The sequence below is a fragment of the Herbaspirillum sp. NPDC101396 genome (assembly GCF_044767365.1).
Classification (GTDB): domain Bacteria; phylum Pseudomonadota; class Gammaproteobacteria; order Burkholderiales; family Burkholderiaceae_D; genus Herbaspirillum.
The window spans coordinates 113,310-226,360 of the sequence record NZ_JBIWNT010000004.1; the positions used below are offsets into that span (position 1 = coordinate 113,310).

Genomic DNA, 113,051 nt, shown 5'->3' on the forward strand with positions numbered 1-113,051 from the left:
CTGAGGATCTTCATGGATGCGATTTCCTTGTCTCGGTGCCGGACGGTCCGGATTGCGTTGCCGGGCGTCCCGCTGTTCTGGGTGAAAAAATAAATTTGGTCTAACCAATATTGATTATGGCATTCCAATTTGCTTGTTGCAACTCCGGTATCAGCGCCAACGCCCGCCGGCGTTTGTTTTTAAGCCACAGATTGGTCTGCATAATCGTTGACATGGTTAGACCAAAATGAGAGTATCGCTGAAATTGGTAAGCCACTGTTTGCTTTGAACGCTGCTTTTCTATACAGTGGATAGACCAATTTAAAGTAAAAAAGAGGGTGTTTATGGCAGATCGTCAGAGTCGATCATCAGCCGCAAATGTGGATCAGGCAGCAACTAAAGCAGTTAAAAAAGCAGCGCGTTCAGAATTGTTGGAACCAGTTTCAGCGCCGGAGCGCTCGTATCAGCGGCTGGCGGAGCAGATTGCAGATCTGATCCTGCAGGGCGAGTTCAAGGTCGGCGAACGCCTGCCTTCCGAGCGCAGCCTGGCGGAACGGTTTGAAATCAGCCGCACCTCGGTGCGCGAAGCGATCATCGCGCTGGAAGTGCAGGGACTGGTGGAAGTGCGCGGTGGTTCGGGGATCTATGTCTGCGACGCGGCGACCAAACCGGTCGGCTTCATCCCCGACGGCGGCGCCGGCCCGTTCGAATTGTTGCGCGCGCGCTGGGTGATCGAATCGGAAGTGGCGGCATTGGCGGCGCAGAACCGCACCGACGCCGACATCGACAAGATTTATGCGCAGCTGGCGGCGATGGGGCGCAACTTCAACGACAAGCTGGCCAACGAAGCGGATGACCGGTTGTTCCACATCCGCATCGCCGAAGCCAGCGGCAACAGCGTGATGGCGCAAGTCGTCACGGCATTGTGGGATCAGTTGCGCGGCGTGTTGTGGAAGAAGCTGGAAGAACATTTTCACACGCCGCAATTGCGCGAAGCTTCGCTCGAAGAGCACCAGAAGGTGTTCGACGCGCTGGTGGCGCGTGATCCGGTGGCGGCGCGCGACGCAATGCGCGAGCACCTGGAGCGGGTGATGAACGAATTCAAGAAAGCATGGCGGTAGAACCTGTTTCTCCGCCATGTTGACGCAGCGTCCCGCAGAGGACGTCACACATGACGGAGACAGCGATGAAAACAATCAGCAACTGCACATCCTTGTGCGCATTCCCGCCCTTCACATAGGACGCGGCCTGAACTGATCAGCGCCGCGCCAGCGGCGTTCCCCTTTGACTACGCAAGCATTGCAGCAGGCTCGTCCTGCCGCAAGGGGGAGTTTTTGCGTCTGCGATCGACGTCTGGGGCCCGCAAGCCAGGTCCGGCAACAGTTTTGAATCCGGTCTCGCCCCGCAGGCCGGAATCAATTTAGGGCGGAGCAATACCGCAATCATCCAAGAAGAGGAGAGGAAATGAAATTACGACGCAGTTGGGTAATGGGAGGACTGGCCATCGCCGCCGCAGGCGCATCGGTGCAGGCATCCGCGCAGAGCAGCGTGACGATCTATGGCGCGCTCGACAACGCGCTGGTCTACACCAACAATCAGGGCGGTCTGCACAATCTGTACCTGCGCACCGGCAACCTGGCCGCCAGCAAGATCGGCTTCAAGGGCGCTGAAGACCTCGGCGGCGGATCGCAGGCGATCTTCACGCTGGAAAACGGTTTTGACATCAATACCGGCGCCATGAGTTCAGCCAACACCCTGTTCAATCGCCAGTCCTTCGTCGGCCTGACCAACAATAGCTACGGCACCGTCACCACCGGCCGCCAGTACACGCCTTACTTCCTGTACGTCGGCGCCATCGGCCCGACCAGCGTGCTGACCGGCGCCACCGGCGCCCACCCGGGCGACGTCGACGGTCTCGACACCACCGTGCGCATCAGCAATTCGGTGACCTACTCGACGCCGGTATTCGGCGGCGCGCAAGTCAGCGCGTTGTATGGTTTTGGCGAAACCGCGGGCAGCACATCGACCGGCAATACATACAGCCTTGCAGCCAAATACGATATCGGCGCCTGGAACTTCGCCTTGGGCTATCAACGCCTGAAGAATGGTTCGGGTCCTGCCAATGCATGGAACTCCACGGCGTCCGGCAGCTTCTCGACCTCCGCGATCAACAATGGCTATGTGTCTTCCGACAACGTGCAGATGCTCGCCGGCGCACTGCGCTACACCATCGACAAATGGATGGTCGGCGCCAACTACGCCAACGCACAGTACAAGCCGGGCAACGGATCGCTGTTTACGCAGAAGGCGACTTTCCAGACGCTGGGCCTGATCACGACCTACCAGCTGACGCCGCAAGTGGCGTTGGCCGGCGGTTATAGCTATACCTTCGAGAAGTCCGCCAACGGCGTCAACGATCCGGCGAAATACCACCAGATCGCGTTGGAGCAGACCTATTCATTCTCCAAGCGCTCGGCGATCTATTTCCTGGAAGCGTATCAGCTGGCGCGCGGCAAGACCCTGGGTAAAACCGCAGGCAGCATCGTCGATGCCGTGGCCGTGGTCGGCGATTCGCAAAACGGTTCGCCGTCGTCTGGACGCAACCAGAGCGTGCTGATGGTCGGTTTCCGTCATCTGTTCTAAATTGGATTTGAAGCTGAATCTGCAGTAGATTTTTGTAAGTCAACATCCCCTGAAGCTTGAGGTTAACATCCGGTCGGGCCCTGCCCGCCGGATGTTTTTTTATGCGGCATCACCCAGCTTGCGCCATTCCCCGACCTGCGCACGCAGCTCGCGCCGGATCACCTTGCCGGTGGTCGTCATCGGCAACTCATCCACAAAGAAAATCTCGCGCGGATATTCGTGTGCGGCCAGCTTCACCTTGACGTGATCCTGGATCTCGCGCTTGAGCCGGTCGTCGCCTGTGAAGCCATCGTTGAGCACGATCACGGCCACCACGATTTCAGTGCGTTGCGGATCGGGCGAGCCGATCACGGCGACCATCTTGACGGCGGGATGCTGCAGGATGTTGTCCTCGATTTCGCCGGGGCCGATGCGGTAGCCGGCCGAGGTGATGACGTCGTCGTCGCGGCCGACAAACCGGATATAACCCTCGTCGTCCATGCAGCCGGTGTCACCGGTCAGGAGCCAGTCGCCCACGAACTTGTCGGCGGTGGCTTGCGGATTGTTCCAGTACTGCAGGAACATCACCGGGTCGGGCCGCTGCACCGCGATGTTGCCATCGCTGCCGGCCGGCAGCACCCGGCCGTCGGCGTCGACGATGGCCAGCGTATGACCGGGCGCGGCACGGCCGATGGCGCCGGGCCGGCAGGCCATGACGGCGGCGTTGGACGAGATCGTCATGTTGCATTCGGTCTGGCCGTAAAACTCGTTGATGGTGAGGCCGAAGGTCTTGCGGCCCCAGTCGAGCAACTCGGCGCCGAGCGATTCGCCGCCGCTGGCGACCGAGCGCAGCTGGAAGCGCCAGCGTTTTTCCGGTTCGGCGACGGTGCGCATCATCTTCAGCGCGGTCGGCGGCAGGAAGGTATTGCGCACACCCTGATCCTGCAGCAACTGGAACGCCGCCTCGCCGGTGAATTTTTCAAAGCGATGCGCCACCACCGCGACGCCGTGATGCCAGGCCGGCAGCAGCACGTCGAGCAGGCCGCCGATCCAGGCCCAGTCGGCCGGCGTCCAGATGCGGTCGCCTTCCAGCGGGAACAAATTGTGCGACATCTCCACTCCCGGCAAGTGACCCAGCAGCACCCGGTGCGCATGCAGAGCGCCCTTGGGCTGGCCGGTGGTGCCGGAGGTGTAGATGATGACGGCCGGATCGTCGGCTTTGGTCAGCACCGGCGTCAGGTCGCTGCTGGCGTGTTTCAGCGCCTGGTGCAGGTCGACCGTGCCGTCGAAGGTGCCATCAATCGTGAAGATGGTTTTCAGCGCCGGCAAGCGGTCGCGGATGCCGGCCAGCTTGGCGGCGCCGATCGCGTTGGTCACCACCACGCGCGCGCCGCTGTTGTGCAACCGATATTCGAGCGCTTCCGCGCCGAACAGGGCAAACAGCGGAATCGCAATCGCGCCGATCTTGTAGGCGGCCACGTGCGCCATGGCTGTTTCGGGGGCTTGCGGCAGCAGGATGCCGATGCGTTCGCCGATGGTCGCGCCGGCCGAGAGCAGCAGGTTGGCAAGGCGGTCAGAGCTTTCCTTGATTTCGCCGAAGCTGTAGTTGCGGCTGGCGCCGTCGGCGCCGACGTGGATCAAGGCAAGCTTGCCGGGTTCGCGCAGTGCCCATTTGTCGCAGACATCGATGCCGATGTTGTAGTGCTCGGGAATGTCCCAGCGGAAGGCGTTGCAGATGTCCTGATAGGGCTGGGCGGCAATGGGCAGCATGGTGAGGCGGTCTCCTGAATTTTGTAAGTCTGTTCTGTATTTGCTTGTTAATGTACCCCTGCGCCCCCATGTTGGCGATGCTGTTCTGGCAATTTTTCCTTGCAGCAAGCCTATTTTTCCTTGTTAAAGGCGCTTTCACCTGTTTCGGCCGCTGCGGAATGGGGTATGCGCCCGGCGCAATGCTAAAATGCGGGGCTATTTTTTAAACAACCATTTGGAGCGCCACGTGTTTATTACCGATGCAATTGCACAAACTACTGCTGCAGGCCCAGGCGGCCTGATGGGCAATCTGACCAGCTTCCTGCCTATCATCCTGATGTTCGTGGTGCTGTACTTCCTGATGATCCGTCCTCAGATGAAGCGTCAAAAAGAACAAAAGGCCATGATGGAAGCACTCGCCAAGGGTGACGAAGTCGTGACTTCCGGCGGCCTGCTGGGCAAGATCGTCAAGGTCAGCGATGCCTACATCACTGTTGAAGTCTCCGAAGGCAATGAAATCGTCGTGCAAAAAGCCGCGATCACCACGCTGCTGCCGAAGGGCACCCTCAAGGGTCTGTAAGCCGGTAATACGGCCCTACGGCTGACAGGGCGCATTCCGTCGCATTTTGTTGCGAGCGGATGCGCCCTTGTTTTGAACCTGTCCATCCGGACGTTCATCATCAACGCTGAATCACTATGAATCGTTATCCTCTCTGGAAGTACGCCTTAATCGTCATCGCCCTGCTGTTCGGCACGCTCTATACGCTGCCCAACTTTTTCGGTGAATCGCCTGCCGTGCAGATCAGCAGCGCCAAGTCCACCATCAAGGTCGACAGCGCCGTCGCCGAGCGTGTGCAACAGATCCTGCAACAGGGCAGCCTTGCGCCAGAGAGCGTCGCATTCGACAACAGCAGCGCGCCTTCCGTGCGCGCCCGGTTCGCCAATACCGACACCCAGTTCAAGGCCAAGGCCCTGCTGGAAAAAGGCCTGAACACCGATCCCGCCGATCCGACCTACATCGTCGCCTTCAACCTGCTGCCGAACACGCCGCAGTGGTTGCAAAGCCTGCACGCCTTCCCGATGTACCTGGGCCTGGACTTGCGCGGCGGCGTGCACTTCCTGATGCAGGTTGACGTCAAGGCGGTGCTGAACAAGCGCCTGCAAGGCCTGCAATCGAGCGTGCGCAGCGTGCTGCGCGACAAGAACATCCGCCATAACGGCATCAACCGCAACGGCGACCGCATTGAAATCCTGTTCCGCGACGCCGACACCCGCGACAAGGCCAAGAGCGCGCTGGCTGCTGATGTGTCCGAACTGGCGTTGGCAGACAGCGGCAGCGGCGACGACCTCAAGGTGACCGCCACCCTGCGTCCGGAAGCCCTCAAGCAGACCCAGGAAGACGGCGTCAAGCAAAACATCTCGACCTTGTCCAAGCGCGTCAATGAACTCGGCGTGGCCGAGCCGATCATCCAGCGCCAGGGCGCCGACCGCATCGTGGTCCAGCTGCCGGGCGTGCAGGATGTTTCGCGCGCCAAGGACATCATCGGCCGCACCGCCACGCTGGAAGTGCGCATGGTCGACGACTCGGTTGCCCGCGGCACCGAAGAAACCGCCGCCGTGCCGTTCGGCTCCGAGCTGTTCAAGATCGGCAAGGGCGCACCCGTTGTGCTGTACAAGGAACCGGTCCTGACCGGCGACTACATCTCCAACGCGTCCGCCAGCTTCGACGAAAACCACCAGCCTTCGGTCAGCATCGACCTGAACGGCGACGGCGGCCGCAAGATGCGCGACGCCACTCGTGAAAAAGTCGGCAAGGCCATGGCCATCGTGCTGTTCGAAAAAGGCAAGGGCGAAGTCCTGACGGTAGCGACCATCCGCTCCGAACTTGGCTCGCGCTTCCAGATCACCGGCATGGGCTCGGCTGAATCGTCGAGCGACCTGGCGTTGTTGCTGCGCGCAGGTTCGCTGGCCGCGCCGATGGACATCATCGAAGAACGCACCATCGGCCCGCAACTCGGCGCCGAGAACATCCGCAAGGGCTTCGACGCGACGCTGTACGGTTTCGCCGCGATGGCCATCTTCATGATCGTGTACTACCAGCTGTTCGGTCTGTTCAGCGCATTGGCGCTGTCGGTCAACGTGCTGCTGCTGGTCGCGGTGTTGTCGACGCTGCAGGCCACGCTGACCTTGCCCGGTATCGCCGCGATTGCGCTGGCGCTGGGTATGGCGATCGACTCTAACGTGCTGATCAACGAGCGTATCCGTGAAGAGCTGCGTAACGGCAATTCGCCGCAGGCGGCGATTTCGATCGGTTTCGACCGCGCGTGGGCGACCATTCTCGACTCCAACGTGACGACGCTGATCGCTGGTCTGGCGCTGCTGATTTTCGGTTCCGGTGCGATCCGCGGTTTCGCGGTAGTCCACTGCCTGGGCATCCTGACGTCGATGTTCTCGGCCGTGTTCTTCTCGCGCGGCCTGGCCAACCTGTGGTACGGCCGCAAGAAGAAGCTGACCAGCCTGGCCATTGGCCAGATCTGGAAGCCGCAAGGCAATGCCGGCAAGACCGACAGCAAAGCGGTCGACGCCAAATAAGCGCAGCAGAACCAACAGAGCGATCGACATGATCCAATGCGCCCTGACCGGATGACCGGGCAAGGCGCAGAACAGAAAGGTATGTGATGGAATTTTTCCGCATCAAAAAAGATATCCCCTTCATGCGCCATGCGCTGATATTCAACGTCATCTCGGCGCTGACATTCGTGCTGGCGGTGTTCTTCCTGCTGTCGCGCGGGCTGCATTTCTCGATTGAATTCACCGGCGGCACGGTGATGGAAGTCGCCTATCCGAAGGCCGCCAACATCGAAAACATCCGCAAGTCGGTTGAAGGCCTCGGCTTCACCGACACGCAGGTGCAGAGCTTCGGCACCGCGCAGGACGTGATGATCCGCCTGCCGGCGCAACACGGCGTCAACTCGGCCCAGCAAAGCGAAAAGGTGATCTCCGCGCTCAAGGCGCAGGACCCCGACGTCCAGCTGCAGCGTGTTGAATTCGTCGGCCCGCAGGTCGGCGACGAACTCGCGCATGACGGCTTGATGGCGCTGGGCATGGTGGTGATCGGTATCGTGATCTACCTGGCCTTCCGCTTCGAATGGAAGTTTGCGGTCGCCGCCGTCATCGCCAACTTGCATGACGTGGTGATCATCCTCGGCTTCTTCGCCTTCTTCCAGTGGGAGTTCTCGCTCACGGTGCTGGCGGCGGTGCTGGCGGTGCTGGGATATTCGGTCAATGAATCGGTGGTGGTGTTCGACCGGGTGCGCGAAGCATTCCGCGACCGCCGCTACGGCAAGCTGAGCGCGCCGGAAGTCTTGAACCATGCGATCACCAGCACCATTTCGCGCACCATCATCACCCACGGCAGCACTGAAATGATGGTCTTGTCGATGCTGATCTTCGGCGGCCCGACCCTGCATTACTTCGCTGTCGCGCTGACCATCGGCATCTTGTTCGGTATCTATTCGTCGGTGTTCGTCGCCGCCGCCATCGCCATGTGGCTGGGCGTCAAGCGCGAAGACCTGATCAAGCCGGCCAAGCCGAAGGATGAAACCGACGGCGCAGTTGTGTAAGAACCAGAGTCGGTTCTAAGTCGGTAGAATCGTTACCTTTACAGGCTGTTTCTCAGGAAACAGCCTGTTTTGCTTTGTTATCCGGAACCATCATGTCCAATGTTGAACCTGTCGTTGCTTCCAACGACGCCGATATCGATTTCGACCGCCGCTTCGGCGGTATTGCCCGCCTGTACGGCGCACAAGGCCTGGCGCGTTTTCGCGCGGCGCATGTCTGCGTGGTCGGTGTCGGCGGCGTCGGCTCCTGGATCGTCGAAGCGCTGGCGCGCAGCGCCATCGGCAAGATCACCATGATCGACCTCGACAACCTAGCCGAGTCCAACGTCAATCGCCAGATCCACGCGCTGACCGACACGCTCGGCAAGGCCAAGGTCACCGCGCTGCACGAGCGCATCATGCAGATCAATCCGTATTGCCAGGTCACCGAGATCGAAGATTTCCTGACACCCGACAATGTGGCTGAAATGATAGGCGAGGGCCGTTTCGACTATGTCGTCGACGCCATTGACAACGTACGCGCCAAGGTGGCGCTGATCGCCTATTGCCGCGAGCACAAGGTGCCCTTGCTGACCAGCGGCGGCGCCGGCGGTCAGATCGATCCGACCAAGATCGAGATCCGCGATCTGTGCCGCACCGAGCAGGAGCCTTTGCTGGCCAAGGTGCGCAAGCGCCTGCGCGCGTGGCACAAGTTTCCGCGCGGGACCAAGAACAAGTTCGGCATCGATGCGGTGTTCTCGACCGAGCCTTTGCGCTTTCCCGAGGGGGAAGTGTGCGAGGTCGATACGGACGATGCGGCGGATGGATTGGATACCGTTGATGCCGATGGCCGCAAGCAGGATGCCGGCGTGACCGGGCTCAATTGCGCGGGGTTTGGGTCGGCGATGGTGGTGACGGCTTCGTTTGGGTTGGTGGCGGCGGGGTTTGTGTTGCGGAAGATTGTCGAACGTCCTTAACTGTTCCGTTTGTTGTTCCTACTTTGTTTTTTCGGTAGCCAAGATTTTCCTCTCTTCGGACGACCAAGCCGGGGGCGGCCCGGCAGCCGCTCACTTTCTTTGCTTCGCCAAAGAAAGTAAGCAAAGAAAGGCGACCGCAAGTTCGCAGCCCCCTTCGGGGGTACCCGGCGTCGTCGAGCACAAATCGGGAAGGGAAACAAACTCGCTGCGCTCAGACAAGTTTCCCTTCTTTATCCGATTTGCACTCGCCGCCACCGGCTGCTCGCAAGCGGGAATTCCAGACGGGCTCGCTGCGCCTCGCCAGGGTAGGGCGGTGGAGTGGTGGTCAGCGTTCTTCGCAACCTCAGCTGACCTAACAATTGCGACGCCGAAGGCGAGCGACCCCAGGCGATGCGCAGCGAGCTAGTTTGGCCGTTCCGCTTGGAGCCAGCCGGTGATGCGATGCGAAAAATGGAAAAAGAGGGGAAACTTGTCTGAGCGTAGCGAGTTTGTTTCCCCTCCCATTTTTTGCTTCGCAGCACCGGGAAGTCCGAAGGACCTGGATCCCGCGGTCGCCTTTCTTTGCTTACTTTCTTTGGCGAGACAAAGAAAGTGAGTAGCTGCCGGGCTACCCCCGGCGAAGGGTTGATCGAAGAAAGAACCGCATTGTCAGCCGACCGCCAGTAAGTCGGAACAAAAACAAAAAACATCAATAAAAAATGCCGCCTGACTTCACCAGGCGGCATTTTCATTTCAACAATCAACTAAGCACAACTAAATCATCAGAACCCCAGCGTACGTCCATCCGGATTACGCGGATCCGAATACCCGTAGAACATCCCATCCTTGATCTGGATAGTTTGTGTGCGTCCCATCGATGGCTGCACGCTGATCTTCTGGCCCTTGTCCTGCAGGATCTTGATGGTATCGGCGCTGATGCCCTTTTCGATGCGCAACTGGTCCGGCGCCCATTGATGATGGATGCGCGGTGTGACGGTTGCTTCGGCGACGTTCATGTCATGCTCGATCACGTTCAGGATGGTCTGCAGCGTGGTCGTGATGATGCGGCTGCCGCCCGGGCTGCCGGTCACCAGGAACGGCTTGCCGTCCTTCAGCACGAAGGTCGGCGACATCGAGCTCAACGGACGCTTGGCCGGACCGACCGCATTGGCTTCGCCGCCCACCAGGCCGAAGGCGTTCGGCACGCCCGGCTTGGCCGAGAAATCGTCCATCTCGTTGTTGAGCGTGATACCGGTGCCGGTGGCGACGATACCGCTGCCGAAGTTCAGGTTCAGCGTGTAGGTCGTGGCGATCAGGTTGCCCTTGTTGTCGGCGACCGAGAAGTGCGTGGTCTGGTCGCTTTCGTAAGGCTGCGGTTTGCCAGGCTTGATTTCAGCGGACGGCGTGGCGCGATCAGGATTGATCTTCTTGGCCAGTTCGTCGGCATAGGCGCGCGAGGTCAGGCCCTTGACCGGCACCTTGTTGAAATCCGGATCGCCCAGATATTCGGCGCGATCGGCATACGCCAGCTTCATCGCTTCAGCCATCAGATGAATCGTCTGTGCGCTGTCGGCGCCGTATTGCTTCAGCGGATAGCGTTCCAGGATGTTCATCATCTGGATGATGTGGATGCCGCCAGAGCTTGGCGGCGGCATCGACATGACCTGATAGCCGTGATAATTGCCGACCACCGGTTCACGTTCGACGACCTTGTAGTTCTTCAGGTCGGCGGCGGTGATCAGGCCATTGTGCTTGTCCATTTCGGCGACGATCTTCTTGCCGATCTCACCTTCATAAAATACCGAAGGGCCTTTCTTGCCGATCAGCTTGAGCGATTTGGCGAGGTCTTTCTGCACCAGCTTTTCGCCGGCCCGGAGCGGGCGGCCATCCTTGAAGAAGATCGCCTTGCTTGAATCCCACTGGCCCAGATGGTCGCGTTCCGCAGCCAGGATCAGCGCCAGGCTGGGGCTGACTTCATAGCCTTTTTCCGCCAGCTTGACGGCGGGCGCAATGACGTCGGACAGCTTCATCGTGCCGTATTTTTGCAGCGCGTGCGTCAGGCCCGCGACGGTGCCCGGCACGCCGATAGCCAGGTGGGTATACAGCGAGCGACCCGGAGCGACATTGCCCTTTTCGTCCAGGTACATGTCACGGGTAGCCTTGGCCGGCGCCATTTCACGGAAATCCAGCGCCACGTTCTTGCCGGTCTTGGCATCGTGGATCATCATGAAGCCGCCGCCGCCGATGTTGCCTGCATTCGGCAGCACTACCGCCAGTGCGAAGCCGACTGCGACGCCGGCGTCAACCGCATTGCCGCCGCGTTTCAGGATATCGAGGCCGACTTGCGTCGCCAGTTCCTGCTCGGACGCGACCATGCCGTTCTTGGCTTGCACCGGGCTGATGATGTCGTAGGTCAGGTCGTATTTGACTACCGGCGCAGCTGCGGGTGTAGCTGCAGGTGCGGCAGTTTGTGCGTGGGCAGGCAGGAAAGCGAGGGAAGTGCAGAGCGGCAGCAATGCCATGGAAGCCGGCTTGAGCAAGCCGTTGATTTTCCGCATGGGGATTCTCCTGAGGTTGTCTGTAATTATGGTGAAACGCATGCTTTCGCATCAGACGATTGTAGCCTCTGGAAGTTCGATGTCCATAGAAAAATCAAGAAATCTGCGCTCTGATTTCCCGCCTGTACGCGAGGCGTCGAGGTCACTTCATCAATCGCCTTGCAGCGCAGCGTATTGGTGAAATGCGCTGTACCGCCGGGGATTCAGGTGCTCTCGCGCACTGCGAGTTCGAAGCCCAGATCGAGCCTTGCCTTCTCCACCGGCTCGCCCTTGAGTTGACGAATCAACATCTCCGCCGCCTTGTAGCCGATGTCGTAGCGCGGTGTGATGATGGTGGTGATGGACGGTGTGGCGCAGGCGGCCCACGACAGGTCGTTGAAGCCGGCGATCGCCATCTGCTGCGGCACCTTGATGCCGCGTCGCTGGCATTCGAACAGGGCGCCCAGCGCGAGGTCGTCGTTGCAGCAAAATACGGCGTCGCAGTCCGGCGCGATCTCCAGCACGCGCGCCAGCAGTTGCGCGCCCATGTCGACGGTAGTCGGCGCCGGCAGCAGCACTTCGACATCCGGATCGAGGCCGGCTTCGCTGAGTCCCTTGCGGAAGCCTTCGCGCCGCTTCATCATGCGCGGATCGAGCTGCGCCGCCAGGAAGGCGGGGCGGCGGTAGCCGCGTTCGATCAGATGCCGCGCCGCTGCATAGCCGGCCTTGGTCTGCGAGAAGCCGACCGACATGTCACTGTTGCTCTTGCCAAGATCGAACATGCGCACGGCCGGGATGTTCGACGCCGCCAGTTGCCGCCGCAGGATGTCGTGCTGGTCCGAGCTGGACAGCAGGAAGCCGTCAGGCGCATGCGCGAGGTAAGTCGAAATCAGCCGGCTTTCCTTCTCCTTCGAATAACCGGTTTCACCGATCAGGAACTGATAGCCGGCCTGCGACAGGTAGTCGCGGATGCCGCTCAGGGTTTCGATGAACACCGCATTGGTCAGCGACGGCACCAGCACGCCGATCACCTGCGAGCGCGCCGACGCCAGGGTGCTGGCGGCCTGGTTGGGCACGTAGCCGAGCTTGCGGATGGCCGCCGCGATGCGGTCGCGCGCCTCTTGCTGCACCAGCTCCGGCGACTTCAATGCGCGCGACACGGTCATCGGGCTGACGCGCGCTTCGGCGGCCACGTCGACGATGGTGACGCGGCCGGTGGCGCGGCTTCCCTTGACGGCTCTGGTTGGCTTGGCGGTTTTTTCGGCAGCGGTGGTTTTGCTCATGGCGGGACGGAAATTTCAATTGCCGACATCATACCCTCAGCGTCCGGACAATCACCCATTCAAAACCATGCTGCGCCGCCGCATCGGCCTTTTCGGGACGTTTCCTCCCTCCAGATATTCATACAAATGATTTGACACATAAATTTTGGTAGCGTTATCATCGCTGCCGATGTTAACGCTAACATTTCGGCGTAAAACAAAAAATTCCCTTTCATAAACACTACGCAGATAGTGGGCACGGCAGTCCCGATGTTGTTTGCAATGCATGCACCCGGGACGCCTCGTCGAGACAATGTAAAGACTCCGCAACGGATGGCAGGCATGGTGTTGACGGCGCGGCAATGCGGTTCTCCGCATGTGCGCGTGTAGCGGCCGTGTGCACTATCGCCCCTGGAGACATCCACATGTTCGGATTGAGTAACGAAGCAAGCCTGTTGTTGAACGCCTTCCTGGCGATTGTGGTGCTGATCGTCATGATCACGCGCCTGCGCGTCCACCCCTTCATCGCACTGATCATCACCTCCGGTTTTCTCGGCCTGATTTCCGGCATGCCGCTGGCCAAGATCGTCAAATCGTTCCAGGACGGTTTCGGCGGCGTGCTCGGTTTCGTCGGCATCGTGCTGGGCCTGGGCACCATGCTCGGCAAGATGATGGCCGAATCCGGTGGCGCCGACCAGATCGCGCAGACGCTGGTGCGCGCCTTCGGCAAGCAGCGCGTGCACTGGGCCATGATGATCGGCGCGTTCCTGGTCGGCATCCCGCTGTTCTTTGAAATCGGCTTCGTGCTGCTGATCCCGCTGGTGTTCATCGTCTCGCGCCGCTCGGGCGTGCCGCTGTTCAAGATCGGCATGCCGATGCTGGCCAGCCTGTCCGTCATGCACGGTCTGGTGCCGCCGCATCCGGGTCCGTTGCTGGCGATCGGCATCTTCGGCGCCGATATCGGCAAGACCATCTTCTACGGCCTCGTAATCGGCCTGCCGACGGTGATCATCGCCGGCCCGATGTTCGGCGCCTTCATCGCCAAGTATGTCGACATCAAGCCGTCCGACGAGCTGATGGAGCAACTGGCGCGCGAACCGCAAACCAAGGATCTGCCGGGCTTTGCGATCACGCTGGTGACAGTGCTGTCGCCAGTGTTCCTGATGTTGCTGAAAACCTTCGTCGACGTGACCCTGCCGGAAGGCAACGCCATGCGCGACCTGATGGACTTCATCGGCAACCCGATCGTGGCCTTGCTGGCGGCGCTGCTGCTGTCGCTGTACACTTTTGGCGTGGCGCGCGGTTTCACGCGCCAGCAAGTGTTGAAGTTCGTTGATCAAAGCCTGGCGCCGACTGCGGCCATCGTGCTGATCATCGGCGCCGGCGGCGGCTTCAAGCAGATGCTGGTCAACAGCGGCGTCGGCACCGCGATCGGCCAGTTGGCCGTGCATGCACAGATTTCGCCGTTGCTGCTGGCCTGGTTCGTGGCAGGCGTGATCCGCGTGGCGACCGGTTCGGCGACGGTAGCGACCATCACCGGCGCCGGCATCGTGGCGCCGCTGGTGACGCTGATCCCCGGCACCAACCGAGAGCTGCTGGTGCTGGCGACCGGCGCCGGATCGCTGATCCTGTCGCACGTCAATGACGCCGGCTTCTGGCTGGTCAAGGAATACTTCAACATGAGCGTCGGCGAAACATTCAAGACCTGGACAGCGATGGAAACCATCATCTCGGTGGTAGCGCTGATCTTCATCATGTTGCTTAACCTGGTCGTCTAAACGCAACAGCGTTTTACACGGCAGCAGTAAAGGAAATACTCATGTCGCACTTCATGCTCGGCGTCGATATCGGCACCACCAGCACCAAGACCGTGGTGTTCGCGCTGGACGGCCAGGTGGTGGCCCAGCACGCCGTCGAATATCCGGTACTGTGCACCGAGCCGGGCATGTCCGAGCAGGATCCGTTGCAGATGTTCGACGCCGTGCTGGGCTCGATCGCCGGCGCCGTCGCGGCGGCCAAGGCTGCGCCCGGCGACATCGAACTGGTCTCCTTCAGCGCCGCCATGCACAGCCTGATCGCGCTCGATGGTCACAACAACCTGCTCAGCAACAGCATTACCTGGGGCGACATCCGCGCCAGCGTCTGGGCCGAACGCATCAAGAACGAGTTCGACGGCCAGGCCATCTATAGCCGCACCGGCACGCCCATCCATCCGATGTCGCCGCTGTGCAAGCTGATGTGGATGCGTCACGAAAGAGCCGAAGTATTCAAGCAGGCCGCACGCTTCGTCGGCATCAAGGAATATGTCTTGTTCCGGTTGTTCGGCGAATGGCTGGTGGATTATTCGATCGCCTCCGCCACCGGCATGTTCAACCTCGAACAACTGGACTGGGACGAAGGCGCGCTGGCATTGCTGCAAGTCGATGCGCGCCAGCTGCCCAAGCCGGTGCCGACCACGCATCAATTGCAGGGGCTCGACAACGCAATCGCCGAACAGCTCGGCTTGCGCACCGATACGCCGTTCGTCATCGGCGCCAACGACGGCGTGCTGTCGAATCTCGGCGTCAACGCCATCCATCCGGGCCAGGTGGCGGTCACCATCGGCACTTCCGGCGCCATGCGCACGGTGGTCGAACGGCCGGTGACGGATGCCTCCGGACGCACTTTCTGCTATGCGCTGACGGAGCAGCATTGGGTAGTCGGCGGGCCGGTCAACAACGGCGGCAACATCTTCCGCTGGGTGCGCGATGAACTCGCCACCGCCGAAGCGGAGCAGGCGCGCAAGGACGGCGTCGATCCCTACGACGCGCTGACCCGTATCGCCGAACACATCGCGCCGGGCGCAGAAGGGCTGCTGTTCCATCCGTATCTGTCGGGAGAGCGGGCGCCGCTGTGGAACGCCGACCTGCGCGGCTCCTTCTTCGGCCTGGCGCTGCATCATCGCAAGGAACACATGATCCGCGCCGCGCTCGAAGGCGTGATCTTCAATCTCTATTCCATCCTGCCGGCGGTCGAAGACCTGATCGGCCCGACCAAGCGCATGATGGCCACCGGCGGCTTTGCACGCTCGGCCTTGTGGCGGCAAATGATGGCCGACATCTTCAACCGCGAAGTGGTGGTGCCGCAAAGCGTGGAGTCATCCTGCCTAGGCGCCGCCGTACTCGGCTTGCTGGCGCTCGGCAAGATCAAATCGCTCGACGTCATTTCCGACATGGTCGGCTCGACCAATCGCCATCTGCCGATTCCGGAAAACGTCGCCATCTATGATCGCCTGCGGCCGATCTTCATGGCGATTCCACACAAGCTGGCCGACGAATACCGCGCGTTGTCGGCGTTCCAACGGCTCGACATCAAATAATTCCGACCGGACTCAACCATAACAAGCAAGGAGACAGAATGACCGCAACACTACCCGCTGGCCTGCAGAGTTTTTCGCTGAGCGGCCGGCTCGCGCTGATCACCGGTTCCAGCGGCGGCATCGGCCTGGCGCTGGCGCGCGGCCTGGCTGCTGCCGGCGCGTCCATCGTGCTCAACGGCCGTGACGCGGCCAAGCTTGCCGCGGTGGCTGCAACGCTGCGCGAAGAGGGCTACACGATTCACGAGTCGTCCTTCGACGCGACGTCGTCGGCCTCGGTGGAAGCCGCCGTGGCGAAGATCGAAGCCGACATCGGCCCGATCGAGATCCTGTTCAACAACGCCGGTATCCAGCGCCGCGCGCCGCTGGAAGACTTCAAGGAGTCGGACTGGAACGACCTGATCAGCACCAATCTCAACAGCGTGTTCTTCACGGCCAAGGCCGTCGCGCAAGGCATGATCAAACGCGGCCGCGGCAAGATCATCAACGTCTGTTCAGTGCAGAGCGAACTCGGTCGTCCCAACATCGCGCCGTACACGGCGACCAAGGGCGCAGTGAAGATGTTCACCAAAGGCATGGCGATCGACTGGGGCAAGTACGGCCTGCAAGTCAACGGCCTCGGGCCGGGCTACTTCAAGACCGAGATGAACATGGCGCTGGTCGCCGATGAAAAATTCTCCGAGTGGCTGATCGGCCGTACGCCTTCACGTCGCTGGGGCGACGTCGAGGACCTGGTCGGCGCGGCCGTGTTCCTGTCCAGCGATGCCTCGAAATTCGTCAACGGCCACATCCTGTACGTCGACGGCGGCGTCACGGCAACCTTATAAATAACAAGACAGCGGAGAACACATCATGCAACAAGGCATCGTCATCCACGCGCCGCACGACCTGCGCGTCCAGGAATTGCAGACCGCAGAACTGCAGCCGCATCAGCTCAAGGTGAAGGTCAAGGCCGGCGGCATCTGCGGCTCCGACCTGCACTATTATCACAACGGCGGCTTCGGCACCGTGCGCATCAAGGAGCCGATGGTGCTCGGCCATGAAGTCTCCGGCGTGATCGCTGAAACCGGTTCAGCCATCGGCGACATCAAGGCCGGTACCCGCATTTCCATCAGCCCGAGCAATCCCTGCGGCCTGTGCAAGTACTGCCAGGAAGGCAAGCAGAATCACTGCCTCGACATGCGCTTCTACGGCAGCGCGATGCGCATGCCGCACGTGCAGGGCGCCTTCCGCCAGGAGATCATCATTGAGCGTGCTCAGGCGCACGTGGTCGCCGATCACGTCAGCGACGGCGAAGCGGCGATGGCCGAGCCCTTGTCGGTAGCCTTGCATGCCGTGCGCCGCGCCGGCCCGCTGTTCGGAAAGCGCGTGCTGGTCACCGGCTGCGGCCCGATCGGCGCGTTGACCGTGATCGCTGCGCGCCGTGCCGGCGCCTTGCAGATCGTCGTCACCGACGTCGCCAAGATGCCGTTGGAGAGCGCCTTGAAAGTCGGCGCCGATCAGGCCATCAACGTCGCGCAGGACGCCGAAGCGCTCAAGGCCTTTACGCAGGACAAAGGCACCTTCGACGTGCTGTTCGAAGCCAGCGGCAACGAGCAGGCGCTGCGCGGCGCGCTCGACACGCTGCGTCCCGGTGCGGTGATCGTGCAGGTCGGCTTGGGCGGCGATATCAACTTCCCGGCCAACCTGCTGGTCGGCAAAGAACTGGAATGGCGCGGCGCCTTCCGCTTCCACGAAGAGTTCGCACTGGCTGTGGAATTGATGAACCAGAAACTGGTCGACGTGAAGCCCTTGATTTCGGCGACGTATCCGTTCGAGAAGTCGGTCGAGGCTTTCGAGATTGCGGGCGATCGGTCGAAGATGATGAAGGTGCAACTGAGCTTCGATTAATTTCTTCCCGTTAGAAGTACTTTTAGAAGCCGCTTTCATGAGCGGCTTTTTTTATGTCTTTTTTAAGCAGCAAAGATAAAACATACCCACTAGCTTGTTGTAATCGCACATCTACGGGTTTTCCGCTATACACCGCTGGATAGCACGTAAATATAATCCGCCATGTTCGATACAGGGCTGCACACCCACCATCCGCTGCAGCACCTTCCATACACGGATCGTCACCACACGATACCGGAGGCGTTCCTGCGAACGACAATAAAAAAATCGAACATACACCTACCTATTCCACCATCTGACTCAGGGATTTTCATGAAGAAAAGCGTATTCGCCCTGGCGGCTCTGTCCGCCGTGGCCGGCACGACCGTCACACTCACCGCGCAGGCCCAAAGCAGCGTCACCGTCTACGGCATCATCGACACCGGCCTGACCTACACCAGCAAAGTCGGCGCCACCAACGGCAGCCGCTTCAGCCTTGATTCGGGCGACATGGCAACCTCGCGCATCGGCTTCAAAGGCGTGGAAGACCTCGGTGGCGGCCTGACGGCAATTTTCAATCTGGAAAACGGCTTCAATAACGACACCGGCGCCATGGGCACTGCCAACACGTTGTTCGATCGCAAATCCGTAGTCGGCCTGAGCGGCGGCTTCGGTACCGTCACCATCGGTCGCCAGACTGACTATCTGGAAGACATCGGCTCCAGATACACCTCGGTGCAGACCTTCGGCGCCAATGGCGTCAAGGGAGGCCACTTCAACAACCTGGACCGCGTTGCGGGCGGTGCGCGTACCGACAACTCGGTGCGCTATGACACGGTCAACATGGGCGGCTTTACCGGCAGTCTGTTCTACGGCTTCGGGGAAGTGGCGGGCAAGACGTCCGCAGGCCAGTCCTTCGGCTTGGCAGGCAACTACAGCAACGGTCCGTTCGGCATCGGCGCCGGTTACTACCAGAGCAAACTGGCGGCAGATGCCTTGCCGGCCCGTGCAGGCGACACCAACCTGAAGACCTTCACCATCGGCACCAGCTACCAGGCCGGCCCGGCCAAGCTGTACGCGGCGTGGTCGCAGTCGAAGCAACCCGCTGCTGCTGCCGTCGCGGCGACGGGCCTGGTGCAGATCGTTACCGCAACCAAGGCCAACATCTTCGACGTCGGCGTCGACTATGCGCTCACCGGCAACCTGCACTTGCTGGGCAGCGTGATCTATGACCGCGCCAACATCAATCGTGTGACGACGGGCGCCACCAAGGTTTCATCGACACAGCTTAACGTCGGCGTGGATTACTACCTGTCCAAGCGCACCGACGTCTATGCGCTGTACACCAACCAGCGCGCCAAGGATGTCATCAATCCAGGCGTCGTCAACGCGGCATACTCGTCGTCGCCTGCCGACGACAGCTCGCAGAATGTGGTGCGCCTGGGGCTGCGCCACCGGTTCTGATGGCATGAAGTCTTGAGGATATAAAAAGTAATCAGCAATAATGGAAAATGGCAGGCGCCGGCGATCCGGTTCCTGCCATTTTTTACATGCTTATTTGCCTACGGTAGTCCATTTGCCGTACTTCGCCACCTGCGTCTCGTTGAAGTTGAATCCCAGCCCTGGCGTCTGATGCAGGATCACGTTGCCGTTGCGATGTTCCAGCTGGCGATCGATCAGGCGGCGGAAGTTCAGCACCTGGTCGTCCCAGAAGAATTCCACGTAGCGCGCATTCGGCGTCGCCGCCACCAGCGGGGCATGCACGTCATGGAACCAGTGCGGGCACATGATCTTGCCGTAGCTCGCCGCCGTCGCCGCAATGCGCCGCCATTCGGTGATGCCGCCGCAGACCACGGCATCGGTCTGCAGAATCGCGGCGGCGTCCTTGTCCAGCAACTCCTTGTGATACCAGCGGCCGTAACCGATTTCGCCGGTGGCGATCGGCACGCGCGTGAGTTTCGCAAGTTTGGCGTGGCTGTCGATGTCGTCCGGTGAAAACGGTTCTTCGATGAAGTAGGGATCGTATTGCTCGATGCGGTTCACGTGTTGCAAGGCTTGGGTGACATCGCCCCAGCCGTTGTTGATGTCCAGCATCAGCTCGATGTCCGGGCCGATGGCTTCGCGTGCGGCGCGCACGCGCGCTTCTTCTTCCTTGGGCGAGAGACGTCCTGACTTCATCTTCACCGCCTTGAAACCCTTGTCGACATAGCTGGCCATTTCATCGCCGAGCATCTGCGGCGTCTTGCCGTCGAGGTAGTAGCCGCCGCTGGCGTAAGCAGGCACTTCATCGAGATGCACCGCGCCGAGGTATTTGTGCAGCGGCAGTTGGTGGGTGCGCGCATTAAGATCCCAGATCGCCGTGTCGAGAATGCTCAGCGCGCGCATGACGGTGCCGGCGCGTCCTTGCAGCAAGGCTTCCTGGTACATCGCCTGCCAAAGGCCTTCGACTGCGTAAGAGTCTTTGCCGATCAGCACCGGCGCCAGCAATTGTTCGACTGCCGCAGTCAGGATCGCGCCGCCGGTGCTGCCGACGTAGCAAAAGCCGATGCCTTCGACGCCGTCAGTCGAGCGCATCTTGACCAGGCCGTAGTGACGCGACGAGACGGTGCGCGTGGCGAAGGACGTGACACGGTCGAGCGGCACTTCGGCGAAGCAGACCGAGATGGATTGGATGATGGGCATGTTTTGTGTCCTCCTGATTCATGAGTAAATGGGCGCGCTGCATACATGAGTTGCTGCAGCGTCCGGCACATTCTGATTGACGTGAATCGATGAAAACAGTACGTTCCGATATCTTAAAAAGATAATTATTCTATTGATCGGGCGGAGATCCGATGCTCGCTTAGCTTGCCCACAGGGAGGGACACATGGATTCACGTTTTCTGCAGAGCTTCATTCACGTGGCCGAACTCGGCTCCATCGCCGAAGCCGCGCGCCGGCTCGACCTCACGCCCGCCGCCGTGGCGCAGCGCGTCAAGATGCTGGAAGAGGAAATGGGCATGAGCCTGATTCGCCGCTCCGGCCGCACGGTGGCGCCGACCGAGGCAGGCGCGCGCATCCTCGAGCGCGGCCGCAAGGTCTTGCGCGACATCCGCGATCTGCGCGACGACCTCAACGACAGTTCGGACTTGTCCGGGCAACTGCGCCTCGGCGCTGCACCGACCATGATGCTGGCGGTGTTGCCGGATCTGGTGTCACAGTTCCTGAGCCGGCATCCGCAAGTTGATACTTACCTGGAGCCGGGCACCTCCGCCACGCTGTTTCGCAAAGTGGTGGATGGCGACCTCGACGCAGCATTGCTGATCCAGCCGTTGTTCGAATTGCCCAAGAGTTGCGGCTGGCACACCATGCGCGAAGAGCCGCTGGTCTTGCTGACGCCCGCATCGATGAAAGTTACTGATGTACACGCGACGCTGGAGAGCGAACCCTTCCTGCGCTATGACCGCGGCACCGTCGGCGGCCAGTTCGCCGACGCCTATCTGCGCCAGTACGGCATCCGCACGCGTCAGCGCTGCGAGCTCGACGGCCTTGATTCGATCGCGGCGCTGGTCGATAAAGGGATCGGCGTGTCGCTGGTGCCGGCCTGGCTGGCGGCGCGCGGCAACAATCTCGAACTGAAACGCTGGCCGCTGCCGCATCGCTCATCCAGGAGAGTGGTCGGCATGATCTGGACGCGCACCTCGGCGCGCACGCGGCTGGTGAGCTCATTCCTGGAGCTGGTCAAGAAGTGGAAAGAGGACAAATAAGAGGTTCTATCTTTCCCGTCAGGAAGATAAAAATTCTATTGATTGACGTAACAAGAGCATAACTATTCTCCTGAGCTGATCGCGCAATACTGGCGTCCACAGCAATACCCAAGGAGACCAAGCTCATGTCCGTTTCACTTATTCCCAAACTGCGCGGCGTACTGTCGCCGGTGCTCACGCCATTCGAGGCGGACGGTTCGCCGTCGGTGCCGCGCTTCATCGAACATTGCCGCACCTTGCTCAACCACGACGTCGGCCTCGCGATCTTCGGCACCAATTCCGAGGCGACCTCGATGAGCGTGAAAGAAAAGCGCGCCTTGCTCGACGCCGTCCTCGCCGCCGGCATGCCGGCCGCACGCATGATGCCCGGCGTCGGCGCCTGCAATCTGGAGGACACCGCCGAGCTGGCGCGTCATGCCGTCACTGCCGGTTGCGGCGGCGTGCTGGTGTTGCCGCCGTTCTTCTACAAGGGCGTGAGCGAAGAGGGTTTGTTCCGCTCCTTCGCCGGCATGATTGATGCCGTCGGCGATGCCAGCTTGCGCGTCTACCTGTACCACATCCCGGCGGTGACGCAGGTCGGCATCAGCCTGGCGCTGATCGAGCGCTTGCTGAAAGCCTTCCCGGGTGTCATCGCCGGCGTCAAGGACAGTTCAGGCGATTGGGACAACACGGCGGCCATGCTGAAGGAGTTCGGCAAGGATGGCTTTGACGTGTTTGCCGGCAGCGAAATCGCCTTGGTCGACACCATGCGCCACGGCGGCGCAGGCGTGATTTCAGCCACGGCCAACGTCAATCCGGGCGGTATCGCCGGCCTGCTGCACGATTGGAAAAATGACGATGCGATGGCGCGGCAGGCTGCTTTGAATCAGGTGCGCGCAGTCTTTGGCCAGTTCCCGATGATCGCCGCGATGAAGGCGGCGATGGCCTCGGGTCTCCATGATCCGGCGTGGGACAAGTTGCGCGCACCGCTTGTGGAGCTGGACCGGATCCAGCGCGAGAGCTTGCTGCGGCAACTCGACGCGCTCGGCTTCCAGCTCTATCGCGGTCAGGTGGAGGAAGCGGCAGCGCATTGAATCAAGGCATCACACGAGGATATCCCAACAATATTCCGACAATATTCATACGACATAAAAAGAGCAACGGCGCGACTGCAAAGAGCATGCCGCCATCGCCGACAAGACAACAGGAGACACCATGCAACCCAACACCACGCTGGCTTCGGCCGCACACACTTTATCCGCGACATCGCAGGACGCGGCCAACGCTGTTTTCAAGCGCGCCGCCTGGCGCTTCATCCCGCTGCTGTTCGTGAGCTACGTCGTGGCTTATCTCGACCGCGTCAACATCGGTTTCGCCAAGCTGCAGATGCTCAACGATCTGCAATTCAGCGATGCCGTGTATGGCCTCGGTGCAGGATTATTCTTCCTCGGCTATTTCCTGTTCGAAGTGCCGAGCAATCTGCTGCTGCACAAGCTCGGCGCGCGGCGCTGGATCGCCCGCATCATGATCACCTGGGGCGTACTGTCGGCGGCCACGGCATGGGTCGATTCGCCAATGATGTTCTACGTGATCCGCTTCCTGCTTGGCGTGGCGGAGGCGGGCTTCTTCCCCGGCGTAATCCTGTATCTGACCTACTGGTTTCCCTCGCACCGGCGCGGCCGCATGACGGCCATGTTCATGGCCGGCAATCCGGTCTCGGGCATCGTCGGCGCGCCGCTGTCGGGCTACATCATGTACGCCTTCGCCGGCACCATGGGCATGTCGGGCTGGCAGTGGCTGTTCATCCTCGAAGCGATTCCGGCGGTGATCCTGAGCGTGGTGATCTATTGTTATCTCGACGACCGCGTGGCCGACGTCACCTGGCTCAATGCGGAAGAAAAGAATCTGATCAAGAACGAAATCGATCAGGACGCCCAGCTGCGCACGCATAGCTCGATCAGGAGCGTCATGCTGTCGCCGCGCGTGTGGCTGCTGTGCCTGATCCTGTTCGGCGTGATCATGGGGTCGTATGCGATCGGCTTCTGGCTGCCGAGCATCATTCGCAGCGCCGGCATCGCCGATCCTTTCCACATCGGCCTGCTGGCGATGATCCCTTACACCGCTGCGCTGATTTCGATGCTGCTGGCCAGCCGCAGCGCCGACCACTTCCGCGAGCGCCGCTGGCACGTCATCGTGCCGGTGCTGGTCGCGGCGATCGGCTTCTGCATCTGCGCCATGAGCGAGAACCAGATCGCGCCGGCGATCTTCGGCCTGAGCCTGGGCGCCATGGGCGTGGTGACCGCGGTGGCGATGTTCTGGGCATTGCCGACCGCCTTTCTCGGCGGCGCCGGTGCAGCAGCCGGGATTGCACTGATCAACTGCACCGGCAACCTGGCGGGTTTTGTCAGCCCATCGGTAATCGGCTGGCTCAAAACGCAGACCCATTCGGTCTCGTCAGGGCTGTTTTTCGTGGCGGCGATGCTGGCGTTATCGGCGGTGCTGGTGCTGAGCTTCATTCCGGCAAAGGTCGTCAATCGCTGAGCCGGCAGGTACTGCAAATAAAAAAGCCACGTTCGCAGGAACGTGGCTTTTTCTTGTTGCGGGTAAGACTACTGCATCAGTGCTTCAATGCCGGCGCTTTCGCACCGCCCTTGCCGAACACCAACTGCACCACGACAGCCACAACGATGTTGAGCGCCAGAGCGATCAGACCGGTGTAGAGCGTGTACGCATCGGCGCCGATGTGGAAGGTATGCACCGGCTTGATGCCGTCCGCATACGCCAGCCAGCTGCCGCCGACGATGCCGACTGCCCAGCCGGTCAGCAGCGCGTTGGCGCCGAACCAGCCGATGAACAGGCCGAACACCAGCGCCGGGAAGGTTTGCAGAATCCACACGCCGCCCAGCAACTGCAGGTCAAGTGCGAACTTGGTCGGCAGGAACAGGATGAACACCAGCGCGCCGAACTTGACCACCAGCGAGACGATTTTGGCGACCTTGGCTTCGCCTTCGGCCGACACGCCAGGATTCACGTACGGCTTCCAGAAGTTGCGCGTGAAGAGGTTGGCCGCACCGATCGACATCACTGCCGCCGGTACCAGCGCACCGATGGCGATCGCCGCAAACGCGAAGCCGCTGAACCAGCTCGGGAACATGGCGTTGAACAGGGCTGGCACGACATCATTGTTGGCTTCAACCTTGACGCCAGCCGCGTAGGCCATGTAGCCCAGCAGTGCGATCAGGCCGAGCAGCACGGTGTACGCAGGCAGGAATACGGCGTTCTTGCGGATCGTGTCGGCACTCTTGGCCGCGAAGATGCCGGTCAGTGTATGCGGATACATGAAGGCAGCCATGGCCGAACCTAGCGCCAGCGAAGCAAACGGCAGGAACTGCGCCGGCTTGAGCGTCAGGCCGGTGGCGCCGCCCTTGGCGGCAAACGCCTCGCGCGCCGAGTTGAACACGATGCCGTAGCCGCCCAGTTTCATCGGTACCAGCACCACCGCCACCAGCACCACGATGTAGATCATCAGGTCCTTGACGAAGGCGATCAGCGCAGGTGCGCGCAGGCCGGCCGAGTAGGTGTACAGCGCCAGGATAACGAAGGCGGCAAGCAATGGCAGCTCGCCGGTAACGCCGAGCGCCTTGATGACGACTTCCATGCCGATCAGTTGCAGTGCGATGTACGGCATGGTGGCGACGACGCCGGTCAGGGCGATGGCCAGTTCCAGCTTGCGCGACTTGTAGCGGCCGAAGACGACGTCGGCGGCGGTGACGTGGCCGGCTTTGTGCGCGGCGTGCCACAGCTTCGGCATGATCAGGAACACGATAGGATAGACCAGGATCGTGTACGGCAGCGCGAAGAAACCATAAGCGCCGACCGCATACACCAGTGCCGGCACCGCGATGACGGTATAGGCGGTGTAGAAGTCGCCGCCGACCAGGAACCAGGTAATCCAGGTGCCGAAGTTACGGCCGCCCAGGCCCCATTCGTCGAGGTGCGCGCCCTTGTTGGCGGAACCGCCGCTTTGCCAGCGCGAGGCCCAGAAGCCCATCACGGTGACCAGTGCGAAGAAGAAGATGAAGACGCCGAGCGCCGTCCAGTTGATGGAAGAAGAATTCATTATTCGACTCCCTTTTTGAGACCGTCTTTATAGACGATCCAGATGATCAGCGCAGTGAGCGGCACCCACGCGAACTGATACCAGTAGAAAAACGGGAAGCCAAGCAGCGTGGGCAGTTCGTCGTTGTAAAACGGGACCCACAATAGACCAATGAACGGCAACAGGAGTAAGAGCCGCATAGAAAATCTCCTCATACTTTTGGTGGAAGGATTATTGTAAAAAATGCAGCGCAATTATAGTGAGGATCGATAATTTCTGTTTGCAGTGCGGCATTTCGTAGCGCTGTTACTACGGACGAAAAGGCGCTATGGCGCTGGGTTTGCGAGATTCCAGAAAATGCTGCTTGCGTTCAGTTTGCGAGAAAATCCTGATATTGCAAGGCCTGCTGTCGCTACTTGAAAATTCATTCGCATTTTTGTCAGTGAAGCGTCAGATTTTTGGCGGCCGGGAGATTTTTTTGCATGGACTGCACACTCGACGTTTCCCCCGCCGTTTCTCCTCTATCGCGCCGTGTAACCGCCATCCACCGGATAAAACGCGCCGGTGCAGAACGACGCTCGCTCCGACAACAGGAAGGCCGCCATCTCCGCCACCTCCTCGCGCGTCGCCAGGCGTTGCAGCGGATGCGATTGCGCCATGGCGTCGAGCGCTTCCTGCGGCATTTGCTGCATGCGCGGTGTGGCGACGTAGCCGGGGCCGATGCAATTGACGCGCACGCCTGTGCCGGCGTATTCCAGCGCGGCGGTCTTGGTGAGGCCGATCACGCCGTGCTTGGCGGCGGTGTAGGCGGAAATGCCGGCGACGCCGACCACGCCGTTGGCCGATGACAAGTTGACGATGGCGCCGCCGCCGCGTCGCACCAGCGCGGGCAGCTCGGCCTTGAGGCTGAGGAACATGCCGGTGAGGTCGGTACCGATGACGGTGTTCCAGTCCGCCAGCGAGAGATGTTCTATCAGCGTGTCGTGCGGCCCGGTCAGGCCGGCATTGTTGACGGCCAGGTCGAGGCCGCCGAAGGCATCGGTTGCAGCTGCGACCGCGCGCAGCATGGCATCGGGATCGCGCACGTCGAGTTCGACGGCGAGGCTGCGTGCGCCTTCGGGATCTAGTCCGGCGAGCAGGGCGTCGAGCGCCTGCTTGTCATGTCCGGCGACGACGACGGTCGCGCCTTCGTCAAACAACTTGCGTGCAATGGCCTCGCCAATGCCGGTGGCCGCACCGGTTACCAGCGCCACCTTGTCGGAAAATTCGGGCATGTCTGTCTCCTTTTCAAGCGATTGAATACTTCTGCGGGGCAGAAGTGCGGATCAATTGTTTGGTCAGAATGAGGTGCGACTAGTTCCGTCGCGGATGGAATCGACGGGAAGAATGCAGGAGGGAAAAGAGGTGTTGCAGATACGACAATGCCGAGGCCTGCGACATCGTCGAAGACCCCGGCATTGCAATGATTAACGACCGGTGACTACGCCGTCAGCGCCGGATAGTCGGTGTAGCCTTCAGCGCCGCCGCCGTACAAGGTGTCCGGGTTCAGCGGATTGAGCGGCTTGGCTTCGCGCACGCGGCGCACCAGATCCGGATTGGCGATGAACGGCCGGCCGAAGGCGACCGCATCGGCTTTGCCGGCCGCGACGATGGCTTGTCCTTCGGCGCCGTCAAAGCCGTTGTTGACAATGAAGGTGCCGGGGAAGCGGGTGCGCAGCGCGGCGTAATCGAACTTCACCGGCGCGCCTTCCGGCACGCGGGCGCCGCCGGTTTCGCCTTCGATCACGTGCAGATAGGCCAGGCCCAGCGGCGCGATCTGTTCCACCACATAGTTGTAGAGCGCTTGCGGATCGCTGTCGACGGGGGTGTCATTGAAGGTCGTCATCGGGCTCAGGCGGATGCCGGTGCGGCCGGCGCCGACTTCCTTGGCCACGGCTTGCACGACTTCGAGCAACAGGCGCGCGCGGTTCTCGATACTGCCGCCGTAAGGACCGCTGCGATCGTTGACGCTGTCGCGCAGGAACTGTTCCAGCAGGTACGTATTGGCGGCATGCACTTCAACGCCGTCGAAACCGGCGTCGATGGCGTTGCGCGCCGCCTTGCGGTAGTCCTCGACCAGCGCCGGCAACTCGTCGTCGCGCAAGGCGCGCGGCGTCGACACGTCGTGGTAGCCCTCGGTGGTGAAGGTTTTGGCGTTGGCGGCACGGTTGGTTGACGACACCGGCGCGACACCGCCCGGCAGGAACGAAGTGTGCGAGATGCGGCCGACGTGCCACAGCTGCAGCACGATCTTGCCGCCGGCCGCGTGCACGGCGTTGGTGACTTCGCGCCATGCCGCTACTTGTTCAGGAGAATAGATGCCGGGTGTATCGAGGTAACCCTGGCCCATCTGGGTGATTTGCGTCGCTTCGGCAATGATCAGGCCGGCTGTGGCGCGCTGGCGGTAATACTCCACCGTGAGCGGCCCGGGTTTGAAGCCTTCAACGGCGCGGCTGCGGGTCAGCGGGGCCATGACAAAACGATTGGCGAGCGAGATGTCACCGACTTTGAGGGGATCGAATAAGGAAGTCATGAATATCCTTCAATAAAAATGAAAGCGGAATAAAAAAGACAGTGAGATCACTGTCTTTGAAGCTTTGCAGCCTGATGCATACGACAAATGCAACAGCCGAAATAAAGCCGACGGTTCATCATAGCCTAAAATTAGACCAGTCGTCTAAAGGCGCTCGATTTGCCGTGTTGACGAGGAAATCGACAATAAAAAAGCGCCCCGAAGGGCGCTTGTAATGGAAGCGGGACTGGCTGCAGAATCCGGCGACGCACAGGTCTGCGAGCAGGGCCGGCCCGTCGCCGCGCACTGCGCGTCAATGGTTGTGACGCGGCAGAACCTTGGCAATGCCCTGATACTTGACCGCCAGTTCCATGACGGCGCCGGTCTCGAGCTGGCCGACGGTGTCGCGATAAATCTCCTGCCACGGCGTCTGGCTGGCCGGCACCGCCGGGATGCCCTCGGCTTTGCGCCTGGCCAGTTCCTCATCGCTGATCAGCATGTCACAGCGGCCGGTGTTGAGGTCGATGCGGATCTTGTCGCCGGTGTGCAGGTAAGCGAGACCGCCGCCCACCGCGCTTTCGGGCGAGGCGTTCAGGATCGACGGGCTGTCCGAGGTGCCCGACTGACGGCCGTCGCCGAGCGTCGGCAGGGTCGTGATGCCCCGGCGCAGCAGCGCGTCAGGCGGTTGCATGTTGACCACCTCGGCCGAGCCGGGCCAGCCGACCGGACCGGCGCCGCGGATCACCAGGATGGTGTTTTCGTCGATGGCGAGCGCCGGATCGTTGATGCGCGCGTGGTAGTCGTCGGAGCCGTCGAATACCGCTGCATTGCATTCGAAGATACCTTCGCTGCCCGGTGTATTCAGATAGCGTTCGCGGAAGGTGTCCGAGATGACGCTGGTCTTCATGATGGCGAAGTCGAACAGATTGCCCTTGAGGACCAGGAAGCCGGCGCGTTCGCGCATCGGTGCTGCAAAAGGGAACACCACTTCGCGGTCATGGCTCTCGCGGCCTTCTAGGTTCTGCGCCATGGTCTTGCCGCCGACGGTGAGGCGGTCGGCGCGCAGCTTGCCGGCCTGTTGCAGTTCCCACATGATGGCCGGCACGCCACCGGCGCGATGGAAGCGCTCTCCGAGGTATTTTCCGGCCGGTTGCATGTTGAGCAGCAGCGGCACGTCGTAGCCGTATTTCATCCAGTCATCGGAATCCAGCTCGACGCCGGCGTGGCGCGCCATCGCCATGATGTGCGGCTGGGCGTTGGTGGAGCCGCCGATGGCGGCGTTGACCACGATGGCATCGAGGAAGGCCTCGCGCGTCAGTACCTTGGAAGGACGCAGGTCTTCATACGCCATGCCGACGATACGGCGGCCGGTTTCGTAAGCCATTTGTCCGCGTTCGCGATACGGCGCGGGAATCGCGGAACAGCCGGTCAGCGACATGCCGAGCGCTTCGGCCATGGCATTCATGGTCGAAGCGGTGCCCATGGTGTTGCAGTGGCCCGACGAAGGTGCCGAGGCGGCAGCGATCTCGAGGAATTTTTCATTGTCGATCTGGCCGGCGGACAATTGGCGGCGGCCTTTCCAGATGGCGGCGCCCGAGCCGACCAGTTCACCGTCCATCCAGCCGTCGAGCATCGGACCGCCCGACAGAACGATGGCAGGGATGTCGACGGTGGAGGCGGCCATGATTTGCGCCGGCGTGGTCTTGTCGCAGCCGGTGGTCAGCACCACGGCGTCGATCGGATAGCCGTGCAGGATTTCCACCAGGCCGAGGTAGGACAGGTTGCGGTCGATCGCCGCGGTCGGGCGGCGGCAGTTCTCGAAAATCGGATGCAGCGGGAATTCCATCGGAATGCCGCCGGCGTCGCGGATGCCGTCGCGTACGCGGCGCGCCAGTTCAAGGTGGATGCGGTTACACGGGCTGATGTCGCTGCCGCTCTGGGCGATGCCGATGATGGGGCGCCCGGAGCGCAGTTCCTCGGCGGTGATGCCGTAGTTCATGAAGCGTTCCAGATACAACGCCGTCATGTCGATGTGGTCCGGATTGTCGAACCAGTCCTGGGAACGGAAACGGCGCGGTGTCTGCTGTGGTTTTGTCACTTCTGTACCTCTGTCGATATGTAATGTTGAGCCAAGCCAGGCGTGTCGGCGCGGAACGAAAACAAGCCTCCCGCGAGCGGCTGCTGCGACCGTTCGGCGGGCGACAGGCCTTTCCATGCCGTGGTGACCTGCACGGTCTGCAGGTCAGCGCCGCCAAAGGCCAGCTTGGTGATGTTGGCGCACGGGAAGGGAAGCACGCCGGCCAGTTCACCGGACGGCAGGAAGCGCTCGATGCGCCACCCGCCGAACAGGGCGATCCACAGGCAACCTTCCGCATCCACCGCCATGCCGTCCGGATAACCGGAGCCGTCAATGACGATGAAGGGGCGCTTGCCGGACAAGTTTCCCGCCGCGTCGACATCGAAAGCATATACCGTTCGCAGCAATGTGTCCGTGTGATAGAGCGTTTTGCCGTCCGGGCTCATCGCCGGGCCGTTGGTGATGATGTAGTTGCTGTCCTGTTGGCGCAGGATTCCGCGGTCCCGGCGGTACAGCGCGCCGCTCGGATTTTCCTCGCCGTCGTCCATGGTGCCGAACCACAGGTGGCCGCGATGATCGGCGAAACCGTCATTGATCCGATTGCCCGGCAGGTCTTGCTCCACCGGCTGCAGCAACGTGAAAACTCCGGTGTCCGGAGTGAACTGATAAAGGCCGCCTTGCATGCCGCATAGCAGGCCCCCGCCGTCACGGGGCAGCACGAAGCCCGGCGGCCGCGGCGTAGCCCAGCTGCGCCGGTGGTCGCCGTCGGCATCGCAGCGATGGATTGCACGGTCCTTGATGTCGACGAAGTAGAACGCCTGTTCCGCCGCATGCCAGACCGGACCCTCGCCCAGTTCGGCGCCGACCGGCCACACGCAGGTCGGAGCGGGCGCACTCATGCGCCGTACCAGCCGGCGTCGACGAAGTAGTCGCGACCGGAGCATTTCGACGCGCTGTCGGATGCCAGGAACAGCGCCAGCGCCGCGACGTCGTGCGGATCGACGCGTTCGTACAGGCATTGCGATGCGAGGATCTTGGCTTCTTCTTCCGGGCTGTGCCACAGGCGCATCTGGCGCGGCGTGCGCACCGCGCCGGGGATGATGCAATTGACCCGGATGCCGTGCACGCCGAGGTCGCGCGCCAGGCCGCGCGTCAATCCTTCGATGGCGGCCTTGGCCGTCATGTACAGCGCCAGTCCGGGCAACGCCAGATGCCACGAGATCGAACCGAAATTCAGAATCACGCCGCGGCCCATTTCGCGCATGCCGGGTGTAACCGCCTGTGCGCAAAAGAACTGATGGCGCAGGTTGACCGCCATGCGCTCATCCCAATAAGCCGGCGTGACGTCGGCGACTTTATGGCGGTCGTCATTGGCGGCGTTGTTGATGAGGATGTCGACGGCGCCGGCCATCTTTTCAATGACGACAAAGCTTGCCGCCAGCGCGTCCAGGTCGAGCAGGTCGCACTGCAGGAAGGTCGGCGGCAACGGCGTGTCGCGCAGCGCGGCTTCCAGTTCGCGCGACTCGCGCTCGGCGATATCGAGGAAAAATACCTGTGCGCCTTGTCTGGCGAAGGCTTCCACCAGCGCGGCGCCGATGCCGGTGCCGCCGCCGGTGATGACCACGCGTTTGCCGGCGAGGCTGCGGTAGACAGCGTGCTCGAAGGGTCTCGGCGCGGTCGCGAGGGAAGCCGATGGTGATGCTGTCATGCTGCTGTTCTCCTGGAAGATGATACTGAAGTGGGCACTGAATCGGTCAGGCCGCGCCCGGCCAGATAGCGATAGAGCGAGCGGATGCCGAAGGTCCAGGGGGCGATGGCGTCGCTGCGTTGCACGCGATTGACGAGCGCGCCCAGCGATGGGCTGGCGATGGTGACGCGGTCGCCCAGATGATGGGTAAAGCCGGCGCCGGCTGCGCCACGGTCCTTGATCGGCGAAAACATGGTGCCGAGGAACAGCATGAAGCCGTCCGGATACTGGTGATGGGCGCCGCAGGTTTGCTGCACCAGGTCAAGCGGATCGCGGCTGATCTCGCGCATGAAGCTGACGCCGTCGAGACGGAAGCCGTCATCGCCTTCGATGAGCAGCGAGACTTCGGCCTGGCGCACCGTGTCGATCGTGAAGCGCTCGTCGAACAGGCGGATGAAGGGGCCGATGGCGCACGAGCCGTTGTTGTCCTTGGCCTTGCCAAGCAACAATGCGCTGCGGCCTTCAATGTCGCGCAGGTTGACGTCGTTGCCCAGCGTTGCGCCGACGGCTTCGCCGGCGCTGTTGACGGCCAGCACGATTTCCGGCTCGGGATTGTTCCATTGCGAGGCGGGGTGCAGGCCGACGTCGGCACCCAGTCCCAGCGCCGACATCGCCTGCGCTTTCGAGAACACTTCCGCATCGGGACCGATGCCGACTTCCATGTACTGCGACCAGGCGTCGCGCTTGACGAGTTCCTGCTTCAGCTTGATGGCCGCTTCCGAACCGGGTCGGATAGTGGACAAGTCGGCGCCGATGCTGGCCTGCAATTCCTTGCGCAGGGCTTCTGCACGGCCGGCGTCGCCGGCGGCTTTTTCTTCGATCACGCGTTCCAGCATGCTGACCGCGAACGTCACGCCGCAGGCCTTGATCGGCTGGATGTCGCAAGGCGCCAGTAACAGCGGCAGGCTGGTGTCGTCTTGTGTGTGTAGTGCATGGCGAACCAGGTCGAGCGCACTGCCCAGCGCTTCGCCGGGAGCGTGGCGCGCGACATGCAGCAGGTCTTCGGCGTCGAGCAGGTCTGCCACCGTCGGCGCCGCAGCGGTGATGTCGAAGACCTGGCCGTGACGCACGACGACGACGCAGGGGCCGTTGATCTTGCTGTTCCTCCAGACGCGACCGATCAGCAGTGCGTCGTCAAGATCGGCAGGTAAGGCGGCGTGGGCCGGTATTGCTTGCATAGTCGCTTGCATGGCGTTCCTCTTTTCAGAAATGTGATCAAGGCAGGCCGCTCAGCGGCCCGAGCGTGTGCTGACGTCGACCCACACGGCCAGCATCAGGATGCTGCCCTTGACGATCATCTGCCAGTAGGTGCCGACGTCGAGCATCGACATGCCGTTGTCGAGGCTGGCCATTACCAGTGCGCCGATCAGCGCGCCGTAGATGGTGCCCGAGCCGCCGCGCATCGAAGTGCCGCCGATGAAGCAGGCGGCGATGGCGTCGAGTTCGCCCATGCTGCCCGACGAGGGCGACCCCGCCGCCAGGCGTGCGGTGTTGACCAGTCCGGCCAGCGCGCACATCACGCCCATGATGCCGAACACCCACAGCTTGACCGACTGCACGTTCACGCCGGACAGGCGCGTGGCTTCCATGTTGCTGCCGACCGAGTAGATGCGGCGACCGAATACGGTTTGTTTGGTGACATAGCTGAACAGGCCGAGCAGCGCCAGCAACAGCAGCACCGGCACCGGGATGCCGTCGTAGCTGTTGAGCGTGCGCACGAACGCCAGCAGCACCGCGCCGATCAGCGCCACCTTGATCGCATCGCGCCACAGCGGCGCCACCGGCAATGCATGCCGTTGGCGATTGACGCGTTGGCGCCAGGTCAATGCGAGCGCCAGCACGAACAGCACGACGACGAGGGCGACGCCGAAGCTGGCGGGCAGGTAGCCCTGGCCCAGGTACACCAGGTCGCTCGATACCGGTGCAATCGTGAGGCCGCCGGTGATGCCCAGCAGCACGCCGCGAAACGCCAGCATGCCGCCCAGCCCGACGATGAAGGAGGGGATGCGCATGTACGCCGTCAGGTAGCCGTTGAACAGCCCGAGCAACAAACCAAGCGCCAGCACGAGGAAGAGATTGAGCGGCAGCGGCAGGTTGTGCGTGACGTTCAGGATGGCGGCCACGCCGCCCAGCAGACCGAGCAGGGAGCCGACCGACAGGTCGATTTCCCCGGCGATGATGACCAGCACCATGCCGCAGGCCAGGATGCCGGTGACTGACATCTGGCGCAGCAGATTGGACAGGTTGCGCGGCGTGAGGAAGCCGCCTTCGGTCTTCCAGGTGAAGAAGGCCCAGATGATGGCGATGGCGATGAGCAGCGCCATGATCTTGTAGCGGCTGAAGAGTTGCTTGATGTTGGCCGTGGTGTTGGCCGCGCCGTTGCGCGTGCTGATGGTTGAGGTCATGCTTGATTCCAGAGTGTTGTGTTTATGCGGCGGAAGGCGTCGCGACGTGCATGCGCTGTTGCGGCGATTGGTTGATGGCCGCCGCCAGCACCGTTTCCTGCGTGAGGTCCTGATTGACGAAATTGCCGCGCAGCTTGCCTTCGCCGATGACCAGTACGCGGTCGGATACGCCCAGCACTTCCGCCAGTTCGGACGACACCATGATCACGGCCACGCCTTGCTTCGCCAGTTCGGCGATCAGGCGGTAGATTTCCGCCTTGGCGCCGACGTCGACGCCGCGCGTGGGTTCGTCGAGGATCAATACCCTGGGCTTTGCCAGCAGCATCTTGGCCAGCACGGCCTTTTGCTGATTGCCGCCGGACAGGCCGGTGATGGGCAGGAACGGGCTCGCGGTCTTGAGTCGCATGCGCGCGATCTCTTCCTGAACGGTTTTCAGCTCCGCCTCGCCGTCGATGCGGGTGCCGCGAGAAAAGTTCTCCAACACCGTCAGCGTGATGTTCTGGCCGACGCTGAGGTCGGGTACGATGCCGTGCTGTTTGCGGTCCTCCGGCACCATGCACAGGCCTAGCCGGATCGATTTGAGCGGCGTGCCGGTGTCGACGCGCGCGCCGGCCATCCAGACTTCGCCTTCGCAGCGCCCTGGATAGGCGCCGAAGATCGCCGACACCAGCTCGGTGCGGCCGGCGCCGACCAGGCCGGCGATGCCGAGGATTTCGCCGCGCCGCACCGAGAACGAGACGTCGTCGACGCGCTTGCGTTTTGGGTTGTCGACGTCGAAGCAGGTCATGTGACGGGCCTCGAACACGATCTCGCCGACCTGATGGTCGCGGCTCGGATACATCGCGGTGATTTCGCGTCCGACCATCTGCGTGATGATGCGGTCGACGTCAAGTTCTCCCATCGGCGTGGTGGCGATGTGTTTGCCGTCGCGGATGACAGAAATGGTGTCGCACACGGCGGCCACTTCATCGAGCTTGTGCGAGATGTAGACGCAGGCCACGCCCTTGGCCTTGAGGTCCATGATGATCTTGAGCAGCACCGCGATTTCGGAGGCGGTCAGCGACGACGACGGCTCGTCGAGGATCAGCAGGCGCGCCTTCTTGTTGAGCGCCTTGGCGATCTCCACCAGTTGCTGGTGGCCGCCGCCGTATTGCATCACGGGCAGGGCGACGTTGATGTCGGGCATGTTCAGTTCGCGCATGAGTTCTTCGGCGCGACGGTACATGGCGGGATAGTTCATGCGGCCGCCGGGCAGGGTCAGTTCGTGGCCCATGAAGATGTTTTCCGCCACCGACAGCTCGGGCACCAGCATCAGCTCCTGATGGATGATGACGATGCCGGCCGCTTCGGTGTCGCGCACGGAATGGGCGACCAGCGGTTTGCCGTCCCACAGGATGTCGCCGTCCCAGGTGCCGTGCGGATAGACGCCGGAGAGGATCTTCATCAGCGTGGATTTGCCGGCGCCGTTTTCGCCGCACAGGCCGACGCATTCGCCGGCCTTGATTTTCAGGTCGATGCCGTCGAGGGCGCGGACACCGTCAAACTGTTTGACGATGCCCTTCATTTCCAATAAATACTCTGACATGCTGCGCTCGCGGAATGGGATGGGAAGACGCGGGTACGACGCCCGCCGGGCGCCGTACTTGCGTGCTTGTTTTTCGCGGAGATGCGAAGAGGGACTTACTTGGCGCCGATCTGCGCCTGCGTATAGAAGCCGTCGTCAACCAGGATATTGACGTTGGCCTTGGTCAGCGGAATCGGCTTGAGCAGTACCGTGTCGACCTTCTTGAAGCCGTTGTCGTACTGCGAGTTGTAGCTCGGCTTCTCATTGCGAGCCAGGTGCACCGACAGGTTGGCGGCCTCGGTGGCGATCAGCTTGAGCGGCTTGTAGACCGTCATGGTCTGGGTGCCTGCAACGACGCGTTTGATCGCGGCGAGGTCGGCGTCCTGGCCCGATACCGGCACCTTGCCCGCCAGCTTCTGTGCCGCCAGCGCCTGGATGGCGCCGCCGGCGGTGCCGTCGTTGGAGGCGACGATGGCGTCGATCTTGTTGTTGTTGGCGGTCAGGGCGTTTTCAACAATGGACAGGGCTTCGGTCGGACTCCAGTCCTTGACCCATTGCTGGCCGACGATCTTGATGTCGCCCTTGTCGATCAGCGGCTTGAGCACCTTCATCTGGCCTTCGCGCAGCATCTTGGCGTTATTGTCGGTAGGCGAGCCGCCGAGCAGGTAGAAATTGCCTTTCGATTGCGCCTTGATCACGCCTTCGGCCTGCATTTCACCGACTTTTTCATTGTCGAACGAGATGTAGGCGTCGACGTCCGCGTTCAGGATCAGGCGGTCATAGGACAGCACCTTGATGCCGGCCTTCTTGGCTTCCTTGATGGTGTTGGTCAGCACCGTTGCGTTGAACGGCACGATCACGATCACGTCGACGCCGCGCGAAATGAGGTTCTCGATTTGCGAGATCTGGCGCGCTTCGCTGGCGTCGGCGGACTGCACGAATACCTTGGCGCCGAGTTTTTCCGCTGCAGCGGTGAAGAAGTCGCGGTCGCGCGCCCAGCGTTCGACGCGCAGGTCGTCGATGGAAAATCCGATCTTCGGATTCTTGGCGTCGGCCATCGCGCCGCCTGCGACCAGCGACATCGTGGTCGCCGCCATCAGGGCCAATACACTCTTTTTCAGGATTGCGTTCATTGCCTTGTCTCCAGATTGTTCATTATGATTTTTAAGGGGGTCTGCTCCTGCTTCGGCGGACATTCATATAAGGACACCGGTCCGCTCCTGCCCATCTCTGCCTCGCCGAGGCTTGATGTGCGGCCATACTAGCAACCGCATACCGGCCACCACAATTACGAAATCCGCCAACCGGGAGTGCGATTCTTTCTATTGCACTTGCACAAATGGCTATTTGGACTGACGTGGGAACGCACCCTCGGTACAATCGAAACAGGATAAAAAACAGGAAGACCGGAATCGGAATGATAGTGTTTCGACATCGTCAGAAGATACTCCGGCGCTTCAGGAGACCGCCCGCCGGCGCAGCGATAGCTGCCGCCGCCCGGGCATCGGAGAGTTCAGCGTGACAAAAGTACCGACCGTGCATCGCATTGCGCTGCTGTTCAATGGCAACAAGATATTCGACCGCGACATCATCGCCGGCATCGGCGAATACCTGACCAGCACGCGGGCGTCGTGGGACTTGTATCTGGAGGAGGACTTCCGCTGCCGGCCGCAAGGCATCGAGCGCTGGCAGGGCCACGGCATCATCGCCGACTTCGATGACCCGACCATGCAGGAAGCCCTGTCGCGCGTGCAGTTGCCGGTGGTCGCCGTCGGCGGCTCTTACGCCGACGAGGCCGACTATCCCAAGGATTTGCCCTATGTCGCGACCGACAACTTCAAGCTGGTCAAGCTGGCCTACGACCATCTGATCGAAGCCGGATTGCAGAATTTCGCCTGCTTCAGCCTGCCGCAGGCCGATGTCAACCGCTGGGCGCAGGAGCGCGAAAAGGCTTTCGAATCGCTGACGCAGCGCGACGGCATCCAAGGCCACATCTATCGCGGCGTCGGCACCAGCGCGCAGTCCTGGGACACCGCCGTGGAACAGCAGATCGCCTGGGTCCGCAGCCTGCCCAAGCCGATCGGCATCATCGCCGTCACCGACGCCCGTGCACGCCAATTGCTGCAAGCCTGCCTGTTCGCCGGCATCGCGGTGCCGGAGCAGGTCGCGTTGATCGGCATCGACAACGACCCGCTGGCGCGCATCCTGACGCGCGTGCCGCTCAGCTCGGTCATCCAGGGCACACTGGAAATGGGCCGTACGGCGGCGCACCTGCTGCACCAGATGCTGCATGGCCACGGCGCCCAGTTTGCCGACAAGCGCATCCTGGTGCCGCCGGCCGGCATCAATGTGCTGGCGTCGAGCCGGCACGAAGCGCGCAATCATCCGCACGTCATGCAGGCGATGCACTTCATCCGCCAGTACGCCTGCCAGGGCATCAAGACCGAACAGGTCGCCGATTACGTCGGCGTGTCGCGCTCGTCGCTGGATTGGTACTTCCGGCGCGAGCTCGGCCGCAGCGTGCATGACGAAATTCTGCGCTTCAAGCTCGACGCCGCCCGGCGCATGCTGCAACAGGCGCACGGCAACGTCGCCGAGATCGCCGTCAGTTGCGGCTTCACCTCGGTGCAATACATGCACGCGGTGTTCAAGCGCGAGCTCGGCTGCACGCCGCGGGAATACCAAGAGCAGCTATTGCAGGGCGCCGCGGAAAACGCGCCGTCTTCACTTCCTTCATTGCAGGAACCCATCCAAGGCGATTGATTCGCCGCCGCATTCCGACGACATGACACATTTCACCCTCTCCAGCACTTCCGCCGGCCACGGCGTTACCTTGTACACCCTGCGCAATGCGCACGACATGCGCGTCGTCATCAGCAATCGCGGCGCCACGCTGATTTCCTGGTGGGCGCCCGACCGCTATGGCCGCGAAGCCGACATCCTGCTCGGCTATCCGGACCAGCAGGACTATCTTGCCAACACGCCGTACTTCGGCGGCGTCATCGGACGCTGGGGCAATCGCATCGCCGCCGGCCATTTTTCCCTCGACGGCGTCGACTACCAGGTCGACCGCAACGAAGGCGGGAATCATCTGCACGGCGGCGCGGGGGGATTTCACCTGTTGCCGTGGCAGGTGCAGGCCGACCCAGAGGGGTTGCGCCTGACGCTGGCGTCGCCGCACGGCGCCGCCGGCTTCCCCGGCAACGTGCTGGCGTCGGTGCTGTACCGGCTCGACGACGAGGGCCGGCTGAGCATCGATTACACGGCCACCAGCGATGCGCCGACGCCGCTCAACCTGACATCGCACGGCTACTTCAACCTCAACGGCGGCGCCGCCGACATCGGCGATCACATCTTGTCCATCGATGCAGACCGTTACTTGCAAGTCGACCGCGCGCTGATCCCCAACAAGGCCGCGGACGTGGCCGGCAGCGCTTTCGATTTCCGCCAGCCGGCGCCGATCGGCGCGCGCCTGGCGTGGCCCGATGATCAGCTCGCCATCGCCGGTGGTTTCGATCACTGTTATTGCCTGCGTCCGGGCGACCCCGCAACCGCGTCGCGCAGCCGCAATGCGCAGGCCCTGCGCGATGTGGCGACGGTCTACGATCCCGGCTCGGGACGCGAGCTGACGGTCGCCACGACGGAGAACGGCCTGCAGTTCTACAGCGGAAATTTTCTGGAAGGCATTGCCGGCCGCGGCGCGCAGGTCTATGCCGCGCACGACGGTTTCTGCCTTGAAGCGCAAGCCTACCCGGACCAGGTCAACGGGCCCGACCGCGAAGACGTGATTTTGCGGCCGGGGCAGGTCTATCGCCAGACGACGTCCTACCGGTTGAGCGTACGCGCCTGACAGGCGCGCAGATAACGGACTAACGGACTTCCCGCACCTCGCGCCTGATCGCCTGCGGCGGTACGCCGAAGCCGCGCATGAACACCTCGCGCATGTGGCGGCGGTCGCGGAAGCCGGTTTCGCGCGCAATCACGTCGAGCGGATGACGGCTTTGTTCTATCATCAGCCGCGCCGCCTCCAGGCGCAGGCCTTCGATCGCCTTGGCCGGCGACTGTCCGGTCTCCGCAACGAACACACGGCTGAACTGGCGCGGACTCAGGCTGACGGACTCCGCCAGTTCTTCCACCGACAGCGCATGCGAAAGATTCTTGCGGGCGTAATTGAGCGCGTTCTGGATGCGGTCCGACTTGGGCGCCAGGTCGAGGATTTCCGAGTGCTGAGACTGGCCGCCGGAACGCCGCTGGTGCATCACCAGCTTGTGCGCGACCGAGCGCGCCGCGTCCGGGCCGAGATCCTTTTCCACCATCGCCAGCGCCAGGTCCAGGCCGGCGGTCATGCCGGCCGAGGTCCAGATCGGACCGTCGATCAGATAGATGCGGTCATCCTCCACCTGGATCTCCGGAAACATCGTCTGCATCTCGCGAGAAAAGTACCAATGGGTGGTGGCACGCCGTCCATCCAGCAGTCCGGATTCGGCCAGCACGAAAGCGCCGGTGCAGATCGCCGCGATGCGTCGCGCGCGCGTGCTGACCTTGTTGAGGAATGCCAGCTCCGCCGCCGAAGCGGGGGAATGCACCGGATCGCCGACGCCGGTGACGATCCAGGTGTCGGCCGGGCTGCGCAGCGTCGCTTGCCGCGTCGTCACGTTCAGTCCCAGCGAGGAGCGTATGTCGCCGCCTTTCACGGAAAAATTATCGATGGCGTAAAACGGTTCGCCTGCGACCATGTTCGCGTACTCGAACACCGATTGCGTCGCCAGCGCCATCACCTGGAAGCCGTCCTGCAGCAGGTAGCCGATACGGTGCATGTCCGTCCCTTGTCTGTTGAATGTCTCAAAATACTACCATAAACGTCATTTGAGACATTGATGTTCAGTCCTATGATGCAGCCATGGATTCGAACCCGGATCCCTGCTTACATCTCACAAAGGAATACATCATGACCCAGGCACATCAAGGCACGGCCCTTATCACGGGCGCTTCTTCCGGCATCGGTGCGATCTATGCAGACCGTCTCGCCAAGCGCGGCTACGACCTCATCCTGGTGGCGCGCAACCGCGATCGCCTCAACGCGCTGGCCGACCGCATCACGACCGAAACGCAACGCACGGTTGAAGTGCTGGACGCCGACCTCAACGACAAGGCGGCGCTGGCGCAGGTGGAAGCCAAGCTGCGCAGCGACGCCAGCATCACGCTGCTGGTCAACAACGCCGGCATCGGCACGCATACGCCGCTGCTGTCCAGCGACGTCGACAAGATGGTGCAGATGATCGATCTCAACGTCACCGCGCTGACGCGCCTGACCTATGCGATCGCTCCGGCTTTTGCGTCACGCGGCAAGGGCGGCATCATCAACATCGCCTCGATCGTCGCCATCGCGCCGGAAGTCCTCAATGGCGTCTATGGCGGCACCAAGGCTTTCGTGCAGGCGTTCAGCCAGTCGCTGCATCATGAGCTGGCGGCGCAGGGCGTACGTGTGCAGGCGGTGTTGCCGGGCGCGACCGCGACCGATTTCTGGGCAACAGGCGGCTTGCCGGTCGAGCATCTGGATCAGAACATCGTCATGTCGGCAGAGAGCATGGTCGACGCCGCGCTGGTGGGATTCGACCGTGGCGAGCTGATCACGATTCCGTCGCTGCATGAAGTGGAGGAGTGGGAAGCCTACGAGGCGGCACGCAAGACGATGTCGGCGCATCTGTCGCGCAATACGCCGGCGGCGCGTTATAGCCTGGAGAAGTAATCGTCGCAGGATGACACCGGTCCCGACCTCGGGGGCCGGACCGGTGCTGTTACTTGTTCTTTTCGCGAAAAAGCGAATTCAGCGCCGCACCCGGCTCGGCTTCCGCAAAACTGTCAAAGCGGCCGTGTTCCGCGATTTCGCGGGCGGCGCGCAGGAAGCCGCCCCACGCCGCGCGCGCCAATGCGCCGCCGACGCTGACGCGCCTGACGCCGAGCGCAGCGACGTCAGCCACCGTCAAGCCATTGGCGGAACCGATCAGTAAATTGACTGGCTTCGGTGCGACGGCCGAGACCACCGCGATGATTTGTTCGCGGGTCTGGATACCGGGAGCGTAGAGGCAATCGGCGCCTGCTTCGGCATAGGCCTTGAGGCGGGCAATCGTGTCGTCGAGATCGGGACGGCCGACGAAGAAGTTTTCAGCGCGGGCGATCAGCAAGGTGTCGCCGCCGTTTTCATCAATGGCGGCGCGCGCTGCACGCAGCCGCGCCACGGAGTCGCTGAATTCCCGGACCGGATTGTCGGGCATGCCGGTTGAATCTTCGATCGACAATCCGGCAATCCCGGTAGCCACCGCCATGCGCACGCTCTCGGCGACGCCGGCCGGATCATCGCCGAAACCGCTTTCGAAATCGGCATTCACGGGAAGTGTCGTCGCCGCCGCGATGGTCGCCAGATGAGCCAGCAATTCGGCCCGCGATGTCTGACCGTCGGCCTGGCCTTGCGACCATGCATAACCGGCGCTTGTAGTCGCCAGGGCTTTGAATCCCAGACCTTCCAGCAACTTCGCGCTGCCGATATCCCAGGGATTGGGCAAGACAAAACATCCTTCACGGTGCAGTGCTTTGAAAGCGCTGCGCTTGTCTGCGACATTCATCTCCGGGTCTCCTCGGCAATGCCCGGTGTGGGCGAATTCTTTTATTTATGCGTCGTCGACAGCATGCGCTCGACATAACGCGCAATCAGGTCGATCTCCAGGTTGACCTTGCCGTCGACCTTCAGGTGCTTGAGCGTGGTGACCTGGATCGTGTGCGGGATCAGGTTGATCGAGAAGCGGCAGCCGCCGGCGACGTCTTCCACGCGGTTGACGGTCAGCGAGACGCCGTTGACGACGATGGAGCCTTTGTAGGCAAGGTACTTGGCGAGCGATTTGGGCGCTTCGATGACCAGTTCCCACGATTCGCCGACCGGTTCGAACTTGCGGACCACGCCGAGGCCGTCGACGTGGCCGGAGACCAGGTGACCGCCCAGGCGCTCGGCCAGGGTCAGGGCTTTTTCCAGGTTCACTTCACCGGGCGCATCGAGGCCGACGGTGAGGTTGAGGCTCTCGCGCGAGACGTCGACGGTGAATCCTTTTGCGGTCTTTTCCACCACCGTCATGCAGGCGCCGTTGAGGGCGATCGAGTCGCCCAGCGCAACGTCGTCCATCGCCAGCGGGCCGGCGTCGATGTCGAGGCGCACGCCGGCGTCGGCGGTGTTGCCCAGCGGTTGAACGGAAGTGATGTTGCCGACGGCGGCGACGATGCCTGTGAACATGATGGAATCCAAATAAACGAAATAAATAATGAAATCAATAACGAAATAGCGTGGCTGGGCCGGGCGATCAATCGAACCGTGCAAGGATACGCAAATCCTCGCCGATCTGCTTGACCTCATGGAAACGCAGCGCGATCTTGCCGGACAGGTCGTCCAGCGCCGGCAGGTCGAACATGCTGCGGCCGTCGCCCAGCAGGCTGGGTGCAAGGTAGACCAGCAGTTCGTCGACGCAGCCTTCGCGCAGCAGCGAGGCGTTGAGTTTGGAGCCGGCTTCGATGTGCACTTCGTTGAGGTTGCGCTTGCCGAGCTCGGCGATCACGCGCGGCAGATCGACCTTGCCGGCGGCGTTGGGCAGCACGATGACCTCGGCGCCGCGCTGTTCCAGCGCCGCGATGCGGGCGCGGTCTTCACTGGCGGTGAAGACCCAGGTGCCGCCGCCGGTGAGGATGTTGGCGTCCGGCGACAGCGTCAGTTTGCTGTCGACCACGATGCGGCGCGGCTGGCGCGGCGTGTCGACGGCGCGCACGCTCAGTTGCGGGTTGTCGTCCTTGACGGTGCCGATGCCGGTGAGGATGGCGCAGGCGCGTGCACGCCAGAAATGGCCGTCGTCGCGCGCCGCCTGGCCGGTGATCCACTGGCTCTTGCCATTGTGCAAGGCGGTCTTGCCGTCGAGGCTGGCGGCCGACTTCATGCGCACCCACGGCGTGCCGTGCTGCATGCGCTTGAAGAAGCCGATGTTCATTTCGCGGGCCTGCTCCGTCAATACGCCGGACACCACGGCGATGCCGGCCTCCTGCAATTTTTCCAGGCCCTTGCCGGCCACCAGCGGATTGGGATCGGTCATCGCCGACACCACCTTGCCGACGCCGGCCGTCACCAATGCATCGGCGCAGGGCGGGGTGCGGCCGAAATGGCTGCAGGGTTCCAGGGTGACGTAGACGGTGGCGCCGCGCACGTCGTTGCCGCGTTGCCGGGCGTCGCGCATGGCTTCGATTTCAGCGTGGTTGCCACCCGGCGGCTGGGTGAAACCGGCGCCGATGACGCGGCCGTCGCGCACGATCACGCAGCCGACGCGCGGGTTGGGCGTGGTCGTGAACATGCCGCGTTCGGCTTGTTGCAGCGCCAGCGCCATGGCTTGCTGGTCGTTTTCGATGAAGATATCGTAGATGGACATAAAGACAACGATGTTCTGGTTGGTGGCGGCGCGAGGTGCATCAGAATGCGCAGCTTCGGTCATCCGCCGGATTGCAGATGCGGGCGCGGCCCAGGATTCCAAGCCTGACCAGGCGGCTTCTTCCATCCAGCGAGAATTGCCACGAGCCCCATAGCGGCGCCCGGTCGCTCATATTGTTGCGGGTCCTGCCGTTGCCATTGTAAGCGATGTAGGGCGCCGACTTGTCGGTCAGCGTGGTCGTTAAGACCATGCCCGCCGGCAATCTGTCGTGGCTGTAAATCAATTCGTCGCCGGCATCGAATTGCCGGTTGGCGTCGGCCGGCTTGTTGACGAATACCACCCAGCCGTTTTCCCAGTTGACGCCGTCGCGCGGCGCCAGGTCGACCCGCCCGCCGCGCCGGATGGCTTCGCTGCGGCTAAGGTTCAGCGCACCCAGGAAGGCGTTGGCGGCACCCGCGAGCTGCTGGCTTTGCGTATAACTGCGCAGGCCGGGCATGCCGGCCGCCAGCAGCACGCCGACGATAGCGAGCACGATCAGCAGTTCCGGCAGCGTGAAGCCGGCCTGACGCATTGCGTCCGATTTCATCGGCACGCCTCGGGAGCGATAGCGGACGGAAGGCCGGAGATGGTTTGTTCGCCGCGGCTATTGAGCGTCAGCGTGCCGCATTGGTGATCAATGAAGCCACCGGCCGGCGTCGCCGACAGCATCACGCATTCCTGCAAGGTGCCGCCACTGCATCCGCTGGCGCTGACGCGATAGGCGCTGCCGGCCTCGGTGTCGCCGGAAAACCATCTGAATGTCCCGGCGGTGGCGGCGTCGCTGTAGGCATGGTAGCGATTGTGCTGCGTGAAATGGCGTTCCTGTTGCTGCATCGCCTGCATCAGCGCCGCGCGTGCTTCGGCGCGCCGCGCCTTGCGTGTGTAGGATTGATATGACGGATAGGAAAACAGCGCCAGCATGCCGACGATGCACAGCACGCACATGAGTTCGATCAGGGTGAAGCCGCGATGGTGATGGCGAGGGCAACGCAACATGGTCTGTCTCCTAGGTGATGCGATGTTGTTCAGTTGTTGATTTCCCGCCAGCTCATGCGTGGCGGTGGCTGTGATGGCGGCAGCGGTGCGGCGTTGAGTACGGTTTGCAGCATGACCTGCGTGCTTGAGTTCGGACCAAAGCCGACTGCCGTGACGCGATAGCGCATTGCAACTTGCCGGTCTGCCGTCGTCAGCCTGAGCAATTCAATCAGGTAGCGCGGCGGTTGCGCCGGCAGCGACGCCGCGCCGTGCGGAAAACTCAATCCGGTGAACTGGCCGTAGCGCACCGCCGGCGACGGTGTGCTGAAATCGACGAGCCGCCATGGCGCCGCGTTGGCAGCGGCCAGGCATAGTCCGCTGTGCGCACCGGTGCCGTGGCAAGCGCCCGCCTGCTCGGGAAAAACTTCCGGTGCAACGCGACCGCCGGCAATGTCGCGTTCGGCGTCACGCAATCCGGCTTCGGCGGCCTGGAAGGCGACGTGGCGGTCGCGATCATTGCGCGAAGACTTCTCGTTCATGAGCGTGAGCTGCGCGGCGGAGACGCCGAACAGCATCACCACCACCAGCATCAGCAAGACGATCAGCAGCGAGGCGCCGCGTTGGCGATGTGTGGTACTCATGGCGCGGAATTGCGTAACCAGATGGTGGTCTGGAAGACTTTGCGGGTGCGTTGTTGCACGAGGGGTGGCAATCTCGCTTCATCGATCATTGCGCCGGCGTCGCCGCCATCCTGATATGCCGCGCCGAACAGGCGATGCACGAGCGCTGTGCCGCCGTCCCGAACATTGCGTTCGCCGCGCGCCAGCAGCGCGATCCTGATCGCCGCGACATCGCGCCAGCGCTTGTCGATGCGCGTTGCACTCATATAGTCAAGATCGCCGCCGATATTGTTCACGTTGCGCACGCCGTACAGTACCTGGAAGGACTCCACGCCGCGCACGATGGCGGCAGCGCTCCAGCCGCCGTCGCGGGTGAAGTATTTGCAGCGCAGCTCCGGTTCGCCGGTGCTGTCGGGCGCCACGTAAAAGATGCTCAGGCCGCGCACCTCTTCAAGGTCCGATAACGAGGTGGCGCCGTTGGGGCCGGGGACTGCGAAGCCGGCGCAATTGAGCATGTCGTTGTCCGGCTGATTCCTGGGACCTGATCCAAAGAAACGTATCGCCAGCAAATCGCTGCCATGGGCATCGCGATTGGCGGAAGGCGACGACAAGCCGGTCGAATGCTCGCTCACCCTGGCGTTGTCGATGCCGAAGACGCCCGGTTCGAGGCCGCCGAGGTCATTGCGCAGGAACGCCGGATTATCTTGAGGCACGTAGTTCGCCTGCCGCACGGTGCGCGCCATCAGGTCCAGCGCATAACGACCGTTTTCCTGGACCTGGGCGCTGTCGGCCACGCTCAGGTAGGTCGATCGTGCCGCCTGCATCAGCGCCATCGCGGCCAGTACCACGCCCATGCCGAGCGCCATGGCGATCATCAATTCGATCAGTGTCAGGCCTTGCTGATGACGGTGCATTTATCGCTCCACCGGCAACGCGAGGAATGGCGGCGGCTCGGATTGCGCGGCAGGCGCCGGCTCCCGCGACGCCCAGCCGATCTTGATCAGCAAGGGGCCGTCGCCGCTGCTGCCGCTGCAGGCCCAGCGCAGCGTCTCATTGAGGACCGGCGTACTGTCCGTGCAGACCACCACGCGTGCGCGCGGCAAGGCTTCGGTCAGGCGTTGCTTCCAGGCGGCCAGGTCGCAGTCGGCTCCTGCGCAGGCCACGGATGGCGCAACTGCGGCCTTGTATTCGAATTGGTAGGACGTCGGCTGGGCCTCGGCGCGCAGCAACTCGGCCAGTTCAATGGCCAATTGCAGCGCGGCGGATTGGTAAGCGCTGTGTTGCGCAGTGCGCAAGGCGTGCAGCTGCATTGCCGCGACGCCGGAAGCGGCCAGCGCCAGAATGAAAATCGCCGTCAGCACTTCCACCAGCGTGAAGCCGCGCTGGATGAAATTCGCTCGGGACGGCGTGGGAGTAAAAGTAGGAGGGATCACTTGTCGCTCCGCATGTGGCATGTCGGAAAGGCAAGATTTTGCGGGTGTTTGTGCGTGACGCCGCCGTTTTTTCTGCGGCAACGCAGGCAGAAACTGCAATATTCTAATTAATCAGAATTGTTGTTTGTATTTTCTGGCTATCTTTGCTATTCGATCTCGATGCATTTGTATTGCAGAGGATTGATGAGCGATAGATGAAGAGGGAGCGCCCGGGTTCCGGTCTTGGATTCCGCCCTCAACAACGAAAAAGCCCCGCATCAGCGAGGCTTTTTTATGCCGGCAGTCGAAAAAATCACACCGTGCGCGTCTCCGGATATTGCGTGACCACGTAGGCAACCGCTTCGACGTTGGCCGGATTGCGATAGCTGTGCGCGTGGTCGGCATCGAAGAATATGGCATCACCGGTGCCGAGCAGCTGGCGATGATCGTTGATGTGGATCTCCAGTGTGCCGTGTGTGATGACCAGGTTCTTCTGTGCACCCGGCACCAGCGCCTGCAGATGTTCGGTCGACAGCGCATCCAGCTTCAGTTCATGGAATTCGAAACGGCGCTCGCCGGCGGGATACAGGCTGCGGCTGGAAAAGCGGCCGTTGCCGCTGACCGTGCGCGGCGAATCCTGCACCGGCAATACGGCAAGCCCCTGCGGTGCGAAGTTGCGCAGGAAGGCCGACACCGACACCTGCAAGGCCGATGCCACGCGTTGCAGCACGCGAATCGTCGGCACGCTGCGGCCGGATTCGATCTGCGCCAGCATGGCGCGGCTCACGCCGGACTTGCGCGCCAGGCCGTCGAGTGAAAGATGGCGCAGCGCGCGTAGGCGCGAAAGATTGTCGGCGACGATGTCTTCGATGTCGTTGCCGGGAGATTGCGGCGGCACGGCGTGCAGGTGCGGTGCGGGTTCGGCGATACGCAATTCAGCGGTCATGGTGGTGTTCTCTTCAGCGCAGGTTGGTGCGCGCCGAAGCGGCAAAGGGATGAAATGCCGACAGCGACCAGCCGTCATGTGCACCGTGGAAAGGCAACGCGATCAATTCCTGCGCCATCTGGCGCGCGGCGCGCTGTTGGCGATAGGCCTGCAGGTCGGTGACGGCGGCAGTGCTCGCTTCGGTGGGGGCTGCTAAGGTAGTGGTGACGTCGGTCATCGGGATTCTCCATGCCATCAGGCTTGCTGCGATTGAATGGAGCTTAGCACCGACACTATATGCGTCAGAACGAATAAATATTCACATCCTTATGTGAATTTAGAATGAGGAATGCGGTTCTTTCAGAAACGCCGTTTCTTCTGCCGTGGAGGCCCTGCCGAGGATGTCGTTGCGATGGGGAAAGCGGCCGAAGCGCGCAATGATCGCGTGATGGCGGTCGGCAAACTTCAGGTAGTCGTCGAAGGTCGCCTTCGAGGCCGGATCGTCCTTGCCCGCCTGTTTGGCCAACGCACGGAACAATTGCACGCTGTGTTCCTGGTCGTCGATGTCTTCCGAATGCTCCAGCGGCAGGTAAAAGAACACACGCTGCAGCGGCGACAGCTGCTGATCGTATCCCTGCGCCAGACCCAGATGACAGCATTGACGGGCCAGCTCATCGAAGTCGAAGGCGGTCGCACTGTCGCGATAGATGTTGCGCGAAAACTGGTCCAGCAACAGGATCAGCGCCAGCAGGCCGGCCGGCGTCTCGGCCCAGTCGTCCAGTTGGTTGTCGCGCGCGGCCAGCAGGCTGGCTTCGAAGCGCGCCTTGATGGTCTGGTCGACAGCGGCGTCCTTGCCCCACCACAGACCGGACTGGCGACCGGCTACCGTGTTGATGTCGGACCCGGCGGCGTCGGCGCCGAACCAGAATGCCAGGATTGATTCGATGGTTTCGGTCGCCATCATTGCGCCGCTGATCCGGCCAGCACGCGGATGCGTACATCGCCTAGCTGCACGGTTTGGCCCGCGGTGATCTTGCAGGTCTTGCGCAACTCCTGCCGGCCGTCGACCTTGACGTTGCCGTCGGCGACGATGGCTTTGCCGGCGCCGCCGCTGTCGCAGATGCCGACCAGTTTCAGCAGCTGGTTGAGTTCAACGTAAGGGCCTTGCAGTTCGAATTCCATGTGTTGCATATTTACCTTGTGGTGATGTCCAGTAAGCGTGTTTCAGACCAAGGTCTTCTCGGCCTTGTGCAGCCAGACCGCCAGGTTGTCGAGCAGGTCTTCCTGGCTGAAGGAGCAGCTTTCTTCGGTGAACAGGCTGCCCGCTTCGAGCCGGCCGAGCAGGTCTTCGGCGACTTCTTCGTAGCGCGGCGGCAGGCGTTTGATCAGGTCGGTCTGCGCGCGCCAGGCGCTGCAGAAAGCGGCGACGTTGATGTCGCCGTCGCGCAGCTCGTTCAGCGCGTCGTGCAGGATTTGCAGGTCGGGATTGCTCATGTGTTTACAGGTGAAGGGCGGAAACGGCGAACAGGCCGAGGACGCAGGCGTAGCCAACGGTCCAGGACAGCGAGCGCAGGCTCGGCAGGTCGTTCAGGTAGAGCGCAGTATAGACCACGCGAGCAGCGATGAAGGCCAGCGCCAGGCCGTCGATCCACTCCTGCGCCGCGCCGGTTTGCTGGGCCACCAGCACCGCAGCGGCAAAGAACGGAAACGCCTCGAAGTGGTTGCGATGCGCATAGTCGGCGCGACGGCGCAGCCCCGTTTGCTTGTCGAGCCAGGCGCGCGGTTCGCCGTTGTCGAAATCGCGGCGGCCGTACTTCGCCACCGATACCGTGAGGATGGGCAGCAGGCCGGCGATCAGGATGCACCAGTAAGAAATTTCCATGTGAGCCTTATGCGTGTTAAATGATGCGTCTTAGAGTTTTTTTGCTTCGAAGGTATTGCAGGCGCTGACCTTGCCTTCGGTGACGCCGCGCTTGAACCAGCTCACGCGCTGCGCCGAGGTGCCGTGCGTGAACGAGTCCGGCACGACTTCGCCGCGCGCCTGCCGCTGCAAGGCGTCGTCGCCGATGGCCGAGGCGGCGTTGAGCGCTTCCTCGACGTCGCCGTTCTCGATGATGTGGCGCGCTTCATTGGCGTGATAAGCCCAGACGCCGGCGAAGCAGTCGGCCTGCAATTCAAGCTTCACCGAGAGCGCGTTGGATTGTTTCTCGGACATGTTGCGGCGGGCCTTGTCGACCTTCCCGGAAATGCCGAGCAGGTTCTGCACGTGATGGCCGACTTCATGCGCGATCACATAGGCCTGCGCAAAGTTGCCGGAGACGTTGAAGCGCTGCTTCATCAGCTGATAGAAACTGAGATCGATGTAGACCTTCTGGTCGCCGGGGCAATAGAACGGTCCGGTGGCGGTCTGGCCGGTGCCGCAGGCGGTCGGCGTGGAGCCGGAAAACAGCACCAGTTTCGGCCGTACATACGTGGCGCCGCCGGCCTTGAAGATTTCTCCCCAGGTGTCCTCGGTATCGGCCAGCACGGTCGAGACGAAGCGCGCCATCTGGTCGTTCGGCGGCGGCTTGTGCGCCTGCTGCACCGGAGCGAGCTGGCCGCCGCCGCCGCTGAGCATGTTGATGACGGTCATCGGATTGATGCCGAGGAAGTAGGACGCTACCAGCGCGACCGCGATGCCGCCGATGCCGATCGAGCCGCCGCCGAAGGAAAAGCCGCCGCCACCGCCCGAACCCTCGCCGCGGCGGTCTTCCACGTTGTCGCTTTCGCGATTGCCTTCCCATTTCATGATGATTTCCTTTTTTGCTGCGTGTAGTGCTGCGTGATTGCCGGATAGGCGAGATTGTAATGGACCCGGCGCGGCGGCAATGGTTTCTGTCCCGACGCAAAGACGGAAATCCGACAAGAATGAATTTCTGCCAGGAAATGCGGTCACTCTTGCATGCACCGGTGCATGACGATGCGTAAGCATGCGAGGAAAGTACCGGGAGGATGTCAGCGGTTTCCGCAGCGGCAACTTCTGTGGGAATATCCGGCTATGCGTCCGCATCATCGTTGAATCACAAGTTGAATCATAAGCAGCATGCACGTCATCCAAAGACGTTGTCATGTAGACAACAGAAATTTTAACGGGAGACTCACATGATCTTGTGGCTAGTGCTTTTCGTAGCGGGCGCCCTGGCGTTGATGATGATGCGCGCCGGCGCATGGACCTGGCTGGTGGCCGAGCTGGCCTGGATATGGATAGGCGGCATGACCGACCAGGCCAACGCGGTTGCCTGCGTGCTGCTCGCGATCCTCTTGTGCGTGCCGACCTTGCTGGTGGCGATCAAGTCGGTGAGGCAGACGCTGATCACGCGTCCGGCGCTCGACATTTTCCGCAAGATCTTGCCCAGCATGTCGGCCACCGAACGCGACGCCATCGAAGCCGGCACCGTCTGGTGGGACGCCGAACTGTTCTCCGGCAAGCCCGACTGGAACAAGCTGATGCAATTGCCGCCGCCCTCGCTGACGGCCGAGGAACAATCCTTCCTCGACAACGAAGTCACGCAGCTGTGCGCCATGGTCAGCGACTGGGACACCTCGGTCGTGTGGCAGGACCTGCAGCCGGAAGCCTGGCAGTTCGTCAAGGACAAGGGCTTCCTCGGCATGATCATTCCCAAGCAATACGGCGGCAAGCAGTTCTCGGCCTACATGCATTCGCAGGTCATCATGAAGCTGTCGTCGCGCTGTTCGGTGGCGGCGATTTCGGTGATGGTGCCGAACTCGCTGGGCCCGGCCGAACTGCTGCTGCACTACGGCACCGAAGAACAGAAGAACCACTACCTGCCACGACTCGCCCGCGGCGAAGAGATCCCGTGCTTTGCGCTCACCAGTCCCTACGCCGGCTCCGACGCGGCAGCGATTCCCGACGTCGGCGTGGTCTGCAAGGGCATGCATGAAGGACGCGAAGTCATCGGTTTCCGGGTTACCTGGGACAAACGCTACATCACGCTGGCGCCGGTCGCCACCGTGCTCGGCCTGGCCTTTCGCGCACACGATCCCGATCACCTGCTGGGCGACAACAGCGAACCGGGCATCACCTGCGCGCTGATCCCGACCAGCCATCCGGGCGTGGTCACCGGGCGTCGCCACTGGCCGCTCAACGCGGTATTTCAGAACGGTCCGACCTCGGGCGACAACGTCTTCATCCCGCTCGACTGGGTCATCGGCGGCCAGGCGCAGGTCGGCAAGGGCTGGCGCATGCTGATGGAATGCCTGGCGGCGGGGCGGGCGATTTCGCTGCCGTCGTCGAGCGTCGGCTTCTCCAAGATGGCGGTGCGCGGCACCAGCGCCTACACCGCCATGCGGCGTCAGTTCAAGATCGCCATCGGCAAGTTCGAAGGCATCCAGGAAGCGCTGGCGCGCATGGGCGGCAATCTCTACATGATGGACGCCACGCGCCGGTTGTCGTCGCTGGCGGTGGATGCCGGCGAGAAGCCGTCGGTGATTTCGGCGATCTCCAAATACCACGTGACCGAGCGTGGCCGCTTGCTGGTCAACGACGGCATGGACGTGATCGGCGGCAAGGGCATCTGCATGGGCCCGGGAAATTTCCTGGCGCGCGTGTACCAGCAGATCCCGATCGCCATCACGGTCGAAGGCGCCAACATCCTGACGCGCTGCCTGATCATCTTCGGGCAGGGCGCGATCCGTTGCCATCCGTACGTGCTCAAGGAAATGGCCGCGGCGGCCGACGACGACCACGACCGCGCGCTGCAGGATTTTGACAAGGCCTTCTTCGGCCACCTGAGCTTTGTCGCCGCCAACATGGCGCGTTCGCTGGTGGCCGGTCTCAGCGGCGGCCTGTTGGCGTCGGCGCCCGGGCCCAACCAGACGGCGGAAGAGACGCGCGTCTACTTCCGCGCGGTGGCGCGCGTGTCGGCCTGCTTCTCGCTGCTGACCGATGTGTCGATGTTCGTGCTGGGCGGCTCGCTCAAATTCCGCGAACGCATTTCCGGACGTCTCGGCGACGTGCTGTCGCAGCTCTACCTGATTTCGGCAACCCTGAAGCGCTATGAAGATGACGGCCGCCAGCGAGCCGACTTGCCGTATGTCGCGTGGTCGGTGCAGGATGCGCTGCATCGCGCGCAGGAAGCCATCATCGACGTGCTCGAGAACTTCCCCAATCCCTTCATCGCCTTTGCGTTGCGGATCTGGATGTTCCCGCTCGGCCTGTCGTTCCGCAAGCCGTCCGACCGTCTCGCCAGCGACGTCGCGCTGGCGATGCAGACGCCGGGCGCCGCGCGCGACCGGCTGGTGGTGGATGCCTACCAGCCCGACTACAAAACCGATCTGCTGGGCAGCGGCGAGCACGCCTTCAATCTGTTGCCGCAAGTGCACGAGATCGAAACGCGCCTGAAGCAATCGGTGAAGGATGGCGTGCTGCCGGCGATGCCGCAGAGCCTGATCGAGATGCGGCGCTGGAACGCGCGGGCGATGGAGCAAGGGCTCATCAGCATCGACGAGCGCGTGGTGCTGGACGATTTCGCCCACTACGGCAACATCACGGTGCAGGTGGATGATTTCGACGCAGGCTTCGACATGAAGGATGCCTTGCAAAAAGGACAAGCGCCGGAAATCGTCATCAGCACATAAACATCGGTAGGGGAGGTCGGCGAGACCTTGTCGGGACGGTCTTTGTTCGGGTTTTCTTGACAATCCGGCGCGCCCGTTTCAGCGGGCAGGCTGTTTCGATGGGTCGTAACGTCGTATAATGTCGCTCATCATCGTTCATCAGGGCGTCTGCGCAAGGCGTCGCTTTTCATTCAGCCTTTTACAGATATCGCCATGACTACTAGCTCGAACAGCTTCTCCACCGAACAAAACACCTCGCCGCCATTCCGCTGGCTCAATCCTTACCGTCCCACCAAGTTCAACGTCATCGTCGGCCTCGGCATCGCCGCCATCGTGCTGGCGCTGATCAACCTGTTCGTACCGGGCGATCTGGGCGCCACCGCCTACCTGTCGAGCATAGCCGCCGGCGCCATCGCCTACGTGCTGGCCGAAGTGCTGCTGGTCACCATCGTCGTGGTCGGGCCGTTCGCTGCGTTTGTGTATGGTGTGATTGCGTTCTTCTCGCGCTGAATCCAACGCTGGCAAGGAAATAAAAAGGCCGGTGAGAACCGGCCTTTTTTCATGTCAGGGCAAACTGAACGGATAGCCCATGATGGTCGTTTCAAACAGGCGGAACTGCACTTTCTGTTTCGGAATGCCAGGGAACTCGTTTTGGATCGTATCCAGGTACTTGTCGAACTCTTCGCGGTTCTCAAGGTAGAAACGCCACGGCATCGGTGCCTTGGCGCAGTCCAGGCTGAAATGGCCGATATAGATGATTTCCCCGGCCGCTACGGTGAAACTGCCGCCTTTCGATTTGCCGTTTTCCAGCATGTTCTTGCGATCGCCGAAGAAATTGCCGACGCGGCTCACCGATTTGCCCAGTTTGATGCGGAAGCCGGTCAGCAGGTATTCGCCGGGTTCGATGATGTAGGCGTAGTTTCCAAAGTTCTTGCGTGACGGCAGGATAGCTTCGTCCTTGACCATTAAATCCCACTGCCCGTCGGGCGCAGTTTTTTGCACACCGCTGCGGTCGAATGCCAGGAACTGCAATTGTGCGTTTTCATATTGTCCGCAGTTCCAGCGGCGGCTCCAGTCGACCGACAGCAGCACAACCGCCTTGTTCGCCGCAGTCTGCGCGTACAGGCCCGGATCAAATGGCGCGCTGGTTTCCTGCGCCCAGGCCGGTGCGGTGAGCAGACCGAAACTGATCAGCAAGATGCCGATGCAGCGTTTGAAAACGAGATAAAAAAAAGTCGTCGCGACAGCCGTCATTGAAGCTCCCCCAGGTATTTTATGTAGATAGGCATGCCGGATGGTTTTGTTGGTCACCGGCAAACATGCGCCAATAAATGTAACATGCCGTCTTGCCGCAGAGGACGACGTGCAATCAGCAGGCGTGACGCCAGCGATGCCGAAATCCGTATTCCCCGTGCGCAATAATTCATTGGAAACGCGCACGCGTCCGGCATAACATGGCGGCCTCATGCACGCGCCGCAATCCGGCGCCGCAGGCTCAACGCTTCAACCACAAGGAAAATACATGCAAACACGCAAGCTCGCCCGCGACGGCCTGACCGTTCCTGAAGTCGGCCTCGGTTGCTGGCAACTGGGCGGAGGCTGGGGTGGCGACTGGGACAACGACGTCGCCCAGCAGACACTGGCGCAAGCCTATGCTACCGGCGTGCGCTTCATCGACACCGCCGACGTCTACGGCGACGGCGCCAGCGAGCGTTCGATCGGCCAATTTTTGACCTCGCATAAAGACCTCACCGTCGCTACCAAGCTGGGCCGCGGCGCCATCTATCCGGACGGCTACAGCCGGGAGGCGGTGCGCACGGCGACGCAGCGTTCGCTCGAGCGCCTCGGCGTCGACAAACTCGACCTGACGCAACTGCACTGTGTGCCGCCGGCCGTGCTCAAGGACGGCAAGATTTTCGACTGGATGCGCGAGTTGCGCGACGACGGCCTGATCACGCGCTTCGGCGCCAGCGTCGAAACCGTGGAAGAGGGGCTGCTGTGCCTGGAGCAGGAAGGCATGACCTCGCTGCAGATCATCTTCAACATCTTCCGCCAGAAGCCGATGGCGGAACTGTTGCCGCAGGCGAAAGCCAAGGGCGTCGGCATCATCGTGCGGCTGCCGCTGGCCAGCGGCCTGCTGAGCGGCAAGATGACGCGCGCCACCACCTTCAAGGCGGACGATCATCGCAACTTCAACCGCGACGGCCAGCAGTTCAACGTCGGCGAAACTTTCGCCGGATTGGAGTTCGCCACCGGCGTCGATCTGGCGCAGGAAATCGCCGCGCTGGTCCCGGCCGGCATGAGCATGCCGCAGATGGCGCTGCGCTGGATCCTCGATCACGACGCCGTGTCGGTGATCATCCCGGGTGCAAGTTCGCCGGCGCAGGTGTTGTCGAACGCGGGTGCATCGGCCTTGCCCTCGCTGCCGGCCGAACTGCATGACAAGCTGGCGACGCTGTATCGCGACAAGATCCACGCGGCGATTCGCGGACCGTACTGATTACTGATTCTGCTCCGCCAAAAGAAAAAGCCCACGACCGCAAGGCCGTGGGCTTTTTTATTGCAGGGAGAGCTGCGTCAGCGTCAGAGCTTGAACACGCCGACTACCTTTACCAGGTTGTCGCCCTGCTGCTGCATCGACTTAGACGCGGCAGCGGCTTCTTCCACCAGTGCGGCGTTCTGTTGCGTGACTTCGTCCATTTGCGTGATGGCCAGGTTGACCTGGTCGATGCCTTCGCTCTGCTCGTGGCTGGCGACGGCGATCTCCTTGATCATGTCGCTGACCTTGCGAATGCTGTCGACTACCTCGCTCATGGTCTGGCCGGCCTGGCCGACCAGGTCGGAACCGGCGCGCACTTCCTGCACCGAGCCGTCGATCAGCGATTTGATTTCCTTGGCGGCGGCGGCGGAGCGTTGCGCCAGGCTGCGCACTTCCGAGGCGACGACCGCAAAGCCGCGGCCCTGTTCGCCGGCACGCGCCGCTTCGACCGCAGCGTTCAAGGCCAGGATGTTGGTCTGGAAGGCGATGCCGTCGATCACGCTGATGATCTCGACGATCTTCTTCGACGAGGCATTGATCGAGTCCATGGTCTGCACGACCTTCTCGACCACATGGCCGCCTTCTTCTGCAACCGCCGAGGCCGATACGGCAAGATCGCTGGCCTGCTTGGCGTTGGCGGCGTTCTGCTTCACGGTGGAGGTGATTTCTTCCATGGCCGAGGCGGTTTCTTCCAGTGAGCTGGCCTGTTCCTCGGTGCGGTTGGACAAGTCCATGTTGCCGTGGGCGATCTCGTCGACCGATTCCTTGATCGAGTCGGTAGCCTTGAGGATGTTGTTGACCGTGTCGACCATGCGGTCGCGTGTATAGGCAATCGACGACACCAGGCTGGCCTCGTCGCCCTTGCGTACGGCGATCGCGCCGGTCAGGTCGCCTTCGGCGATCTTGCGCGCGATTTGCGATGCTTCGCTGGGTTCGCCGCCGATGGAGCGATAGATGTTGCGCACCACCAGCGTAGCGATGGCCGACATGACCGCGCCGAGGATCAGCAGCACTACGCCGGCCTTGATCAGCGAGCGGTAGAAGTCGGCCTGAATGTCATCCTGGTATACGCTGGCGACGAAGTCCCAGTTCCACGGCTTGAAGCGTTTGACGAAGCCCATCTTGGGGCTGGGTTTAGTCTCATTCGGACGCGGCCACCAGTACTCGAGGAAGCCTTCGCCGGCGGCGGACGAGCCGGTCGCGGCGATCATCTTGTAGAGCTCGTTGCCCTTGGCGTCCTTGAAGTCGATCATGTTCTTGCCGTTGAGCTTGGGGCTCATCGGATGCATCGCCACCACCGAGTCGGCGCCTACCAACGTGATGTAGCCGTTGCCGGTGTAGCGCTGGTCGGCCACGCGGGCGATGGCTTGCTTGCGGGCATCGTCGGCGGAAATCTTGCCCTCGGTCGACTGCTTGTGCAGGCCGGCCACGATGGAATAGGACATTTCCGTGATGTCGATCAGCGCGTGCTGGCGATCGGCGATTTGCAGGTTGCGGGTTTCATAAATATTCCATAGCGACAGCGCAAAGAGCGCTATCCAGGCAAAGACCAGCGGCAGCCAGAGCTTCTGCTTCAAAGACATGTTATTCACTACGAATTCCCCTTTAGATATGCCCGCCCGAGGCGGACAAAAATTTCCCTGAGCACACTCTTTTTTATTGCCCTGCAAAAACATACTGAAAAGTATTTTGTCGAAAAATCTTAGCATGCAAAAAGCGTGCGAAAACGTCGAAATGAGGGGTAAACACTCAGTCTTTTCCTGATAAAAAAACGGTATCCCCGTCACGAAGACGGAGATACCGCAAAGGGACGACTGCTCAAGAGAAACGATTTACATCACTGCTGGAACCTCAGACCGGCTTGCCATACCCCCCGCCGCCCGGCGTGGCGATCACGAACACGTCGCCCGGCTGCACGTCAATGCTGGCGACGAAGCCCAGTTCTTCCTGCGTACCGTCCTTGCGGATGACGGTGTTGCGACCGCACTGGCCGGGTTCGCCGCCGGCCGCGCCGAAGGGTGGAACGATGCGATTGTTGGACAGGATCGAGGCCGTCATCGCCTCGAGGAAGCGGATCTTGCGCACGCCGCCATTGCCGCCGTGCCATTGACCGGCGCCGCCCGAGTTCTCGCGGATCTCGTAGCTTTCCAGGCGAACCGGGTAACGCCACTCGAGGATTTCCGGATCGGTCAGGCGCGAGTTGGTCATGTGCGTCTGCACCACATCAGTGCCATTGAAACCGTTGCCCGCGCCGGAGCCGCCCGAGATGGTTTCGTAGTACTGATGCTCGCCGTTGCCGAAGGTGAAGTTGTTCATCGTGCCCGGCGCCGACGCCAGCACGCCGAGTGCGCCGTACAACGCATTGGTGATGCAGCTCGAGGTTTCGACGTTGCCCGATACCACTGCCGCCGGATAGCGCGGATTGAGCATCGAGCCCTCCGGGATGATCACGTTGAGCGGTTTGAGGCAACCGGCGTTGAGCGGGATTTCATCGTCCACCAGCGTGCGGAACACGTACAGCACCGCCGCCATGCAGATTGCACTGGGCGCATTGAAGTTGTTGTTCAGCTGCGGCGAGGTGCCGGTGAAGTCGATGTCGGCAGTGCGCGCGGCATGGTTGACGCGGATCGCCACCTTGATCACCGCGCCGTTGTCGAGCCGGTAGTCGTAGCTGCTGTCCTTGAGCAGCGTGATGACGCGGCGCACGGCTTCCTCGGCGTTGTCCTGCACGTGGCCCATGTAGGCCTGCACCACTTCGAGGCTGAAGTGATCGACCATCTTCAGCAATTCGTCGACGCCCTTCTGGTTGGCGGCGATCTGCGCCTGCAGGTCGGCCAGGTTCTGCGCGATGTTGCGTGCAGGGTAGGGGCCGGAACCGAGCAAGGCCACGGTTTCCTGTTCAAGGAAGCGTCCCGCGCGCACCAGCTGGAAGTTGTTGATCAGGATGCCTTCCTCTTCCACCACCGTGCTGTTGGCCGGCATCGAACCCGGCGTGATGCCGCCGATGTCGGAGTGATGACCGCGCGAGCCGACGTAGAACAGGATGTCCTTGCCGGCTTTGTCGAAGGCCGGCGTGATCACTGTGATGTCCGGCAAATGGGTGCCGCCATGGTAGGGATCGTTGAGCATGAAGACGTCGCCCGGCTGCATCTTGCCGGCGTTCTCGCGGATGATGGTGCGGATGCTTTCGCCCATCGAGCCCAGATGCACCGGGATGTGCGGCGCGTTGGCGATCAGGTTGCCCTGGGCGTCGAACAGCGCGCACGAGAAGTCCAGACGCTCCTTGATATTGACCGAGAAGGCGGTGTTCTGCAGGCGCAGGCCCATCTGCTCGGCGATGCTCATGAACAGGTTGTTGAACACTTCCAGCATCACCGGATCGGCCGTGGTGCCGATCGCCTTGCGCTGCACGCGCGCCTGGTAGCGCTGCATCACCAGATGGTTCAGCGGCGTCACTTCGGCCAGCCAGCCCGGCTCGACGATGTTGGTGGCGTTCTTTTCCGCAACGATTGCGGGACCGTGCACGATGTCGCCGGGACGCATGTCTTCACGGCGATACAGCGCGGTGTCATGCCATTGACCGCCCGAGAACAGTTGCACGGTTTCGGTCGACGTCAGTACACCATCGCGCGGCGGCAACTGCTCGGATTTTTCTTCGCGGTCGGTGGAGACGCCGATCGCCTCCACCGAGATGGCCTCGATGATCATGGTCTTTTCCGGCATCAGGAAGGAATAGCGCTTCTTGTAGGCCGATTCGAACTGCGCCACCATGCCGGCGATATCGCCGAAGGCCACCACGATCACCGAATCGGTGCCGTCGTAGCGCAGGTGGGCGCGCTTGATCACGTCGATCTGCGTCGGCATCACGCCTTGCGCCAGCAGGTCATCTGCGGCTTGTGTGGCGAGCTTGTTCAATTCCGCATCGAGCGTGCCGATCGAGCCGGTCGACAAAGGCAATTCCATCGCCTGTTCGCGCATCGCGGTCTGGTCCGCCAGGCCCATGCCGTAAGCCGACAGCACGCCGGCGAACGGATGCGCAAACACGCGCGTCATGCCCAGCGCATCCGCCACCAGGCAGGCATGCTGGCCGCCGGCGCCGCCGAAGGTGGTCAGGGTGTAGTCGGTGACGTCATGGCCGCGTTGCACCGAAATGAACTTGATCGCGTTGGCCATGTTGCCGACGGCGATTTCGATGAAGCCTTCGGCGACTTCTTCGGGCGTGCGGCGGTTGCCGGTTTCGGCATGGATGCGGTCAGCCAGCTCGGTGAACTTGCGCACCACCGCATCGCGGTCGAGCGCTTCATCGGCGGCCGGGCCGAACACCTTCGGGAAGTAGGCCGGCTGGATCTTGCCAAGCATGACGTTGCAATCAGTGACCGCCAACTGGCCGCCGCGGCGATAGCTGGTCGGGCCGGGATTGGCGCCGGCGCTGTCGGGACCGACACGGTAGCGGGTGCCGTCGAAATGCAGGATCGAGCCGCCGCCGGCGGCGACGGTATGGATGCTCATCATCGGCGCACGCATGCGCACACCGGCCACCTGGGTTTCGAACTCGCGCTCGAATTCGCCCGCATAGTGCGACACGTCGGTCGAAGTGCCGCCCATGTCGAAGCCGATGATCTTGTCGAAGCCGGCCGTCTCGGCCGTACGCACCATGCCGACGATGCCGCCGGCAGGGCCGGACAGGATCGAGTCCTTGCCCTGGAAGCGATGGGCATCGGTGAGGCCGCCGTTGCTTTGCATGAACAGTAAACGCACGCCGTCCATTTCGCCTGCGACCTGGTCGACGTAGCGGCGCAGGATCGGCGACAAATACGCATCGACCACCGTGGTGTCGCCGCGCGAGACCAGCTTCATCATCGGGCTGACTTCATGCGATACCGAGACTTGCGTATAGCCGAGTTCGGTGGCGATCTCCGCCAGCTTTTCTTCATGCGCCGTGAAACGGTAGCCGTGCATCAGCACGATGGCGACGGCGCGATAGCCCTCCTTATACAAGGCAGCCAATTCCTGGCGCACCGACACCGTGTCGAGCGGCTGCACCACGTCGCCATGCGCGCTCAGGCGTTCATCGACTTCCACGACTTTTTCAAACAGCAATTCCGGCAGCACGATGTTGCGGTCGAACAGGCGCGGGCGATTCTGATACGCGATCCGCAAGGCGTCGCGGAAACCCTTGGTGATCACCAGCACGGTCGGATCGCCCTTGCGCTCGAGCAGCGCATTGGTGGCGACGGTGGTGCCCATCTTCACTGCTTCGACCTGCAGCGGCGAGATCGCTTCATCGGGCTTGAGTCCAAGCAGGCGCTTGATGCCGGCCACGGCCGCATCCTTGTATTGCTCGGGATTTTCGGACAGCAGCTTGTGTGTCAATAAGGTGCCGTCGGGACGGCGCGCAACGATGTCGGTGAACGTGCCGCCGCGATCGATCCAGAACTGCCAGCGTTGTTCCCCCAGGGTGGTCTGCTCTTTATTCATGGTGCATTGCCTTTCTCGATTGAACTTTCAGGTGCATTTTTGTTGATGAATTATCGACACTTTGCACATAAACCGTGCGATTAAGGTCGAACGTTTTGCTGAGGAAACATTGGGAAAACCCTGGGAATCCTCCTTAAAGCCTTGCTGCGTCTGTGTTTGCGTCTGAAGTGGCGATCCCGCTAGAAAACTGGCACGCGCTTTGCTAATAACTCGTCAATGATTTGGCGATCATTTATTTTTATTAATATTAATAATTTATTGACATATTATCGACGAAACATATAGGATTCAAGAAAAAAATCAAGGAGACAAAAAATGGCGAAAGAACTACGCAAAACAAGGTGAGTGCAAAGCAACGCAACCACCACCGCCATTTTCAAGCGTGCCCCCGACGTCGGCAGAAGGCCGGCGAGCAGTAGCGCAATTGCGGGGCAAGGCTTGATGAATCCTGAATCACGCAGTCGATAGAAGTCAGCGCAACACCAGCACATAAGTCCAGCCGGGCAACCGGCCTGGAGTGGATCAACACAGCCTTCGCTTTTGCGGCGGCGGTGCGTTGGACGCGGTTTGAAGTGGTTGGAAGTTTTGTGGTGATTTTTTGGTAGCTCCCGCTCAAGCGTCTCCGGCGTCATGCGGTGGGGGGAATTTTTGGATGTCAGTCAATACAACAAGGAGCGTCTCATCATGTTAGGTCTCGTCTTCAAACGTGTTTTCAAAGCCGGCCTGGCCGTGTCTTTCAGCGTTGCCGCCTTCTCGGCGCAAGCGCAACAGCAGGAAATCAAGATCGGCGTCATCTATCCCCTGAGCGGCGCCGCCGCTTCCACCGGTGCTGAAATGAAGGACGCGCTGGAACTGGCGGCCGACATCATCAACAACGGCGCCAAGGGCGTGCCCAACCTGCCGTTCTCGGCCGGCGGCGGTCTGCCCAATCTGAAGGGCGCCAAGATCAAGCTGGTGTTCGCTGATTCGCAAGGCAACCCGCAAGTCGGCGCCACCGAAGCCGAACGCCTGATCACGCAGGAGAAGGTCGTCGCCGTGGTCGGCGCCTACTTCAGCAACGTCACCGCCACCACCAGCCAGGTCGCGGAACGCTACAAGGTGCCTTACCTGAATCCGGAATCGTCGTCGGCTTCGCTGACGCAGCGCGGCTTCAAATGGTTCTTCCGCACCACCGCGCACGACGATCTGTTCGTCACCAACTTCTATGAATTCTTCAAGGAGCTGGAAGCCAAGAAGGGCATCAAGATCAGCAAGCTTGGCGCCTTCAACGAAAACACGCTGTGGGGCAACGAGACCACCAAGCTCGAAACCAAGCTGTCCAAGGACCGCGGCTACGATCTGGTGAAGACCATCGTCTATCCGGCCAAGAGCACCCAGCTGACCTCCGAAGTGCAGCTGCTCAAGGCCGCCGCACCGCAAGTGGTGATGCAGTCCTCTTACCTGGGCGACGCCATCCTGTCGATGAAGACGTACAAGGAACTGGGCTTCACGCCGGACATGATCCTGGCCAACGACGCCGGTTTCATCGACACCGAGTTCGTCAAGACGCTGGGCAAAGACGCCGACTTCATCATCACCCGTGATGTCTGGTCGCTTGACCTGGCCGGCAAGAATCCGCTGATCAAGCAAGTCAACGATCTGTTCAACGCCCGCTTCAAGATCAACTTCACCGGCAACTCGTCGCGCACCTTCACCGGCCTGATGACGCTGGCCGACGCGATCAACCGCGCCGGCTCTACCGATCCTGAAGCGATCCGCAAGGCGCTGTCGGAAACCAACATCCCCGGCAACAAGCTGATCATGCCGTGGAAGGGCGTCAAGTTCGACGAGCACGGCCAGAACACGCTGAGCTCTGGCATCCTGCTGCAAATCATCAACGGCAAGTACTACACCGTGTGGCCGTTTGACATGGCGACGCGCGACATCGTCTGGCCGATGCCGAAGTGGGATCAGCGCAAGTAATCGTTCTGGTTTGGAAGTAAGCGGAAGGGCGCCGCAACAAGAACAACAACGCGGCCCCTTCCTCACTGATTCAATTTTTATCGCGGGTATTTACGGCGCGTAAATAGTTCGTAAAGGGGAAATTCATGACTTGGGATATTTTGGTGCAGACCCTGGCGTCCGGCCTGTTGATCGGACTTATTTATGCGCTCGTGGCAATCGGTTTGACGCTGATCTTCGGCGTGATGGACATCGTCAACTTCGCCCACGGCGAATTCCTGATGTTCGGCATGTACTCCAGCTTCTGGCTGTTCGCGCTGTATGCGCTCGATCCGATCTTTACCTTGCCGCTCACCGCGCTGTTCCTGTTCGGACTGGGCACGCTGCTGTACAAACTGGTGATCCGCAAGATCACCAATGCGCCGATGGTGTCGCAGATCTTCACGACCTTCGGCCTGATGATCCTGTTCCGCGGCATCGCGCAGTTTTTCTGGAAAGCCGATTTCCGCACCATCGAAAACTCCATGGTCGCCGGCCATGTCTCGCTCGGCGGCATCCAGATCGGTTCGCCGCAACTGACCGCCGGGCTCGGCGCGATCGTGGTGACCGGCGTGATCTACCTGTTCCTGACCCGCACCAAACTCGGCGCCGCGCTGGAAGCAACCGCCGCCGACAAGGAAGCGGCACAGCTGATGGGCATCGATTCGCAAAAGATGTTCGCGCTGGCCTGGGGTGTCGGCGCCGCCTGCGCCGGTGTGGCGGGCGCGTTGCTGTCGACCTTCTTCCCGATCTTCCCGGAAGTCGGGGCCAACTTCATCCTCATCGCCTTCGTGGTGGTCAACCTGGGCGGCTTCGGCAGCGTGGTCGGCGCCCTGATCGCCGGTGTGCTGGTCGGCGTGATCGAAGTGATGGGCGGTCTCTTTCTCGGACCGCAATACAAGATGGCGATCGTGCTGGTGCTGTTCCTGACGGTGCTGATGTTCCGTCCGCAAGGTTTGATGGGCAAGGCCTGAGCCTGACCACACAATTACTCGGAGAGAAACCTCATGCTCAAAACTACTTCCAGCCTGCCGCTGACGCCCACCGCGTCCGCACCGGGCTTTAATAAGACGCACGGACTGCTGGTCGCGCTGCTCGTGCTGGCGCTGGCCTTGCCGCTGTACGTCACCAGCCCCTCGCACCAGAACCTGGCGATCCTGATCCTGATGGCGGCGCAGATCGGCGTGTCCTGGAACATCGTCGGCGGCTACGCCGGCCAGGTATCTCTCGGCCACGTCGCCTTCTACGGCATTGGCGCCTACACCTCGGCGATCCTGTTCTCGGTCTACGGCGTCAACCCGTGGTTCGCCATGATCGTCGGCGGCGTCATCGCGGCGCTGGTCAGCCTGGTGATCGGCTGGTCCTGCTTCCGCCTCAAGGGTCACTACTTTGCGATGGCGACCATCGCGGTGGCTGAAATCATCCAGATCGTCTTCACCAACTGGGACTTCGCCGGCGCTGCTGTCGGCCTGACGATCCCGATGGGCGAGGGCGGCTGGGCCAGCATGATCTTCTCCGGCAAGGAGCCGTACTACTACATCGCGCTCGGCTTGCTGCTGGTCACGCTGCTGGCCAACTTCATCATCGAGCGCAGCTTCCTCGGCTACTACTTCCGCGCCATCAAGGATGAGCCGGACGCCGCCCGCAGCCTCGGTGTCAGTCTCAGCAAATACAAGCAGATCGCGTTCGCGGTGAGCAGCTTCTTCACCGCCATGGGCGGCAGCCTGTACGCGCAGAAGGAGCTGTACATCGATCCGGCCTCGGTGCTGGGCACCGGCATGTCGATCAAGATGGCGCTGGTCGCCATCCTCGGCGGCATCGGCACGCTGTTCGGACCGCTGGTCGGCGCCGGCCTGCTGACTGCCATCGAAGAAGGCACGCGCACCCTGTTCGGCGGTTCCGGCCGCGGCACCGACCTGATCATCTACGCCGCACTGATCATCGTCATCGCGGTGTACTACCCGAACGGCATCCTCGGTTACATCAAGAGCGTATTTGCCCGCCGCAAGGCCATCAAGGCGCAGGCTGAGAATGCCGCCAAGGAGGACACGAAATGAGTTTGCTACGCGTAGAAAACGTCTACAAGAAATTCGGCGGCCTGACCGCCAACCAGGATATTTCCTTCACGGTCCAGGCCGGCGAGATCGTCGGCCTGATCGGCCCCAACGGCGCCGGCAAGACCACCATGTTCAACTGCATCGCCGGCTACTCGCCGCCGACCACGGGCGACATCTGGCTGGAGGATCTCAAAATTTCCGGCATGTCGCCGGAGCAGTGTGCCCGCATCGGCATCGGCCGCACCTTCCAGGTGGCGCGCACCTTCACCAGCATGACTGCGCTGGAAAACGTCATGGTCGGCGCCTTCCTCAACGAGCGCGGCGTTGGCGCGGCGCGGCGCACCGCGCAGGAGTTGCTGGACTTCGTCAACCTTGGCCGCTTTGCCGACAAGCCGGCCGGCAGCATGACCATCAGCGAACAGCGCCGCCTGGCGGTGGCGCGCGCGTTGGCGGTCAAGCCCAAGCTGCTGCTGATGGACGAAGTCATGGCCGGCCTCAACCCGACCGAAGTGCGCGAGACCGTTGACGTGGTGCTGAAGATCCGCGACCAGGGCATCTCGTGCCTGATCGTCGAGCACGTGCTGGAAGGCATCATGCCGATCGCCAACCAGATCGTGGTGCTCGATTACGGCAAGAAAATTGCCGACGGTTCGCCGCACGATGTATCCAACGATCCGCATGTGATCGCCGCTTATTTGGGAGATGAATGATGCTACAGGTGAGAAATCTGCGAGCCAGCTATGACGGCGTACTGGCCTTGTCCAAAGTCGACATCGACGTCAAGCAGGGCAGCCTGGTGGCGCTGGTCGGCGGCAACGGCAACGGCAAGTCGACCACGCTGCGCGCGATTGCCGGCCTCAACAAGGTCGACGCCGGCAGCATCGTGTTTGACAACACTGACATCGGCAAGGTAGCGCCGTTCGACCGCGTCGGCCTCGGCCTGTCGCTGGTGCCGGAAGGTCGCCGCCTGTTCGGCCGCCTGAGCGTGCAGCGCAACCTGGAGCTGGGCGCCTACTCGCGCAGCGACAAGCACGAGATCGCGGAATCGATCGAGGACATGTACGCCACCTTCCCCATCATCAAGGAACGCCGCCATCAGCTGGCCGGCACCATGAGCGGCGGCGAGCAGCAGATGCTGGCGATTGCGCGCGGCCTCATGGCCAAGCCGCGCCTGTTGTTGCTGGACGAGCCGTCGTGGGGCATCGCACCCAAGTTCGTGACGAAGGTGCTCGACACCATCCAGCAGGTCAACGCCAAGGGCGTGTCGATCCTGCTGGTGGAGCAAAACCTGCACAAGGCGCTGGCGATTGCGGATTACGGCTACGTGATCCAGACCGGCCGCATCGTGATGGAAGGCACCGGCAGCGAACTGCTGAACAACGATGACATCAAGAAGGCTTACCTGGGAGGATTGTAAGGTGATGACGACCCACATGAAGATGACCCAAGACGCGGCGCTGTCTGCCGCCGACCTGCGCGCGCTGTGCCGGTCCGGCGCGTTCGACGGTCCTACCGCCGGCTATGCCGACGGCCACGTGCAGGCCAACCTGATGATCGTGCCGCGCGAATACGCCTTCGATTTCCTGCTGTTTTGCCAGCGCAATCCCAAGCCTTGCCCGCTGGTGGAAGTGCTGGAGCCGGGCCGTTTCGAGCCGCGCAGCGCACCCGGCGCCGACTTGCGCACCGATGTGCCGGGTTATCGCATTTTCGAAAACGGCGTGTTGCAGCAGGAAGTCGCCGATATCTCCGTCTACTGGCGCGAGGACCTGGTGAGCTTCCTGATCGGCTGCAGCTTCTCGTTCGAAAGCGCGCTGATCGAGGGCGGCATCCCGCTGCGCCATATCGCACAGCAGCGCAACGTCGCCATGTACAAGACCAACATGTCATGCGTGCCGGCTGGACGTTTCAGCGGCAACGCCGTGGTCAGCATGCGCCCGGTCAAGAGTCGCGACGTCGCGCGCGCGGTGGAAATCACGGCGCGCCTGCCGCAGGTGCATGGTGCGCCGGTGCATATCGGCAATCCGCAGGCGATCGGCATCGCCGATCTGATGCGGCCGGATTTCGGCGATGCAGTCGAGATCATGGACGATGAATTGCCGGTGTTCTGGGCTTGCGGCGTGACGCCGCAATACGTTGCCGAACTCAGCAAGCTGCCGTTCTGCATCACCCATGCGCCCGGCAAGATGTTCGTCACCGACCGTCTCAACGAATAGCCATGTAAGCGCCATCCGAAGCGCCTGCACCGCAGATCGATGTGGTGCGCGCAGCCCCCATAGCGACGGGCCCGCCCGTCATGAAACGAGGAATTTTATGTTGACGCATAAATCCCTGTTGGAAGCGTACGTCTATGCAAAAGACAAATGCTGTCCTTCATTGATCCATGACATCTATGAACCGAACGCGGTGCTCAGCATCTCGACCTCGGCCAACGCGGTGGCGTTTCCGCCGCTGGTGGTCGGCGCCGACGGCATCGCGCAGACGCTGGTGACTGACTTCGCCAAGCGCTTCACACATTGCCGCACCTATTACGTGTGCGATGAGCTGGACGTCAATAACGGCCGCATCGAGCAACTGCCGTGGCTGGTGCTGATGCGCGAGGAAGAAACCGCATCCTTGCGCATCGGACGCGGTTACTACAACTGGCAACTGAACCAGCATCCGGAAGAACTGTGGCGCGCCAGCGAAATGCACATCCGCATTGACCACATGATGCTGATGGCCGACGTCGCCGGCGACCTGCTGACGACCTTGCATTCGTTCCTGCCGTATCCGTGGCTACCGCCGCGCGTGCTGGATTCGTCGTTCGGCTTCATCGGCGACAGCAGTCCGGCATTCGCCTTCCTCAAGGAATTCAGGAGCAACAAATTCGAGCTGCCGCGCGAGCGGCTGACGGCATAGCAAGAAGCAAAAGCAAGAAACAGAAAAAGCAGGAAAAAGAATGGCGACGCGCAGCTGAAAAGGGGAATGAGGCTGCGCGTCCAGGAGTTCTCTTTGAACGCGCCGGGACAACGGCCATTGTCCCGGCGCCGCAGAGAGCAGGCGCATGCCGGCCAGCAGGAGGGCGCGCACAACATTTGGCCGGTACGCGGTTTATTGGGTTTGATGCAATTTCATTTATCGGGGAGTTTCAATGAAACATAAAGTCTTGGCTGCAGCGGCGTTTGCCGCAGTCGGCATCCAGGCCGCGCCTGTCCAGGCGCAGTCGTCGGTCACGATCTACGGTCTGATCGACACCGGCATCGTGGTCGAAAGCGGCGGCGCAGCAGGTCACGTCACCAAACTGACCAGCGGCATCAGCGGCGGTTCGCGCATCGGTTTCAAAGGCACGGAAGATCTGGGCGGCGGCATGTCGGCGCTGTTCCTGCTCGAAACCGGCTTCCAGAACGACACCGGCGCATTGGGTCAGGGCGGCTTGCTGTTCGGCCGTCAAAGCTATGTCGGCCTGGGCGGCAACTTCGGTACCGTGACCGCCGGTCGCCAGTACACGCCGCAATACCTGGTGCTGTCGGCCGTCGATCCTTTCGGCACCGGCTACGCGGGCGACGCCGCCAACCTGATGCCGAACACCGGTAACGGCGCCAGCCGCATGGACAACACCATCAAGTACGCTTCGCCCAACTTCGGCGGCGTGACCGGTGAACTGGCTTACGGCTTCGGCGAAACCGCCGGCAGCACCAAGGCCGCCAGCCAGCTCGGCGCCGCCATCGGCTACGCCAACGGTCCGTTGAACGTGCGCCTGGGTTTCCACGGCCGCAACAACGACACGGTGACTACCCAGACCGGCTCCGGCCGCAGCACGCTGCTCGGCGCGACCTACAACTTCGGTCCCGTCAAGCTGCACGCCGCGTACGGCATCAACAAGGGTCTCAACAGCTCGCCGCTGCGCAACACCGTCAACCCGTACGGCACCACGCCGATCGTGGCGTCCACCGACAGCGCCGACATCCTGGTCGGCGTGACGGTGCCGTTCGGTGTGCAGCATACGTTCCTGGCCTCCTACATTCGCAAGAATGACAAGACCGTGCTCAACCAGGATGCGGATCAGTTCGCACTCGGCTATCGCTATGCCTTGTCCAAGCGCACCGACTTGTACGCGATGTATGCCCACATCAAGAACAAGAACGGAGCGCCGTACACAGTCGGCAGCTCGATCGAGGCAGGTAGCGGCAACAGCGCCTGGAACATGGGCATCCGCCACACGTTCTAAGCGTTCTTCCGGCGGCTGCGTCCTGAAGGCAAGTGGTTCCTGGAAAAACACTTGTCTTCAGGCGTAGTCCTCCGGGCCTGATTGCCGGCGGCTTTGAGATTTGTCGATTGCGGCGGGGTCGCGAATTTTCATATCCCCGCCGCAAGCGGCCGATTCTTTCTTGAGGAAAGCCGTCGGCCAGGCGGACCTGCACCAACGCGTATTTTTGTCGTGAACATTGAGGGGTGGAAAATGAAGAAACTGTCTCACCTGAAAATAGGACAACGCCTCGGCCTCGGGTTCGGCGTGGTCATCCTGCTGATGCTCGGCCTGACCGTGATCGGCGTCTACCGCCTCAACCAGATCAACGGCAACATCCGCAGCATCGCCAACGATTTCTATCCGCGCACGGTCATGGCCAACACGGTCAAGGGGGCGCTCGACGAGACCGCGCGCAGCATGCGCAACCTGCTGTTCATGAGCACCGTCGACGAGATCAAGGGCGAGCTCGATGCCATCACCCGCGCCGGCGCCGTCATCGACGAGACGCTCAAGCGCTTTGCGCGCGAGACGCCATCCGCCGAAGGCAAGCGCATGCTCGACGCCGTCAACGCGGCGCGCGCGCAGTACACGCCGGTGCTTAATAATTTCCTGGCGGCAGTCAAGGACGGCCAGGTGGAGCAGGCGCGCGACCTGATCCTGCCGGAGATCGCGCCCTACCAGATGGCGTACTTCAAGGCGCTCGACAACCTGATCGCATTCCAGGGACACGGCATGGAGCAGGCCGGTCAGGAAGCGGAGCGCGTCTCCAGCGCGGCCAGCGTGCTGATGATTGCGATGGCGACGATCGCCTCGCTGCTGGCGGTGCTGGTCGGCTATTCGGTCATGCGCAGCATCACGCGTCCGTTGAACGCCGCCATCAACATCGCCGAGCGCGTCGCCGGCGGCGACTTGTCGGTGCGCGTCGAAAACAGCGCCCACGATGAAACCGGCAAACTGCTGACCGCGCTGCAAGGCATGCGCGACGGCCTGGTCAACGCTGTCACCCAGGTGCGCGACGGCTCCGACGCCATCTCGGTGGCCGCGCGCGAAATTGCCGCCGGCAACGCCAACCTGTCGGCGCGCACCGAACTGCAAGCCAGCACGCTCGAAGAGACCGCCGGCTCCATGCTGGAACTGACCAATGCCGTCAATCACAATGCCGAGAATGCCCGCCAGGCCAACCAGCTGGTGATGAATGCTTCGCAAGTGGCGACGCAGGGCGGCGACGTGGTCACGCAAGTGGTCAACACCATGCGCGAAATCAAGGACAGCTCGCGCCAGATCGTCGAGATCATCGGCGTAATCGACGGCATCGCCTTCCAGACCAATATCCTCGCGCTCAACGCTGCAGTGGAAGCGGCGCGCGCCGGCGAACAGGGACGCGGCTTCGCCGTGGTGGCCGCGGAAGTGCGCGGACTGGCGCAGCGCAGCGCCTCGGCCGCCAAGGAAATCGCCGGACTGATTCAGAACTCGGTCAAGAAAGTCGACGCCGGCAGCACGCTGGTGGACCAGGCCGGCACCACCATGCAGGACATCGTGCGCAGCGTCAAACACGTGGCCGACATCATGACCGAGATCTCCGCCGCCAGCGATGAGCAGAGCGCCGGCATCCGCCAGGTCAACGACGCCATCGAACAGATCGACGACATGACCCAGCAAAATTCGGCGCTGGTCGAACAGGCCGCCGCCGCCGCGCAAAGCATGCATGACCAGTCGATGGCGCTGGGCCGCGCGGTGTCGATCTTCAAGATCGAGGCGCCCGGAGCAATCCAGACCATCGGCATCGGTGCGCTGGAGGTGGGCCCGGCGCCCACAAGAATCTCATATCAGGAGCCAGCGCTATGCCGCCCGCAAAGAAGAATGTAAAAGCCACCTTCGCGCAAAATGTCGCCAAGGTTCCCATCGTATCGTCGTTGCACCTGGCATCAGGGAGAAGCAAGGAATTGAGCGAGTTCGAGTTCGGCATGATCATCGCCAGCAATGCCTTCAACCGCTGGATGGTGCGTTGTATCTCCGCCGCCGGCATGAAGGACATGACCGCCACCGACGTGCTGGTGCTGCATCACATCAACCATCGCGCGCGCGAGAAGAAACTGGCCGACATTTCTTTCATCCTCAACATCGAGGATACGCACGTGGTCAATTACTCGCTCAAGAAGCTGCATTCGCTGGGCCTGGTCAACACCGAGAAGCGCGGCAAGGAAGTGCTGTACTCGACCAACGAGGCCGGGCAGGACATCTGCAAGCGCTACTATGACATCCGCGAGCAGTTGCTGGTGTCCGGCCTGACCGGGGATGAGGCCGAGAGCTTTGAGCTGGAGGAACTGGCGCGTTTTCTGCGCATCCTGTCGGGGCTGTATGAACAGGCGGCACGCTCGGCGACATCGATGTAAGCAGGGCCGCAGGGTGGACCCCGGACCGATCATCCCGATGTCCCAGTGAAATCTGTGCTTCTTGGCTCTGTCGGTTGTGCCAAACCTTCCTTACCATGCAGGCTTGTCAACTCTGCCTGGAAGGATGTCCATGTCCAACAGTCCCGCCGTCCTGCGCCATGCCGATACGCCGGAAGCCCTGCGCGCCTGCTATCCCGTCATGAAGCAGTTGCGTCCGCACCTGCAAAGCGAAGCGGAATTCCTTGAGCGCGTGGCGCGTCAGGCCGCTGAAGGCTACCGCCTGCTGGCCGAATGGCAAGACGACCAGCCGATCGCGCTGGCCGGCTATCGCCTGCAAGAAAACCTGGTCTACGGAAAATTCCTCTACGTCGACGACCTCATCACCACTGAAGAGGCGCGCGGCAGCCAATGCGGCGCGCGTTTGCTGGATGCACTCAGCGAAGTTGCTGCGCAGTCCGGTTGTGTGCGGCTCACGCTCGACACCGGACTGGCCAATGCGCTGGCGCAACGCTTCTATTTCCGCCAGGGTCTGCTGACCAGCTCCATGCGCTTCGGCAAATCCATCACCCCCGCACAATAAAGTCCCACCAAAGTCCACCCAAGGAACAGCTTCATGAAATTGCTTCACGTCGACGCCAGCGCCAAGCGCGAATGGTCCAACTCGCGCGCGCTCTCGCGTCACTTCATCGACCTCCTCAAGCAGCAGGTCCCGGCGCTTGAAGTCGATTACCTCGACGTCGCGGCCGATACTCCCGCACACGTCAGCGAGGCGTTCACCGTCGCCACCTACACGCCGGCAGCGCAACGCACGCCGGCCATGAAGCAAACGCTGGCGGCCTCCGACGCGCTATGTGAGCGCGTGCTGAATGCCGACGCCTTCGTGTTCGCCATGCCGATGTACAACTTCTCGATGCCGTCCGCGTTCAAGGCCTTCATCGACAACATCGTGCGCACCGACCTGACCTACAAGGTCGGCCCGGACGGCTCCTACCAGGGGCAGCTGGCGCCGGAAAAGGTATTGTTCCTGACCACGCGCGGCGCCGACCTGCGCCCCGGTTCTCCACTGGCGGGGATGGATGCGCTCACGCCGGCCTTGCGCGCGGCGTTTGCCTTCATGGGCGTGCCGTCGCCGACCTTCGTCGATGCCCAGCCGCTGACCTTCAGCGCCGTGCAGGAACGCGAAACGGCGCTGGTGCGCGCCAAGGCGGAATTGGCGGCGCTGGCGCAACGCTGGGCTGCATAAAAATAATGAAGAGCGGCTAACAAAAATGTCGATGGCGAGGCGCGCCGACCAAGACAGTACGAAAGTACCTCAGTTAAGTTGAACCGGGAGAAGCAACGCCGCCAGCGGTGTTTTACTAGCCGTTCTAAATGCGCGGCTGGCGCGAGCCGAAGTTGTTGGCATAGATCCAGGTGAACTCGGCGCCGAGCAGGAAAATCTGCGCCGAGTAATAGATCCACGCCAGCAGCAGCGCAAACGATCCGGCCGCGCCGAAGCCGGAACTCATGCCGGTCCGCCCCAGGTACAAGCCGATCAGGTATTTGCCGATCATGAACATCACCGTGGTCGCCATCGCACCGATGCGCACGTCATGCCATGACAGGCTCACGCGCGGCATGAAGCGGTAGATCGCCGAGAACAGCACGGTGAACACCGCAAACGAAATCACGAAGTTGGCTACGTGCATGACGATGGTCCAGCCTTCGAACCAGCCGCCCCACCATTTCCCCAGAGCCGCCAGCCCGGCGCTGACCACCAGCGACACCATCAGCATGAAGCCCAGCCCGAGGATCAGGCCGAACGACAGCAGGCGCGTGCGCACCAGCGTCCAGATGCTGCTCTGGCGCGCCACGGTGGGCATTTTCCAGATGCGGTCGAGTGCGCTCTGCAGCTCGGCGAACACTGCGGTGGCGCCGACCGCCAGCGTGATCACGCTGAGCACCGTGGCAATCACGCCATCCGAGCGCGTGCTGACCGACTTCAGCAAGACCTGCACCGCGATGGCGCCGTCGGTGCCGACGATACTGCGGATCTGCTCGACGATTTCTCCCTGCGCGGCGTCCTGGCCAAAAATCATGCCGGCGATGGCGATCGCGATGATCAGGATCGGCGCGATGGAAAACATGGTGTAGTAGGCGATCGCTGCACCCATGCTCGGCGCAAAATTGTCGAGCCAGGCGTTGACGGCGGCGTGGACGAACTGCCATGCCTGGCGCCACCACGGTCCCGGCTGGATCTTGATGACGCCGCCCTCGGACGGATGCAGTTGCGACGATTCGGCGGTCAGCGCTGCAGCAGCCTCCACCAGCGCCGCAGATTCACGCGTCTTTTCCAGCGAGGCGTGCGCTGCGCGCTTGCCTTGTTCCGCTTGCCATGAAGCGATCATCGGCAGCACGGTGGTGAGCAAGGGGGCCAGTTGTTCGAGGAAGCCGGGCTTGCGCGGATGGACGATTTTCTTGCGCGCCGCCACGGGACGCGGCGCCGGCAGGGCGGCGGCGGAGGCTACCGTCCGTTGCTTTCTTTTTCCGCGCAGGCCTGCAAACAGCAGACCGAGTCCGGTCGCCAGCACGGCGCCGACGACGATCTTGCCGGCCGGCGTGACGGTGGTGTGCTTGGGTTGTTGCGTCTCGATGTCGGGCATGCGGTTTCTCCTGTTACGGCTTTTTCATGTCCCCTTGCGTGACCGGCTTGGCCGGTGCAGCGGTCGGCTCAGAATGCGGTTGGGCGCGTGTCTGCGCGGTCTTCGCCATCGCCAGCGCGCAGTCGTCGGCGTTGTCCTGCTTGTCGCCCATGCTCACCAGCGGCAGCACCGCAGCAGCCGGCGCCAGCAAGGCCAGCGCACCGGCAGCGGCGGCTTTGAGCGCCAGCGGACCTTTGTACGGACCGATGTCGGGATGCGCGAAACTGCCCTTGGCATACAAGGGCGTGCGCAAGGAAAAGATCCTGACGCCCTTGCTCTTGGGACGCACGTCCAGGTCCAGTTGTTCCCGGCTCAGGTCGACGCCGCCGGTCACGTCGACGCGCGTGTCGTCGGTGTCGAGCATGAAGCGGCGCACCTCGGCGCGGCCATGGTTGACGACCATGTCGCCCACCATGCAGTTGAGGTGCACCGGCTTGTCGCCGAACACTTTGGCGAAGACGGCGTTGGCGATATTCAGGCCAGCCGCTTCCAGGATGAATTTGCTGACGGCGCCTTCGCTCACGACCGCGCCGATTTCGCCGTTCGAAGTGCCCAGCATGGCGGCGATGGAATTGCCGTGGCCGGTCAGCGCGGCGTCGCCGTTGATCTCGCCGAAACTGGCCTGCATCGATTTCAGTTTCGGGAAAAGCTCGCGCACCTTGACCTGGCGCGCGGCCAGCTTGATCTGCGCGGCAATCGGCTGATGTCTGCCATCCAGAGAAATGTTGGTGGTCACCTTGCCGCCGGCCAAGCCGAAGTTGAGCGGCGCCAAAGTCAGCACGCGATCCTGCATGCGGATGGTGGTGTCCACATCTTGCAGCGCGGCGAAGCTGCTGATGATTTTCTTGCCCTTGAAGGCGATGTCGGCGTCCAGCGCACTCCACTGTTCAGCGCGGAACTGCTTGTCCGGCAACAGCTTGTCGCGTCCCGGCTTTTTGGAAGCGGCGTCGGCGCCCACGGAGGGGCCGAGATCGGCCAGTCGCAGTTGTTGCGAGGTGATCGTGCCGCGCAGCAGCGGCCGCGGCAGCTTGGGCTGGCGCGGCAGGTATTGCGCCGTGCCGGACAGATCGCTGTCGCCGACGCGGCCGCTGAATTTCTCATAGGTCCAGAGCCAGATGCCGTCGTTCTTTGTGCCGATCAGGCGGCCGCGTGTTTCATAAGCGGGCGTTTGCGGCAGCAGCACGCCGGTGACCGGATAAAGATCGCTCATGCTGTCGCCGCCCAGCGTCAGCTGCAGGTCGAGCCCGGCCGGTGCACGCGGGTCGTTGATGATGCCGTCAATGCTGGCTTTGTTCTTGCCGAGCAGGGCCTGCGCCTGGATCGGGAACACCGAATGTTCCGCCGTGAACGCCAGCAGGCTGCCTGCCTTGCCGCTGCCGTTGACCGATGCCTTGCGATAGGTGCCGGTGGCGGTGAACTGCAGGCCGAAGCGTTGGCCGGTGGCCGGGCCGCTGGCGTTGGCGTTGGCGTCATCGAGCGAGGTGACCTTGGCCTTGAGATCGAGATCGAGCAGGCGATTGACATAGACCAGGTCGCCGTTGCTGAAGCTGGAGTGCAACACCTCCAGCCGCCACGGCGACGGCCGGTCGGGGTCGCGCAGCCGCCACGAGCGACGACCCTGCGCATCACGCTCCAGCGCCAGCATCGGCGTGTCCATGATCAGGTCGCTTAGCACCACGCGATGTTTCAGCAGCGGCAGCGGATGCAGCGCCACGCTGACGCGGCGGGCGGTGGCGAGATTGGGACCGGTGCTGGCCCACGATGGATTGCCGAAGCGAACGTTGTCGCCGGTGATGCGCAAGCGCGGCACGTAACGATGCCATCCTGGTTCGGTCGGCAGGCCCAGTGTGTAGCCGACCTCGAGATTGCCGCCGATGACGAATTCGCGTCCGGTCAGTTCGACCACCTTGCGGCTGACCCAGGGGCGCGCAACGTTCCAGTCCACCGTGGCGACGGCAATGAGCAGTGCGGCGCCGAGCAGTAGTACTGCGGCAAGCGTCCACAACACGATGCGCAAGGCAAGCCGCAAAAGCGGACGGCCGGATCCCGAAGGTGGCAAGGGCGAGGGGGCGGGTGAGCCTGCGGTAGCAGTCGGTGCTTCTGTCATTGCTTGGTCTTCTTATGTTTGTTGTCAGGCCGGTTTGTGGTGCAGTGGCGCGGTAGCAGCGATTCCCGATCCATTATGCCCGTCGCCGCGGAAAACTATTCGTTGATGATTAGCCGTTGATAATTTCGCCGCCGTTCGGATGCAGCACCTGGCCGGTCATGTAGGACGCGCCCTCGGTCGCCAGGAACAGGTAGGACGGCGCGATCTCGTCGGGCTGGCCGGGACGCTTCATCGGCACGTTGGCGCCGAACTTTGCCACTTCTTCGGCAGAAAAACTGGCCGGGATCAGCGGCGTCCAGACCGGGCCGGGGGCGACCGCGTTGACGTGGATTTCATGTTTGACCAATTGTTGCGCCAATGACCGGGTGAACGCCACGATAGCCCCCTTGGTGGCGGAATAATCGACCAGGTGGGCGCTGCCGCGATAGGCGGTGACGGAGGCGGTATTGATGATGCGCGCGCCTGAAACCAGATAGGGAAGCGCCGCCTTGACCATGTAGAACATGGAAAAAATGTTCACGCGGAAAGTCTTCTCGAGCTGCTCTTCCGTAATCTTTTCAATGTCGTTGGAAGGAAACTGCTGGGCCGCGTTATTGACGAGGATGTCGAGCCGGCCGCATTGGTCGACGACGGCCTTGACCGCTTCCCGGCAAAATTTCTCGGAGCCGACGTCGCCCGGATACAGCAGGCATTCGCCACCGGCTTCGCGCACCAGGCGTTGGGTTTCGACGGCATCCTCGTGCTCGTCCAGGTAGATCACGGCAATGGTGGCGCCCTCGCCGGCGAACGCCAGCGCCACCGCGCGGCCGATGCCGCTGTCGCCGCCGGTGATCAGGGCGACCTTCTGGCTCAGGCGCGTGCCGGGAGCTTGCAGGCGAGGCATGCTATGCGGCCTGGGATTCATCAGGTACTCGTCGCCGGGCTGGTGTTGCTGGTGTTGCGGCGGCATGGTGGTGACGGTGTCGGACATGGCTGGTCTCCCAAAAACGGGGCGCTCGGCGGCTGCTGCGGAAAACAAGGCAGGCATGGCCGTCGCGCAGATGAATATGGAGCGTGTGGAGCGGATTGCGGGACGGTGAACCAGCAGTGTTGTGCGACGGCGCGATAGCGGCTAGAGGAAAAGCCCGCCTTTGCTTGTAGGAGAAGGCCTGATAGCTGCCATCACAAGTCCTGTGGCGCTTGACCGATGCCCGAATCCAGCGTTCGCCGACAAGGATTTGCCGCTTGTCCGACTGACCGGCAGCCCCGGGGCGCGTAGGCTCGATGTCAGCGGCGGAATTTCTCGGCCTATGCGCTTCCCTGCATGGGCGGTACCGTCTTCATTTATCCAATCAAGGAGATACCATGAAAAAGACATCCATCCGTATTCTGACCCTGTTGGTCGCTGCCTCGCTCAGCGGCGGCGCTTTTGCACAGGCTGCTTCGGGCGCTGCGGGCGGTTCCGGTGGCGCTGGCGTGGGCGGTTCGACTTCGGGTTCCGGCATGTCCGGATCCTCGTCGGGTTCCGCAGGCGTTTCCGGTAATGGCGGCGTATCAGGCGGCGCGTCCGGCGGTTCCGGTTCTTCCACACGCAGCGGTTCGGGCGTCAACAGCAGCGGCAACGCCGGTGTCAAGGGCGGCGTGAATAGCGGCGTCAATTCCGGCACGCGCTCCGGCTCCGGTAATGGCAGCGCAAACGGCGGCGTCAATGCAGGCGTGGGCGTGAACGGCGGGGGAAGTAGCAATGGCGGCGGCAGCGGCGGCGTCGGCGCTTCAGTCGGCGTGGGCGGCTCGGGCAATGCAGGCGGCTCCGGCGGCTCAGGCGGTCTGGGTGTAGGCGTAGGCGCAGGCGGCGGTACTCGCTAATACGGGCTAACGCATTAACGCAGCATCTAGCTCATCAGCCATCACCGGAGGACACGCCAATGAAGCCAGACGATCGCAGTCTCGCAGCGCCTATCTATTACGATCCGGCGTACGAACTCCTTGAACCCGACGAGAAGGAGGTTGAAGCCGGCCTCATCGCCGCGCTCAAGGAAATTTCGGAGACCACCTTCAAGCACTCCGGCCATGCCATGCGCAGCGTGCACGCCAAGAGCCACGGCCTGCTGCGCGGCGAGCTGGAGGTGCTCGAAGGTTTGCCTGCGACGCTGGCGCACGGCGTGTTCGCCCGTCCCGGTATTTATCCCTTGGTGATGCGGCTGTCGACTACGCCGGGCGACATGCTCGACGACAAGGTCTCGACGCCGCGCGGTATGGCGATCAAGATCGTCGGCGTGTCAGGCTCGCGCCTGCCCGATTCCGAAGCGGACGTGACCCAGGATTTCGTGTTGGTCAACGGGCCGGCGTTTGCCGTCTCGAGCGCCAAGAAATTCCTCGGCACGCTGAAGCTGCTGGCCAAGACCACCGACAAGGCGCCGAAGCTCAAACAGGCCTTGTCGCTATTGCTGCGCGGCGCCGAGGAAATGCTCGAATCGGCCGGCAAGCAAAGCAGCACCCTGATGGCCATGGGCGGTCATCCGCCCAACCATGTATTGGGCGAAACCTATTACAGCCAGGCGCCGCTGCTGTGCGGACCGTTCATGTCCAAGATCTCGGTGGCGCCGGTCTCGGCCAACCTGAAAGCGCTGACCGGTGCACAGGTCGACTTGCGCGGCAAGCCAGATGGCCTGCGTGAAGCCGTATGCGATTTCTTCGCGGTCAACGATGCGGAGTGGGAATTGCGCGTGCAGTTGTGTACCGACCTGGAACACATGCCGATCGAAGATGCCGCCGTGGTCTGGCCCGAAGACACCAGTCCCTACGTCACGGTCGCGCGCATCCACGTGCCGCGTCAGACGGCCTGGAGCGAGGCGCGGTCGCAGGCGATTGACGACGGCATGTCGTTCAGCCCCTGGCACGGTGTCGCCGCGCATCGGCCGATCGGCTCCATCATGCGGATCCGCAAGGCGGCATACGCTTTCTCCGCCGGCTTCCGTGCGCGCCACAACGGCAAATCCACGGCCGAGCCGATCGATCTCGGCAAGTTGCCAGAGTAAGTCTGGGACGCCTCAATGCCGGCGGCTGTTGCTTTGTAGGACAGGCGCTGTACGCAAATCGGCTCCCGGCCTACATCCAAACCGGCCGGGCTGGCGGATGATATGGCTTTGGCCCGGCACCTGCTTGTTCCGTTCATGCCGCCGGCCTTGTCGGTACGGAGAAGCGCATGAAGACCAAAGACATTCCCGAAGAAGCCAGTTTCACCGAATACACCAACGCCGCCGGCGGATGGGGTTCGGTGCGCGCGCTGGGTTCCATCCTGATGCAGGAACACGTGTTGACCGCCGGCACGCGCGTGCTGATGAAGCAGAACAAGTCTGACGGCTTCGCCTGCGTCAGTTGTTCCTGGGCCAAGCCGGCCGATCCGCATGTGTTTGAATTTTGCGAGAACGGCGCCAAGGCCACCGCCTGGGAAATCACCGACAAGCGCGCCACCCCGGAATTCTTCGCCCAGCACACCGTCACCGAATTCGAAAGCTGGTCCGACCTTGAACTCGAAGCCGTCGGTCGCGTCACGCATCCGATGCGCTATGACGACGCCAGCGACAAGTACCTGCCGATCTCCTGGGACAAGGCTTTCGATGAAATCGGCTCGCAGTTGCGCGCGGCCGATCCCGAGAAGGTGGTCTTCTACGCCTCCGGCCGCGCCTCGCTCGAGACGTCGTACATGTACCAGCTGATGGCGCGCATGTACGGCAACAACAATCTTCCCGACAGCTCCAACATGTGCCACGAGTCGACTTCGGTGGCCTTGCCGAAGACCATCGGCGTGGCGGTCGGCACGGTCACGCTGGATGATTTCGCGGCGACCGACTGCCTGCTGTTCTTCGGTCACAACACCGGCACCAATGCGCCGCGCATGCTGCATTCTCTGGAAGAAGTGCGCAAGCGCGGCGCGCCGGTGATCACCTTCAATCCGCTGCGCGAACGCGGCCTGGTCAGTTTCGTCAATCCGCAATCGCCACTGGAAATGCTGACCCCGGCGCGCACCGCCATCAGCTCGCAGTATGTGCAGATCAAGATCGGAGGCGATACGGCCGCCGTGATGGGCATGGCCAAGTGGCTGATCGAAGCCGACGACGTCGCCCGTGAAACGCGCCAGCCGCGCCTGCTCGACGTCGGCTTCATCGCCGACCATACGGCCGGCTTCGAAGAATTCGCCGCCGCCGCGCGCAGTGCCGACTGGACCGAGATCGAACGGCGCTCGGGGGTTTCGCGCGCCGAGCTGGAACAGGCCGCGCAGACCTACGCCAACGCCCGCTCGACCATGTTGATGTATGGCATGGGTGTGACTCAGCATCGCGAAGCGGTGCGCACCATCCACATGCTGACCAACCTGCTCCTGCTGCGCGGCAATATCGGCCGGCCGGGCGCCGGCATCTGCCCGATCCGCGGCCATTCCAACGTGCAGGGCCAGCGCACCGTCGGCATCACCGAAAAGCCGGATATGGTGCCGAAAGAAAAACTGAAGCAGCAGTACTGCTTTGATGTGCCGGAGAAAAAAGGCCTGAATACCGTCGAAGCCTGTGAAGAAATCCTCAAGGAAAAAATCTCGGCCTTCTTCATGCTGGGCGGGAATTTCGTACGCGCCATTCCCGACCACGGCCGCATGGAGCCGGCCTGGCGCAAGATTCCGCTGACGGTGCAGGTGGTCACGCGGCTCAATCGCAGCTCGGTGATCCACGGCCGCCGTTCTTATCTGCTGCCGTGCCTGGGCCGGATTGAAATCGACCGGCAGGCCGGCGGGCCGCAAGCCGTATCCGTCGAAGACAGTACCGGCTGCATGCACGGGTCGCATGGTATGGTGAAGCCGGCCTCGGAACATTTGCTGTCCGAAGTCGCGATTGTCGCCGAGATCGCCAAGCGCATCCTGATCCCCAATCCGCGCGTCAACTGGAACGCCTGGAAAGCCGACTACTCGCGCATCCGCAACGCCATTGCCGAAACCTATCCCGAAATTTTCCATGATTTCAACGAACGCATGTGGACGCCCGGCGGCTTTGCGCGGCCGCTGGCGGCGCGCGAGCGCAAGTGGAAGACCGAAAACGGCAAGGCCAACTTCATCACGCCCGACAGCCTCGACGAGGATCCCGACATGCCTGCCGACGGCCCGGACGTGCTGCGGCTGATGACCACGCGCGGCGACAGCCAGTTCAACACCACCGTGTACGGACTCGACGATCGCTTTCGCGGTGTGCACGGCACGCGTCAGGTATTATTGATGAATGCCGCCGACATGTCCCGACTGGCGCTGGAGGAAGGCGATTTCGTGACGGCCTCGACCGTATCGCAGGATGACATCGCGCGCAGCGTCGCCAATCTGCGCGTGCATGCATTCGATATTCCGGCCGGTTGCGTGATGGGATATTTCCCTGAACTCAATCCGTTGATTCCCTTGGCGCACCATGCCAGGGAAAGCAAAGTGCCGGCCGCCAAATCCATCCCGGTGCAATTGATGCGTACGCAGACGCATCCAGCGCCGCCTGAAGACCTTGTTATTGGAGCTCCCGCACCTTGAAGACATTCCACTGCGACAATTGCAGCAAGCAGGTTTTTTTTGAGAACACCGTCTGCAATCATTGCGGCTGGATGCTGGGCTATCAGCCCGAACACCAGATCATGAGCAGCTTTACGCCGGTCGACCACGCCGAGGAGCAGGTCGATGCAGCTGTTAATGCAGCTGTTGATGCTTTGGCCGGGGTGCAGGCCGACGTATCGACCGACGTAACTACCGACGTAACTACCGATTCGCAGGTGGCGGAGGCAGCCAGCCCTTCCGAAACGCCGTTGCGCTGGCGCAGCGTCAATCCGCTCAATGCCGGCAAGCTGTTCCGGCAATGCCGCAACTATGCGCAGGAACAAGTGTGCAACTGGATGCTCGACGACCAGGACGAGCACGAGCTGTGCGCCTCTTGTCGCCTGACCACCGTCATTCCTTCACTCGACGTCGCCAACAATCGCCTGTTGTGGCACCGGCTGGAGGTCGCCAAGCGCCGCCTGCTGCATTCGCTCTGGACCATGCGCTTGCAACCGCCGCCCAAGATGGAGGATGCCGGCAACGGACTGTCCTTCGAATTCCTGCAGGACATGCCGCACGAAAAAATCATGACCGGCCATGCCGACGGCGTCATCACCATCAACATCGCCGAAGCCGATCCGGCCTACCGCGAGAAGATGCGCGAGCAGATGGCCGAGCCCTATCGCACGCTGCTGGGACATTTTCGCCATGAAAGCGGGCATTATTATTTCGATCGCCTGATCGCCGGCACGCCGCGGCTGGATGCGTTTCGGGCGCTGTTCGGCGACGAGAGCGCCGATTACGGACAAAGCCTGCAGCGCCACTACGACAACGGTCCGCCGCAAGGCTGGGAGCAGAACTTCGTGAGTGTCTATGCCAGCAGCCATCCGTGGGAAGACTGGGCTGAAACCTGGGCGCATTACCTGCACATGTTCGACACGCTTGAAACCGCCTATTCCTGTGGCGTGCAATTGCGTCCTCAGCATCGGGGGGAGCAGCAGCTGGTGATTGATGCCTCGCCGGTGGAAGAGGACAGCTTCGACGAACTGTCGCGCGAGTGGTTTGCGCTGACCTATGTACTCAACAGCCTCAACCGCAGCATCGGCATGCCGGATTCGTATCCATTTACGCTGTCGACCCCGGTGCTGGAAAAGTTGCGTTTCGTTCACACCGTGGTGCGGGAAGCGGGTGCGGCTCAGGAGGCAGAGGCATCGGGAATTTCCTGATACCTTTAACAACATTGTCGCCGTAAGCTTCTCCCATCCCTCGCAGACACAAGAACGGAGCTTACAATGAGCGGCAACAACGGTGGCACCAACAACGAAATTTCCCTGAGCTATTGCATCGCGAACTACGCGGTTACCCTCGACATCCTCGCCATTCTCGTGCGGAAGAACTACCTGACGCGCGACGATGCGCTGGAATCGGTTCAGCGTGCGCGCAAGCTGGCGAACCTTTCGAACGGCTTTCCCGGCGAGCAGGACTATTTGTCCGCCGCCAAGGAATGCATGGAGCTGATCGACCAGGTGTTCAAGACCGATACCTCCAATCTGGCCTTCGTCGGCAAGGGCCGCAGCGCCGGCGCACAGGACCAGGCGCAATAACTTACCGTCTTCCGCAATGAAAAGCGGCAGCAGGGCATGATCGAAATGCCTTGCTGCCGCTTTTTGCGGTCTTTTTTTTGCGACTGCTTGGTGATTACTTGGCCAGCCGCGCCTTCGGCGTGTTCGACAGGTCGCATAGCACATCCACCATCGCCGAGAAATCGTTGCCGCCGAAGCCGCGCGCACGCGCCGTGCTGAACGCTTCGCGCGCCGCTGCACCGATCGGCATCGGCGACTTGGCCGAGTTGGCGGCGCTGACGATCAGCGTCAGGTCCTTGTGCGCCAGGTCGATGGTGAAGCCCGGCGCGATGTCGCCCTTGAGCACCTTGTCCGGCCACGCAATCTTGAGCTGGCCGTTGGTGGCGGTGGTGCCGTATATGACGTCGAGGGTCTTTTCCAATGACAGGCCGAAGCGTTGCGACAGCGTCAGCGCTTCCGCGTTGAGCTGGCACGAAACAACCGCCAGGTAGTTATTGACCAGCTTGGTGCGGGTACCGGTGCCGACCGCGCCGCAATGATGGATGGTAGTGCCCATCGCCTGCAGCAGCGGCAACACCTTGTTGAAATCGGCCTCCGTGCCACCCACCATGAACAGCGATTCGCCGCGATCGGCGTGACTCGCCAGGCGACCCACCGGCGCATCCACGAAGGACTTGCCGCCGGCCAGCGCGGCTGCCGCCAGTTCATCGGTGGCTTCCGGTTCGACCGTGCTCATGTCCATCACGATGGCGCCCTTGCGCGCATGTGCCAGCACGCCGTCGGCGCCGTTGACGGCTTCCAGCACCACGGCCGTGTTGGGCAGCATGGTGACGATGACGTCAAGGTCGCGCGAGGCTTCGGCGATGCTGCCGGCGGCCTTGGCGCCCAATTTGACCAATGCGCCGACGGCGTCGGCGTTGATGTCGAACACTGTCAGCGCGAAGCCCTTGCGCTGCAGGTTGGACGCCATGCCCAGTCCCATGCGGCCGAGGCCGACGAAACCGACGGTAAGGTTGTTGCTCATGCTTGTCTCCTTATGGTTTTTTGTTTTCTATTTGTCGTTTGCTGAATGTTGTCGCCTTACACGCTCAGGTATGAGGTCTTGACGATGGTATAGAAATCGATCGCATACGTGCCTTGTTCACGCGGTCCGTAGCTCGATCCTTTGCGGCCGCCGAACGGGACATGGTAGTCGAGGCCGGCGGTGGCCAGGTTAAGCATGGTGAGGCCGGCTTCGGCGTTGGCCTGGAAGTGGCGCGCGTGCTTTTGCGAGGTGGTGCAGATGCCGGCCGACAGTCCGAAGGCGGTGTCGTTGGCCAGGTGCAGCGCTTCGTCGTAGTCCTTGGCGCGGATCACGGCGGCGACCGGACCGAACACTTCTTCGCGGTTGATGCGCATGTCGTTGGAGGTCTCGGTGAACAGCGTCGGCGACAGGTAATGTCCCGGCGTCGCGCGTTGCAACAGCTCGCCCTTGACCACGGCGCGCGCGCCTTCGGCGATGCCGACGTCGATGTAGCGCAAGTCTTGTTCCAGCTGGCGGCGGTCGACTACCGGACCGACCTGGGTACCGGCCTTCAGTGCATTGTCGGTGACGATCTTGCCGAGCCGTTCGGCGACGGCGGCGACGAAGCGGTCATGGATGCCGGTCGTGACGATCAGGCGGCTCGACGCCGTGCAGCGCTGGCCGGTCTGGAAGAAGGAGCCGTCGACGGCGCAATTGACGGCGGTGTCGAAGTCGGCGTCGTCCAGCACCACCAGTGGATTCTTGCCGCCCATTTCCGCCTGCACGCGAATCATGCGTTGGGTCGCGCGCTGCACGATCTGGCCGCCGGTCTTGACCGAGCCGGTGAAGGTGACAGCATCCACGCCAGCCAGAATGGCGTCGCCGACCACCGCACCGGCGCCGTGCACCAGGTTGATCACGCCGGCCGGCACTCCGGCGCGGGCGATGATGTCGACCAGCGCGGTGGCGCTGGCCGGGGTCAGTTCAGATGGCTTGAAGACCACGGTGTTGCCGAAGGCCAGCGCCGGCGCGATCTTCCATGCGGGAATCGCCACTGGGAAATTCCACGGCGTGATGACGCCGATCACGCCGACCGGATCACGCGTGATTTCGACTTCGATGCCGGGCCGCACCGAGGCCAGCTTTTCGCCGCGGATGCGCACCACCTCGCTGGCAAAGAAACGAAAGATGTTGGCCGCGCGCGCCACTTCGCCGATGCCTTCGGCGCGGGTCTTGCCTTCTTCGCGGGCCAGCAGTTCACCCAATTCTTCCTTGCGGGAAAACAATTCATTGGCGACCGTGCTGAGGATGTCCGAACGCAATTGAACCGTGTTGCGCGACCAGCCCGGTAGCGCCTGCCGCGCTGCAGCAACGGCGTCGGCGGTTTGTGCCGCACTGGCGTGCAGGGCGACGCCGACGACTTCATTGGTATCCGACGGATTGATGTTGTCGTGGCGCTCGGTACCTGCGACCCACTCGCCGGCGATCAGGTTCTTGTACTCGATCATGGTCAGCCTTCTGTAAAGAGAAATGCGGTAAAGAAAATTGCGGAATTGCGGAAGAAGCATGCGGCGGCGCAACGAAGAAAAAACGACCTCCGCACCGATGGCAGACGCCAGCATTGCACGGGCGAAACGCCGCCGTCCAATACCTGATTGTGATCGCGCCATTACGTTTCTGCATGCGGCGTCCTTCCATAGCAATCGGGAATGAGCCGATCACAATCAGGTATTAGACATGGCGTGTCGGTCGCGTTAAGTTTTCTGCGCCGACGGATGGAATGCAGCCATCCGAAATCGACCCCGGGACTGAACGCCATGGAGATCCTCATGTGTTCACCTGCGGCCATACCAATGATAATGGAGAAGACAATGCGCATGAGATTGACAGCACTGGCGGCGGCGATCGCCGCCGGCATGATGATGGCGCCGGCAGGCGCGGCATTTGCCGCGGGCGACACCATCAGGATAGGTTTCATCACCGACATTTCCGGCGTGTACGCCGACATCGACGGTCCGGGCGGCGTGGAAGCGATCAAGATGGCGATCGCCGACGCCGGCGGCAGCGTCAACGGCAAGAAGATCGAACTGTCCGTCATCGATCACCAGAACAAGGCCGACATCGCCGCCACCCGTGCGCGCGAATGGTATGACGCCGGTTACGACCTGGTCATCGGCGGCACCAATTCTTCCGCCAGCCTGGCCATCGCCAAGATCGCGGCGGAGAAGAAACGCGTCTTCATTTCTTCCGGCAGCGGCACCACGCGCCTGACCAACGAAGAGTGCAACGCCTACACCGTGCAATACACCTACGACACCATGTCGGTGGCGCGCGGCACCGGCACGGCGATGGTCAAGCAGGGCGGCAAGACCTGGTATTTCCTGACGGCCGACGTGGCGTTCGGCAATTCGCTGGAGAAGGACACCGCCGACACCGTGCGCGCCAACGGCGGCACCGTGCTGGGTGCGGTCAAGCATCCGCTCGGCGCCAGCGATTTTTCGTCCTTCCTGCTGCAGGCGCAGGCTTCCAAGGCGCAGGTGCTGGGTCTGTCGACCGGTGGCACCGACCTGATCAATGCGATCAAGGGCGCCTCGGAATTCGGCGTGTCCAAGACCATGAAGCTGGCCGGCATTTTGATGTTCATCAGCGACATCCATTCGCTCGGTTTGCAGCAGACCCAGGGTTTGTATTTCACCGACGGTTACTACTGGGATCGCACCGATGAATCGCGCGCCTGGTCGCAGCGCTTCTTCGCCAAGACCAAGCGCATGCCAAGCTCGCTGCAGGCCGGCGACGCCTCCGCCACGTCGACTTACCTGAAGGCGGTCAAGGCCACCGGCGGCACCGATCCGGACAAGATCATGGCTTACCTGCGCGAGAACAAGATCAATGACTTCTTCGCCACCAACGGTGTGATCCGTCCGGACGGCCGCATGGTGCACGATATGTTCCTGATGCAAGTGAAGGCCCCGGCGGACTCCAAATATCCATGGGATTACGCCAAGGTGGTGCAGACGATCCCGGGCGATGCGGCTTACATGAGCAAGGCGGAATCGAAGTGTAGTCTGTGGAAATAAAATGTAGATAGATCGAAGCAGTGGTTGCAGAAAACGTCCGCCGTGTGCGGACGTTTTTATTTGCTGTCGCGATTGCTCATTGTTGCAATAGCCATGGCAGTCGCCATAAAAAACCCGCCGGAGAAGGCGGGTTGAACGCACAGCTGAAAAATTTTATACCGGACCGAAACCGAGTGCTTCGCGGAAGCGGTTCTTGGTGTAGACGCCGTCGCGGGTCGGCAGCGCGCGCGGCAATTCGTCGGCTTGCACGAACACTTGCGCCAGCAGCGCGCCGGAACGTGCGTTGATGTCGGCGGCCAGCGACGGCAGCTGCTCCAGCGTGTTGATCGTGACCACCTTGCCGATGCCGCAACCGCGCGCCACTGCCGCCAGGTCGGTGCCGAGGCTGGTGTGGCTGCGCTGCATGCCGGTTTCGCCGAAGTGTCCGTTGTCGATCACGATGATGTTGAGATTGGACGGTTTTTGCGCGCCGATGGTGGCGAGCGCGCCGATGCCCATCAGTTGTTCGCCGTCGCCGGTGATGACCAGTACGGTGCGCTTGGGTTGCGCCAGTGCCAGTCCGAGGCCGACCGCAGCGGCGCCGCCCATCGCGCCCCACAGGTAGAAATTCTCGGGGCGGTCGCCGGCGGCGTAGACGTCATACGTTGCTGAGCCGAGGCCGGTGATGACCAGCGCATCCGGGCAGGCCGCGATCAATTGCTTGACGAAGGCGCGGCGGTCGATGTGTGCAGTGCGTTGATTCGCTTGATTCTGCTGGCTCATTTTCCCTCCCATTTTTTCTTGCCGATCAGGCGTTGGCCGAGCAGCACGCAGACGGCTTCACCACCTTCGAACGCGGCGTCGAAACCGGCCGACACCGTGGCCGCGACTTCTTCCGGGCGGTCGGCGCGCAGCACCGTGATGCCCATCAGTTCGATGGCGGCCTGAGTGGCCTTGCCCATCGGCGATTGCCATTGATTGAATTCGGCCCATTCGCCGCGCATGGTGATGATGGCGAGGAAAGGGAAACGGCAATTGTTCACCAGCGAGAACATGTTGATGCAGTTGCCGACGCCGCTGCTTTGCATCAGCAGCACTGCGCGCTCGCCGCCGAGCCAGGCGCCGCATACGCTGGCGACGCCTTCTTCTTCGGTGGTCAGCACGATGGGGTGCATGCCGGGTTCTTCGTGGACGCGATTGATCACGTGCGAGTGGCCGGCATCGGGCACATAGGCCACCTGGCTGACGCCGCCGTTCTTGAGGATGGAAAAGATATCTTCGCGCCAGGCGTAGAGGTCGTTTTGGGCGCTGCCAGGACTGTTCATGTTTGCTATTCCCCGTTCATTGAGCTTGGATGGGAATAGTAGGGCGCGCCCCGCGCAGGCGTCCAATGCTGAAATTTGTTCGGTCAATCAGTTTTCAGCATAGCTCTCGCGAACGTCCGGATGAGACGTTCGCGAGCAGATCAGTTTGCCAGCCAGGTAGCGCCGGGCCAGTTATCCTGGGCCAGCATTTCCTTGATCAGTGCGCGCAGTTCGGTGACCGCGCAGCGCACCGCAATCGACGAACGTCGCGTCAGCGGCAGCGCCAGCACGATCTTGCGCTGCAGGGTCGGACTGGAGATCGGCGCCACGCTCAGGCGTCCGGCGGCGACGTCGTCGAACACCGCGACGCCGGGCAGGATGGTGTAGCCGAGGCCGCTGAAGACGAGATTTTTTTGCACGTTCATGGCGTTGGTTTCGGCGACCACGTTGAGGTCGATCTCGGCCAGCGCACAAGCCTTGTCGACCAGCAGTCGCAAGCCGTGCGGCTGGCTCGGCAGGATCAGCGGCAACTCGGCGACGTAACGCAGGGCGGCGACGCCGTCGACGGCCGGATTCTTGCCGGGGAGGGAAACCAAGTAGAGGCTTTCGTCGAGCAGCGGTTGCACTTCCAGCACCGAGGAAGGTTTGGGATCGTAGAGCAGCGCCACGTCGACGGCGCCGTCTTCCAGCCACTGTTGCAAGTGGCCGGCGTAAGCGACGGAAATGTTGACGATCAGTTGCGGATACAGCGCACGCAGCCGCGTGATCAGGCGCGCGGCCAGCAGGTCGGTGGTGCTAGGCAGCAGACCGACGGTGATGTTGCCGGTGACCATGCCGGGCTCCGGCACGATCTCGGCCTTGGCAAGATCGAGCTCATGCAGCGCGCGCTTGGCGTGCGTCGCAAGAATCTGGCCGGCGTCGGTCAGTTCCATGCCGCGGCTGCCGCGTTCGAACAGGGTGGTGCCGATGTCTTCTTCCAGCATGCGCAACTGGCGCGAGACGGCGGGCTGGACGATGTGGAGCAACTCCGCTGCGCGCGTGACGCTGCCGGTTTCGGCAATGGCGAGCAGGGCGCGCAATTGTTTGACGTTCAAATGGCCTCCTTGATTTGCTGCGGCCATTGAGGCCGGGCTTATTCTCATGCGTCTGAAGCGCATTGGTCCCGGCGAGTTTAGCACCACTGCAGCCGGCACAGGGAGTGGCGCTCCCTGTGCCGGCTGCCGGTTTTAGTGTGAGAACAGCACCGGCAAGGTCATGCAATTAAGGATGGTTTTGGTGACGCCGCCCAGCAGCACCTCGCGGAAGCGGGTGTGGCCGTAGCCGCCCATTACGAGCAGGTCTGCGCCGGTGTCGGCGGCGAGCGAGAGCAGCGCATTGCCGACGTCCATGTCGGTGGGCTGCTGCAGCACGCTGACCTTGACGCCATGGCGCGCAAGGAAAAGGGCAATGTCCGCGCCGGGTTCCTGGCCATGGACGTCATATTGCTGTTCGGGATTGAACAGCACCACGTCGACATTGCGGGCGCGCCGCAGGAACGGCAGGGCGTTGGTGACTGCGCGGGTGGCTTCCATGCTGCCGTCCCAGGCCACCAGGATGTGGGTGCCGACCTTGTCGAACACGCCGGCATACGGAATCGTCAGGACCGGACGCGCGGTATTGAGCATCACGTATTCCGGCAGGTCGTAGACGTCGCCTGAGTCGCGTTCGTCCGGATCGGTCTGGCTCAGCACCACCAGGTCGGCGTAACGCGCCTGCAGAACCAGTGCGCCGGCCGGGTCGTCTTCGCTAAGGCGGCGTTCGAACGAAACGCCTTCACGGCGCGCTGCTTCTTCAAACTTCTGCAGGTCGCTCTGTGCGCGCTCGCGCAAGGAGTCGATGACGCCACCGATGAAGACCACGCCGTCGGGATAAATGAAACGGGAAATGCCAGTCATCGCTGCGCCCGCCAAGTGTGCTTCGTGGCTCGCGGCCAGTTGTGCGGCCAGACGGATGCGCGCCGCAGCATGCCGGGATTGATCGACATGGACGAGTATGGTTTTGTAAGTCATGAGTTCACCTTGGAGTCGGAAGGCAGGAAAACTGATGCACGACGGCCATCAGCACTTGTCGCCAACATAGCACTGCGGTTGCCGGGCCCTTTTGATGTACGTCAAGCAGAACCGCGTTGCGGCAGCAACCCTGTTGCTGAATTTGTCGCCGGGCAAAAGATGAAAAAGATGCAGAAAAGAAACGCGTTGCGGAAAAATCAAAAAAAGATGCGTAGTATGTGCTTGTTGACCTAAGTCATGGCGCGACGAGCTGCATTCGCTAGCATGGAGATCACCCGAGTCCTCTTGCCAATGCGCCGACCATGCTCCAGACCAAACAATCCTCCGTCTTTTTTCTGGCCAAGGCCGTGATCGTGCTGGCCTGCGGCCTGCTCGTCGCGCTCGCCGCCGTTACCGACTGGCGCGGGCGAATACAGCAACTGAAAGAGGCTGAAGCCACCAGTCGCAACATTTCGCTGGCATTGGCGCGGCACGCTGAAGATACCTTCAGGCAAGCCGATACGACCCTGATTTTCCTGGCAGAACGATTGGAGCATGATGAGCGCAATCCGTCTTCGCTGTACAAACTGGAAACGCTATTGGCCCGGCAGGCAGTCGAATTGCCGCAACTTCACGGCTTGTTTGCCATCGGCCGCGACGGCGAGTGGCTGATTAATTCGCGTCAATTCAAGTCGGGCAATGTCAACAGCGTCGACCGCGAATACTTTCTTTATCATCGTCAGCACGCCGAGTTGACGCCCCACATCAGCATGCCGGTGCAGAGCCGCGCCAACGGTGAATGGATCATCACCATCTCGCGCCGCGTGAATGCCGCCGACGGCAGCTTCAACGGCGTCGTCATGGCAGCGATACGGATCGCCTATTTCAGCAAGTTTTACGAGAGCTTCGATATCGGCAGCGCCGGTGCGCTGATCCTCGCCAGCAATCGCGGCGTCTTGCTGGTACGGCGACCGTTGTTGAACGATTCGATCGGGAAGAGCCTGGCGAACGCGGCGGTATTCCGGGACCATGCAGCCCTCCATGCCAACGGCGTCGCACGCATTCGCTCCGCGCAGGACGGCATCATTCGCATCAACAGTTATCGTCACTTGGAACGTTATCCGCTGTTCGTTGCGGCCGCGTTGTCCGAGCAGGAAGTACTGGCCGGATGGCGTGCGGACGTAACGCTGCATGTCAGCGGCCTGGTGCTGCTGCTGGCGTTGCTCGGCTGGCTGGGAAGCCGCCTGCTGAAGCAGATCGGTTTGCGGGTGGACGCCGAGAACGAAGCCAACCGGGTGCGCGAGCATGTCGAATACCTGAACCGGACGCTGCAGAATCTCGCCATGAAGGACGGCCTCACCAGCCTTGCCAATCGTCGCTGCTTCGACGAAGAGATCGCGCGGGCCTTGCGCCGCTGTGCACGCGACCAGACTGCGTTGGCGTTGATCATGTTCGACGTCGATTTTTTCAAACGCTATAACGATACCTATGGCCATCTCGCCGGCGACGAATGCTTGCGCCAGTTGTCGCAGGCGGTGCTCCAGGCGCAAAAACGCGAGGGTGACCTGGCTGCGCGTTACGGCGGCGAAGAGTTGGTGCTGCTGCTGCCCGATTGCGACGGCGCCGATGCTGCGGTCATCGCGGAAGCAACCCTGGCGCGCGTACGCGCCTTGCAGATTTCACATCAGGGAAATCCTTGCGGGATCGTGACGGTCAGCGCTGGTGTCGCGGTCCTGAGCACGGTCAGCGAAGGGGATACTGCCGAACTGTTGATCGGCAAGGCGGACAAAGCCTTGTATCAGGCAAAATCGAGTGGCCGCGACCGGGTATGCGTCGACAGCCCTGCGGGCAGCGTTGCGCTGGCCTATGCGGCGGGTTGACGTGGTGCGCGGCGCTGATCGCCGGCTATGTTGGAACGCCTTTCCTAACCATTGGTGAACTGCGTTCCTCTCGCCTCAGCTGCGCTCGGGTGCAATCATTTCGGCGTAGTCGTACAACGCGCCGAGAATTTCCTCGCCGCGTTCGTCGACCGACTCCGACAACTGGTCGATTTCCTCGAACAGGCCGTCCAGCGTGCGGGCGCCGCCTGCACCGTTGAACAGACGCGCGGCGCGGTGATCTTCCCAGCGCTGGATTTCTTCCGGCGACAGGGTCTCGGGAAAATTGCGCGCGCGGTAGCGGAACAGTAATTCTTCCAGCCGTGCATCGTCGAAGCTGGTCTTCGCCTGTGACTGCGCCAGTTCCAGCGGCGTCAGTGCGCGCAGTTGCGTGAGCTGCCGGCGGTCGTTGTTGCCGACGAAGCCGCCGTAGAGATCTTCATCGACATCGCTTGGCGCTTCTTTCGGACGCTGGAACACCTTGGCCCAGATCGCACCCATCTCCGGCAATTCCGCGGCCGCCTTGGCGTTCTGCAAGGCCGCGTCGATGTCGAGGTTGAATTCGGCAGCGCGCTGCGGCGTCAGCGTCTTCAGGCTGGCGATCACCATCGGCGACTTGTTCAGGTGGATGGTCTTGACCGGCAGGCGCGTGACGCCTTCGGGCAGGTCGTCGGTCTTGCTGAACATGCGCATGCGGATCGTGTCGGCGTCGAGGCCGGCGAGTTCGCGCGGATCGCGGCTGAGGTCCCAGGCGATCACTTCATTCTTGTTGGTCGGGTGCGTGCCGAGCGGCCACATCACGGCGAGGCAGCCTTGCGCGGCGGGGAACATGCCGGACACGTGCAGGAAGGGTTTGGCCAGCGGCAGGCCGAGTTCGGCGGCGACGCGATCCTTCTTGTGCAGCGCCAGGCAGAAGTCGAACAGGCGCGGCTGCTTGTCCCGTATCAGGCGGGCGAAGGCGATCGTCGCGCGTACGTCGGAGAGGGCATCGTGCGCCGCTTCGTGCAACAGGCCGTTGGCCTTGCTCAGGTGTTCCAGCTTGAAGCTGGGCGTGACGCCGTCTTCCTTCTTCGGCCATTCGATGCCTTCGGGGCGCAGTGCGTAAGTCGTGCGCACGACGTCGAGCAAGTCCCAGCGGCCGCAGCCGTTTTGCCACTCGCGCGCATACGGATCGATCAGGTTGCGCCAGAACATGAAACGCGTGATTTCATCGTCGAAGCGGATGGTGTTGTAGCCGACGCCGATGGTGCCCGGTTCGGACATGGCCTGTTCGATCTGCGCCGCGAACTGGTACTCGGGGATGCCGCGCTCAAGACAGACTTGCGGCGTGATGCCGGTGATCAGGCAGGACTGCGGATCGGGCACGAAGTCGGGCGCCGGCTTGCAGTAGATCATGATCGGATCGCCGATTTCGTTGAGCTCGGCGTCGGTGCGGATGGCGGCGAACTGGGCGGGACGATCGCGGCGCGCCTGGGCGCCGAAGGTTTCGTAGTCGTGCCAGAGGAAGGTGTGATTGGACATCGTGACGGTACAGTGACGGTTCGGTGGTTGCAGCACGGAGGCGCCGGCAGGGCCGGCAAAACTTTCCGCGATTCTAACCGATAGAACCTGTCACCCGGCCGGAGCGTTACTGGACGATGCGCCGTTCGTTCTTGTTAAGGATACCTTGCAGGGTCTTTTGCAGGTCGCCGGTATGGACGGTGGCTGTATTGCCTCCGCCGTATTCGATGTTGTCGATGACCCAGCCGCGCGCGTCGCGCGTGAGGATGACGCGGTCATTCGACTTGAACGGCGCCTGCAGCTTGGCGTCGCTGTAGATCAGTTCGACCGTGCAGACGCCGCTGCTGTCGGCGCTGCTCTGGCTGATCTCGCAGCGCAGCAGTCGATACGTCGAGGCGCCCTTGGGATGGGTGGTGAACAGGTCGCCGTCGACCAGCGGCGGAGTCTGGTTGTCGGTCTGGGCCAAGTGAGCTTCTTCCGCCACCGAGACGTCCTTGAGCAGATCGAACAGCGGCACCGACAGGAAGTGGCGGAAGGTGATCAGTTCCTTCAGCGACAACGCACCGACGGGGCGATTCGACTGGTGGGTCTGGTAGAAACTGTTGACCAGATCCTTGGCCTCCTGCTCGCGGCTGGCGCTGCACGCGGTCGTCGCCAGGGCGACAACCACGATCATCATTTGCCTCATCATTGTGCCGAATTGCTTCACGATCGTTCTCTCCCCGGCGATGGCGGCGCGGGAGATTGCCCGCACGGCAAAGCCATTGCTGTGTTGTCATGTTGTCAGCTTCCCCGTTTTTTCCTCGGGGAAATGCAGCCAGCATGATAAATCAAACGTCGGACTTTGCGTGTGCGTCGCAGCCGTCTGCAGGGATGTTATCGGAAGCGGCGGCGCATTTCTTCAATGTCGCCGGCAGGAGATAAAACCGGCACTTCAGTTGAATTCGTTGATGATGCTGCTGAGGGTGTCGGTGAGATATTCGCGCTGCGACGACTGGTCGCTGCCGAGGAATTCGATGTCGTCGATGCGCCATTGCTTGTCTTCCCTGACCAGCATCAGCTTGTCTTTCCACTTTTCTTCATCTCCTCCGTTGCCGCCCTTGTAGGTGAACCTGACCTGGCAGGCGGCGTGCGCGTCGTCGCTTTCGCAACTGTCGACCTTGAAGGTGGAGGCGCCTTCGAACAGCGAAGTGAACAAGTCGCCGTCCACCAGCGGCGGCACCGGATCGGTGGCGGCAGCGTGGTATTTGATTTCGGTTTCGGAGGCTTGGCTCAGCAGCTTGAACAGCGCCTGCGAGACGAACGGCTGCAACTGTTTCAGCTCGTCCGCGCTCGGGATGCCCGGACTGTGCGTCTTCAGGTGCTGCTGGTAAAAGCCGGAAATCACCTTCTCCTGCAAGTGCGTATCGTCCGGCGGTTCGCCGCAGCCGGCCGCGAGGGCGACCGCCGACAAGGCGGCGAGGCGGGTAAGAATCTTCATGCGCGTGGTCCGGGTATATCGATGTGGAGGTGCAATGTCATTAGTCGGTTAGGTCGGGCAATCGGCATTGCGTTCCCGGTGTTTGCACATTGCGGCAGGATCGCCTGCCGCAATGACAACTTAGCTTGAAGGCGTATTTACTTCGAGCCGCTCAGCAGCGCAAAGTGTTCGACAGTCGGTGCGCCGGCGAAGAACGGGCCGACGATGCCGCGCCATTCGGTGAAGGCAGGCGATTCACGAAAGTCGACGGTATGGTTTTCCAGTGTCGCCCATTGCACCATCAGGAGGTAGCGTTCCGGCGATTCGATGCCCTTTTGCACCTGATGGCCGAGATAGCCCTTGGCCTTGGCGATGGTCTGTGCGACGCCGCGTTGGATGGCTTCGTCGAATTCAGCCTGTTTGCCCGGTTGGATGCGGATGTCGGCAAGTTCCAGAATCATTGTTGTCTCCGTTTGAGCGTGTAATTGAAAGTAAGTGCGTGGTGAAGCGGGGCTTGATTATTACATTTTCCCGCGAGCATCGCGTGAGCACGGTCGCGCGACGGCTGAAAAACTTTCACGCCGGTGCGGCCAAATTGGGGCAGTGCCGGTCCACGGCGGGGAATTCTGCACCGGGACAACGCAAGCCCGGCCGGACGCGCGTTTTTTTTGCGTTTTTCGCTGGTTTAAGGCTCCGGGGCAATTGTCATTTGGACGTTGCGTCAATACACTAGCGGTCATTCCATAACAAGGCGCATCACGGCTTTCAGCCAGTGAACGACCGATAACAACTTCACTCGGAAGGAAATTCATGGCGGGTTCATATTTCCCACAATGGCGTGTGCGCAGCGGCACGTCGGATGGACAAGGACAGGTCATCGCGGCCGACGAACGCCTGCCGATGCCGCAAACGGTCGCCATGGGCGTGCAGCACGTGGTGGCGATGTTCGGTTCGACCGTGCTGGCGCCGCTGCTGATGGGCTTCGATCCCAATCTGGCGATTCTGATGTCGGGCGTCGGCACCTTGCTGTTCTTCTTGCTGGTGGGCGGTCGCGTGCCGAGCTATCTCGGTTCCAGCTTCGCCTTCATCGGCCTGGTGATCGCCGTCACCGGCTATGCCGGACAAGGTCCGAACACCAACCTCGGCGTCGCGCTCGGCGGCATCGTTGCCTGCGGCGTGGTGTATACGCTGATCGGTTTCCTGGTCGGTATCGTCGGCACGCGCTGGATCGAAACCCTGATGCCGCCGGTGGTGACCGGTTCGGTGGTCGCGGTGATCGGCCTGAACCTGGCGCCGATCGCGGTCAAGGGCGTGACCGGCAACAACTTCGACGCCTGGATGGCGCTCGGCACGGTGTTGTGCGTGGGCCTGGTGGCTGTCTTCACGCGCGGCATGATGCAGCGTCTGCTGATTCTGATCGGTCTGCTGCTGGCATACGTGATCTACGCGATCCTGACCAACGGCGCCGGCCTCGGTAAACCGATCGATTTCAGCGCCGTCGCCAACGCCGCATGGTTCGGCATCCCGGGCTTCGCAGCGCCGGTGTTCAAGGCGGAAGCCATGGCCTTGCTGGCTCCGGTCGCGATCATCCTGGTGGCGGAAAACCTTGGCCACATCAAGGCGGTCAGCGCCATGACCGGGCAGAACCTCGACAAGTACATGGGACGCGCCTTCATCGGCGACGGCCTGGCGACTATCCTGTCGGGCAGCGTCGGCGGCACCGGCGTGACCACGTACGCAGAGAACATCGGCGTGATGGCGGTGACCAAGATTTATTCGACGCTGGTGTTCGTGGTGGCGGCGGTGATTGCGATCGTGCTGGGCTTCTCGCCCAAGTTCGGCGCGGTGATCCTGACGATTCCGGGCGCGGTGCTGGGCGGCGTGTCGATCGTGGTGTTCGGCCTGATCACCGTATCGGGCGCGCGCATCTGGGTCGAGAACAAAGTCGACTTCTCCAACAATACCAACCTGATCGTGGCAGCGGTGACGCTGGTGCTGGGCGCGGGCGACTTCACGCTGAAACTGGGCGGCTTCGCGCTGGGCGGCATCGGTACCGCCACGTTCGGTGCGATCATCTTGTATGCCTTGCTGAGAAAACGCGGCGCATAAAGTTGTCGAAATTAAAACGCGGCCTGACGGTCGCGTTTTTACATGCAAAGTTTTACCGATTCAATCTTCGCGAACTTGTCACGTGGTTGCCAAGGACTTGCCAGATTTCCATTGAGCAATGTTCGTGAACTTACTATACTCACGCGTGGCAATTGCTTTGCATCGGAACAGGACCGGGAAGGGGACTGCGATGCGCCAGAAGGAATTGCCTCTTGCCGGCCGCGGCTTATCACTCAAAAAACAGGAACACGCCGTATGAAGATCTCTCTGACACATTCCCTCGCGTTGTTGTGCGTCGCCGCTGCTCCCTTGCTGTCAGGGTGTGATGCGTTGGCGGGCAAGAAAGATTACGCTTATTTCCGCAAGCATCTGGATGAAGCCAAATCGATTTCCGACCAATGCCAGATGAACGGCACCTCCGGCATGTCCAAGGCGCAGATGTCGCAATGCGACGCCGCCCGCGATGCTTACGCCAACCGTAACTACAACTACTAATCGTTCAGAATCGGGCCGCGCGCCTCCATGGCGCCGGCCTTGTCACAAAATTGTCAAAGTCGGCCGGTAGAATCCAGCGTTTTCACGTCGATAGCGCCGCGCCATGCACAATCCCCCGGATACGCCCCAGGCCCTGCACCTGCTGTACGAGCCAGCGGGCTTCATTTGCGCGTTCCGTTTCGACGAGGGCCGCGCCACCCAATTGAAGTGGCATGAAGTCATGGCGCGCAAGATTGCGGCGCCGGCGTTCAGCTGGTTGCACGTCAAGACCGCCGACGTCAAGGTCCGTCACTGGATGGAAACCAGCGACGACATTCCCGAGCACATCGCGGAATTCCTGCTCAGCAGCGACACACACCCCTGCCTGCACACCACCGCCAACGGCGCCTACGGAACGTTGGCCGACCTCAAGATGGAAATCGGCGACACCGGCACCGAAAAGGGCGCACTGCACTTTTTCCTCGACGGCAACCGTCTGCTGACCTTGCGCACGCAGCCGCTGTGTTCGACCAACATGCTGCGCCAGAAGGTGCTCGACGGCGCGCTGTTCGACAACCCGATGGAATTGTTTGCCGAGCTGTTGCGTTGCCTGGCGGACGGCTTTGATGCACGCGTGGCCTCGCTCAACGACAAGGTGGACGACATCGAAGAGTCGGTGCTGTCGGACCGTCGGCCGGAAGACCGCAGCGAACTCAGTGCGATTCGCCGCCAGCTGGCGGAATTGCGGCGTCACATCACGCCGGAGCGGCGCCTGCTGAATCAGCTCAATCGTCTGCGTCCGGCCTGGGTGCCAACCGCCGCGCTGGAAGAACTCAACCACGCGCTCGATGAGCTCAATGAACTGCACCTGACGCTGGAGGCGCTGTATGAGCGCGCCAAGTTGCTGCAGGAAGAAATCGCCTCGCAGATGTCCGAACAGATGAACCGCAACCTGATGGCCTTGTCGATCCTGACCGCGCTGCTGATGCCGGCGACGCTGGTGTCGGGCATTTTCGGGATGAACGTCGCGGGTTTGCCAGGCCTGCACGATGAGGCCTCGTTCATGATGGTGATGTGGGTGATGATGGGACTGGGTGTCGCCACGGTTGCTTTGCTGAAGTGGCTGAAAATCTGGTGATCGCGGATCGTTTCGTCAAATAATATTCATCACATTCGACCCGATTGCGAAGAAATGCACAAAGCGTAATGATGCGCTTTGTGCGATCCAACCGGCTGATTGCCGGTTGACGAGGCCAGGATCAGCAATTTCCTTTTTTTGCCTGCCCTGGTGGGCAATGATAGCGAGGGCCGTCATGACGATCATCGTGGTCATGTTCGCGATGACGTTCTTCACCCCGGCGCCAGCCACCGCGATGCAGCTCCCATCCGCGTGGTCCTTCACGCCATTCAGGGCGGTCATATTCATAGCCGCGGCGCATGCGTTCCCAGTGCCCCTGCACCCATACATGGCGATGGCCATTCCAGTTCCAGTACCCCGGCGCCCATATATAACCGCCGCGTGGCGGAGGGGCCGCTTCATAGCGAGGCGGGGGAGGCGGTGTGCCGATATTGATGTTGACGCTGACTTGTGCCGCGGCCTGACCGGGCAAGAGCACCGTCATGCAGCTGAGGGCGAGTGCGGATGCGTATAAGAAGCGTTTCATGTGGTGACTCTTTTCGATTTTGGGACAATCGCACTATACCGAGAATTCTTCGCTCGCCAACGGATAATGCATTTGATTACATTTGAAATTGCTTCAGCGGAAGTTTGGCTCGGTACCAGAAGCACCTGTCAAAAAAAATCCTTCCGCAAATAACGACGGAAGGATCTTCAATACGCTCTGTGCCATTCAATTTGATCGCCCGCGATGAACCGCGGGCGCTTCCTGCTGACGATCAGTAAGTGCCGATGTAATCGCTCTTGCCGACTTCGACGCCGTTGTGACGGAAGATGTCGTAAGCAGTAGTGACGTGGAACAGGAAGTGCTGGATGCCGTAATGCAGCAGGTAGGCTTCGCCGGTGAAGCGCTTTTCTTTCGGCGTACCGGGACGCAGCACGATTTCACGATCGGCGGCGCCGTCGAACTGTTCCGGCTTGAGGGCTTCGATGAAGGCCAGGGTCTTGTCCAGACGCGCTTGCAGATCGGCGAAGCTGGCTTCGTTGTCTTCGTACGGCGGCACTTCGACATTGGCCAGACGCGCCGGCACGCCCTTGGCGAAATCGGCGGCGATCTGCACCTGGCGGGTCAGGTTCAGCATGTCGGGAAACAGGCGCGCCTTGAGGAAGGCGTCGGCGTCGATGTTCTTTGCGGTGGCATGCGCTTCCGCCTTGGCGAGGATGCCTTTGAGGCTGTTGAGGCCTTGCTTGAAGACGGGTACCGAAGCGTTGTAATAAGAGATGGTCATGTTGCTGTCCTTTGGTGGAGTTGCCTGCATGCGCACCTGCGCATGTCCGGGTTTTATTTTGTATAACTGAGATTGAGCGGACGGAATTTCGAATACAGCCACAGGCCGCAGGCGAACAGCGTGCCGAGGAAGCCGGTGAAGATCAGCGCCATCATGATGCCGACGAACGGCGAGGCGATCAGGCCCATCAGGCCGGTCAGGTGCTGGCCGTTCCAGACGATGGTTTCGGCGCCGAAGAAGGCGAACAAACCCATCAGGATGGCCAGCGGCACCATCGAGAAGGTGGAGGCCACGAACAGGATCTTGTACACCGTGCCGAACGAGAAGCGCTGGATTTGCAATGTTTCAAACATCGTGGACTCGCAAAAAAATGCCGGCGTCCCGGGATGCCGGCGGGAACAATATTATTGGAATGATTATTTGGCGACCCAGCTGTCCTTGAGCGTGACGGCGCGGTTGAATACCGGCTTGCCGGCAACCGAGTCGACGCGGTCGGCGACGAAATAGCCGTGGCGTTCGAACTGGTAGATTGCGCCGGCTTCGGCGGTCTTCAGCGTCGACTCCAGATAGGCGGTGATGACTTCCTTGGAAGACGGGTTCAGCGCCAGCTTGAAGTCCTTGCCGCCGGCGTCCGGATGGGCGTCGGTGAAGAGGCGATCGTACAGGCGCACTTCAGCTTCCAGCGCATGGTCGGCGCTGACCCAGTGCAGGTTGCCCTTGACCTTGTAGTTGGCGCTGCCGGGCGTGCCGCTCTTGCTGTCTTCGAAGTAGTTGCAATGCACGGCGATGACGTTGCCGTCGGCATCCTTGTCGCAGCCGGTGCACTCGACCACATAGCCGTAGCGCAGGCGCACCTTGTTGCCGGGGAATAGACGGAAGTAGCCCTTGGTCGGCACTTCCATGAAGTCTTCCTTCTCGATCCACAGATTCTTGGTGATCGGGAACAGGCGGTGCTCGCTGTCATGCAGCGGATGCGCCGGCGGGTAGACCGGGGCGCTGCATTCGACGCTCTGGCCTTCCGGGAAATTGTCGATGATCAGTTTGAGCGGACGCAGCACGGCGACGGCGCGCGGCGCCTTCGGGTCGAGGTCGTCGCGCAGCGCGCCTTCGAGGATGCTGTAGTCGATCCAGCTGTTGTTCTTGGACGCGCCGGTGCGGTCGCACATCAGGCGGATCGCTTCAGGCGTGTACCCGCGACGGCGCAGGCCGACGATGGTGGGCATGCGCGGATCGTCCCAGCCGCTGACGATGTGCTCATCGACCAGTTGCTTGAGCTTGCGCTTGCTGGTGATGATGTAGGTCAGGTTCAGGCGTGCGAATTCGTATTGATGCGGCAGCGGCTTCTTGAAGAAACCTTCTTCGGCCAGGCGTTCCAGCACCCAGTCGTAGAACGGGCGCTGGTCTTCGAACTCCAGCGTACAGATCGAATGGGTGATGCTTTCCAGCGCGTCTTCGATCGGATGCGCGTAGCTGTACATCGGGTACACACACCACTTGTCGCCGGTGTTGTGATGGGTGGCGTGGCGGATGCGATAGATGGCCGGATCGCGCAGGTTCATGTTGGGGCTGGCCATGTCGATCTTGGCGCGCAGGATCAGCGTGCCGTCGGCGTGCTTGCCGTCACGCATTTCTTCGAACAGGCGCAGCGATTCATCGGCCGGGCGGTTGCGCCATGGCGAGTCGGTCCCGGGTTCGGTCAGCGTGCCGCGGGTTTCGCGCATCTGTTCGGCGTTTTGCTCATCGACGTAGGCCAGACCCTTGCGGATCAGCGCTTGCGCGCCGGCGTACATGACGTCGAAGTAATTGCTGGCGTAGTACAGGTGCGGCTGACCGTTGTGGTCCCAGTCGAAGCCCAGCCATTTGACCGAGTCGATGATGGTGTCGACGTACTCCTGGTCTTCCTTCTCCGGATTGGTGTCGTCGAAGCGCAGGTGGCAGCGGCCGTTGTAGTCGCGCGCCAGGCCGAAGTTCAGGCAGATCGACTTGGCGTGGCCGATGTGCAGGTAGCCGTTCGGCTCGGGTGGAAAGCGGGTCACTACCTGCGGCAGGGCCTGACCCTGCTTGTCGCTGCGTTCGGCATACGTGCCGGAAACCAGGTCGGCTTCGATGATGCCGCGCAGGAAATTGGTGGATGGTGCTGGAGTGTGACCGTTTTTCAGTTCGTTGCTCATGGACGCTTTGTGGGGAGACATATAGGTATAGACAGACATTTTACCGCAGCAAGCGGTGTTGACGGGGTTTTGCGGCGCATTGAAAGCGCTTCCCGCAGGCACACGCCGGGAAATAATTGATTACACCTGATACGGATGCGAATTACCTGCCGTTTTCCTTTGCTGGCAAGCTGTGCTCATCGTCAAGTCCAAGGAGGACGTCATGAAGAAGCTGCTCAAACTCGCCATTGCCGGCATATTGGTCGCCACCTCGCTGTCTGCCTGCATCGTGGTCCCGGTCGGCCCGCCCCACGGCGGTGGTTATTACCGCCATGGGCCGTATTACGGTGGCGGCGGTTATTACGGCGGTCGCTGATCGCCGGCTGCCATTCGCTCCGCGCGGGCGGCGTTTCGTCGCATCGCGCTGTTTTCTTCTTCCGCCGCCGCAGATACTGGAATCCTGATTTGATTGGATCAACAGGAGAATTCCATGTCTGTCGGCTTGCTCAAGACCCTGCATCTGCTGGGCGTCGTGCTGTTTCTCGGCAATATCATCGTCACCGCCTTCTGGAAGGTCATGGCCGATCGCACCCGCGATCTGGCCGTGATCCGCTTCGCCGTGCGCGCGACCAACTGGGCGGATGTGTTCTTCACGTCCGGCGGCGTGCTGTTGCTGGCCGCGGCCGGGCGGGCGCTGGCGGCGCAAACCGGCATACCGGAGCTGCCCTGGCTGCGTTGGTCATATGGCTTGTTTGCGGCGACCGGATTGCTGTGGGTGGGTGTGCTGATTCCCTTGCAACGGGCGCAGGCGAAGCTGCTGGCGCCGTTGCTGCGCGATGCCGAGATTCCTGCGCGCTATTGGCGTCTGGCGCTGGCATGGGCGGTGGCCGGCACGCTGGCGACCCTGCTGCCGCTGGGGATAGTGTGGCTGATGACGGTCAAGCCGTCGCTGTAAATTGCCCGCTGTAAATTATCGCTTGTCGCCGGCCTACATCTGCCGGAACAGGTGTGCAAACAGGCGGCTGACGGCCAGCATCTCGGGCCGCTTGCGCAGCTTCAATGACAGCTTGCCGGCGTCGTCGCGTTGTGCGGCGGCGACTTCGGCAATCTGCACAATGGTGCCGCGATGCACCTGCCAGAAACGCTCGGGGTCGAGTTGCGGGATCAATTCCCTGAGGCTGGTGCGGATCAGCGCTTCGCCGTCGGCGGTGACGACGTTGACGTATTTGTCGGTGGCTTCGAAATACACCACGTCGTCGACCGGAATCAGCCTGATCTGGTTGCCGACGGCGGCGCGAATCATGCGCAGGCGCTCCTGCACCGCGGGTATTCCCGGCGTCAGGCTGCGCAACTGCGCCAATACCTTTTCCAGTCCCTGATCATTCTTATCCTTCAGCCGCGTCTGCAAGCGTGCCACCGAGAGCGCCAGGCGTTCGTCATTGGCCGGCTTGAGCACGTAGTCGATCGCCGCCTGCTCGAAGGCCTGGATTGCATAATCATCGTAGGCGGTCACAAACACCAGCAAGGGGAACCGGCGCTTGTCCGGCCATTCGTCGGCCAGTTCGCGCGCCGCCTCGAGGCCGCTCTGGCCGGGCATCCTGATGTCGAGGAAAAGGACGTCGGGTTGCAGCGCCAGCGCCTGCTCGACGGCCGCCATGCCGTTGGGCGCGATGCCGGCAATCTCCAGCCCGGGCCACAATCGTTGCAACTGCGCGGACAGGGCATCGGCGAGCAGGGCTTCATCTTCGGCAATCAGTGCGCGGACAGGTGGCGACGTAGCTGGCATGGTCGATGGGCTAAGACTAGGTGGGCTCGGTGTAGGACTTCTTGAGAGCGTAGATTGGAATGGTGATCTGCGCGACGGTTCCTTCGGGAATATTGTGCGTCAGCGTCAGCTCGGCCTCAGGTCCATACAAGACAGCCAGGCGCGCGCGAATGTTCTCAAGTCCGAGGTGAGTGCTGTCGGGACGGTTGTAGCTGGCCGTGCTGTTGAGGCCCCTGCCTGTGTCGAACACGCTGATGATCAGCAACTCCTGATGTTTGGTCACGCTGACGGTGCAGTCGCCGCCGTCGATCTTGGGTTCGAGGCCGTGGCGGATGGCGTTTTCGACCAGCGGCTGCAGCAGCATCGGCGCGATGCGCTGGCGTCGCAGCTCATCCGGCAACTGCAAGGTGTAGGTCAGGCGCAAGCCCATGCGCAGCGACATCAGGCCGAGGTAGGCCTTGATCAGGTCGAACTCCTGGCCCAGTGAGGTCTGTTCGCTGCGCGAGGTCGACAGCGTGGCGCGCAGGTAGTGGATCAACTGGTCAAGCATTTGCTGCGCGCGTATCGGTTCACTGGAAATCAGCGTCTGCAGCGTCGCCAGTGTATTGAACAGCATGTGCGGCTCGATTTGCGCCTGCAGCATTTGCAATTGGGCTTGCAGGGCTTGTTTCTCGATGACGACGTTGCGCGCTTCGAGCGCGGCCATTTTTTCGCGATTCCAGTAGAACAGGGTGGCGCCGACGCAGGCCAGCAGGATCAGGACGATCACGCCGATGGTGTTGTTGGCCTGGCCGGTGGTGAAGATCCTGAGCGGATAGCCGAGCAGGGAGCTGGCGATCATGTTGCCGATGACGAACGACAAGGGCGCGAAAATCACCAGCATCAGCAGGAAGCCGGGCTTGTTCGGCTCGTCCTCGCCCCATAGCAGCAGGCGGCCGCAATCGATCAGCACCATCGCCGTGGTGCCGATGCAGATCGAGAACACCAGGTTTTCAACAAAGCCGGCGCCGATTCGCATGAGGTAAGTGACCACCAGCGCACACAGCAGGTTGATGATCATGGTCGGTAGCAGACCGCGCAGCAATTCCGGCGGGATGAGGCGTAAGCGTGAAGCGGGAATGTTCATGAAAAGTTCTGAGTCAATCCGGTAAGTTCTCTGATGACGGAATGGTAACCCGATTCAACGCTTGGAAAGCCGTCCGGCGACGAAGCGTCGGATCGGCTTGATGAAATGCTGTTATCGTGCCGCCGCCCGGCATAGAATGTCGGCACTAAATTCTGCAGGGAGAAATACATGTGGCCTTATCCAAAAGTAACAGCGCATCGCGGCGGCGGCACGCTGGCGCCGGAAAACACGCTGGCGGGCTTCCGCTGCGGCATGGAGCACGGCTTCCGTGCGGTTGAGTTCGACGTCATGCTGACCGCCGACGAGCAGGCCATATTGATGCACGACCCGGTATTCGGCCGCACGTTGCCGGGCGAAGGCAAGGTTGCCGAGCACACGCTGGCGCAATTGCAGCAGCTGGACGCCGGCGGCTGGCATAGCCCGCAATACGCCGGCGAGCCGGTTTGCACCTTGCAGCAGGTGCTGGAGTTCAGCCGTGCCAACGGCATCTGGATGAACATTGAGATCAAGCCGGCCGGCGACGCCTGGGCGGTGCGCACCGGCGAAGTGGCGGGCGAGATTACGGCGCGCTTTTTCGCCGCTGAAATCGCCGCCCATGTGCCGGGGCAGAACGACCGCACGCTGCCGCTGTTTTCGTCGTTTTCGTTCGACGCGCTGATGGCGGCCAAGCGCGTCGCGCCGGGTATCCCGCGCGGCTTCCTGGTCGATCGCATTCCCGCGGACTGGGAAGCGCGTTTGCAGGCGCTCGGTGCGGTGGCGTTGCACACCAGTCACAAGAATCTGACGCCGGAGCTGGCGCAGGCAGTGAAACAGGCGGGATATGGTTTATTCTGCTACACCGTCAACGACCCGGCCCGCGCGGAAGAGATTCTGGGCTGGGGCGTAGATGGATTTTGCACCGACCGCATCGACCTGATCGGCCCGGCATAAAAACCTGCTTTCGATCTTACTGCGAGGCCATGATCCGGCGTCGGGCGGTGCTCGGAATCCTCATGTACTAAAGTACATTCCGGTTCCTGCGCTCCGTCCGCCACCGGCCGATGGCCTCTTGCTGCAGATCGCCAGCAGGTTTAAGCAGAATAAGAGAAACAAAGAGAAACCAGTCAGGGAAGCAAGGAATCATGAAAACCAAGGGCATGCTCAGCATGCTGGCGGCGGCAGCCGCCATTGTCATCACCAGCAACGCCGGCGCACAGGCCGGCAACAGCCAGAGAAAATATACCGACGACAGCATCGTGCGCGACCTCAAGGCCGGCAAGCTGACCGTGCGCGAGGCGCAGATCCTGCAAGACCGGCGCGATCATGCAACGGCAAAGACCGCCGCGACACCGGCGGCAGTTGCACCAAAATCTGGCGCGGCAGCGAAGGCAGGCAAGAAGGCGCACACCACCAAGCCGGCCAAATCGGTAAAGGCGAGTAAAGCTGTCCAGAAGAAAAGCAAGGCGCCTGTCAAGAAATTGACCCGTTCGCATCCCGGGCACGCAACGCAGAAAGCGCATGCTGGAAAAGCCGGTCACGTTGCCAAACAGGCTGCCACACCGGCTGCCAGGCCGCACCACGCAGTCGCGGAAAAAGAACAGCCGAGCAAAACGGCAGGCAAGAAAGACCACGCTGCCACCAAAAAAGCCGAACCAGTCCGCAAAACTGCGGTGAAATACATCAGGTAATTCCTGAATGGATTTCTGGTGCGCGCCGCTTAAACTATGTCAACGCGAATCGGAATCCTGACGTTACAGCAATGACAGGCCGCATGTCAGAGCGGATTCGCCGAATTGACGGGGGACGTGACAAACAATCGTCAGCGAGCTTGTAAGAACCAACTTAAGAGGAAAAGATGAAATTGAATAAATTACTGGCAGCCGTACTCGTCGCCGCTTTCGCCATGCCTGTCCTGGCACAGAATGCTCCTGCCGCAGCGCCTGGCGCTCCTGCAGCAACTGCACCTGCAGCACCGGCAGCCAAGGCGCCGCACGCCAAGCACAAGAAACACGCGAAAAAGCACAAGAAGCACAAGAAACACGCCAAGAAGAGCAAGAACAGCAAGCTGTATCAAGGCGCTTGATTTACCGGAGGGGGTTTTGACCAGGCAAGTCGTGATGGGGATAGGTCGGAGGATTCCGAGACCGGTCTGATTCAGGTTGCAGGTTGATATCGCCATTAACCCGTTGGGAGCAATCCGAACGGGTTTTTTTACGTCTTTTTCCCGATCGGCCGTGTTGACTTGCGGCAAACATCGGGCAAACGTCCAGCAGGCCTTGCCGACCATGATTGCGGGAGGGCTAATCACGTATAATCACGGGTTCACAGCAGCCGGTTTACAACAGCCTTCTCTGCCACATCATTTTTGCACCGTTTTCTTTACAGTCCTAGAACATGAACTCAGCCGAAATCCGCGACAAGTTTCTGAAATTCTTTGAATCCAAGGGACACACCATTGTCCGTTCGTCCAGCCTGGTGCCGGGCAACGACCCCACCTTGTTGTTTACCAACTCCGGCATGGTCCAGTTCAAGGACGTGTTCCTGGGCACCGACAAGCGCAATTACGTGCGCGCCACGTCCGTGCAGCGCTGCCTGCGCGCCGGCGGCAAACACAACGATCTGGAAAATGTCGGCTACACCGCGCGTCACCACACCTTCTTCGAAATGCTGGGCAACTGGTCCTTCGGCGACTATTTCAAGCACGACTCGCTGGTCTGGGCCTGGGAGCTGCTGACCAAGGTCTACGGCCTGCCTGCGGAAAAACTGTGGGCCACCGTCTATGAAACCGACGATGAAGCCTACGATATCTGGCACAAGGTCATCGGCCTGCCGAAAGAGCGCATCGTGCGCATCGGCGACAACAAGGGCGCGCCTTACGCTTCCGACAATTTCTGGCAAATGGCCGACACCGGCCCCTGCGGTCCCTGCTCGGAAATTTTCTACGACCACGGTCCCGACGTCTGGGGCGGTCCTCCGGGGAGCCCGGAGCAGGACGGCGACCGTTACATCGAAATCTGGAACAACGTGTTCATGCAGTTCGACCGCCAGATCGATCCGAAGACCGGCGAAGCCACGCTGACCCCGCTGCCGGCGCCGTGCGTCGACACCGGCATGGGCCTGGAGCGTCTGGCTGCTATCCTGCAGCACGTGCACAGCAACTACGAGATCGACCTGTTCCAGAAACTGATCAAGGCCGCTGCGCGCGAGACCAATGTCACCGATCTGGAAAACAATTCGCTCAAGGTCATCGCCGACCACATCCGCGCCACGTCCTTCCTGATCGTCGACGGCGTCATTCCCGGCAATGAAGGCCGCGGCTATGTGCTGCGCCGTATCATCCGCCGCGCGCTGCGTCACGGCCACAAGCTGGGCCAGACCCAGCCGTTCTTCTACAAGCTGGTCAAGGACCTGGTCGCCGAAATGGGCGCTGCCTATCCGGAACTGCCGGCCGCCGCCGCGCGCGTCGAACAAGTCCTCAAGCAGGAAGAAGAACGTTTCGGCGAAACGCTGGAACACGGCATGAAGATCCTCGAAGCCGCGCTGGCTAAAAACGCCGCCAAGCTCGACGGCGAGACTGCCTTCACGCTGTACGACACCTATGGTTTCCCGCTCGACCTGACCGCCGACATCTGCCGCGAACGCAATGTCGAACTGGATGAAGCCGGTTTCGCCACGGCCATGGAGCGCCAGAAATCGACGGCCCGCGCCGCCGGTAAGTTCAAGCTGGCCGCCGGCATCGAATACAGCGGCGACAAGACCAAATTCGTCGGCTATGACGCGCTGACGCAGCAGGCCAAGGTCACTGCGCTGTACGTTGACGGCAGCGCAGTCGCCAAGGTCGAAGCCGGGCAGGACGCTATCGTGGTGCTCGATACCACGCCGTTCTACGCCGAATCGGGCGGCCAGTCGGGCGACGCCGGCGTGCTCGAAGCCGCCGATGCCCTGTTCGCAGTGGCCGATACGCAAAAGATTCAACCCGACGTGTTCGGTCATCACGGCAGCCTGGTCAAGGGTTCGCTGGCGGTGGGCGACACCGTGGACGCCCGGGTCGACGGCGAGCAGCGCGCGCAAACCATGCGCAATCACTCGGCCACCCACCTGATGCACAAGGCGCTGCGCGAAGTGCTGGGCGACCATGTGTCGCAAAAGGGGTCGCTGGTCGACGCCGACAAGACGCGTTTCGACTTCAGCCACAACGCGCCGATGAGCGCCGATGAAATCCGCCGCGTCGAAGAAATCGTCAATCGCGAAATTCTCGCCAATGTCGCCACAGAAGCAAAGCTGATGGGCTACGACGCCGCCGTCGGCGCCGGCGCAATGGCACTGTTCGGCGAGAAGTACGGCGACGAAGTGCGCGTGCTGTCGATCGGTTCCTCGCGTGAACTGTGCGGCGGTACGCACGTGTCGCGCACCGGCGATATCGGCCTGTTCAAGATCGTTGCCGAAGGCGGCGTTGCAGCGGGCATCCGCCGCGTCGAAGCCGTCAGCGGCGAAGGCGCACTGGCGCTGGTGCAGACCTTGAGCAATCGTGTTGCCGAGGCGGCTGCGGCCCTGAAGGCGCAACCGGAAGAACTGACTCAGCGCATCGCGCAGGTGCAGGATCACGTCAAGGCGCTGGAAAAAGAATTGAGCTCGCTGAAGTCCAAGCTGGCGTCCAACCAGGGTGACGAATTGCTCACGCAAGCGGTCGACGTCAACGGCATCAAGGTGCTGGCGGCGACGCTGGAAGGCGCCGATGTCGCCACGCTGCGCGAAACCATGGACAAGCTCAAGGACAAGCTCAAGACAGCGGCCATCGTGCTGGCTTCGGTCAAGGACGGCAAGGTCAGTCTGATCGCCGGCGTCACTGCCGATGCGACTTCCAAGGTCAAGGCCGGTGAACTGGTCAACTTCGTCGCCCAGCAAGTCGGCGGCAAGGGCGGCGGACGTCCCGACATGGCGCAAGCCGGCGGCACCGATCCAAGCGGTTTGCCGAAGGCGCTGGAAGGCGTCGCGGCCTGGGTCGGCGCAAAAGCCTGAGCGCGGATACGCCCATGAGCGACTTCAAGTTCTGCCCCGTCTGCGCCGCCTCGCTGGTGATGCGCGCCGACGAGCAAGAGGCGGGCAAGCTGCGGCTTGCCTGTCCCGAAGGTCACTGGACCCACTGGGATAATCCCTTGCCGGTGCTGGCGGCGCTGGTCGAGATCGACGGCAAGATGTTGCTGGCGCGTAATGCTGCATGGCCGGAAGGCCGTTTCGCGCTGATTACCGGCTTCATGGAGCGCGACGAAACGCCGGAGCAGGGCATTGCGCGAGAAATTAAAGAAGAAACCGATCTGGATGCCAACCAGATCACCCTGATCGGCGTTTATGAGTTCATGCGCAAGAATGAACTGATCATTGCGTATCACGTGAAAGCCTCGGGCCAGATCAAGTTGTCGCCGGAATTGCTGGAGTATCGCCTGGTGGCGCCACCCGATTTGCGGCCTTGGCCTGCGGGTACGGGATACGCTGTGGCGGAGTGGATGCGGCGGCATGATTTGCCGGTCCAGTTCGTGGAATTCGCCGGCTCATCCACCCCGCTAGTTTCCCCTGCACAACAGTAGTGCGCGAAATACAACATAGTATGTTGCGACGCACCAAGGCGGTTCAGGTTGGAGTAGAATTCTCGAACGATCACTAGGAATTTTTGATTCACAGTATGGTTATTGAATTTCACAGAGAGCTGGATGCACGGGGCCTGAATTGCCCGCTGCCGATACTGAAAACCAAGAAGGCATTGGCCGACATGTCGAGCGGTCAGGTATTGCGCGTGACGGCGACCGACACCGGTTCGGTGCGCGACTTCCAGGCCTTCGCCAAGCAGACCGGCAACGATTTGCTGTCGCAGTCGCAAGAGAATCAGGAATTCATTTTCTTCATGAAGCGTAAATAATTTCGCAGATCAGTTGAAAATAAAAACGCCCGCAATTGCGGGCGTTTTTCATTGGCGTGCCATTCTGGCCACGCCGCGTAAAACAAGTCAGTGGAAGGCGCTGCCGATTTCCGGATGGAAGCTTTCGGCACGTGCGATCGGCCAGTATTTTTCGTAGACCTGGTAACGGTAATTGCCGGTG

106 protein-coding genes and 1 pseudogene (2 of these 107 cut by a window edge) are annotated in these 113,051 nt (G+C 61.7%); 51 read left to right on the forward strand and 56 right to left on the reverse strand.

Translation table 11 applies throughout. From position 1 onward, the window contains the following. A protein-coding gene (gene manD, locus ACIROY_RS14375; protein WP_116434788.1) for a D-mannonate dehydratase ManD crosses the window boundary here: on the reverse strand, positions 1-14 show its beginning. It extends 1,195 nt beyond the left edge of the window; 14 of the gene's 1,209 nt are visible here — the first part of the coding sequence; the start codon lies at positions 12-14; the stop codon falls past the left edge of the window. Between the two features lie 309 nt (positions 15-323). On the opposite strand from manD, the gene ACIROY_RS14380 reads away from it, so the two are divergent. Further along, positions 324-1,100 carry a FadR/GntR family transcriptional regulator gene (locus tag ACIROY_RS14380; protein WP_402342108.1) on the forward strand — a complete coding sequence of 259 codons (777 nt, stop codon included), beginning with the start codon at positions 324-326 and terminating at the stop codon, positions 1,098-1,100. Between the two features lie 343 nt (positions 1,101-1,443). Beyond that, positions 1,444-2,622 (forward strand): porin, encoded by a 1,179-nt coding sequence (locus ACIROY_RS14385; RefSeq protein ID WP_402278165.1) that lies wholly within the window; start codon positions 1,444-1,446, stop codon positions 2,620-2,622. Between the two features lie 99 nt (positions 2,623-2,721). Here ACIROY_RS14385 and ACIROY_RS14390 read toward each other — a convergent pair whose 3' ends face one another. Continuing rightward, entirely contained in the window at positions 2,722-4,371 is a 1,650-nt protein-coding gene (locus ACIROY_RS14390) for an acyl-CoA synthetase (RefSeq protein WP_402342110.1), read from the reverse strand. A gap of 280 nt (positions 4,372-4,651) precedes the next feature. Here ACIROY_RS14390 and yajC point away from each other — a divergent pair, with 280 nt between their 5' ends. The 4 genes from yajC (at position 4,652) to tcdA (ending at position 8,926) form a co-directional block, all read left to right on the forward strand. Further along, a complete protein-coding gene (yajC, locus tag ACIROY_RS14395) occupies positions 4,652-4,930 on the forward strand; it encodes a preprotein translocase subunit YajC (RefSeq protein ID WP_053195784.1) in 279 nt (92 codons plus the stop codon). A gap of 116 nt (positions 4,931-5,046) precedes the next feature. Then, positions 5,047-6,942 carry a protein translocase subunit SecD gene (gene secD / locus ACIROY_RS14400; protein WP_402278162.1) on the forward strand — a complete coding sequence of 632 codons (1,896 nt, stop codon included), beginning with the start codon at positions 5,047-5,049 and terminating at the stop codon, positions 6,940-6,942. Positions 6,943-7,028: 86 nt separating this feature from the next. After that, positions 7,029-7,973, forward strand: coding sequence for a protein translocase subunit SecF (gene secF, locus ACIROY_RS14405; protein ID WP_016836679.1), 945 nt, complete (start codon positions 7,029-7,031; stop codon positions 7,971-7,973). A gap of 92 nt (positions 7,974-8,065) precedes the next feature. Beyond that, on the forward strand, positions 8,066-8,926 hold the full coding sequence (gene tcdA / locus ACIROY_RS14410; RefSeq protein WP_402342112.1) for a tRNA cyclic N6-threonylcarbamoyladenosine(37) synthase TcdA: 861 nt from the start codon (positions 8,066-8,068) through the stop codon (positions 8,924-8,926). Between the two features lie 761 nt (positions 8,927-9,687). Here the strand turns inward: tcdA and ggt are convergent. Continuing rightward, on the reverse strand, positions 9,688-11,463 hold the full coding sequence (gene ggt, locus ACIROY_RS14415; RefSeq protein WP_402342113.1) for a gamma-glutamyltransferase: 1,776 nt from the start codon (positions 11,461-11,463) through the stop codon (positions 9,688-9,690). A 203-nt stretch (positions 11,464-11,666) separates the two neighbouring features. Continuing rightward, positions 11,667-12,725, reverse strand: a complete 1,059-nt coding sequence (locus ACIROY_RS14420) for a LacI family DNA-binding transcriptional regulator (RefSeq protein WP_402342114.1) — start codon at positions 12,723-12,725, stop codon at positions 11,667-11,669. A gap of 404 nt (positions 12,726-13,129) precedes the next feature. Between ACIROY_RS14420 and ACIROY_RS14425 the strand changes: the two genes are divergently transcribed. The 5 genes from ACIROY_RS14425 to ACIROY_RS14445 all read left to right on the forward strand — a co-directional run bounded on the left by ACIROY_RS14425 (position 13,130) and on the right by ACIROY_RS14445 (position 19,392). Beyond that, positions 13,130-14,482: a GntP family permease gene (locus ACIROY_RS14425; RefSeq protein ID WP_402342116.1), complete on the forward strand. Its 1,353-nt coding sequence runs from the start codon at positions 13,130-13,132 to the stop codon at positions 14,480-14,482. A gap of 41 nt (positions 14,483-14,523) precedes the next feature. Further along, positions 14,524-16,062 carry a gluconokinase gene (gene gntK, locus ACIROY_RS14430; RefSeq protein ID WP_402342117.1) on the forward strand — a complete coding sequence of 513 codons (1,539 nt, stop codon included), beginning with the start codon at positions 14,524-14,526 and terminating at the stop codon, positions 16,060-16,062. A 38-nt stretch (positions 16,063-16,100) separates the two neighbouring features. Continuing rightward, the gene (locus ACIROY_RS14435; protein WP_402278155.1) at positions 16,101-16,886 is read left to right on the forward strand and encodes an SDR family NAD(P)-dependent oxidoreductase; all 786 of its coding nucleotides are present in this window, start codon (positions 16,101-16,103) and stop codon (positions 16,884-16,886) included. A gap of 25 nt (positions 16,887-16,911) precedes the next feature. Continuing rightward, entirely contained in the window at positions 16,912-17,949 is a 1,038-nt protein-coding gene (locus ACIROY_RS14440) for an L-idonate 5-dehydrogenase (RefSeq protein WP_402278154.1), read from the forward strand. Between the two features lie 312 nt (positions 17,950-18,261). Further along, positions 18,262-19,392, forward strand: coding sequence for a porin (locus ACIROY_RS14445; RefSeq protein WP_402342119.1), 1,131 nt, complete (start codon positions 18,262-18,264; stop codon positions 19,390-19,392). Between the two features lie 90 nt (positions 19,393-19,482). Here ACIROY_RS14445 and ACIROY_RS14450 read toward each other — a convergent pair whose 3' ends face one another. Beyond that, positions 19,483-20,610: a mandelate racemase/muconate lactonizing enzyme family protein gene (locus tag ACIROY_RS14450; protein ID WP_402342121.1), complete on the reverse strand. Its 1,128-nt coding sequence runs from the start codon at positions 20,608-20,610 to the stop codon at positions 19,483-19,485. A 185-nt stretch (positions 20,611-20,795) separates the two neighbouring features. Between ACIROY_RS14450 and ACIROY_RS14455 the strand changes: the two genes are divergently transcribed. From ACIROY_RS14455 to ACIROY_RS14465, 3 genes are all read left to right on the forward strand, one after another. Continuing rightward, entirely contained in the window at positions 20,796-21,674 is an 879-nt protein-coding gene (locus ACIROY_RS14455) for a LysR family transcriptional regulator (RefSeq protein WP_402278151.1), read from the forward strand. A 125-nt stretch (positions 21,675-21,799) separates the two neighbouring features. Beyond that, positions 21,800-22,747 carry a dihydrodipicolinate synthase family protein gene (locus tag ACIROY_RS14460; RefSeq protein ID WP_402342123.1) on the forward strand — a complete coding sequence of 316 codons (948 nt, stop codon included), beginning with the start codon at positions 21,800-21,802 and terminating at the stop codon, positions 22,745-22,747. 121 nt (positions 22,748-22,868) lie between these two features. Next, positions 22,869-24,194, forward strand: a complete 1,326-nt coding sequence (locus ACIROY_RS14465; RefSeq protein ID WP_402342125.1) for an MFS transporter — start codon at positions 22,869-22,871, stop codon at positions 24,192-24,194. A gap of 76 nt (positions 24,195-24,270) precedes the next feature. On the opposite strand, the gene mctP is transcribed toward ACIROY_RS14465, so the two are convergent. The 11 genes from mctP to xylF form a co-directional block, all read right to left on the reverse strand. Next, complete coding sequence (mctP, locus tag ACIROY_RS14470) at positions 24,271-25,773, reverse strand: monocarboxylate uptake permease MctP (protein WP_402278148.1); 1,503 nt, start codon at positions 25,771-25,773, stop codon at positions 24,271-24,273. Further along, entirely contained in the window at positions 25,773-25,952 is a 180-nt protein-coding gene (locus tag ACIROY_RS14475; protein ID WP_116434812.1) for a DUF3311 domain-containing protein, read from the reverse strand. The genes mctP and ACIROY_RS14475 overlap by 1 nt, the downstream gene beginning before the upstream one ends. A gap of 321 nt (positions 25,953-26,273) precedes the next feature. Beyond that, positions 26,274-27,026 (reverse strand): SDR family NAD(P)-dependent oxidoreductase, encoded by a 753-nt coding sequence (locus ACIROY_RS14480; RefSeq protein ID WP_402342126.1) that lies wholly within the window; start codon positions 27,024-27,026, stop codon positions 26,274-26,276. A 206-nt stretch (positions 27,027-27,232) separates the two neighbouring features. Beyond that, positions 27,233-28,324 carry an alkene reductase gene (locus tag ACIROY_RS14485; protein ID WP_402278146.1) on the reverse strand — a complete coding sequence of 364 codons (1,092 nt, stop codon included), beginning with the start codon at positions 28,322-28,324 and terminating at the stop codon, positions 27,233-27,235. Between the two features lie 292 nt (positions 28,325-28,616). Further along, a complete protein-coding gene (locus ACIROY_RS14490; RefSeq protein ID WP_402342128.1) occupies positions 28,617-30,401 on the reverse strand; it encodes an IlvD/Edd family dehydratase in 1,785 nt (594 codons plus the stop codon). Beyond that, positions 30,398-31,279 carry an SMP-30/gluconolactonase/LRE family protein gene (locus tag ACIROY_RS14495; RefSeq protein WP_402342130.1) on the reverse strand — a complete coding sequence of 294 codons (882 nt, stop codon included), beginning with the start codon at positions 31,277-31,279 and terminating at the stop codon, positions 30,398-30,400. Before ACIROY_RS14495 ends, ACIROY_RS14490 begins: the two co-directional genes overlap by 4 nt. After that, positions 31,276-32,088, reverse strand: a complete 813-nt coding sequence (locus ACIROY_RS14500) for an SDR family NAD(P)-dependent oxidoreductase (protein WP_402342131.1) — start codon at positions 32,086-32,088, stop codon at positions 31,276-31,278. Before ACIROY_RS14500 ends, ACIROY_RS14495 begins: the two co-directional genes overlap by 4 nt. Next, the gene (locus ACIROY_RS14505) at positions 32,085-33,305 is read right to left on the reverse strand and encodes a fumarylacetoacetate hydrolase family protein (protein ID WP_402342716.1); all 1,221 of its coding nucleotides are present in this window, start codon (positions 33,303-33,305) and stop codon (positions 32,085-32,087) included. Before ACIROY_RS14505 ends, ACIROY_RS14500 begins: the two co-directional genes overlap by 4 nt. Before the next feature lie 51 nt (positions 33,306-33,356). Next, a complete protein-coding gene (locus ACIROY_RS14510) occupies positions 33,357-34,532 on the reverse strand; it encodes a sugar ABC transporter permease (RefSeq protein ID WP_402342133.1) in 1,176 nt (391 codons plus the stop codon). A gap of 22 nt (positions 34,533-34,554) precedes the next feature. Further along, the gene (gene xylG, locus ACIROY_RS14515; protein WP_402342135.1) at positions 34,555-36,117 is read right to left on the reverse strand and encodes a D-xylose ABC transporter ATP-binding protein; all 1,563 of its coding nucleotides are present in this window, start codon (positions 36,115-36,117) and stop codon (positions 34,555-34,557) included. 95 nt (positions 36,118-36,212) lie between these two features. Continuing rightward, a complete protein-coding gene (gene xylF / locus ACIROY_RS14520; RefSeq protein ID WP_402278139.1) occupies positions 36,213-37,229 on the reverse strand; it encodes a D-xylose ABC transporter substrate-binding protein in 1,017 nt (338 codons plus the stop codon). 385 nt (positions 37,230-37,614) lie between these two features. Between xylF and ACIROY_RS14525 the strand changes: the two genes are divergently transcribed. Then, positions 37,615-38,859 carry a XylR family transcriptional regulator gene (locus tag ACIROY_RS14525; protein ID WP_402278138.1) on the forward strand — a complete coding sequence of 415 codons (1,245 nt, stop codon included), beginning with the start codon at positions 37,615-37,617 and terminating at the stop codon, positions 38,857-38,859. A gap of 22 nt (positions 38,860-38,881) precedes the next feature. Beyond that, positions 38,882-39,946 (forward strand): aldose epimerase family protein, encoded by a 1,065-nt coding sequence (locus tag ACIROY_RS14530; protein WP_402342137.1) that lies wholly within the window; start codon positions 38,882-38,884, stop codon positions 39,944-39,946. 19 nt (positions 39,947-39,965) lie between these two features. On the opposite strand, the gene ACIROY_RS14535 is transcribed toward ACIROY_RS14530, so the two are convergent. After that, entirely contained in the window at positions 39,966-40,913 is a 948-nt protein-coding gene (locus ACIROY_RS14535; protein ID WP_402278136.1) for a GlxA family transcriptional regulator, read from the reverse strand. A gap of 131 nt (positions 40,914-41,044) precedes the next feature. On the opposite strand from ACIROY_RS14535, the gene ACIROY_RS14540 reads away from it, so the two are divergent. Next, on the forward strand, positions 41,045-41,845 hold the full coding sequence (locus tag ACIROY_RS14540; RefSeq protein ID WP_402342139.1) for an SDR family NAD(P)-dependent oxidoreductase: 801 nt from the start codon (positions 41,045-41,047) through the stop codon (positions 41,843-41,845). A 49-nt stretch (positions 41,846-41,894) separates the two neighbouring features. Here the strand turns inward: ACIROY_RS14540 and ACIROY_RS14545 are convergent, their stop codons facing one another. The 15 genes from ACIROY_RS14545 to ACIROY_RS14615 form a co-directional block, all read right to left on the reverse strand. Continuing rightward, positions 41,895-42,719, reverse strand: a complete 825-nt coding sequence (locus tag ACIROY_RS14545; protein WP_402342140.1) for an oxaloacetate decarboxylase — start codon at positions 42,717-42,719, stop codon at positions 41,895-41,897. A 41-nt stretch (positions 42,720-42,760) separates the two neighbouring features. Next, positions 42,761-43,378, reverse strand: coding sequence for a riboflavin synthase (locus ACIROY_RS14550; protein ID WP_402342141.1), 618 nt, complete (start codon positions 43,376-43,378; stop codon positions 42,761-42,763). Between the two features lie 67 nt (positions 43,379-43,445). Continuing rightward, on the reverse strand, positions 43,446-44,552 hold the full coding sequence (gene ribD, locus ACIROY_RS14555; protein WP_402278132.1) for a bifunctional diaminohydroxyphosphoribosylaminopyrimidine deaminase/5-amino-6-(5-phosphoribosylamino)uracil reductase RibD: 1,107 nt from the start codon (positions 44,550-44,552) through the stop codon (positions 43,446-43,448). A gap of 40 nt (positions 44,553-44,592) precedes the next feature. Continuing rightward, positions 44,593-45,138: a GspH/FimT family pseudopilin gene (locus ACIROY_RS14560; RefSeq protein WP_402342143.1), complete on the reverse strand. Its 546-nt coding sequence runs from the start codon at positions 45,136-45,138 to the stop codon at positions 44,593-44,595. Further along, positions 45,135-45,587: a type IV pilin protein gene (locus ACIROY_RS14565; RefSeq protein WP_402342145.1), complete on the reverse strand. Its 453-nt coding sequence runs from the start codon at positions 45,585-45,587 to the stop codon at positions 45,135-45,137. Before ACIROY_RS14565 ends, ACIROY_RS14560 begins: the two co-directional genes overlap by 4 nt. A 29-nt stretch (positions 45,588-45,616) precedes the next feature. Further along, positions 45,617-46,207, reverse strand: a complete 591-nt coding sequence (locus ACIROY_RS14570; protein ID WP_402342147.1) for a PilX N-terminal domain-containing pilus assembly protein — start codon at positions 46,205-46,207, stop codon at positions 45,617-45,619. Next, positions 46,204-47,100, reverse strand: coding sequence for a PilW family protein (locus tag ACIROY_RS14575; RefSeq protein WP_402342149.1), 897 nt, complete (start codon positions 47,098-47,100; stop codon positions 46,204-46,206). Before ACIROY_RS14575 ends, ACIROY_RS14570 begins: the two co-directional genes overlap by 4 nt. Next, positions 47,101-47,619 (reverse strand): type IV pilus modification protein PilV, encoded by a 519-nt coding sequence (gene pilV, locus ACIROY_RS14580; RefSeq protein ID WP_402342150.1) that lies wholly within the window; start codon positions 47,617-47,619, stop codon positions 47,101-47,103. A 292-nt stretch (positions 47,620-47,911) separates the two neighbouring features. Beyond that, a complete protein-coding gene (locus tag ACIROY_RS14585; RefSeq protein ID WP_402278126.1) occupies positions 47,912-48,544 on the reverse strand; it encodes a helix-turn-helix domain-containing protein in 633 nt (210 codons plus the stop codon). A gap of 13 nt (positions 48,545-48,557) precedes the next feature. Further along, complete coding sequence (locus ACIROY_RS14590) at positions 48,558-48,779, reverse strand: hypothetical protein (RefSeq protein ID WP_402278125.1); 222 nt, start codon at positions 48,777-48,779, stop codon at positions 48,558-48,560. Positions 48,780-48,860: 81 nt separating this feature from the next. Further along, a complete protein-coding gene (locus ACIROY_RS14595; RefSeq protein ID WP_402342152.1) occupies positions 48,861-49,487 on the reverse strand; it encodes a DUF924 family protein in 627 nt (208 codons plus the stop codon). Continuing rightward, positions 49,484-49,714, reverse strand: coding sequence for an RNA-binding S4 domain-containing protein (locus ACIROY_RS14600; protein ID WP_402278123.1), 231 nt, complete (start codon positions 49,712-49,714; stop codon positions 49,484-49,486). Before ACIROY_RS14600 ends, ACIROY_RS14595 begins: the two co-directional genes overlap by 4 nt. 33 nt (positions 49,715-49,747) lie before the next feature. Further along, a complete protein-coding gene (locus ACIROY_RS14605) occupies positions 49,748-50,017 on the reverse strand; it encodes a hypothetical protein (protein ID WP_402278122.1) in 270 nt (89 codons plus the stop codon). Positions 50,018-50,021: 4 nt separating this feature from the next. After that, positions 50,022-50,405 carry an MAPEG family protein gene (locus tag ACIROY_RS14610; RefSeq protein WP_144969469.1) on the reverse strand — a complete coding sequence of 128 codons (384 nt, stop codon included), beginning with the start codon at positions 50,403-50,405 and terminating at the stop codon, positions 50,022-50,024. 30 nt (positions 50,406-50,435) lie between these two features. After that, positions 50,436-51,311, reverse strand: coding sequence for a neutral zinc metallopeptidase (locus ACIROY_RS14615; protein WP_402342154.1), 876 nt, complete (start codon positions 51,309-51,311; stop codon positions 50,436-50,438). Positions 51,312-51,664: 353 nt separating this feature from the next. Between ACIROY_RS14615 and ACIROY_RS14620 the strand changes: the two genes are divergently transcribed. Further along, positions 51,665-54,160 carry an acyl-CoA dehydrogenase gene (locus ACIROY_RS14620; protein WP_402342156.1) on the forward strand — a complete coding sequence of 832 codons (2,496 nt, stop codon included), beginning with the start codon at positions 51,665-51,667 and terminating at the stop codon, positions 54,158-54,160. Positions 54,161-54,352: 192 nt separating this feature from the next. Then, the gene (locus ACIROY_RS14625; RefSeq protein WP_402342158.1) at positions 54,353-54,649 is read left to right on the forward strand and encodes a hypothetical protein; all 297 of its coding nucleotides are present in this window, start codon (positions 54,353-54,355) and stop codon (positions 54,647-54,649) included. A 54-nt stretch (positions 54,650-54,703) separates the two neighbouring features. On the opposite strand, the gene ACIROY_RS14630 is transcribed toward ACIROY_RS14625, so the two are convergent. Next, on the reverse strand, positions 54,704-55,579 hold the full coding sequence (locus ACIROY_RS14630) for a hypothetical protein (protein WP_402278118.1): 876 nt from the start codon (positions 55,577-55,579) through the stop codon (positions 54,704-54,706). Between the two features lie 82 nt (positions 55,580-55,661). On the opposite strand from ACIROY_RS14630, the gene ACIROY_RS14635 reads away from it, so the two are divergent. Further along, the gene (locus ACIROY_RS14635; protein WP_402342160.1) at positions 55,662-56,639 is read left to right on the forward strand and encodes an aldo/keto reductase; all 978 of its coding nucleotides are present in this window, start codon (positions 55,662-55,664) and stop codon (positions 56,637-56,639) included. An 83-nt stretch (positions 56,640-56,722) separates the two neighbouring features. On the opposite strand, the gene ACIROY_RS14640 is transcribed toward ACIROY_RS14635, so the two are convergent. Both ACIROY_RS14640 and ACIROY_RS14645 read right to left on the reverse strand, forming a co-directional pair. Next, the gene (locus tag ACIROY_RS14640; RefSeq protein WP_402278116.1) at positions 56,723-58,270 is read right to left on the reverse strand and encodes a methyl-accepting chemotaxis protein; all 1,548 of its coding nucleotides are present in this window, start codon (positions 58,268-58,270) and stop codon (positions 56,723-56,725) included. A gap of 259 nt (positions 58,271-58,529) precedes the next feature. Next, positions 58,530-62,156, reverse strand: coding sequence for a hydantoinase B/oxoprolinase family protein (locus ACIROY_RS14645; protein WP_402342162.1), 3,627 nt, complete (start codon positions 62,154-62,156; stop codon positions 58,530-58,532). A gap of 684 nt (positions 62,157-62,840) precedes the next feature. Between ACIROY_RS14645 and ACIROY_RS14650 the strand changes: the two genes are divergently transcribed. The 12 genes from ACIROY_RS14650 (at position 62,841) to ACIROY_RS14705 (ending at position 74,057) form a co-directional block, all read left to right on the forward strand. Further along, positions 62,841-64,118, forward strand: a complete 1,278-nt coding sequence (locus ACIROY_RS14650; protein WP_116435303.1) for an ABC transporter substrate-binding protein — start codon at positions 62,841-62,843, stop codon at positions 64,116-64,118. Between the two features lie 125 nt (positions 64,119-64,243). Further along, complete coding sequence (locus ACIROY_RS14655) at positions 64,244-65,110, forward strand: branched-chain amino acid ABC transporter permease (protein ID WP_402278114.1); 867 nt, start codon at positions 64,244-64,246, stop codon at positions 65,108-65,110. A 33-nt stretch (positions 65,111-65,143) separates the two neighbouring features. Further along, entirely contained in the window at positions 65,144-66,193 is a 1,050-nt protein-coding gene (locus ACIROY_RS14660) for a branched-chain amino acid ABC transporter permease (RefSeq protein ID WP_402342164.1), read from the forward strand. After that, positions 66,190-66,903: an ABC transporter ATP-binding protein gene (locus ACIROY_RS14665; RefSeq protein WP_116434845.1), complete on the forward strand. Its 714-nt coding sequence runs from the start codon at positions 66,190-66,192 to the stop codon at positions 66,901-66,903. Before ACIROY_RS14660 ends, ACIROY_RS14665 begins: the two co-directional genes overlap by 4 nt. After that, positions 66,903-67,610 carry an ABC transporter ATP-binding protein gene (locus ACIROY_RS14670; RefSeq protein WP_402278112.1) on the forward strand — a complete coding sequence of 236 codons (708 nt, stop codon included), beginning with the start codon at positions 66,903-66,905 and terminating at the stop codon, positions 67,608-67,610. Before ACIROY_RS14665 ends, ACIROY_RS14670 begins: the two co-directional genes overlap by 1 nt. 4 nt (positions 67,611-67,614) lie before the next feature. After that, complete coding sequence (locus tag ACIROY_RS14675) at positions 67,615-68,406, forward strand: putative hydro-lyase (protein WP_402342719.1); 792 nt, start codon at positions 67,615-67,617, stop codon at positions 68,404-68,406. Between the two features lie 97 nt (positions 68,407-68,503). Then, a complete protein-coding gene (locus ACIROY_RS14680) occupies positions 68,504-69,091 on the forward strand; it encodes a hypothetical protein (RefSeq protein WP_116434847.1) in 588 nt (195 codons plus the stop codon). A 232-nt stretch (positions 69,092-69,323) separates the two neighbouring features. After that, positions 69,324-70,400 carry a porin gene (locus ACIROY_RS14685; protein WP_402342166.1) on the forward strand — a complete coding sequence of 359 codons (1,077 nt, stop codon included), beginning with the start codon at positions 69,324-69,326 and terminating at the stop codon, positions 70,398-70,400. 231 nt (positions 70,401-70,631) lie between these two features. Further along, positions 70,632-72,287, forward strand: a complete 1,656-nt coding sequence (locus ACIROY_RS14690; protein ID WP_402342167.1) for a methyl-accepting chemotaxis protein — start codon at positions 70,632-70,634, stop codon at positions 72,285-72,287. Further along, positions 72,263-72,814: a winged helix DNA-binding protein gene (locus ACIROY_RS14695; RefSeq protein ID WP_402278108.1), complete on the forward strand. Its 552-nt coding sequence runs from the start codon at positions 72,263-72,265 to the stop codon at positions 72,812-72,814. Before ACIROY_RS14690 ends, ACIROY_RS14695 begins: the two co-directional genes overlap by 25 nt. Positions 72,815-72,944: 130 nt before the next feature. Further along, positions 72,945-73,394, forward strand: a complete 450-nt coding sequence (locus ACIROY_RS14700) for a GNAT family N-acetyltransferase (protein WP_402278107.1) — start codon at positions 72,945-72,947, stop codon at positions 73,392-73,394. A 33-nt stretch (positions 73,395-73,427) separates the two neighbouring features. After that, a complete protein-coding gene (locus ACIROY_RS14705) occupies positions 73,428-74,057 on the forward strand; it encodes an FMN-dependent NADH-azoreductase (protein WP_402342169.1) in 630 nt (209 codons plus the stop codon). Between the two features lie 124 nt (positions 74,058-74,181). Here the strand turns inward: ACIROY_RS14705 and ACIROY_RS14710 are convergent, their stop codons facing one another. The 3 genes from ACIROY_RS14710 to ACIROY_RS14720 form a co-directional block, all read right to left on the reverse strand. Continuing rightward, complete coding sequence (locus ACIROY_RS14710; protein WP_402278105.1) at positions 74,182-75,456, reverse strand: YihY/virulence factor BrkB family protein; 1,275 nt, start codon at positions 75,454-75,456, stop codon at positions 74,182-74,184. Positions 75,457-75,469: 13 nt separating this feature from the next. Further along, the gene (locus ACIROY_RS14715; RefSeq protein ID WP_402342171.1) at positions 75,470-77,602 is read right to left on the reverse strand and encodes an AsmA family protein; all 2,133 of its coding nucleotides are present in this window, start codon (positions 77,600-77,602) and stop codon (positions 75,470-75,472) included. Between the two features lie 109 nt (positions 77,603-77,711). Beyond that, positions 77,712-78,572 carry an SDR family oxidoreductase gene (locus ACIROY_RS14720; RefSeq protein ID WP_402342173.1) on the reverse strand — a complete coding sequence of 287 codons (861 nt, stop codon included), beginning with the start codon at positions 78,570-78,572 and terminating at the stop codon, positions 77,712-77,714. 374 nt (positions 78,573-78,946) lie between these two features. Between ACIROY_RS14720 and ACIROY_RS14725 the strand changes: the two genes are divergently transcribed. The 5 genes from ACIROY_RS14725 to ACIROY_RS14745 all read left to right on the forward strand — a co-directional run bounded on the left by ACIROY_RS14725 (position 78,947) and on the right by ACIROY_RS14745 (position 84,742). Then, complete coding sequence (locus ACIROY_RS14725) at positions 78,947-79,447, forward strand: hypothetical protein (protein ID WP_402342175.1); 501 nt, start codon at positions 78,947-78,949, stop codon at positions 79,445-79,447. A gap of 59 nt (positions 79,448-79,506) precedes the next feature. Further along, positions 79,507-80,619, forward strand: a complete 1,113-nt coding sequence (locus tag ACIROY_RS14730) for a catalase family protein (protein WP_402342177.1) — start codon at positions 79,507-79,509, stop codon at positions 80,617-80,619. Between the two features lie 167 nt (positions 80,620-80,786). After that, positions 80,787-83,138, forward strand: a complete 2,352-nt coding sequence (locus tag ACIROY_RS14735) for an FdhF/YdeP family oxidoreductase (RefSeq protein WP_402342178.1) — start codon at positions 80,787-80,789, stop codon at positions 83,136-83,138. Next, positions 83,135-84,364, forward strand: coding sequence for a putative zinc-binding metallopeptidase (locus ACIROY_RS14740; protein ID WP_402342180.1), 1,230 nt, complete (start codon positions 83,135-83,137; stop codon positions 84,362-84,364). Before ACIROY_RS14735 ends, ACIROY_RS14740 begins: the two co-directional genes overlap by 4 nt. Positions 84,365-84,430: 66 nt before the next feature. Beyond that, on the forward strand, positions 84,431-84,742 hold the full coding sequence (locus ACIROY_RS14745; RefSeq protein ID WP_402278098.1) for a hypothetical protein: 312 nt from the start codon (positions 84,431-84,433) through the stop codon (positions 84,740-84,742). Between the two features lie 94 nt (positions 84,743-84,836). On the opposite strand, the gene ACIROY_RS14750 is transcribed toward ACIROY_RS14745, so the two are convergent. Continuing rightward, positions 84,837-85,745 carry an NAD(P)-dependent oxidoreductase gene (locus tag ACIROY_RS14750; protein ID WP_402342182.1) on the reverse strand — a complete coding sequence of 303 codons (909 nt, stop codon included), beginning with the start codon at positions 85,743-85,745 and terminating at the stop codon, positions 84,837-84,839. A 56-nt stretch (positions 85,746-85,801) separates the two neighbouring features. Beyond that, the gene (locus ACIROY_RS14755) at positions 85,802-87,232 is read right to left on the reverse strand and encodes an aldehyde dehydrogenase family protein (RefSeq protein WP_402278096.1); all 1,431 of its coding nucleotides are present in this window, start codon (positions 87,230-87,232) and stop codon (positions 85,802-85,804) included. A 363-nt stretch (positions 87,233-87,595) separates the two neighbouring features. Between ACIROY_RS14755 and ACIROY_RS14760 the strand changes: the two genes are divergently transcribed. Beyond that, positions 87,596-88,801, forward strand: a complete 1,206-nt coding sequence (locus tag ACIROY_RS14760) for an ABC transporter substrate-binding protein (RefSeq protein ID WP_402278095.1) — start codon at positions 87,596-87,598, stop codon at positions 88,799-88,801. 153 nt (positions 88,802-88,954) lie between these two features. Here ACIROY_RS14760 and ACIROY_RS14765 read toward each other — a convergent pair whose 3' ends face one another. The 4 genes from ACIROY_RS14765 to ACIROY_RS14780 all read right to left on the reverse strand — a co-directional run bounded on the left by ACIROY_RS14765 (position 88,955) and on the right by ACIROY_RS14780 (position 92,132). Then, positions 88,955-89,563, reverse strand: a complete 609-nt coding sequence (locus ACIROY_RS14765) for a thiamine pyrophosphate-dependent enzyme (RefSeq protein ID WP_402278094.1) — start codon at positions 89,561-89,563, stop codon at positions 88,955-88,957. Next, positions 89,560-90,105 (reverse strand): phosphonopyruvate decarboxylase, encoded by a 546-nt coding sequence (locus tag ACIROY_RS14770; protein WP_402278093.1) that lies wholly within the window; start codon positions 90,103-90,105, stop codon positions 89,560-89,562. The genes ACIROY_RS14765 and ACIROY_RS14770 overlap by 4 nt, the downstream gene beginning before the upstream one ends. A 140-nt stretch (positions 90,106-90,245) precedes the next feature. Further along, positions 90,246-91,178, reverse strand: coding sequence for a LysR substrate-binding domain-containing protein (locus ACIROY_RS14775; protein ID WP_402278092.1), 933 nt, complete (start codon positions 91,176-91,178; stop codon positions 90,246-90,248). 132 nt (positions 91,179-91,310) lie between these two features. Next, positions 91,311-92,132, reverse strand: coding sequence for a universal stress protein (locus ACIROY_RS14780; RefSeq protein WP_402342184.1), 822 nt, complete (start codon positions 92,130-92,132; stop codon positions 91,311-91,313). On the opposite strand from ACIROY_RS14780, the gene ACIROY_RS14785 reads away from it, so the two are divergent. Beyond that, complete coding sequence (locus ACIROY_RS14785; RefSeq protein WP_402342186.1) at positions 92,106-92,366, forward strand: hypothetical protein; 261 nt, start codon at positions 92,106-92,108, stop codon at positions 92,364-92,366. The genes ACIROY_RS14780 and ACIROY_RS14785 overlap by 27 nt on opposite strands. A 68-nt stretch (positions 92,367-92,434) precedes the next feature. Continuing rightward, on the forward strand, positions 92,435-93,991 hold the full coding sequence (locus tag ACIROY_RS14790; RefSeq protein ID WP_402278089.1) for a diguanylate cyclase: 1,557 nt from the start codon (positions 92,435-92,437) through the stop codon (positions 93,989-93,991). 75 nt (positions 93,992-94,066) lie between these two features. On the opposite strand, the gene sbcB is transcribed toward ACIROY_RS14790, so the two are convergent. From sbcB to ACIROY_RS14810, 4 genes are all read right to left on the reverse strand, one after another. Next, a complete protein-coding gene (sbcB, locus tag ACIROY_RS14795; protein WP_402342722.1) occupies positions 94,067-95,509 on the reverse strand; it encodes an exodeoxyribonuclease I in 1,443 nt (480 codons plus the stop codon). A 106-nt stretch (positions 95,510-95,615) separates the two neighbouring features. Continuing rightward, the gene (locus ACIROY_RS14800) at positions 95,616-96,167 is read right to left on the reverse strand and encodes a hypothetical protein (protein WP_402278088.1); all 552 of its coding nucleotides are present in this window, start codon (positions 96,165-96,167) and stop codon (positions 95,616-95,618) included. Positions 96,168-96,422: 255 nt separating this feature from the next. Further along, a complete protein-coding gene (locus tag ACIROY_RS14805) occupies positions 96,423-96,968 on the reverse strand; it encodes a DUF3828 domain-containing protein (RefSeq protein WP_402278087.1) in 546 nt (181 codons plus the stop codon). Between the two features lie 137 nt (positions 96,969-97,105). Next, complete coding sequence (locus tag ACIROY_RS14810) at positions 97,106-97,408, reverse strand: antibiotic biosynthesis monooxygenase family protein (protein ID WP_402278086.1); 303 nt, start codon at positions 97,406-97,408, stop codon at positions 97,106-97,108. 349 nt (positions 97,409-97,757) lie between these two features. Here ACIROY_RS14810 and ACIROY_RS14815 point away from each other — a divergent pair, with 349 nt between their 5' ends. From ACIROY_RS14815 to ACIROY_RS14825, 3 genes are all read left to right on the forward strand, one after another. Beyond that, positions 97,758-99,056 carry a solute carrier family 23 protein gene (locus tag ACIROY_RS14815; protein ID WP_402278085.1) on the forward strand — a complete coding sequence of 433 codons (1,299 nt, stop codon included), beginning with the start codon at positions 97,758-97,760 and terminating at the stop codon, positions 99,054-99,056. 255 nt (positions 99,057-99,311) lie between these two features. Further along, positions 99,312-99,551, forward strand: coding sequence for a hypothetical protein (locus ACIROY_RS14820; RefSeq protein ID WP_402278084.1), 240 nt, complete (start codon positions 99,312-99,314; stop codon positions 99,549-99,551). A 103-nt stretch (positions 99,552-99,654) separates the two neighbouring features. Next, the gene (locus ACIROY_RS14825) at positions 99,655-100,668 is read left to right on the forward strand and encodes a transporter (RefSeq protein ID WP_402278083.1); all 1,014 of its coding nucleotides are present in this window, start codon (positions 99,655-99,657) and stop codon (positions 100,666-100,668) included. A 15-nt stretch (positions 100,669-100,683) separates the two neighbouring features. On the opposite strand, the gene ACIROY_RS14830 is transcribed toward ACIROY_RS14825, so the two are convergent. The 5 genes and pseudogenes from ACIROY_RS14830 to ACIROY_RS14850 form a co-directional block, all read right to left on the reverse strand. Then, the gene (locus tag ACIROY_RS14830) at positions 100,684-100,956 is read right to left on the reverse strand and encodes a hypothetical protein (RefSeq protein WP_402342746.1); all 273 of its coding nucleotides are present in this window, start codon (positions 100,954-100,956) and stop codon (positions 100,684-100,686) included. A 49-nt stretch (positions 100,957-101,005) separates the two neighbouring features. Beyond that, positions 101,006-101,194, reverse strand: a pseudogene (locus ACIROY_RS14835) (hypothetical protein); the annotation flags it as partial. A gap of 232 nt (positions 101,195-101,426) precedes the next feature. Next, positions 101,427-101,936 carry a DUF1993 family protein gene (locus ACIROY_RS14840; protein ID WP_402278082.1) on the reverse strand — a complete coding sequence of 170 codons (510 nt, stop codon included), beginning with the start codon at positions 101,934-101,936 and terminating at the stop codon, positions 101,427-101,429. A gap of 53 nt (positions 101,937-101,989) precedes the next feature. Continuing rightward, positions 101,990-102,289: a hypothetical protein gene (locus ACIROY_RS14845; protein ID WP_402278081.1), complete on the reverse strand. Its 300-nt coding sequence runs from the start codon at positions 102,287-102,289 to the stop codon at positions 101,990-101,992. A 63-nt stretch (positions 102,290-102,352) separates the two neighbouring features. Then, the gene (locus ACIROY_RS14850) at positions 102,353-104,107 is read right to left on the reverse strand and encodes a glutamine--tRNA ligase/YqeY domain fusion protein (protein WP_402342187.1); all 1,755 of its coding nucleotides are present in this window, start codon (positions 104,105-104,107) and stop codon (positions 102,353-102,355) included. 172 nt (positions 104,108-104,279) lie between these two features. Here ACIROY_RS14850 and ACIROY_RS14855 point away from each other — a divergent pair, with 172 nt between their 5' ends. Then, a complete protein-coding gene (locus tag ACIROY_RS14855) occupies positions 104,280-104,462 on the forward strand; it encodes a hypothetical protein (RefSeq protein WP_402342189.1) in 183 nt (60 codons plus the stop codon). Between the two features lie 114 nt (positions 104,463-104,576). Then, entirely contained in the window at positions 104,577-105,041 is a 465-nt protein-coding gene (locus ACIROY_RS14860; RefSeq protein WP_402342191.1) for a DUF2269 family protein, read from the forward strand. Between the two features lie 33 nt (positions 105,042-105,074). On the opposite strand, the gene ACIROY_RS14865 is transcribed toward ACIROY_RS14860, so the two are convergent. Together ACIROY_RS14865 and ACIROY_RS14870 are read right to left on the reverse strand one after the other, a co-directional pair. Further along, entirely contained in the window at positions 105,075-105,872 is a 798-nt protein-coding gene (locus tag ACIROY_RS14865) for a LytR/AlgR family response regulator transcription factor (protein WP_402342193.1), read from the reverse strand. 16 nt (positions 105,873-105,888) lie between these two features. Continuing rightward, a complete protein-coding gene (locus ACIROY_RS14870) occupies positions 105,889-106,977 on the reverse strand; it encodes a sensor histidine kinase (RefSeq protein ID WP_402278078.1) in 1,089 nt (362 codons plus the stop codon). 168 nt (positions 106,978-107,145) lie between these two features. Here ACIROY_RS14870 and ugpQ point away from each other — a divergent pair, with 168 nt between their 5' ends. The 6 genes from ugpQ (at position 107,146) to ACIROY_RS14900 (ending at position 112,870) form a co-directional block, all read left to right on the forward strand. Then, a complete protein-coding gene (ugpQ, locus tag ACIROY_RS14875) occupies positions 107,146-107,907 on the forward strand; it encodes a glycerophosphodiester phosphodiesterase (RefSeq protein ID WP_402342195.1) in 762 nt (253 codons plus the stop codon). Positions 107,908-108,098: 191 nt separating this feature from the next. Next, positions 108,099-108,644 carry a hypothetical protein gene (locus ACIROY_RS14880; RefSeq protein ID WP_402342197.1) on the forward strand — a complete coding sequence of 182 codons (546 nt, stop codon included), beginning with the start codon at positions 108,099-108,101 and terminating at the stop codon, positions 108,642-108,644. A 167-nt stretch (positions 108,645-108,811) separates the two neighbouring features. Further along, positions 108,812-109,039 carry a hypothetical protein gene (locus tag ACIROY_RS14885; protein WP_116434883.1) on the forward strand — a complete coding sequence of 76 codons (228 nt, stop codon included), beginning with the start codon at positions 108,812-108,814 and terminating at the stop codon, positions 109,037-109,039. Positions 109,040-109,350: 311 nt separating this feature from the next. Then, positions 109,351-111,975 (forward strand): alanine--tRNA ligase, encoded by a 2,625-nt coding sequence (gene alaS, locus ACIROY_RS14890; protein ID WP_402278075.1) that lies wholly within the window; start codon positions 109,351-109,353, stop codon positions 111,973-111,975. Positions 111,976-111,989: 14 nt separating this feature from the next. Beyond that, the gene (locus tag ACIROY_RS14895) at positions 111,990-112,541 is read left to right on the forward strand and encodes an NUDIX domain-containing protein (RefSeq protein ID WP_116434885.1); all 552 of its coding nucleotides are present in this window, start codon (positions 111,990-111,992) and stop codon (positions 112,539-112,541) included. A 95-nt stretch (positions 112,542-112,636) separates the two neighbouring features. Further along, positions 112,637-112,870 carry a sulfurtransferase TusA family protein gene (locus ACIROY_RS14900; RefSeq protein ID WP_007876134.1) on the forward strand — a complete coding sequence of 78 codons (234 nt, stop codon included), beginning with the start codon at positions 112,637-112,639 and terminating at the stop codon, positions 112,868-112,870. Positions 112,871-112,957: 87 nt separating this feature from the next. On the opposite strand, the gene ACIROY_RS14905 is transcribed toward ACIROY_RS14900, so the two are convergent. Further along, positions 112,958-113,051: the 3' end of an FMN-binding glutamate synthase family protein gene (locus ACIROY_RS14905; protein WP_402278074.1), read on the reverse strand. 1,517 nt of this gene lie beyond the right edge of the window; only the last 94 of its 1,611 coding nucleotides appear in the window; the start codon falls outside the window, past its right edge — the gene reads right to left on this strand; its stop codon occupies positions 112,958-112,960.

Excerpts from the sequence above, each read along its gene's own strand:
- ACIROY_RS14465 (WP_402342125.1), top strand. The coding sequence starts at position 22,869 with ATGCAACCCAACACCACGCTGGCTTCGGCCGCACACACTTTATCCGCG.
- ribD (WP_402278132.1), bottom strand. The coding sequence starts at position 44,552 with ATGTCCATCTACGATATCTTCATCGAAAACGACCAGCAAGCCATGGCG.
- ACIROY_RS14620 (WP_402342156.1), top strand. The coding sequence starts at position 51,665 with ATGATCTTGTGGCTAGTGCTTTTCGTAGCGGGCGCCCTGGCGTTGATG.
- ACIROY_RS14755 (WP_402278096.1), bottom strand. The coding sequence starts at position 87,232 with ATGATCGAGTACAAGAACCTGATCGCCGGCGAGTGGGTCGCAGGTACC.
- ACIROY_RS14800 (WP_402278088.1), bottom strand. The coding sequence starts at position 96,167 with ATGATGATCGTGGTTGTCGCCCTGGCGACGACCGCGTGCAGCGCCAGC.
- ACIROY_RS14900 (WP_007876134.1), top strand. The coding sequence starts at position 112,637 with ATGGTTATTGAATTTCACAGAGAGCTGGATGCACGGGGCCTGAATTGC.
- ACIROY_RS14730 (WP_402342177.1), top strand. The coding sequence starts at position 79,507 with ATGAAGCCAGACGATCGCAGTCTCGCAGCGCCTATCTATTACGATCCG.
- ACIROY_RS14645 (WP_402342162.1), bottom strand. The coding sequence starts at position 62,156 with ATGAATAAAGAGCAGACCACCCTGGGGGAACAACGCTGGCAGTTCTGG.
- ACIROY_RS14790 (WP_402278089.1), top strand. The coding sequence starts at position 92,435 with ATGCTCCAGACCAAACAATCCTCCGTCTTTTTTCTGGCCAAGGCCGTG.
- secF (WP_016836679.1), top strand. The coding sequence starts at position 7,029 with ATGGAATTTTTCCGCATCAAAAAAGATATCCCCTTCATGCGCCATGCG.
- ACIROY_RS14565 (WP_402342145.1), bottom strand. The coding sequence starts at position 45,587 with ATGTTGCGTTGCCCTCGCCATCACCATCGCGGCTTCACCCTGATCGAA.
- ACIROY_RS14495 (WP_402342130.1), bottom strand. The coding sequence starts at position 31,279 with ATGAGTGCGCCCGCTCCGACCTGCGTGTGGCCGGTCGGCGCCGAACTG.
- ACIROY_RS14840 (WP_402278082.1), bottom strand. The coding sequence starts at position 101,936 with ATGACCATCTCTTATTACAACGCTTCGGTACCCGTCTTCAAGCAAGGC.
- ACIROY_RS14810 (WP_402278086.1), bottom strand. The coding sequence starts at position 97,408 with ATGATTCTGGAACTTGCCGACATCCGCATCCAACCGGGCAAACAGGCT.
- alaS (WP_402278075.1), top strand. The coding sequence starts at position 109,351 with ATGAACTCAGCCGAAATCCGCGACAAGTTTCTGAAATTCTTTGAATCC.
- ACIROY_RS14575 (WP_402342149.1), bottom strand. The coding sequence starts at position 47,100 with ATGCACCGTCATCAGCAAGGCCTGACACTGATCGAATTGATGATCGCC.
- ACIROY_RS14380 (WP_402342108.1), top strand. The coding sequence starts at position 324 with ATGGCAGATCGTCAGAGTCGATCATCAGCCGCAAATGTGGATCAGGCA.
- ACIROY_RS14485 (WP_402278146.1), bottom strand. The coding sequence starts at position 28,324 with ATGACTTCCTTATTCGATCCCCTCAAAGTCGGTGACATCTCGCTCGCC.
- ACIROY_RS14760 (WP_402278095.1), top strand. The coding sequence starts at position 87,596 with ATGCGCATGAGATTGACAGCACTGGCGGCGGCGATCGCCGCCGGCATG.
- ACIROY_RS14450 (WP_402342121.1), bottom strand. The coding sequence starts at position 20,610 with ATGCCCATCATCCAATCCATCTCGGTCTGCTTCGCCGAAGTGCCGCTC.
- yajC (WP_053195784.1), top strand. The coding sequence starts at position 4,652 with ATGGGCAATCTGACCAGCTTCCTGCCTATCATCCTGATGTTCGTGGTG.
- ACIROY_RS14505 (WP_402342716.1), bottom strand. The coding sequence starts at position 33,305 with ATGCAAGCAATACCGGCCCACGCCGCCTTACCTGCCGATCTTGACGAC.
- ACIROY_RS14475 (WP_116434812.1), bottom strand. The coding sequence starts at position 25,952 with ATGCGGCTCTTACTCCTGTTGCCGTTCATTGGTCTATTGTGGGTCCCG.
- ACIROY_RS14660 (WP_402342164.1), top strand. The coding sequence starts at position 65,144 with ATGCTCAAAACTACTTCCAGCCTGCCGCTGACGCCCACCGCGTCCGCA.
- ACIROY_RS14680 (WP_116434847.1), top strand. The coding sequence starts at position 68,504 with ATGTTGACGCATAAATCCCTGTTGGAAGCGTACGTCTATGCAAAAGAC.
- ACIROY_RS14500 (WP_402342131.1), bottom strand. The coding sequence starts at position 32,088 with ATGACAGCATCACCATCGGCTTCCCTCGCGACCGCGCCGAGACCCTTC.
- ggt (WP_402342113.1), bottom strand. The coding sequence starts at position 11,463 with ATGCGGAAAATCAACGGCTTGCTCAAGCCGGCTTCCATGGCATTGCTG.
- ACIROY_RS14675 (WP_402342719.1), top strand. The coding sequence starts at position 67,615 with ATGACGACCCACATGAAGATGACCCAAGACGCGGCGCTGTCTGCCGCC.
- ACIROY_RS14885 (WP_116434883.1), top strand. The coding sequence starts at position 108,812 with ATGAAATTGAATAAATTACTGGCAGCCGTACTCGTCGCCGCTTTCGCC.
- ACIROY_RS14765 (WP_402278094.1), bottom strand. The coding sequence starts at position 89,563 with ATGAGCCAGCAGAATCAAGCGAATCAACGCACTGCACACATCGACCGC.
- ACIROY_RS14460 (WP_402342123.1), top strand. The coding sequence starts at position 21,800 with ATGTCCGTTTCACTTATTCCCAAACTGCGCGGCGTACTGTCGCCGGTG.
- ACIROY_RS14585 (WP_402278126.1), bottom strand. The coding sequence starts at position 48,544 with ATGACCGCTGAATTGCGTATCGCCGAACCCGCACCGCACCTGCACGCC.
- ACIROY_RS14785 (WP_402342186.1), top strand. The coding sequence starts at position 92,106 with ATGGACGAGTATGGTTTTGTAAGTCATGAGTTCACCTTGGAGTCGGAA.
- ACIROY_RS14850 (WP_402342187.1), bottom strand. The coding sequence starts at position 104,107 with ATGAGCAACGAACTGAAAAACGGTCACACTCCAGCACCATCCACCAAT.
- ACIROY_RS14830 (WP_402342746.1), bottom strand. The coding sequence starts at position 100,956 with ATGAATATGACCGCCCTGAATGGCGTGAAGGACCACGCGGATGGGAGC.
- ACIROY_RS14895 (WP_116434885.1), top strand. The coding sequence starts at position 111,990 with ATGAGCGACTTCAAGTTCTGCCCCGTCTGCGCCGCCTCGCTGGTGATG.
- ACIROY_RS14705 (WP_402342169.1), top strand. The coding sequence starts at position 73,428 with ATGAAATTGCTTCACGTCGACGCCAGCGCCAAGCGCGAATGGTCCAAC.
- ACIROY_RS14665 (WP_116434845.1), top strand. The coding sequence starts at position 66,190 with ATGAGTTTGCTACGCGTAGAAAACGTCTACAAGAAATTCGGCGGCCTG.
- ACIROY_RS14685 (WP_402342166.1), top strand. The coding sequence starts at position 69,324 with ATGAAACATAAAGTCTTGGCTGCAGCGGCGTTTGCCGCAGTCGGCATC.
- ACIROY_RS14870 (WP_402278078.1), bottom strand. The coding sequence starts at position 106,977 with ATGAACATTCCCGCTTCACGCTTACGCCTCATCCCGCCGGAATTGCTG.
- ACIROY_RS14480 (WP_402342126.1), bottom strand. The coding sequence starts at position 27,026 with ATGCCCGAATTTTCCGACAAGGTGGCGCTGGTAACCGGTGCGGCCACC.
- sbcB (WP_402342722.1), bottom strand. The coding sequence starts at position 95,509 with ATGTCCAATCACACCTTCCTCTGGCACGACTACGAAACCTTCGGCGCC.
- ACIROY_RS14560 (WP_402342143.1), bottom strand. The coding sequence starts at position 45,138 with ATGAAATCGGACGCAATGCGTCAGGCCGGCTTCACGCTGCCGGAACTG.
- ACIROY_RS14735 (WP_402342178.1), top strand. The coding sequence starts at position 80,787 with ATGAAGACCAAAGACATTCCCGAAGAAGCCAGTTTCACCGAATACACC.
- ACIROY_RS14455 (WP_402278151.1), top strand. The coding sequence starts at position 20,796 with ATGGATTCACGTTTTCTGCAGAGCTTCATTCACGTGGCCGAACTCGGC.
- ACIROY_RS14655 (WP_402278114.1), top strand. The coding sequence starts at position 64,244 with ATGACTTGGGATATTTTGGTGCAGACCCTGGCGTCCGGCCTGTTGATC.
- ACIROY_RS14770 (WP_402278093.1), bottom strand. The coding sequence starts at position 90,105 with ATGAACAGTCCTGGCAGCGCCCAAAACGACCTCTACGCCTGGCGCGAA.
- ACIROY_RS14510 (WP_402342133.1), bottom strand. The coding sequence starts at position 34,532 with ATGACCTCAACCATCAGCACGCGCAACGGCGCGGCCAACACCACGGCC.
- ACIROY_RS14700 (WP_402278107.1), top strand. The coding sequence starts at position 72,945 with ATGTCCAACAGTCCCGCCGTCCTGCGCCATGCCGATACGCCGGAAGCC.
- xylG (WP_402342135.1), bottom strand. The coding sequence starts at position 36,117 with ATGTCAGAGTATTTATTGGAAATGAAGGGCATCGTCAAACAGTTTGAC.
- ugpQ (WP_402342195.1), top strand. The coding sequence starts at position 107,146 with ATGTGGCCTTATCCAAAAGTAACAGCGCATCGCGGCGGCGGCACGCTG.
- ACIROY_RS14690 (WP_402342167.1), top strand. The coding sequence starts at position 70,632 with ATGAAGAAACTGTCTCACCTGAAAATAGGACAACGCCTCGGCCTCGGG.
- ACIROY_RS14880 (WP_402342197.1), top strand. The coding sequence starts at position 108,099 with ATGAAAACCAAGGGCATGCTCAGCATGCTGGCGGCGGCAGCCGCCATT.
- tcdA (WP_402342112.1), top strand. The coding sequence starts at position 8,066 with ATGTCCAATGTTGAACCTGTCGTTGCTTCCAACGACGCCGATATCGAT.
- ACIROY_RS14825 (WP_402278083.1), top strand. The coding sequence starts at position 99,655 with ATGCACAATCCCCCGGATACGCCCCAGGCCCTGCACCTGCTGTACGAG.
- secD (WP_402278162.1), top strand. The coding sequence starts at position 5,047 with ATGAATCGTTATCCTCTCTGGAAGTACGCCTTAATCGTCATCGCCCTG.
- ACIROY_RS14435 (WP_402278155.1), top strand. The coding sequence starts at position 16,101 with ATGACCGCAACACTACCCGCTGGCCTGCAGAGTTTTTCGCTGAGCGGC.
- ACIROY_RS14715 (WP_402342171.1), bottom strand. The coding sequence starts at position 77,602 with ATGACAGAAGCACCGACTGCTACCGCAGGCTCACCCGCCCCCTCGCCC.
- ACIROY_RS14860 (WP_402342191.1), top strand. The coding sequence starts at position 104,577 with ATGTCTGTCGGCTTGCTCAAGACCCTGCATCTGCTGGGCGTCGTGCTG.
- ACIROY_RS14820 (WP_402278084.1), top strand. The coding sequence starts at position 99,312 with ATGAAGATCTCTCTGACACATTCCCTCGCGTTGTTGTGCGTCGCCGCT.
- ACIROY_RS14390 (WP_402342110.1), bottom strand. The coding sequence starts at position 4,371 with ATGCTGCCCATTGCCGCCCAGCCCTATCAGGACATCTGCAACGCCTTC.
- ACIROY_RS14650 (WP_116435303.1), top strand. The coding sequence starts at position 62,841 with ATGTTAGGTCTCGTCTTCAAACGTGTTTTCAAAGCCGGCCTGGCCGTG.
- ACIROY_RS14695 (WP_402278108.1), top strand. The coding sequence starts at position 72,263 with ATGCCGCCCGCAAAGAAGAATGTAAAAGCCACCTTCGCGCAAAATGTC.
- ACIROY_RS14745 (WP_402278098.1), top strand. The coding sequence starts at position 84,431 with ATGAGCGGCAACAACGGTGGCACCAACAACGAAATTTCCCTGAGCTAT.
- ACIROY_RS14440 (WP_402278154.1), top strand. The coding sequence starts at position 16,912 with ATGCAACAAGGCATCGTCATCCACGCGCCGCACGACCTGCGCGTCCAG.
- ACIROY_RS14550 (WP_402342141.1), bottom strand. The coding sequence starts at position 43,378 with ATGTTCACAGGCATCGTCGCCGCCGTCGGCAACATCACTTCCGTTCAA.
- ACIROY_RS14530 (WP_402342137.1), top strand. The coding sequence starts at position 38,882 with ATGACACATTTCACCCTCTCCAGCACTTCCGCCGGCCACGGCGTTACC.
- ACIROY_RS14605 (WP_402278122.1), bottom strand. The coding sequence starts at position 50,017 with ATGAGCAATCCCGACCTGCAAATCCTGCACGACGCGCTGAACGAGCTG.
- ACIROY_RS14540 (WP_402342139.1), top strand. The coding sequence starts at position 41,045 with ATGACCCAGGCACATCAAGGCACGGCCCTTATCACGGGCGCTTCTTCC.
- ACIROY_RS14420 (WP_402342114.1), bottom strand. The coding sequence starts at position 12,725 with ATGAGCAAAACCACCGCTGCCGAAAAAACCGCCAAGCCAACCAGAGCC.
- ACIROY_RS14780 (WP_402342184.1), bottom strand. The coding sequence starts at position 92,132 with ATGACTTACAAAACCATACTCGTCCATGTCGATCAATCCCGGCATGCT.
- ACIROY_RS14595 (WP_402342152.1), bottom strand. The coding sequence starts at position 49,487 with ATGATGGCGACCGAAACCATCGAATCAATCCTGGCATTCTGGTTCGGC.
- ACIROY_RS14710 (WP_402278105.1), bottom strand. The coding sequence starts at position 75,456 with ATGCCCGACATCGAGACGCAACAACCCAAGCACACCACCGTCACGCCG.
- ACIROY_RS14625 (WP_402342158.1), top strand. The coding sequence starts at position 54,353 with ATGACTACTAGCTCGAACAGCTTCTCCACCGAACAAAACACCTCGCCG.
- gntK (WP_402342117.1), top strand. The coding sequence starts at position 14,524 with ATGTCGCACTTCATGCTCGGCGTCGATATCGGCACCACCAGCACCAAG.
- ACIROY_RS14805 (WP_402278087.1), bottom strand. The coding sequence starts at position 96,968 with ATGAAGATTCTTACCCGCCTCGCCGCCTTGTCGGCGGTCGCCCTCGCG.
- ACIROY_RS14385 (WP_402278165.1), top strand. The coding sequence starts at position 1,444 with ATGAAATTACGACGCAGTTGGGTAATGGGAGGACTGGCCATCGCCGCC.
- ACIROY_RS14535 (WP_402278136.1), bottom strand. The coding sequence starts at position 40,913 with ATGCACCGTATCGGCTACCTGCTGCAGGACGGCTTCCAGGTGATGGCG.
- ACIROY_RS14570 (WP_402342147.1), bottom strand. The coding sequence starts at position 46,207 with ATGAGTACCACACATCGCCAACGCGGCGCCTCGCTGCTGATCGTCTTG.
- ACIROY_RS14720 (WP_402342173.1), bottom strand. The coding sequence starts at position 78,572 with ATGTCCGACACCGTCACCACCATGCCGCCGCAACACCAGCAACACCAG.
- ACIROY_RS14750 (WP_402342182.1), bottom strand. The coding sequence starts at position 85,745 with ATGAGCAACAACCTTACCGTCGGTTTCGTCGGCCTCGGCCGCATGGGA.
- mctP (WP_402278148.1), bottom strand. The coding sequence starts at position 25,773 with ATGAATTCTTCTTCCATCAACTGGACGGCGCTCGGCGTCTTCATCTTC.
- ACIROY_RS14670 (WP_402278112.1), top strand. The coding sequence starts at position 66,903 with ATGCTACAGGTGAGAAATCTGCGAGCCAGCTATGACGGCGTACTGGCC.
- xylF (WP_402278139.1), bottom strand. The coding sequence starts at position 37,229 with ATGAACGCAATCCTGAAAAAGAGTGTATTGGCCCTGATGGCGGCGACC.
- ACIROY_RS14610 (WP_144969469.1), bottom strand. The coding sequence starts at position 50,405 with ATGGAAATTTCTTACTGGTGCATCCTGATCGCCGGCCTGCTGCCCATC.
- ACIROY_RS14725 (WP_402342175.1), top strand. The coding sequence starts at position 78,947 with ATGAAAAAGACATCCATCCGTATTCTGACCCTGTTGGTCGCTGCCTCG.
- ACIROY_RS14635 (WP_402342160.1), top strand. The coding sequence starts at position 55,662 with ATGCAAACACGCAAGCTCGCCCGCGACGGCCTGACCGTTCCTGAAGTC.
- ACIROY_RS14590 (WP_402278125.1), bottom strand. The coding sequence starts at position 48,779 with ATGGCATGGAGAATCCCGATGACCGACGTCACCACTACCTTAGCAGCC.
- ACIROY_RS14845 (WP_402278081.1), bottom strand. The coding sequence starts at position 102,289 with ATGTTTGAAACATTGCAAATCCAGCGCTTCTCGTTCGGCACGGTGTAC.
- ACIROY_RS14425 (WP_402342116.1), top strand. The coding sequence starts at position 13,130 with ATGTTCGGATTGAGTAACGAAGCAAGCCTGTTGTTGAACGCCTTCCTG.
- ACIROY_RS14615 (WP_402342154.1), bottom strand. The coding sequence starts at position 51,311 with ATGAAATGGGAAGGCAATCGCGAAAGCGACAACGTGGAAGACCGCCGC.
- ACIROY_RS14545 (WP_402342140.1), bottom strand. The coding sequence starts at position 42,719 with ATGAATGTCGCAGACAAGCGCAGCGCTTTCAAAGCACTGCACCGTGAA.
- ACIROY_RS14445 (WP_402342119.1), top strand. The coding sequence starts at position 18,262 with ATGAAGAAAAGCGTATTCGCCCTGGCGGCTCTGTCCGCCGTGGCCGGC.
- ACIROY_RS14865 (WP_402342193.1), bottom strand. The coding sequence starts at position 105,872 with ATGCCAGCTACGTCGCCACCTGTCCGCGCACTGATTGCCGAAGATGAA.
- ACIROY_RS14600 (WP_402278123.1), bottom strand. The coding sequence starts at position 49,714 with ATGCAACACATGGAATTCGAACTGCAAGGCCCTTACGTTGAACTCAAC.
- ACIROY_RS14815 (WP_402278085.1), top strand. The coding sequence starts at position 97,758 with ATGGCGGGTTCATATTTCCCACAATGGCGTGTGCGCAGCGGCACGTCG.